The sequence below is a fragment of the Sphingomonas crusticola genome (genome assembly GCF_003391115.1).
Classification (GTDB): domain Bacteria; phylum Pseudomonadota; class Alphaproteobacteria; order Sphingomonadales; family Sphingomonadaceae; genus Sphingomonas_I; species Sphingomonas_I crusticola.
This window is the reverse complement of sequence record NZ_QTJP01000001.1, coordinates 2,701,179-2,814,065: the sequence shown is the minus strand read 5'-3', so window position 1 is coordinate 2,814,065 and position 112,887 is coordinate 2,701,179. Positions and strand designations below refer to the sequence as shown.

Here is a 112,887-nt window from a genome sequence, read left to right as displayed (position 1 = left end):
ACGCGCGGCTGGCGCCGCGAGCGCCGCCAGCGCGAGCGCGCCGGACAGCAGCGCCCACGCGCCGCTCGTGCGCCGCTCAGGCATCGCCCCCGCCGCGCGCGCGCGATGCCGACCACGCCTCGATGTCGTCGACATGATAGCGCCAGGTTCGCCCGTGCAGCCGGCACAAGGGGCCGCGTCCCTCGGCGCGCATCTTCTTGAGCGTGCCGACGCTGAGACCGAGATGAAACGCCGCCTGCTTGGCGGTCAGAAAGGGGCATATCTTGCGCGCCGTTTGGGCGCGCTCGGCGGTTTCGAACGACAGCATGGCTGCCTGCTCCGGCGATACGGCTTTGCGGGATTGCGCCGCGATCGAGCGGTTCGCCCAACCGGCGCGGCGTGGGGAGGGTCGGAATCGGCACCTTGCGAATTCGACCGTCCCAGAAAAGGGTATCCCGCGCCCGAGCGGGCGCGGGATGGTGGGGCGTTCAGTCGGCCGGGTTCCAGATGATGGCGAACATGTCGTCATCGTCCCGGCCGGCGGCGCGGCCGAGATTGGCGTAGAGCCGGCGCGGGCCGAACTCGGGCGCCGCGAAGCTCAGCGAGACATAATCCCGGCCCGAGGTTTCGCCGCGGCGGATCCAGCCGGCACCGACCTCGACACCGTTGGCGGCGACGCGGTAATCGGGCTGCGCGTCGCTGGACTTGCTGGCCGGCACGATCTCGATATCGGCACGGATCGAGAGCGTCTTGAGCTGTCCCTTGAAGCCGTCCTGATGGCGGCTGACATAACCGATGGCGGGCATTTCGAGTCTCCTTGAATGGTCGCCCGGACCTGTTTCCGGACGATGGCCGCGCGGCGAACCGGTCCCGCCAGGCGCGCGCGCACCCGCGAGGGCCGCAGCGCAGCGGAGGACCGGAGCGCGCGGCTTATTTGCAGCGTAGCGGCCGCGAGGAGCCCGTGGCACACGGGCGGGGAAATAAGCCGCGCGCGATGGTTTCGCGCGTGCCGGACCGGTTCAGCAGCGGTCGAAATCGCCGAAGACAGGCCGGCGCCCGTTGGACGGATGGCCGCCGCCGGTGAAGCGGCGGCATGTTCGGCGCAGGGCAATGCGCATGGTATGTCGCCGAGGCGGGGCGCGGCAAAAGGCCTGCCCGCATTTGCACCCGTATGGCGTGACAACGGGCCCTAGCGGTGACGGCCGGCGGCCTGAAATCCGCAGGCTCACCTCGGGGCGTGGCGCGTAGTGCCGGATGGCCTTTTCGCCTGTCCCTGCGCCGCTGTTCCCGCGCCCGCCGCCCGGCTTGATAAAGCCGGGCAAAAAGAAGCCCGCGCGAGCATTCCGCGCGGGCCAGGTGCGGACGCGATCACGCCGCGAGCGGAATGTCGCTCCCGGGCTGAGCCGCGACCGGCAATGCCACAGGACCGCCTGCATGCCCGATCTCTGCTCCGTCGCGCGCCAGCGCGCTGCCAGCGGCCTGCGCTGCTGCGGCCTGCGCTCCGCTCGCCCCCGGCATCTCCGGGGCAGGTGCGGCGTCGACGGCTGCGGCCTTGGCCGCCGCCAGCTGGGCATGGGCGCTGACCATCCCGACCCCGCCGCGCTTGGTGTAGGCGACGGGCGGGAAGCCCATCCATTTCGGCACCCAATGCGCAACCTTTGGACGGCCGTCGGTGCCGTCGAGATGGTTGCGGAGGATGGTCTTGAGCGTTCTGGCCTTCTCCTGGCTGTTGGCCTTGGCGACCTTGGAACCGGCAACCTCGGCGACCAGCGCATGGAGCAGTTCCTTATCGCGGTTGAGCGCAAAGAAGGCGTCGTCCGCATGCCAATAATGCGCCATGTCGACGCCCAAAGTCAGCCCGACCGCCTCGACCGCGACCGAGCCGACCGCCAGTGCCTCGCCCATGCAGACCGCGAGCAGCGCCAGCACGTCGGCGTCGGTCATGTCGAGCAGCCGCAGGAACAAGCCGACAAGGCCATGAGGCTCGCGACGGTGGCGCAGCAGGGTCGGGTCGTCGGGATCGAGCCCCAGCGTCTTGAGCGCTTGGCGGCGCCGCTCGGCGAACCGCGCCTCGGCGCGGCTGTCGTGCAGACTCTTGGTGGCCTCGTCGCGCGCGCACTGCGGATCGGGCCTGACCGACACCAGCGGCGAGCCCGCGACGATGTGCGCGACGATCAGCCTGAGCGCGATCTCGGGATGGTCGAGCAGCTCGGCGCGCGCGGCGGCGTGACGGTGGAGATCGACATAGCTGGCGAGCGGCCCGCTCAGTTCGCCGCGTGTCGGCTTGGCCGCGTCCTTGCTCGCCGCCGCCTTGGCTTCGCGTTCGGCCGCGCGGCGGCTGACATAGCCTTCGTGCGCGATTACCTCGCCATTGGCGCGCACGTCGAGATAGACCCGCCCGCCTTTGCGCTTGGCCCGCTTCTCATGGTCGTAGCTGGAGAAATGTTCGGTCGGCGGCACGATCACGACCTCGCCCCACCCTTGGGCGAGATAGGCCTCGCGCTTCGTGGCGATGGCGGCGTTCTGGTGCTCCCAGAAACCGGCGACATCGCTGAAATAGCGGTCTTCCCCGAACAGGTCGGCGACCGTGGCGAGCCCGCTCGCCGCGATATCGAACACGGCATGCGCCGCCGGGATCGACTGCCCGCCGAACAGCCATGCTTTGAGCCCGTGCCCGGTGGGGGCATATCGATCGGGGTCGTCCCACTGCGCGAGCCAGTCCTGCTGCTGGCGCTTGCTCGCCATCGTCAGGTGACGCACGCCGACCATGTCCAGTTCGCCTCGCGCGTAGAGCTGGCGGATGCGCGGCAGCAGATTACCGAGCGCCAGCACCTGCCTGACCGCGCGTTCCGGCAGCCCGAAAGTCAGCCCGATCTCGTCCGGCCTGCGCCCTTGCTTCACCAGCCGGGTGAAGGTCTCCCACCGGCTGACCTCGTCGGGATCGAGCCGCGCGATATTCTCGATCAGCGAGGCTTCGAGCGCGTCGGCATCGTCGCCACCATCGAGGATCGCGCACGGCACCTCCATCGCGGTTGCGGTTTCGGCCGCGACCGCCTGCGCCGCATGGAAGCGGCGGCGCCCGGCGACAATTTCGAACAGTTCGCGGTCGGCGACCGGTCGTACGATCAGGCATTGCAGGATGCCGCGCGTGCGCACGGTCGGCACCAAATCTGAGACGTCGGGCGGGCGCTTGCCGTCGCGCATGTTGAGACGGCTCACTTCGAGCTTGTCGAGGGGGATATATTCGAGTTTCATGATCAACACTCCATCGTGAGTGCCGGTCCCGCTTCCCTCTCCCAAGGCCTTGCGGGACCGGCTTTATTGCGGCGATACGCGCCGCGCGTCAGCCGCCGGGCGCTCCGGGCGGAAGCTTGGTGAACAGGTCGAGTTGTGCGCGCGCATTGAGGTCGAACAGGCCGATGTCGCAGGGACGCTGCGGCCGGACGGGCTCGAGCGGCGCGGCCGCGCGCAGGCGCAGGCGGTCGCCCAAGCTGATCGGGGCGATGCCGCCGATCAGCCATTGCAGTCCCGCTTCGGTCGGCTCGCACGCGGGCGCGGTGGGGGGCAGCGCCTCGCTCATGACGCCGCCTCCGCCGGGGCCTCGGCCAGCCGGGCGAGCAGCCAGTCGGCGGCCTTGCGCGCCGCGCTGGCGGCGCGGAAGATCGCGCGATTGTCGCCCTTGAGCAGGTCCAGCCAGCAGGCGAGATAATCGCAATGGCGCACGGTCGGGACGATGCCGAGCGAGGCGCACAGGAAGGCCGAACCCAGTTCGGCGACCAGTTCCTCGCGCGCATAGCCCGCGCTGCCGAACGCATGCGACAGGTCGCGCCCCAGCCGTGTCGCGTGCCCGGTGGCGTGAGTCAGTTCATGGAGCGCGGTCCGGTAATAGTTGATGCGGTCGAAGAACGCGCAGGGCGGCGGGACCTGCACGAAGTCGAGGATCGGCGCATAGAAAGCGCGATTGCCGCCGATCTGATATTCGACCCCGCTGGCGTGGATCAGCGCTTCGCCGACAGCGACCACCGCCGGTTCGGCGAGCGGCGCCGGATCGCCGTCGCAGCCGCCCAATCCCTCGCATTGCGCGACATTGAACAGGGTGAAGCGCTTGAGGAACGGGATGGTGCGGGGTTCGCAATGCTGCTCGGAAGCGCGCGCCTTCTCGTCTTGCGGCGTGAAGCGGTCGGCAAAGACCACCTGCGTGCCGCGCTCGCCCTTGCGGACCATGCCGCCGAGCTGCTGCGCCTGCTGGAAGGTCAGCCAATCCTGCGAGGGATAAGCGCGCTCGATGACCGCGCCCCACAGGATCAGCACATTGATGCCGGAATAAGGCCGCTTGCTGGCGGCATTGCGCGGCAGCGCGGCCGTGGCGCCGCCGCGCCTGCCCCACGGCTGAACCCATGGCACGCGCCCGCCCTCCAGCTCGGCGATGATGCGGTCGGTGACCTCGTCGTACAGGCTCGGGCGCGGCGCCGCGCCGGCCTCGGCTCGAGCGCCGGCGGATCGCGCGGGCGTGGCTCTGCCCGCCTGACGCTTGGCGGGCCGCTTATGGGTTGAAGACATCGCGCACCTCCTCGCCACCCCAGCACGGCCCCGGCAGCGGGGGTGGGCGGCAGAAGCGAACGGACAGGCGCGGGTCAGCCGGCGGCGGCATCCGCAGGACCGCAATGCAATGGAGGAGCCGCAGCGTGAGCGCAGGCTTGCCGGCGGCGGCGACGCGCCTAGACGGAAGCGCCGCCCGCACCCGCAGCCGGGGCCGCGCCGACACGCCGCCGCGCACCGGCGCGGCGTCCGCTGCAAAAGCGCCAGCCGATCGTCACCGAAGGCCGAGACGGCAGGAGGCCGGCTCGGGGGCGAAGACGGCTTCGTCGAGCCCTAGAGCGCGGTCGTGCACCGCAGGTGCACGAGGCGCCGAACGGGTACTGCAACCGGGACCGCGGGCTTACGCGCTACCGCGCGGACCGGCGCATCAGCCAGCGATAGCCGCCACCGGCGAGATGGTGGGCCTCGCCGACCAAACGCCTGATCCGCGATCGTAACGAGTCGGACGAGCCGGTCCACTCGGCCCGCACCCGGGCGCGGCCGTAAAGCATCTCGGCGAGCTCCCGCTGGCTCGCCCCCGCCCGCAGCGCATCGGCGACGCGAAACAATGCCAGCCAACGCTCGATGCGCGGCTCAGCGGGAAAGAGCGAAGCCGGAAATTGGCGTTCGAGGCAGATCGCCATCAGCCGCCGCAGCGTGAGCAGCTTGGGCTTGGTATCGCGCGTCCCCTCCAGCAGATAATGCAGCACCACCGGGCCGCGGGCGAGCGTGCCTTGCGCCACGTCGAGCCGGATGTGGTGCAGCCGGTCCGACAAGACCGCTCGCTCGATACCGTCGTCGCCCATCACCAGCGTCGTCCAGCGGCGCACGAGCGATACGGGAAGTGCGTTAGGGTCGCGCGCGCCGGTCGGCGAAGCGATCACCCCCAACACGCCCGGGTCGAGTTCCGCCCGCCAGAGAATAGCGGCCTCGGGTGCGGGACGTGCAGGATCCTCGGCGAAAGCGAGCCGCCAGCGGGACGGGGCCGGCATCGTACCGCGTGTCGCGGTCGAGGCGCGCAAATACCAGATCGTATAGGCGGGATCGCGGCGTAGCCATTCCCACATCAGCCCGGCGCGATCGAGCTCGCGCAGATATTCGTAATCGGCTAGCCGGGTGCCGTCGGGACAGGAAGCCATCGGCGACCACCACCACCTAATTGGCGGAAATTGCGACCAAAATGGAAACTTTCGTGCGTGACGACAGGGGCCATGTGACCATATTGTACGCGCTTGCACGCCGCCCGCCGGCTTGAGACACCGTCGGATGGCCCGAGCTGGGAAAGGACGATCGCGGGAGCACCGGCGCCTTGATCCGCCGCCCGTGGGCGGTTGGACCGATGGGCCTGGGTCAGGTTGAGGCGTTCATCCGTCTCGTCGCGGCCATTGCCAACGCCGACGACCTGGCGGACGCCATGGCCGCGATCGCGGCCGATCTCGGCTTTCAATATTTCGCGATAATCCACCATGTCGATCTGACGGCGGCAGGCGCGACGGCGATCCGGCTCCACAATTATCCGCCGCGGTGGGCGGAGCATTATGAGAAAAATGGCCTCGGCGTCAGCGATCCGGTTCATCGCGCCAGCCATCGCACGAGCATCGGCTTTCGCTGGTCGCGCATCCCCGCGCTGATCAAGTTGACGCCGCGCGACCGGCAGATGCTCGAGCGCGGGCGCGTGGAAGGGATCGGTGACGGCTTCACCGTGCCGGCCAATGTGCCGGGGGAGGCATTCGGCTCGTGCTCGTTCGCGAATGAAGAAGGGCAGCCGGTGGCCGATGCCATGCTGCCGCTGGCGCAGCTGGCGGGAGATTATGCCTTCGAGGCGGCGCGCCATGTGTGGCGGGTGCGCGAGGGCAGCGGCGCGGCGCGGCTCACCGACCGGCAGCGCGACTGCGTGCTGTGGGCGGCACGCGGCAAGACCGACTGGGAGATCAGCCGCATCCTCGACGTGAGCGAGGAGACGGTGATCCGCCATATCAAGCTCGCCCGCGAACGTTATGGCGTGGAGAAGCGTACATCACTCGCGATCCGCGCTTTATTCGATGGAACGTTGAGCTTTGCCGACATCCTGAAACACTGAAAATACCCCTTTCTGGGAATAGGCCGGAGACATGCCAGGGAAGATGTTCGCCTCGAACCCGAGGGGAACAGGCGCATGCTCCACATCCTGTCGATCGCTGCCCCGACGCAAGGCGCCGAGCTGCTGCGCCGCATGTTCGAGGCTCGCAAGCGGGTGTTTGTCGATCTGCTGGGATGGGATGTGCCGGTCATCGACGGCCGCTACGAGGTCGACCAGTTCGACGACGGTCATTGCGTCTACCTGGTCCTGACCGACGATGCCCACGATCACGTCGCCTCGTGTCGGCTATTGCCGACGAGCCGACCGCATCTGTTGGACACGCTTTATCCGCAATTGTGCGAGGCGGCTCCGCCAGCGGCCGAGGATATCTTCGAGATCACGCGTTTCTGTCTGGAACGCGACCTTCCGACGCGGGATCGCCGGCGTGCGCGCGATACGTTGGTGTGCGCGCTGGCAGATTATGCGCTCGACCGCGGCATCGCTGCCTATAGCGCGATCGCGGAACGCAGCTGGCTCACGCAGATCGAGGCTTTCGGCTGGCGTACGCGGCCGCTCGGGCCATTGTCCGGCGCCGGCCCACGTGCCCTGGCCGGGCTGCAGATCATGATCGACCGCGACACACCGAATGCCTTGCGCGCGGCCGGTCTCCACCCAAGCGAGACACTGCCCTACCCGCGCGACCGGGAAGCGGCGTGATGACCGGGACCGGGTCCGCCGCCGCCGACACCGGCGCCGCCGACGCGGTGCGCGCGCTGCAGGAGGAGGGTTATTGCATCATCCGGGGCGCACTGCCCGCAAGCGCGATCGAAGCGCTCGACGATGACTTGGCGCAGCCATTCGCGGACACGCCGTTCGGGGAGGGCAGCTTCTACGGCACGCAGACGAAGCGGTTCGGCCGCCTGCTTGCCCGGTCGCCACGGGCGCAGCGGCTGGTGCTGCATCCGCTGATCCGTGGGGTCGTCGACACCATCCTCCTGCCTCATTGCGATATCGTTCAGCTCAATGTCGCCCAGGCGATCGCCGTCCATCCCGCCGCGCTCCAGCAAATGCCGCACCGCGACCAGGACATGTGGCGGGTTGCACCGGGAGACGCCGAATATCTCGTCAACGTGATCTGGCCGTTCGTGCCATTCACCCGCCAGAACGGCGCAACCTTGGTATGGCCGGGCAGTCATGGCCGTCGGGCCGCGTCGAGCGAGCTTGCGGGCGAGCCGGTCGCTGCCGAGATGGCGCCCGGCGACGCGCTCCTGTTCCTGGGCTCGACCGCCCATGGCGCGGGCGCCAATCGCAGCGACGAGATCCGGCGCCCCTGCGTGATCGGCTATTCGCTCGGCTGGCTTAAATCCTACGAGAACCAGTTCCTCGCTTATCCGCCCGCCGTCGCAAAGGCCTTCGCGCCCGAGCTGGCGGCGCTGGTGGGATATCGTCAGCACCGGCCCAATCTCGGCAATTACGAGGGGCAATGCCCGTCGATCCTGCTGCGCGATGGGTGCGACCGGCCGCTGGCGGCGATCGATGCGCTGCGTCCGGACCAGGTGAAAATGGTCGATGCGTTCGCGGAAGGCCAGCGCGCCTCGCGATGAACGCGGGCCCCGTATCGGACCGGGTCTATGCCGCGCTGCGCGCGCGCATCCTCGGTCATCGTCACCCGCCGGGCGAGCGCCTGGATGCGGCCGAGCTCGCCGATCGCCTGACCAGCAGCGTGACGCCGGTGCGCGACGCGCTCAACCGGCTGGCGGGCGAAGGCCTGGTCGAAGCGCATAGCGGCGACGGCTTCTTTCTGCCCGCATTCGACGAGCCGGGATTGGCCGATCTGTATCGCTGGTCGAGCGACCTCATGAGCCTGGTGCTGCGGCAGAAAGTGATGCCGCGTGAGCGGCGCCGGGGCGGTGCCGGCGGCGCCAGCAATGCCGAACGCATCGCCGGCCTGTTTGCCGGGATTGCCGCGCTGTCCGATAATATCGAGCATGGCCGCGCGGTCGCGCGCTGCAGCGCGCGCCTGTCGGCGGCGCGTATGGTCGAAGCGGAAATCTTTCCCGACCTGGACGAAGAGTTCGCGCAGATCGATGCGCTCGATCGGGCGCAGGAGCGCGTAGCCCTGGGCAGGATATTGCGCCATTATCACGCACGACGCGTGAAGCGGGCCGGCGCGCTGGTTCGCCTGCTCTACCGCGCCGGCCAGGATTCCCCTCGCTGACGAGCCGGCCCGATCATGGATGTGGGTCGAGGCCAGCTCGCCACCCCAATCTTAAGGCCCTTGCCCCGTTTACGAAGGCTTGAGGCGAAGTGCTCGAATGTCACTGCCACCAGGGCAAGTGCAGCGTCGGCTGATGGGCATAGCGCTTGATGCCGATCGTGAAGGTCGCCCCTGCACCGGGGGCGAGCCGCACATCGAAATTGGGGGCGTCGATATCGGTCGATTGTCCCGCGACCGAGACAATCGTCGCCTGATGTTCTGCATAGGCGCCCATCTGCACCGTCACGAGGTGGGCCTCGACCGGATTCACGTTGACGATCGTTACCGTCACCGCACGGGGCTCGATGCGCGATACCAAAGCGGCGACGTCGGCCGGCAGTCCGGCGCGGCGAGCGACCGGGTCGAAATACCGCAAATTGGCCTGGAGCATTTCCGGCCCGTGCCCCGATCCGCCCGGATCATTGGCGCCCATCGTCAGGTTAATCAGAGCGGTCGTGGAAACCGCATTCGCCTCTTCCCAGCGGGTTGCATCGGGCGGGAAGCCGATCGTGCTGTCATCGTCGCGGATACGTTCGGCGCCGATCCGAACCTCCTCGATAGCCTGGGCCAGCGCCTGCATCGGATAGCCCGGATTTCGCCCCCGCAGGAACTGGATCCAGCCGTTGTTGCCGAGTCTGGCGAGATCGCCCTGGCTCATCGACCAGAGATAGATGTCGGTCTCGACCAGCCTGCGATTGCTGAGGCCCGGGCTGGAACCGTTGACGTCGTAATAGCCGTACCAGCCCTGGTCGCCAAAATAGACCGGAAGCTTGGTGACGCCGTTCTCGACCTTCTTCTGGGCGTAGAGATTGTCGAGCTGGCTGCGGAGTGTTTGGGTGTAGGCCTGATCGCCGGTCAGCAGCAGCGCGTTGCCGAAGGCCTCGGGTGGGCCACGCAGCACGTAATTGCGCTTGCCTGTATCGACGGAACTCCACCCGAACACGCCACCATACCATTTGCCGTCAGCGTCCGCGCCGATCACGCCGTTGGTGCCGATGTTGGACGGGATATTGCCGCCATTCTGCGCGATCCGGTCGCGCCAGGCATTTACATAGTCGAGCAACCAGTCGCGATATTTGGCCTTTCCGGTAAGCATATAGGCGGTCATCGCCAGATTGGTCGCACCGAGGTTGAGCGGGTGATCGCCGATTATGCTGGTGACCTTGGCGAAGCGGGTGCGCCGCAGCGGATTCTCCCCCGTAACACCGGGCCCATCCCATTCATCGGCGGTCGGCAAGCGCATGGTCGGCCCGCGCGAGCCGTTCCACAGGCTGCGGATGATGCGGTGCTGCTTGTCGTAATTCTGCGCGGCGGGATCGTCGCCGTCATAGAAATCGGCGAACCGCTCCATCCGCACGCGGTACAGCTCGTCGTCGGGCCGGCTGAGCCCATAGAACAGGTAACCGGAAAGGCCCTCACCGATATGCTCCCAGTCGAACGAGCCGAGAAATTCGCGCTGGTAGATGCCGTCCTTGGCCATCTCCACCTGCGGGATCCTCGCTTGCGAGAATTGGTCGAGATGGCCTTCATAGATACGGCGCCACTGCTCGATGATGCTGTCGGGCCCGCCCAGCATATGCGCGAGCGGCCAGTTGCGGATCGGCTCGACCGCGTCATCCGGCCCATCGGCGATGCCCCAATGGGTCGGTCCCTTCAGCCACCCGCGGCCATCGACGAACCTGTCGACGAACGCCTGAGCACCCTTTGCATTCATCGCCAGCAGGTTGCGTTCGGCGAGCGCCCAATCGGGCGCCGCCATCGGTGCATTGATCTCGACCACCGTGCGCGGAGCGCTGGCGCGAAAGAAGCGGGGCCGTGTATCGGTCTGGGAGGGGCGCCGCGCTTCGCCGGCGTCGAGCCCATCGGCTCGATGGCCGGGCGAGATTGTCGGAGCCTCCGCCATTGCCGGCATCGCCAGTGCGATCGATCCACCCAACGTCGCTGCCAGCATGCGCATCCGCATCGCCATCACGTATTGCTGGCTTGATCGAGGATATCATGGCTCTTGGCAAAGCCGAGAAACAGGTCCGGCCACGCCGAAGCGGTTTTTCCGACCGCGCCACCGATGCCGAAACCATGGCCGCCATGCTCAAACAAATGCAATTCCGAGGGGCCACCGGCGGCGCGCAGCGCGGCAAACATGGCGAGGCTGTTCTCCACGGGCACGCTCGCATCGTCTGCCGCATGAAAGATGATGACCGGCGGCGTGTCGGCGGTGACATTTCGTTCGACCGATTGAGCAGCGATCGCTTCCGCTGTGGGCTCGCTCCCCAGCAGAGCGTCGCGGGAGCGTGCATGAACGAGCGGCGCAGCCATACCGATCACCGGATAGAGAAGCCCGACCAGATCGGGGCGCGCCGAAACCCGGTCGACCGAATCGACCGCGGCATAGGTTGGCCGCGCGTGACCGACTGCCAGGGACGCCGCCAGATGTCCGCCAGCCGAAAAGCCAACCGCGGCGATACGGCTGGGGTTGAGACCGAATTGCGTCGCCCGTGCCCGGATCAGGCGCACCGCGCGCTGGGCGTCCTGCAGCGCGACCGAGGACCGGTCGTGCCACCCTTCAGCCGGCAAACGGTAACGCAGCAGGAATGCCGTTATGCCACGCGCATTGAGCAGGCGCACGGTCTCGAGCCCCTCGCGATCGATGACCTCCCGCAAATAGCTGCCGCCGGGCATGAGCAGCACCGCCCCGTCGCTTGTCTGCCGTTCCGGGACGAAGCACTGGATGGTTGGCCGCGCGATGCCGAGAATGTAGCGATTGGGGCCGGATGGCAGCCCGCCCTGATCGACAATCGTTTCCACCGGCAGGATCGCGGGCGCACCTGGCGGAAGCCCGGGCCATAGCGGAATTGTGGTCGGTTCCACCGCCGGAGGCGCCGCGCGGGCGATCTGGCTGGCGAGGCACAGTCCTGCGCCCAGAGCAAGTATCTCGCGGCGCGGGATCACGCGCCCGGATGCCAGCCGCCCAGCACACGATCTGGGGTGAAGAAACGTGCCTGCGCATCGGTCAGGGAACGGCGGCGGCGCGAGGGCACGCCTGCGCCCGGGCCGGAACTGCCATATTCGAAGAAGCGCGCCTCTTCGGGCTGCATATAGAGGCGGCCGCCGCCTTTGGGCGTGTAGTGCATATGATACCAGGCGTCGGCCAGGATATGGTCGTCCATCCAGCAGCGGATGAAGACCGACTGGCCGATCGCGCGGGGATTCGAATATTGGCCGTCCGGGAACTTCTGCTGATGCTTCCATGGACGCCCGAGCGCGACCGAATGCGGGCCCACGCCGGCCTCCTTGGTCAGGCGGCAGCGGTCGAACACCAGGCCGTAAGGCTGGTCGATATCGGTACTGGGGGCGGTGATGAAACCTTGGAACGGCTTGCCGGGCCGCAGCCGTGAGACGATCTCGCAACGCTCGAACAACACCCGTCCACCGCCATAAATGAAATCGGTGCAGCCGCTGATCCGGCAGTTGCGGAAGAGCGCCAGCCCTTCCTCGGTCCACAACGTGTCCTGATAGCCGTCGATGCGGACATTCTCGAAATAGGCCCGGTTCGATCCGGTATCCAGCATGATCGCGGTCGCCTGGGCGCCGGTAACGCCGGTCGGATCGTCCGGCGCTTCGGCGGGCATGTTCGCGACATAATCGAAATCGTTGCTAATGCTGAGGTTAAAAGCTTGGAAGCCCGGCGCCTGGACGATGATGGTGGAAGTCGCCTTCTCTCCCGGCTTGCGGTCGCGCCGCGAGGCATTGGTGATGAGAATGCTGTCGTCGCGCCCTTCGCCGAACAACAGGATGTTCGGTCGCGTGACGATGTTGCGCTCGCGGAAAAGACCGCGCGTGACCAGGATGCGATAAGGTTTGTCGCCCGCTGGCGCGGCCGCCAACGCGGCGGCGAGCGTGCTGAAACCGGGCACGCGCCCCCGCCTCTTGCCGTCGGCCGAGAGGATCGCGTCATAGACCACCGCGGCTCCGGCCACCGAGGGCAAGGCCATTGCGACGCCCGCGCCCATTGCCATACGCAACAGCCAGCGCCGATCGCCGGTGGTCAGCGCGAGCAGGTCGTCGCGTACGCTCATGCCAGCGCCCGATATGTAAGATTGCGGAAACGCGCTTCGCCATCACCGACGGCATACAGGCCGGGGCGCAGCATGAAGAAGCCGCCGCGCACATTATGGTTGTAGCCCGAAACTTCCATCTGCCGATCCATCTTGGTCCAGTTCTGCCCATCGACCGAAGTGAAGAAGGTCAGGATGTGGCGATGGTTGCGCATCCTGATCCATTGCCGCGTGCCATTGGGATTGATCGGCCGGCGCCGGCCCTCGCCATATTGATGCGTGATGAAGCTGCTCTTGTCGAAGCCGAGGCCGCAATACAGCACGCGGTCGTAGAACAGCACCACGCCGGCATCGACGCCCGGATCGACATCGACCTCAACATCGGCCTCATAAGCCTGATCGCCTACCAGGAAGGTCAGCGGCGTGGAATCGCGCGGTGCGGTGCCCGACCCGCGCAGGACGAGCGCGCCATTTTCGCGGCGGACACGCCCGGCATCCTCCTTCTTGGGATTGGCAAAGCTCCACTGGACGCCGCTGCGATCGTCCGAGAAATCGTCGGATAAGGCCAGGCCGTGCGGGCCGGGCCGTCCGCCGGCGGGGATCCGCAGCGGCTTGGACAGATCGCCGCCCGTGCAACGGAACCAGCCGTCGGCGGTCCACTCGACCTTGTCGAGCAGCATCTGCCGCCCGAGCGTCCAATAGCCATTCTCATAGCCGTGATAGACGGCATACCAGTCGCCCGGCGTCGGCCCTTCGACCAGCGTCGCATGGCCGCGCGACCACCATTTCTCCGACGCGCAGGCGGTGTGAACGATGGGATTGTTGGGGGCATGCTCCCACGGCCCGTCGATCGTCTTCGATCGCGCCGCGATCACCATGTGCCCGGTCGGCGGGCCGGCGGTGCCGCCGACCGCCATCACCAGATAATAATAGTCGCCGCGGCGGGTGATCTTCGGCCCCTCGGAGGCGAAGCCCTCGACGTCCCACGTCACGGGATAGCGCCACGGCTCGTAGACCGTCTCGACGGGTCCCGCCGTCTTCAGCCCATCGGCCGTGAGGCGAACTCTCCGCCCATGGTTGAGGAACAGATAGCGCGTGCCGTCCTGGCCGACGGCATGGCCCGGATCGATCGCGTCGTTGAGATGCAGGTCGATCGGCTCGCTCCACGGGCCGGCCATGCTGTCCGCGTGGATGACATAGACCGACTTGCGGTCCGCCGAATATTGCGCCGGGATGTAAATGAAATAGCGGTCGCCATGCTTGGCGATGTCGCACGCCCAGACCGAGCCGATATAGGTCTTGAGTGCCGGGCCCAGCGGCCGCCAGTTCACCAGATCGCGCGAATGCCAGACGACGACGCCTGGATAGGCGTCGAACGATGAGAAGGTCATGTAATAATCGGAGCCGTCCTTCAGGATCGTCGGGTCGGGATGGTCACCGGCAAAGACCGGATTGAGAAAGCTGCCATTGCCAAGATCGGCCTTGCGCTGACCCTCCAGGCCGCGCCGCCATTCCATACCGGTCCAGGCATTCTGCACCGGGGAAGAGCTGCAATGACCGGCGCTGGAAGGAGACGGCGCCGGAGCGCCGCTCGTCTTGGCCGACGCTGCCGCGAGTGCGGGCGCCGATAGGCCTGCCGTTCCCGCCAGGATCGTCCCCAGCGTGCCCCGCCTCGTCAGTTCAAGCATACGACCCTCCCCTACGCCTCAGAAGGTGAAGCGCAGACCCAGACTATATTGGCGGCCGACGTGGCGATAATCTTCGCTCAAGCCTTGGCCAATATCATTGGCGTCATATTCGTCGGTGAGGTTGATCGCCTCGAGGCTGACGGTGAACACCTTGCTGATCTTGTAGGACAACGATGCGTCGACATAGAGGGTCGGCTCGGTGCTCGACGTCGCGTAGCCGAACGGACCCGGCACGCCGCGCAGATAGCTACTACGATAGGCGGCCGACGCGCGGGCCGAGAGCTTGCGATCCTCATAATAGATCGTCGCATTGTACGCCTTGCGCGACAGGCCGACGAGATCGAGCTTGGTCGACGCACCCGTGGTGGAATTGAGAATGTAGGAGATCTTCGAGTCCACATAGGTGAAGTTGAGCAGCAGCCCGAGGTTCGCCAGCGGGCCGGGCAGGAATTTCAGCGGCTGCTGATAGTTGATCTCGAAGCCTTTGAGCGGGCCGCCGGGTGTGTTGACCGGCGCCTGGAAGGTGAAGTTGTCGGTCGGGCTGATGCCCGTTCCGGCGAGAATGCTGTCGGGCAGGCCCGATGTGTTGAACGGCCGGATTTCCGTCAGCGTCTGAATGTAGGTGTCGATCTTCTTGTAAAAGACGGCGGCTGAAATCAGCGACTGCGGCGCGAAATACCATTCCGCAGCGAAGTCGAGCGTCTTGGCGCGGATCGGGTCGAGGTTTGGGTTGCCCGACTGGACTGAGCGGCCACCGCCGACGCTGACCGAACCGCCAGGCGTCAGGCTGCCGAGCGGCGGGCGGCTGATTACCTTGGCCGCGCCGAAGCGCAGCACCAGATCGGAGCCCAGGTCGGCCGCCACGTTCAGGGCCGGCAATATGCCATGGTAGGACTGACCCACCGTCAACTGATTGTAGCCGCTGCCGACATTGGCATAGCCGGTCGAGGCCTGCTTGGTGTGAACATAGCGCACGCCGAGGTCGCCATGGATCTTCACGCCGCCGAGATCGCCCTTGAAATCGGCCTGGGCGTAAGCGGCCCGGTCTTGCTCGACCACCGAACGGATGTCGCCGCGCGCGGCGACATTGTCGGCGCCCAGCAGCTGGAAATAGCCGGTGTTGCTCTTGATGCCGTAGACATCGATGAACTTGTGCGCGTCGGGGACGAGCCACGTCCCCGGATTGCCTGGCGCGAGATAGGTATATTTGATTGCGTCTAGCGTCGATGTCAGGTCCGCGACGGTCTTGCCATTCGGAATGGCCGGGATGTTGAGCTCGGTTGCCAGGCGCTGCGAGTCGATGTCGAAGCTGAACCTCTTGGCTTGGGCGCCAGCGCGCAGCGTCAGCCAATCGGTCGCTTCGTAGGCGAGGTCGAGCTGCCCGGTGCGGAATTTGTTCGTGACCTGCTGCGGGCGATAGCGAATTTCAGGTCCTTGGTTACCGACGCCGGATAGTGGCGAGCCGGGATAGACACCGGTCGGGTTGACGTTCGGTCCGACATACCAATTGGCCGGGTTGGTAACGTCGAAATTATAGTTAATCGCCGGATATTTCAGGCTGTCGCGATAATCGTAGGAATAGCCCGGCTGATTGTAGCGATCGAGTTGCACGGTGAAATTGACGATATCGAGCGCGGATTTCGATATGCCGGCATAAGCGGTCGCCTTGAAGCGATCGCTGAACTCCTGCTCCCATTCGACATTGAACTGGCTGAATTTGGTCGTGTAATCGCTATTCAGATCCTCGGCGCGGATGTCGGCGCCGTCGAACTTGCCGTAGATGAGCAGATTGTCGCGGATCTCGCCGTCCAGCAGCGTGTAGCCGGGCTTGCCGCCACGCGACGCCGGGAAGGCGAAGCCGATCGATTCCAGATAATATTCGTCGCGCACCGTATGCAGCCGCGCGAACGCGCCGTCGAAGCTGATGGTCGTGCGATCGGTCGGCTTGAACTGAACCGAACCGGTGAGGCCGAGCCGCTCCTCGTCGATCATGTAGACCAGGTAACGCGGGAAGCGGGCGTTGTGGATCGTGGGGGTATTGAGCAGCGACAGCGGGATATCGGGATCGAGCGAGGCGCCGAAGCCGCCATTGTTATTGCCATTGTCCCACTGGCCCGAGTTTGTGCCTTCCATGCGCGTGCTGCGCTTCGAATATACGCCGGAGAGCAGGATGCCGATCTTGTCGTCCGCGAACGTGTCGCTGAACAGCAACGCGACACGAGGATCGGCCTTCTTGCGCTGCTCGCTATAACCAAGCTGGGCGGAGCCGGCGAGCTTCATGCCGTGATAGTCGAACGGCCGGCCGGTGCGCAGATCGACGGTCGCGCCGAGCGAGCCTTCGTCGGTGCTGGCCGACGCGGTCTTGCGCACCTGGATACCGCTAAACAGCTCGGACGCGAAGATGTTGAAGTCGAAGCCGCGGCTCGCATTGGTGCCGCCGGTGCTCGAAATGCCGCCGGTCGTCGCCAGCGCCTCCATCCCGTTGAGGCGGACGCGCGTGAAATCGGCGCCGAGGCCGCGCACCGAGATCTGGCGGCCCTCGCCGCTGTCGCGCGAGATTGAAACCCCCGGGATGCGTTGCACAGACTCGGCGAGGTTATTGTCGGGAAATTTGGCGATATCCTCAGCGACGATCGAGTCGATCGCGCCGGCGCTTTCCCGCTTCAAATTGAGGGCGCGGGCGAGGCTGCTGCGAAAACCGGTTACAACAACCTCGCCGACGGATCCGTCTTCGGCTGGTGTCGCCACCGGCGCGTCGGGTGCGCTCGCAGGGGCCGTAACCGTTTGCGCTTGCGCGGAAACGGCATATGCCAGCGATGCGGAGGCGAGCGTCAGCAGCGAAGCGCCCTGACGGATTCTGCGCGCGCGAATGGAAATCATTTTTCCCTCCTGTTGCGATCGCGGTGGTCCGCGATTCGTCGTGTCCCCGAGGAATCGGCCGGCAGAAGCGGGCAGATCGCCTTCTGCCTTGTGTGTCGCAAACCATCCGAAATGATCCCAATGCCGTTATCGGCAAAGGCGATGCGCATTCGGCATGCACGCTGATGTGCGTCGGGCATCGAACCATGCCGAATATGGCATGGCGACGGCGCGCCCTGCGGCGCTAGTCTCGATCGCCGGGAGAGATGATGATGCGCCGCAATCTGTGGAAGTTCGGGTTGGCTTCGCTGGCACTGGCGGCCCAAGGCGGCAACGCCACACCGCGCGATGGGGCAAGCGCGACGATTGCGACCCAGGGCGTGCTCTATACCGGCGGCCGGGCTGAGGGCGATCATACGATCGGGCAGACCTATGTCTTCTTCCAGACGCCGGCCGCGACGCGACGCACGGGCCCCCGCTGGCCGATTGTCTTCATCCATGGCAGCCGCCAGACGGGCGCCGGCTTTCTGGGGACGCCCGACGGCCGCCCCGGCTGGGCCACCTTCTTCCTTGCGCACGGCTGGCCCGTCTACGTGATCGACCAGCCCGGGCGCGGCAAAGCCGGCTATTTCCCGCAGGCCTATGGTCCGCAGGAGCCTTGGTCGAGCCGCGAGCATGTCATCCGTCAATTCTCGGCATCCGAGGCGTTAACACCCCTCCCTTGGCCGGCCGCCGGCAAGCACAGCCAGTGGCCGGGCGGGCCGGGCAGCGGCGTGCCCGGCCAACCCGCGTTCGAGCAGTTCATGGCGTCGCAGGTCGCCAACATGCCCGACATCGATATGCAATATGCGCTGACCCTGCGCGGCATTACCGAGCTTCTCCACCGTATAGGACCGGCCATCATCGTGACCCACTCGCAGTCCGGCCCGCTCAGCTGGATGATCGCCCAGGCCAATCCCGGGCTGGTGAAGGCGGTGATCGCGGTCGAGCCGACGGGCGACACCGGCTCCAGCGGTTCGCTCGGCGTGGCGTGCGGCCTGACCATCCAATGTCTGCGCTTCACCCCGGCAGTGGCCGGCCCGGCTGATCTGGGCCTCGTTCGCACAGCTATGAACAAGCCGGGCCGGGTCGATTGCTGGCTGCAAAAGGATGGCGCCCATCGCCTGCCCTGGCTGAACGGTATCCCGATCCTGATCGCTAGCGGTGAGGCGTCTTACCATGCCTCGTCGGATCATTGCACCGCGGCCTTCCTGACCCAGGCCGGGGTCGCCAATGATTATGTCTACCTTCCCGATGTCGGTATAACCGGCAACGGCCACATGCAGATGGTCGAGGCCAACAATCTGGAGATCGCCGCCTTCTACGAAAACTGGCTTCTGAAAAAGCTTCGCTAGAGTTCAGCGCGCGTCGTCGAGCGCCCGGATCAGCTCGGCCATCTTTACAATATAGGTTCCGGTGGAAATGCCGATAACCGGCTTAGGATCGGGATAAGGCGATGTATCGGTCGCGTCCCCGACGCGGGTGCTGCGATAGTCGCCCGGCACGACCTCCGGAGAGCCGTCGCCCGAATAAGGATGGCTCGTCGCGGTGAGTTCGGTCGGCCACCAGCCTTGCGAGTTCAGTCCCTTGACCAGCGCGTCCGCGGACGAGCGGCGGCGATCGAGATTGAGATCTGATGCCTTTTCGGAGCCGTTCACGAAATAACGCGGCAATGGCAGCGGCGCGCTCGAGAGCAGGGGCGATTCCTGCGCCAGCTCGGCCTGCGGCAGCACCTTCAAGCGGGCATATTCCGCGCGCAACGCCGGCACATCGATCGTGCGGAACGAGCTGTAATGACCGAGCGTCGCGGCCGGATCGTGATCGGCATAATATTCGCCGTTCACGACGTTGGACCCGCGCCGGTGGAGATAGAGCGGCTTGCCGGTGCCGATCTCGATGAACGTCGGATAGATATTGGGGCCCTTGGCGACCTCCACAGGCGTGCGCGTGCTCTCGAGCCAGTCGAGCGCCTCCGGCACGCGCGCGAGATAGCGCGGATCGCCGGTCAGCCGATAGAAACGGAACAATTGCTCCACCGCCTGCGCGGTGGCGTGGGTCGCGAGCGCCCGCGGCTCGTAGCTGCGCGCGGCGGCGGGCCTCATGTCGTCGGGCGTATATTGCAGCGCCCAGCCGGGCTGCGGCGCGGCTTGCTGGGCCTGCAGATAAACGTTCATCCCCCGCCGGACGGCATCGAGCAAGCGCTCGTCGCCGAGCGCGCGGTAGCAGAGCAAGAGGAACTCGACATTCTTGGCCGTCACGTCGTCGTTGAACGTGATGTAGCTCGTATAATCGGCGAGCCCGTGATGGACGAATTCGTGTTTGAGCGGCCAGCGCTGCGGCCAGCCGCCATTGGCATATTGGCTGGCGAGCACGAAACGGATCGCTTTGTCGACCGCCGGCCGATATTTCGGATCCCGCTTCTCGACATAAAGCCGCAGCAGGAATTGCATCGCCTCGGACGTGCCGTCATCGTCGAACGTGGCATTCCCCCAATAATGTTGGAATTCCTCCATCCGCCACGCGTTGCTGCCGATCGTGTCGTACCAGTGCCGCGTCGCGGCCGGCCCGGCGAAATCGATGAAATAATTCCATCCGCCGTCGGGCCGTTCGCCCCAGATGAGCGCCGCCGCAGCCTTTTCGGCAGCGGCATAATAATATTCGTCGCCGCTCGCATGATAGGCATCGAGGAACAGATTGCCCATCGTTGCGGTGCCTGGCGGTTGCACCCAGATCATCGATGGCGTGGCTTCCAGCTCGCCCCAGCGGCGCGACTTGTCGGGCAGGTAGGACCAGACATAGCCCCCATTGGTCGAGACGGTCTCGACCATGAAAGTGGTGGCGCGCTTCATCGCGCCCAGGATTTGCGTCCGGCTCGCGGCATGAACGGGCGCGGACGCAATCAACGCGATCGCCGCGATGGCAATCGGGACGCCACGCGCCATGCGGCGCAGGAAAGGCAGTTCGGCCATCAACATCCTCGGTCCTGTTTCATGCAGGAATAAACCGCCGCGATCGTCGCGCACCAATGCCGATGCTGAAGCGGGTAATGCCGAAGCGACATTGATCGGTTCAACCGGCGGCGTCCTCCCTGCGCTGTGCGATGCCCGACCAGAAGGCTTCCGCAGCCGCACTCTGCCGCGCCCGCGAGCGGAACAGGCGGATCTCGAGCGGCACGTCCCAGCTTTCATCGCCGGCGCGCACCAGCCGCCCGGCTGCAATCTCCGGTTCGACCAGCGACCGCGGAACCCAGGCGACGCCGCGTCCGTCGAGTGCCATCGTCATCAATGCGGTCGCAAGCTGCGCCGACAGCACGGTCTGCAGCCGCACCCCACGCGCCGCGAAATTCTGTGCGGCAAGAATGCGCCCGAGACCGGATTCACCGCTATATCCCAGGAACGGGGTGTCTTTCGCACCATCGAGCCGCCACAGCGGCGCGCCATCGCTATCCGGGGCGGTGACTGGCGACAATATGTCCTCGCCAACCTGCGCCGAGCGGAACTGGGCCAGCTCGAAATGCTCCGGCGCCGCGTTGTGGTGGTGGCAGATCAGGAATTGCGCCTGCCCGCGCAGCATCAATTCCTCGCAGGCCTGCATGGTATCCGAGACCAAGCGGATCGTGCCGAGCGGCGCCGTGTCGCGTTCCAACTCGCGCATCCATCGCGAAAAGAAAGTAAACGACAAAGCATGGGTCGCGGCAAAGTAGAGCGAGGCCGCTTCTTTGCCGCTCGCCTCGCGCGCCTCGGTGCGAAGCTGGTGGATGCGTCTTACGGTTTCCTCCACACCCGCCCGCAAGGCCGTTCCGGCGGCGGTCAGGGTCACGCCGTGCGAATGGCGCGCGAACAAGGGCACGCCGACCCAATCCTCCAACACGCGGATGCGCCGGCTGAAGGCCGGTTGGGTAACGTTGCGCTGTTCCGCCGCACGCGAGAAGTTCTCGGTCTGGACCAGCGCGAGGAAATCCTCAAACCATAACAATTCCATAAGCGATGCCCGTTGTGCATAGCGATTTCCGGCATCTGCATTGGATGCCTCGCCTGCCCCTTATTAAATGCCGACCGATAATACAGGGAGGATATTGGGTGCGGATTGTCGACGTAAGAGAAAAGACCGTCTCGATCGCGTCGCCGATCGCGAATGCCTATATCGATTTTTCCAAAATGACCTGTTCTGTGGTTGCCGTCATCACCGATGTGGTTCGCGATGGCAAGCCGGTCATCGGATACGGCTTCAATTCGAACGGCCGTTATGGTCAGGGCGCGCTGATGCGCGACCGTTTTCTCGAGCGGCTCGCAGCGGCGGATCCGGCATCGCTAGTCGACGAAGCCCGTGATAATCTCGATCCCTTCGCCATCTGGCAAACTCTGATGCGTAACGAGAAACCGGGCGGCCATGGCGAGCGCTCGGTTGCGGTCGGCACGATCGATATGGCGGTGTGGGATGCGGTGGCGAAGATCGCCGGCGTGCCGTTGTGGCGCCTGCTCGCCGACCGCTACCGCGGCGGTAAAGCCGACGATCGCGTGTGGGTCTATGCCGCCGGCGGCTATTATTATCCAGGCAAAGACGACTTCCAGCTCAAGGCCGAGATGCAGAGCTATCGCGACCGCGGATATAAGGTCGTCAAGATGAAGATTGGCGGCGCCCCGCTCGACATCGATCTGCGGCGGATAGAGTCGGTGCTGGAGGTGGTTGGCGAAGGCGCCAACCTCGCGGTGGACGCCAATGGGCGGTTCGATCTCGACACGGCGCTCCGTTACGCGGAGGCGCTGAAGCCTTATAATCTATTCTGGTACGAGGAAGCGGGCGACCCGCTCGACTTCGCGCTCCAGGCTGAGCTCGGGCGGCATTATGATCGGCCGATGGCGACCGGCGAAAACCTCTTCTCGCACCAGGATGCGCGCAATCTCCTGCGGTTCGGCGGCATGAACCGCGAACGCGACTGGCTGCAGTTCGATTGCGCCTTGTCCTACGGCCTGGTCGAATATCTGCGCACGCTGGACGTGATGGAGGCCGAAGGCTGGTCCACGCGCCGGGTCGTGCCCCATGGCGGGCACCAGATGTCGCTCAATATCGCCGCCGGCCTGCAGCTCGGCGGCAACGAATCCTACCCCGACGTCTTCCGTCCCTTTGGCGGCTTTGCCGATGCCATCGCGGTCGAGGGGGGCTATGTCTCACTGCCTGACGCGCCGGGTGTGGGCTTTGAGACCAAGGCCGAACTTTACGCATTGCTACGCACGCTGGCGGAGAATTGATGCCCGATCGCGAGACCCGGTAGGTGGCCACCCTCCGTCAATTGTGGGTCCAAGTACTGATCGGCGCCGCGATCGGCGCAGTGATCGGCCTTGTAGTACCCAGCTTCGGGACCGCGCTGCAGCCGATTGCTGACGGTTTCATCAAATTGGTGAAAATGCTGCTCGCGCCGATCATCTTCGGCACGATCGTCATCGGGCTCGCGCGCATGGGCGACCTCAAGGAGGTCGGCCGGGTCGGGGCCAAGGCGCTGCTCTATTTCGAGATATTATCGACGTTTGCGCTGCTGATCGGGCTGGCTGCGGTCAACATCTTCAGGCCCGGCAGCGCCATCTCTGCCCACATTGCACCGGGCAGCGAGGAGGCGGTCGCGCGTTATGCCGGCGCGGCGCACGAGCAGGGAATCGTGCCCTTCCTGCTCAATATCATCCCCGACACGCTGCTGGGCGCCTTCACCGGCGGCACTATGCTGCAGGTGATCCTGATCGCGGTCATGATCGGGGTCGCCGCGAGCCACCTTGGCGCCAAGGTCAACGGCGTAGTCGACCTGATCGACCAGATGCTGCAGATCCTGTTCCGCCTGATCGGCGCGATCATGGTACTCGCGCCGTTGGGCGCGGCGGCGGGCATGGCCTATACGGTCGGCAAGTTCGGGATCGGCTCTTTGCTATCGCTGGGGCAGCTGGTGCTGGTTCTCTACGGCAGCGCGGTCCTGTTCGTCGTGGTGATGCTCGGCATGGTGATGCGCATCGTCGGACTGCCGCTGATCGGGCTGCTGCGCTATTTCCGCGACGAGATATTGATCGTGTTTGGGACCTGCTCGACCGAGGCGGTCCTGCCACGCGTGATGCAGAAGCTGGAGGCGCTCGGGATCGAGAAGCCGGTGGTCGGGCTGGTCCTCCCCGCTGGCTATACGTTCAACGCCGACGGCACGAGCCTGTACCTCGCGATCGCCGCGATCTTCGTGGCACAGGCGACCGGCGTACATCTCAGCCTGGGAGATCAACTGGTCGTGCTGGGCGTCCTGTTGTTGACGTCCAAGGGGTCTGCGGGTGTAGCCGGCGCGGGCTTCATCACGCTGGCGGCAACCCTGAGCGCGATGCCATCGATACCCGTCACCGGGCTCGCCTTGCTGCTGGGGGTGGATCGCTTCCTCAACGTGGCGCGTGCGGTGACCAATCTTATCGGCAATTGCGTTGCCACTGTGGCTGTCGCGAGATGGGACGGCGCGATCGATCTGGCGCAAGCCCGTCGTCAACTCACCGCACGGGAACGAGTGGAATGATCACTCTCATCTTGGCGCTCATCACGCCGATCGCCTCCGAAGTCGCAGTGTCGGTCGGCGATGGCAAGCAGGTACTGGTAGATGGCATCCAAAGGGTACCGCCGCGCCCAAAACCCGACATGCTCTCGCTAATCGCGCTGGCGGGCGTTCCCAGGATCGTCTCGGAAATTCCACTTCCGGCCAGCGTCATCGGGCCGCCATCGAGCGTGGCGATCACGCCCGACGGTAGCCTTGCCCTGGTCACGTCCTCCCGTCGGATCGATCCCTCCGATCCCGCGAGCCTCGTTCCGGACGACCGCCTCACGGTGGTCGATCTGCGCGCCCGTCCAGCACGGGTCTTGGCGACGGTGCGGGCGGGCGCCGGCGCCTCCGGCATAGCGATCGATCCCAGCGGCACCCATGCGCTCGTCGCCAACCGCAGCGAGGGCTCCATCTCGCTGTTTACCATCGCCGGCACGATTGTCAGCCTGAGGCAAACACTCACGATCGGTGACGTGCATAGCGCCCCCGCCCAACCGATCTTTTACGATCAGGGTACACGCGCGCTGATATCGCGGGATGGCGACCATCTCCTTTCGACGCTTCACATTGAGGGCAATAGGATGCGCCTCGATGCTGGAGGCATACGCGCCGGGTTACGCCCGTACGGCCTGTCCCATGCGGCTGGAACCCGCTTTGCGGTTGTCGCCAACATTGGCGGCGGCGGCCACGACATCGATACGATAAGTCTGATCGATCTCGCCGGACCCACGCCGCGCGTCGTCGATACGGCCGGAGTCGGGCTCACGCCGGAGGGGATCGCCATGGCGCCCGATGGCCGCCATATCGCGGTCAACGTCAATGCCGGCTCGAACGGCTCACCCGCCTCAGCCGATTATCGCGCTTATGGTGAGGTCCAGGTCTGGCGGATCAATGGATCGCATCTGATGCGGGTCGCCAAGGCAACGGTCGGCAGGTGGGGCCAGGGCATTGCCTGGACTGCGAATTCACGTACTTTGCTCGTTCAGTCCAATGTCGAGCGGCGGATCGATCTGTTTCGCTTCGATGGTTCTCATCTTCGCCGGTCGGCCAGCCTGCGGACGGCGGCGCCTCCCGCCGCGCTCGCTGTCGGTGGCAGGTAGCGCGCACTTTCGGGCATTGATTCATTCGAAAATGGCATTGGCCATCGTGCAGACGCGCCGCCACACAGGAAGCCAGCCTCCCTTCAGGCCCACTGAGGTCGGAACTCCGGTTCCGGCCTTTTTTGTGCTAGGTTGCAGCAACATGAAAGCTGGCCGCCGGTCCTCGGTGTAAATCAGCCAGCAAATGGCCGTGCCGCGGGGCCAAGCTCTACAGCGGCTTAGGTCTTGGGACCCTCACCACAGCCGGAAAACCGCGATGCGGCGTGGGCACCATACCGCCGGACCAACCCGAGTCTTTGACGACGAGCAAATTTTGGGAGGGGCAGAGCTACGGATCACCTAGTTTACCGAAACGACAGTCCGTTCGCGGTAGCCGAACAAAATCTCAGATTGGTGAACTACACGTTGAAGTGAGTTTATAAGTCCTTTGATATGTTCGACATCAACGAAGAAAAAAGCTCCCCATTAAACAAAATGCTGACCAGCCTGCCGCCCGGCCTGGTGGTCGATTCCGCGTGGTCCAAGCACAGGGCATTTCCGCTCATCGATCCACGATTATGTCCGACGCGGCTGGCTCGAGCTGACGGCCCCACGTGTCTATCGGCGCTCATCGACCCGCTCGGATGGGGGCCAAGTCCGTTGGGATATCGCCATCGTATCCGCGCAACGGATCGCTATGCCGACTTTCTATGTGGGTGGGTTGACGGCGCTCGAGCTGTTGGGTCAGGGACATCATGCGCGCCTGGGCGCCGATCGCATTGTACATCTCTAAGATCCGCAAGCTACGGCACCTTCCTGGCTCCGCACGCTCTCGACCGACGCAACGCTGATCCTCCACAAGCGCAAGCTCTTCGCCGATCCGGAGCTAGGCGTCGAATGGCACCAGCTCGAATTCAGCACCGGCAGGTTGGGCGCCATCGTCGCCTCGCCGGTGCCACACGAGCCGTGGGACTATTTCATGCGCACCGCGAGCGCCGAGCGCGCCGCGATCGAGATGATGGAAGCGGTCGGCGCGACGCTCGGTTTCGAACATGCGGACAATGTGTTCGAGGGCCTGACGACCTTGCGGCCCAAGCTCCTCTCCAGCCTGCTCGAGCACTGCGCAAGCATCAGGGCCAAGCGGCTCTTCCTCCTTTTTACCGACCGGCACGACCGTGGCTGGGCCAAGCACCGCGCGCGCGGATCGACCTCGGGCGTGGCATACGCCAGATTGTGGCGGGGGGACGGCTCGATCAACATTATCAGATCACCGTGCCGCGCGACTTCGCGGGGAAGACGACGGCGCCTGAGCCATGAGCGCCGAGAGCTATGCCGACCAAGTGGGCCTACTGATCGGGGTGATGCCCGACAATGCGCGCGAGCGCCGCTTCCTTACCTCCTTCCACCAGGTGGGCCCCGATCGGACCGCGATCGGCTTCGAACCCGCGATTGCCGAGCTTCCGGCGGTGCGCTGGAAATTGCTCAACGTCGAACGGCTGCAGCGGGAGTATCCGGCCAAGTTCGCTGAGCAACTTCGATCGCTCGAGACGTGCCTCGACCGCGACTAGCCGCCAGACCGCAACCCACGAGCAACGTTCACGACAAGCACCGCACAGGATTCTGCCGCCGATCCCACCTGGGCGTCGACGCCGCAGGTTTGCCTCCTTATGCGTGCGCGATGAGCATCAAAGCCGCGATCATCGATGTCGCCACGGGCCAACAGATACAGACGCACATGTTCGGCAGAATGCCGTTCGTCGGAACGGCCTTTCACCTGGCTAATGGCGAGCGCGTCACCGTGCAGCGCGTCGAGGTCGGTAAGGCGCCGCCCGGAACGTTCGTCACGCCGGTTACCATCTGGGTGACGCTGCAGGCGTGAGCGGCAGGCCACCCGCCGATGGACGGGACTGCCGCCCACGCTGGCGCGATCGCGCCCTGGAAACTTTCCGCATATCAGCGGCGAATAAACTTCGGACACGCACCCGCCGGCGCGAGACTTTGCCCTGCCACATTGGCGTGGCACGGAAAGGAGTCCATCATGGAACGCATCAACGAGGAGCTGATCGACCTTGGCGCCGCGAGCGTCGAGACCAAGGGCCCGGGCGGCAAGCCGGGCGACGTGCAGCTCGGCCGCTTCGAACTCGGCCTCGTCGAGGATTGACCGGCAGCGGCGCGCGGCCGGTGCCGCGCGCCGCAACCGAACGTGTCGATGGGCTATATTCTCGCCCCAGGCCTGTCCTTCTGCAGCGTCGATGAGCGCTGCATTTTCCTCGACAGCGCGCGCGACCGCTATTTCTGCCTGTCTGCCGCCGCCGAGGGGAGCCTCCTGGGGCTGATTGCCGGGTCCGATCTCTCCGATCGGGACGTCGCCCACCTCGCCGGACTGGTCGATCGCGGCATCCTGCGGGCCGACGCCAGCGACGCCATCCCGCTGTCCTGTCGACCGCCCACCCCTGCCCGCCATAGCCTCTACGATGCCGCGGATCGGGCCGGTCTCACCTGCGCCGTTCAGGCGGCTGCGCAATTTGCCTGGGCACGCGGGCGCCTGCGGCACGGCGGGCTCGCCGCCAGCTTGCACGCGCTTCGCCGGCGTAAGCGGCATGTTCGCGGCCCCGGCGCGCAGCAGGCGGCCGCCGACGTCGCTGCCGCCTTCCGGCGCGCCGCCACGCTCGCCACAACGCATGACTTTTGCCTCGCCCATTCGCTCGCAGTTGCGCGCGCGCTGTTCGCGCGAGGCATTCCGGCAAGTCTCGTCGTCGGCGTTCACATGCGCCCTTTCTCGGCCCATTGCTGGGTTCAGTTCGGCGATGCCCTCGTCAATGACAGCATCGACAATGTGTGTCATTATACCCCGATCCTGGTCATCTGATGCCGGACCGGTTTATCGCCCTGTTCGGAGAGCGGGCCCGGCGCGCGGCCGCATGCGCTCGCTTGGGTGCGTACAGCACATTGGCCACCGTCCTCGACGGCGACGGCGCGACATTGCTCGTCGAAGAGGATCTGCGCCATTTCCCGCTCACAGACGGGGTGCTGCTGGGTCGGCTATTCCTGCGCGGGCAAACCGAACCCTGCGCCGAATTCGACGCGATCAAGCAGGCAAGCTGCGTCTCGAGTGGGGGACGCAATCTCCCTGCTACCTGCTGGGGCAGCTACCTCGCGATCATGCCCGACCCGGCGCGACCGGCGTGGCACATCCTGCGCGCGCCGTTTGGGATGCTGCCATGCCTGTGGGCGCAGCAAGACGGGTTGACATGGGTCGCCTCCGACCTGCCGCTGCTCGAGGAAGCCGGGTTGCGGCGGCCGGCGATCGACTGGGCCGGACTTCGGCTGCATCTCCTCCAGCCGGACCTGCGGCGGAGCCGAACCTGCCTGAACGGGGTACACGAACTCCAGGGCGGCCACCGCCTGACGATCAGGGGCGGACGGACGTCGCTGGAGGAAATATGGTGCCCCTGGACGTTCGCGCGCCTGCCCGAGGTGCCGCCCTGGGATGCGGCCACGCGGCTGCGCGGCGCGGTGGACCTCAGCGTCAAGGCGATGAGTTCGCGCTACGATCGCGGTGTGCTGATGCTGTCGGGCGGCATCGATTCCTCGATCGCCGCAGCCAGCCTGCGGCAGGCCGGTCGACATTTCGATTGCCTCACCTTTCGGCCCGCCGGCGCCGGCGGAGACGAAAGCGGTTATGCCGCCGCGGTCGCCGAGCGGCTCCACGTGCCGTGGCATGAAATCGTGCCCGATCCGGCCCGCGTCGACCTGCAGCGCTCGACCTCGCGCCATTTGCCGAGGCCGAGCGAGCGCCTCTTCTATCAGGAATTCGACCGCTGCGCGGTCGCGCTCGCGTCCAGCATGGACGCGACGGCAATCTATCACGGCGGCGGCGGCGACAATCTGTTTTACGGCTATTTGTCGGTCGCGCCGGTCGCGGATTGCCTGCTTCGGTCCAACGGCCGCTTCCGCGCCAGCGCGGGCGCGCTCGCCGATCTTGCCGGCGCCAGCCGGTGGCGGGTCATGGCGATGGCGGCACGCCGGGCGCTGCGCAAGCGCAGGCCGATCCAGTCCGGCAATCTGCGCTTCGACTTCCTGACCGGGGGACCGAGCGAGACCCCCTATCAGCGCCACCCATGGGAGGACCCGCCCGCCGACATCCTGCCGGGCAAGGCCTCGCACGTGGCTCTGCTCGCGCCGACGCTGTCGCTGGTCGAGACCGTGGATCCGCTCCGGCTCATTCCCAGCGTCCCGCTGTTAATGACGCAACCCCTGGTCGAAACCTGCCTCACCATGCCGACCGACCTGTGGTTCGCACCCGGACGGAACCGCGCGATTGCCCGCACCGCTTTTGCCGAACGGCTGCCGCAAGACGTGATCAACCGGCGCTCCAAAGGTTCTCCCGACGCCTTCATCGCCACGATCTTCGAGCAGCGCAAGGCCGAGATCCGCGCGCTCCTGCTGGACGGCCACTTGGCCGGATCCGGGCTGATCGACCGCGCCCGTCTGCGCGCCGCCGTCGATGACGCCGCGCTCGCGAAAGGGTATGATTTCACGCTCGTGCTCGATCTGGTCGACGCCGAAGCGTGGGTCCGGAGCCGGCTTTAATTGGGGTCGGGCGGCACGCGCTGTGCGCGCATCGCTTCCCAGCGCCGGTATTGCGCGGCCTTCGCGGGGTCGGCCACCTCATGATCGCGCAGCCAGAAGTCGAACCAGTCGAGGCTGCGTTCGAACACCGCCGCGCGATGGACCGGCTCAATCTTGTTGTGGAACTCGTTCGGGAAGACATACAGCTCGACCGGATGCTTGAGTTCGCGCAGCGCCTCGAACGTCTCGAGGGCGAGCAGATATTCGCTATCGGCGGACTGAAGCAGCAACGGGGTCGTCACCCGGCGGGCGTTCTGGGCGATCGACATCGGCGCCCAGAACGCCGGATCCGGCCGGGTGGCGGGCGGATATCCGATCTGCTGCATGAAATCCGACCAGCCGATGCCGCCATAGGTCGCGACGGTATTGGGGTCGATGCAGCAGGTGCTCGATGCGGCCGCCGCGAACCGGCGGCTGTTGACCAGCGCGAAGGAGATCGAGGTCGATCCATCGCTCAAGCCGGTAATGCCCAGCCGTGCCGGATCCCCCACGCCGCGGGCAATGACTTGGTCGATCCCGCGCAGTAGCGAGGACAGGAAGCTCCTGCGGTCCGCCCAATCCCTCTGATCGAAAGCGATCAGGTCGCTCCAGTCCGAAAGCTGCAGTGCCAGCGTGAAGGCATCCGGCGGCCGCTCGAAACTCAGCACGGCCATGCCGCGCTCGGCGAACAGGAAGATGGGATATTCGTTGCCGACCCCGCCGCGCAGGAAGCCGACACTGCGATATTGCGTCACCACGAGCGGGACCCGCTGGCCCGGACAATAGCCGGGCGGCAGGACCAGATCACCCCATGCCTCCAGCCCGCGATCATTCTTCCAGTGCAGCCGTTCGACCGCGGGCAGCCGAATGCCGGCAAATTCGGGATTGGGTGCGAACAGCAGCCTGGATCGGCCGCTGAGCGGATCCAGCAGCACGACCGAGCGCGGCGTGATGCTATTCTCGCGCGTGCACACCAGGCCCAAGGCGACATCGACGCAGCCGTGCAGGACGTCGGTCGTGCGCCACAGCCGCATCGCCCGGCTGCGCCCAGGGCGCCACCGGTACATCGCGATCGCCTCGCGATTCCAGCCTTCGCGGCGCATGAACATGACCGCGCCGCGCCGCCACCACAGGTTGAGGATGCGGCCCGCACAGGCGGCGTCCGGACAGACCTGATCAGGCCGCCCCGCCGCGGACACGCGTAGCCGGCGCGCGCTCACCGGCGAGGGGGCTTCCAGGACCGTGAAGGCGCGCCGTCCCGCTTGCTCCGCCACCGGCTCGGCCGGCGCGCCCGGCTCGGGCCGCAGCTGGAACGCGTCGATCTCGGTCGAGGTGGCGGGGCGTAGCGTGCCGGAGGGAAGCTCGATCACGGAATAAGCGACCTGCAGGTCCGCCGGCAGCAAGGGACGCGCGCCGATATTCGGCCAGAAGCGCGCATCATAGAGCCAGCCCGATCGGCCTTCCTGCTCGATCGCCGCACGCGTGGCGGCAAGCCCGGGCCGGCCATGGATGATCAGGCGGCCATCGGCGGTCCAGCCGAGCTGATCGATGTCGAGCCTGGGAGGACTGATGCTGCGCGCGTCCGCTTCGCCTGGCGCCGTCACCCAGGCGCGCGTCACCCCGCCATCGCTCCTGAGATAGGCGAGCCAGCGGCCGTCGGACGACCATGCCGGTGTGACGACCGCCGGCGAGCCCGGCTTGACCAGCGCACCATATTTCGGGTCCTCGAGCAGGATATTGTCGCCGCCCTGGTCGAGGATCTTCGGCGGGGTGCGGCCGGAGAGATCGAGCAGGAGCAACGCCCGGCATATCTTATTGTCCGCGAGGCTGGGCCGCGTGACGTAGAAAGCGACCTGCAGGCCATCGGGCGCGACCCCGAACGGGCTCGGGCTTGAGAAGGAGGCCGACTCCGGATCGCCGACGTCGCGCATCTCAATCAGGTCGGCGGCGGTGACCGCGCGCCGTGCCTTTGAGATCGTCGGGGCGACGGGCGGCAGGACGTCGCATGCCGCCCGCGCCTGCCCCGTCGCCGCAAGCGCAAGCGAGAGCGCGATCGCGCGCATGACCGGTCGCATTGGCTGTCTCACCACGTCTTGCGGACGGCGATGCTCAGGAAGCGGCCGATCGGCGAATAATTGGTGGAATCGTACGGCAGGTCCTGCGGTGACCGGGTCACGATGGTGCGTGGCTTGGCGTCCAGCAGATTCTGCGCCGAGATCGACATGTCGAAGCCGTCCAGCCAGCGCGACGCAGCGGCGATCCGCCAGCGCGCGGTCAGCCCGACGGTCGTCATTCCGCCAATCAGGAGGTTGGGCGTGCCGCGTGTGTCGCGCACCCCGCCGGTATAATTGACGTCTCCGGTCAGCGTGACCGGCCCCGCGCGCCACGATGCCGTGCCCCGCCCGCGCCCATGCGGCGGGCTGAAGATCGTGCCGGCCAAGGTTTCGACCGGCGCGTCGATCGTCACCCGCCGATCGCTGGCGATATAGCCGATGTCGCCACTCATCGCGATCGCGTGCCGGCCGATCGGCAGGACGTAGCTCACCAGCAGGTCGAGCCCGCGCACGTCGACCCGGCCGGCATTGATATTGCCGTCGTCGATGATCGCGTCGACCATCGCCGGGTCGAAGGCGGCGTCGGTATAGTTGAGGAAGGTCGCTCCGCTCGCGATCGTCGCGGCGATCTCGGCCGCCGTCGGGTTGCGGGTGACCTGCGCCGCGTAGCTCGGATCGATCAGCGCATTGGACAGGAAGCGGATCGGAGCGACGATCCGGTTGCGGTACGACACCCGGTAGAAGGTGGCGGCAAGGTCGAAGCGCGTGTCGCGCGGGTGCAGGTCGAAGGTGGCCGAAAAGGTCGTGGCCCGCTCGGGCTTGAGCGCGCGGTTGCCGCCCAGCAACACCAGGGTCGATTCATTCGCCGGCGCCTCGGGCCGGCCGACCCACGCCGGCTCGTAGAGATAGACCGAGCGCGGCTGATATTGCTCGTAGAGCGTGGGCGCCCGGAACGACTTGCCCCAGCTCAGCTTGAGATCGAAATCGGGCGTCGGGCCGGCGATCAGGCCGAGCTTGGGCGTGACGATCTGACCGATCCCGGGATAGCGTTCGTAGCGCAGCGCCGCGCTGACGGAGGCGCGCGTCAGGAAGGCCAGGGCATTGGCCTTGCCGATCAGCGGCAGGCTGACCTCGCCGTAAGCAAAGTAGCTGTCCTGCGTGTGCCGCGTGTTGAGATTGGCGGCGTCAGGCCCGTTGTAGCGCTCGAAGCCGATGCCGCGGTAACCGCCACCGAGCGCCAGCTTGGCCGTGCCGCCCGCCCAGCTAAACAGATCGCCATCGCCGCCGAGCTCGGCGGAATATTCGCGGTTGCGGTAATAGCCGCTGCCGGTCGGCCCGCACACGCCGAAATCGCATTCGCTTGCTGAATAATCGACCTTTTCCCAGCCGTAGGATGTGACGAGCCGCGCGCGCCACTGCGCGCCCGCATATTCCAGCGTCGGTGCCACCGCGGCCGATCGATCCTTGCTGCGCCAGGTGCCATGGCTGTCGGAGGGATCGCCGCGCGGCGCGTAGACATAGTCGTTGCTCGCCCTGCGATCATTGTAGAGCGCGTCAAAGGATAGTGTCAGCGCCGATCCGATCGCCTGATGGCCGGTGGCGACCGCGCTGTCGTGCCGCAGCGGCGGGAACAGCGTCTGCCCCGGATTGTCCTTGGCATAGGAGCGTTGCTCCGAGCGGATCTCGCTACTGCGGCCATGTTCCACGGCAACGATCAGTCCGCCGGTCGGCCATCTGGCGCCGCCCATTGCACCGTAGCGCTGTTCGAAATCTCCGCCTTCGGTCGCCTTGCCGAGGCTCGTGCTGAGCTGAAGACCATCGAAGTCGCGCTTGAGGATGATGTTGGCAACGCCGGCGACCGCGTCCGAGCCGTATAAGGCCGATGCCCCGTCGGGGACGATTTCGATCCGATCGAGAATGTCCACCGGGATTGCGGAGATATCGACGCTCTGGAAGACCGCCGTATAAGCAAGCCGATGGCCGTTCAGCAGGGTCAGCGTCGCATCGCTGCCCAACCCGCGCAGGTTGAGCGCGGAGCCGCCGCCAATATCGGCACCACTCGCCGACGGGACCGGCTGGCCGATGCCGGGATTCTGGCCGCCGCCGAAATTTTGCGGAATCTCCCGAATGACCTGTCCGAGGTCGGTCCGGCCGAGATTGCGGATCTCATCCTGGGTCGTCCGGATGACGGGCGACGCGATCGGTGCGCCCCGGATCAGGCTGCCCGTCACCACGACTTCATCCTGCGCGATCGAGGTCTGGCCGGCGGCGGCATGGGCCGCATCGCCGCGCACGATGATCGCGCTGCCGGTCTGCTCGGCATGGAGACCGCTGCCTTCCAGCAGGCGGTCGATCGCCTCGGCCGCGGTATAGTCCCCGGAGAGAGCGGGCGCCTGCCGGTTGGCGACCAGGTCGGACGGCGCGGCGACGTTGAGATGCGCCCGCGCGGCGACCGCACGCAGCGACGCGCCCAGATCCTGGCTCGGTAGATCGAAAGTGACAGCACCCGGCCGCCGCGCCTGCGCGCACGCGCTCGCCAGCAACAAAGCGGACCCGGCCAAGACTATCGGCCTGCAGTGAAATACCCCCATCGTTTCTCTCCCCTGCGCGCCCATCGAGGGCGTTCGCAGGAGGTCAGACGACACGCAGCGGCTTCACCCTCCGTTTTTCTTCAGGCGCCGAGAGAGGCTCGAAATCGTTTCGTATCTCCCCGAAGCTATTGTGCTTTTAAATATCCAGACGTTCCCCGTTCAGAGGCGGCCCCACCCCTATTCGACGCCCCTCTCAAACCCGCGCCGGCGCGAAAGGGATTCCCCCCGGGGCGGCGGTTCGATTATCCTGGATGGGTTGTCATCCATTCCAACGGCAACCAACGATCGCCGCCGCCAACCGTAGCGATGTTGTGTCCTTCGGCGCAGTTGCTCAAATAGGACTACATGAGCATCTCGGATTCGTACCGCAAAAGCGCTGCCAGGGAGCGGCTACTCGCAGCTAAGACTGATTTGCCAAACCGCAGAGCCATGTACGAGCGCTCTGCCGCGATCTGGGACGAGATGGCGCTCAACGCCGAAGCGACGGCGGACCGAGCCAGCGTAAACGCTGCAGCCAAGGTGACGGCGTAAATTCGTCCTGCAGGGCCGAACGCCAGGCCGAGCTCGCGAGCAGACGCCGCAGCCATCGGCTACGCTGCCGGCAGCGCAGCGGAGGTCAGGGTTGCTGCTGATCCACAAGCCCCGCATCTGGCAGCGGAAATTCGTTCATCTTGAACGCCGCACTGTTGTTCGATTGTCGAGGCAAGCAATGACAGGGCGGTTGTTATGGGCGTCCCGAGCGAGCGCTAGCGTCTCGTCTTGTTTAATGTTCAGCAATATAACGAGATGACCTGTGGCTTATTCCATGTACATTGGTTATGACCGGGCGACCCTGTTGGGAATGTGCGTATATTGAACGACCGTGGGCATGAACGCCGGCATGTACATACCGCATTGCAGCGCGATCGTATCAATGATAAAGATAGATTTATTTTATATGCTCCTGTGGGGCTAAGCTATATAAAGATTGAACGGAAGCGACTATTCCCGACCGCCATGCCATCGTTACATTCAAGGGCCACCAGGCGGGCACGCTTAGCGAGATAGGCGGTGGCGCTATCCCCGATACGCGATTTTTGTACCACGACGATTGGAAGGAGCCGATCGCTTGCGCCCTCCCAATTGAGACGCGGGATCACTATTGGCGCGGCGGGCTTATCCCGTTCTTCGAGCACCTTGCACCCGAAGGATGGCTCCGTGGTCGGCAAGCAAAGGCTGGCGGAACTGCGGAACAGGACGATTTCGGCCTTCTCCTGCAATATGGCGAGGACTGCGTTGGCGCGGTCGGCATCAGACCCGCCGAAAAGTTGGCCGACCATGCACAGCCATCGAGCGATATCGTCGAGGAGGCGGCGGTTGTGCCGGGGAAGACCCTGTCTGGGGTCCAGAAGAAGCTGCTTGCCTGGCGTGACGACCGAGGCTTTCGCCCCTGTCTCGGGCACGCCGACCCTGCGAGCCACATTGCGAAGTTCAACCGGCCCGATTTGGAGACGCTCGTCCAGAACGAGGACTTATCCCTCCGGTTGGCACGGGAGATACTCGGCGAGGATCGCGTCACGGTTGCAAGCCCAGCCACATTGCGAGGCATCGAGGGCATTGCACTGCTGGTCGAGCGGTTCGACCGACAGGAAGGCAATCTACTCAGACTGGAGGATTTCGCACAAATCCTAAAAAGGCCGCGCGGTCGCCAGTTCGACGGGAAATATGATTCCTCCTATGAGGAAGCCGCCACTGCCATTGAGAACTATTCCGCGCGTGCGCGCATCGACCTCGCGCGCTACTTCGATCTCGTCGTCTTTAATCTGGTGATCGGCAACGCAGACGCCCATCTGAAGAACTTCTCGCTGCTCGAGCGCCCAGAAGGATTGCGGCTGAGCCCAGCCTACGACCTTGTGAACACGCTTGTTTATTCGGGCTACGAGCGCGACGCCGCTCTCGAGATCGGTGGCCAAAAGCGCGAGTTCGAAGCGCTTGATCGCGTCCTTGTGGAGAAGCTTGGCACGGACATCGGGCTAACCGCCAAAACCGCGCAACAGACTCTGGACCGATTGGCAGCGTCCTTTGCCAACGCAAGGGTGCTCGCCTTTCCGTCACAGGTTCAACCGGACGATTTTCGCATCCGATATCGCGACATTGTGCACGCGAATGCAGCCAGGATTCTGGCATGAGCGACTGGCCGATCGACTGGCGCGCCGTCGTCGACGAGGCGGTAAAACGCCGCAAGCAGGAAGGCTTTACCCAGCGCACCCTCGCGGCGCTTGCCGGGGTGAGCGTGCCCACGGTCAACGCGTTCGAGCAGGGCGATATCAACCTGCGTTTCGAACGGATCGTGGCGATCCTCGATTCCCTGGGACTGTTCGTGCAATCAGGGCGGACCGACAGCCTTCAGTCGTTCATCTACGATGCGCGTATCCGCTGGACCGAGCTCATCCAAGATCTGCCCCCTGACAACCCGTCCCGCCAACCGGAGGGCCATAGCGAACAATCCTACGGAATCGATGGGGTAGAGCGGCTTCCGAGCTTGGCCAAGTTGCGGGAGATATTGAGCACGGCGCCGAAAACGTCCGGTTGGACACCGTTCTGGGTGCCGACGAAGGATTCGATCAAGCCGTCAATCCGGGAAGGCCTGATCGAATGCTGGATCGGGAAGCCGGACGCCGACAAGGTTTTCGACGATCCGGGCCACAGTGACTTCTGGCAGATCTCGCGAGGCGGCACTGCTTATCTGCAGCGGGGATATCAGGAAGACGGCTTCGACTTCGAGCCTGGATCGATCTTCGATCTGACGTTGCCGATCTCTCGGACCAGCGAGGTGCTTTTGCACGCGGCCTGGCTGGCGCGGGAGCTGGGCGGCGACACAGACACGAAAATCCGGTTCGTCGGCAGGTACACCGGTTTGGCCGGGCGCGAGCTTTTCACCTGGGCGAAGCCACTGCTGCGTTTCGCGCTAGGCGAACGCTACCGGGCCCGCAGCGACAGCGTCGATCTCGCTATCACGACGAGCATCGGCGAAATCGGCACGCAGCTGCCGCAGATCATCGAAGGCCTATTGCGCCCACTGTACGAGCGATTTGACGGCTTCGATCCCCCGTCGGATCTTTTCGCCGGGCAGATCGAGGACCTCCTCAAGAATATCCGAGCAAACCCGTGATGCTGCGTTCGCGCTGCCTCAGCTAACACAGCCATTCCATCGCGGTTTCCGCGATTTCCAGGTACGCCTTAATGCGTACTGACGCCCCGGGACGGGTCGACGGACAGGATGTAGTCGCCGGAGGCGTCATGCTCGAGCCTGAGGTCGAACATCGCGGCCGCCGCCCGCGCCAGCGCCTCGAGATCGCCCGCCCGGAAGGCGCCGGTGATCCGCAGCGCGCCGACGGTCCCGACGAAGCGGATGCGCTGCTTGGCGCCGGCTCCGATCTCGCTGGCTGCCTGCTCGAGCGGCATCCGGTCGACCTCGATCATGGGCGGCAGCCAGGCGGCGGTGCGCGGCGCCACCGCGGTCGTCTCCAAGGCGGAGCCGGTGCGGGTGACGACGATCTGCTGCCCGGCGCGCAGCCATCGTGGCGGTGACGCGGCGCTGCGCCCTGCAACCGTGATCGTGCCGCGCAGCAGGGTGACGGTCGCAACCTCTCCCCGCAGCGCGACATCGAATAGCGTGCCATGGGCGGTGACCTCACCCGCGCCCGCCGAGACGACGAACGGGCGGGCGGCATCATGCGCGACGTCGAACCGCGCCCTTCCCTGCTCCAGGCGCATCGCACGACGGCTATCGCTATAGCTGACCAGCAGCAGGCTTGCTCGGTCGAGCGTGACGTGGGAACCGTCTCCCAGCGCCACCTCACGCAACGTTCCTCCACTTGCGAACCGCTGCGAACTTGCCACCTCGGCGATCTCAGTCGGGGCGGAATGCGGCCGGAAGCGCGCCACGATCAGGCCGGTCGCGCCCGCGACCGCGATCAGCGCCGCTGCCATCGCCCAGGCCGGATGCCTTGCGGCGAGCGACGCACGCGGCAGATAGCGGGAACGGCCGGTCGGCGTCGCGCCGATAAACGCGCTTTGCTCCCACCGCCCCACGATCTGCTCGTAGGCGCGGGCGTTGCCCGGATCGTTATACCAGTCTTCGAACGCCTGGCGCGACGCTGCGGCTTCGGGCGAACGCATTCGTGCGAACCAGTCCGCCGCTTCCCGACGGGTCGGCTCGGGTATCTCCCCGAACTCCTCGGTCGGGCTCATCGCCGGCTGAGCGTCCGGTCGATATGGGCGATAGCGCGGCTCATATGCTTCTCGATGCTCTTCACGCTTAGTCCCGTCCAGTCGGCGATTTCAGCATAGGTATAGCCGTCCAGACGGTGTGCGAGAAAAATCTCACGCGTGATCGGCTTCAGTTTCTGGATCGCCGCCTCGATCCGGTTGAGCATGTCGCGCGCTTCCAGCGCGGCGACCTGGCATGGCGCCGTCAGGCACGCTTCTTCCTCCGGCACATGCCGATCAGCCGCTTGGCGGTGCGATTGCCTGCGCTGGTCGCGCACGGCATTACAGGCGGACCGTGTGAGATATGCCTCCGGCGACTTGATCGCCGCACGCTTCTCCGGCGCGAGACCGAGGAAGCGCGCAAAGACGTGATGGAGCAGATCGGGCGCGCGCTCGCTGCTCATCTGGCGACGCAGCAACTTGGTCAGGCTGGAACCGTGGGTGCGGTAGAGGCTGGCGACGGTATCGCCGCCGGGCGCCGGCAAATGGTCCTCGGGCGGAAGCGGATCGTCCGCGCGCAGGCGGGCCGGCGGCAGCCTAGACGCCATCGCCACGAGCCTCCCGCCCTTCTCCACCCGATCGTGTAAATAGATCGATCATCACACCGCTCCGCTGCGAGGCGAAGCCGGCGAAAGCCGGGTGTTGAGAACGTGCTTGATCAGCCACGCGCCGACGCCTTTAGCCGCGAACGGCCTGGACATGCGCGTCAGCCACCCGGCCGCATGTCGCGCAGGGCACTTACACCAATCAAGCGAGGTTCTCACGCCTCGACGCCACTTGAATTGCGGCGCGCCGGCGATTCTATGACAATCCGCCGAAGATACAACATTCATCGAAGCCGGATTGGCGCTGCCGCCAATTTGGCGCTGTCCCTGCTCGCTCCACGGCTTCCCGCAAGTCTAGACGCTTGCAAGGCGGCATGGGCAAGCCTCGCTGCCAGTAGTCGCCAGCGGCGCGACGCAGGTCAGGCTTAGAACTTGAAAATCTGCCGCGGGTTTGCTCGGGCGATCGGCAGCGGTGGATGCTATTCTCGAACGCGATCGACGGGGATCTCCAAATCCACCTCGAGCCCTTCGGGATTCCAGCGTCTCGAAAGCGTGGCGGCCAATCCCCTGAGGCAGACGCGCTCAAGATGGCTGCCGAAGCCTTCCGGTCCTCCGCGAAGTGCCGGCACCGGGCCGCCGCGCTCGATCCAGGCGAGGTGGACGAAGCTCGAACCCACTGACACGGCGACGCGCAGGCGCCCTTCGGGCTTCGACAGCCCACCATATTTCACGGCGTTGGTCGCAAGTTCATGGAGCAGGAGCGCCAGGGAGGTTAGTGCCCTCCCCCCGAGCTCTACGTCGTCCCCGTCCACATCGACCCGCGCATTGGGCGCCTCGCCATAGGGCGCCAATATCGCGCTCAACAACGACAACAGGCTGGTCGTCCGCTCCTCGGACGTCACGTCGCCCAGGTCCGGCAAAGTCAGATCGTGGGCACGCGCGAGAGCGGCAAGCCTCGCATTGAGAATAGTCTCCAGCTCGGCGGTCGTTGTTGCCTCGCGCGCGCTTTGCGAGACGAGGCTGGTGGCCAGCGCGAAAAGGTTCTTAATGCGATGGTTGAGCTCGCGGGCCAACAAGGCCTGGCGCTCGCCATCGCGCAGCGCGGTAATATCCCGCGCAATCTTGGTAGCGCCCACGATCTGACCGGTCTCAGCACGGACCGGTACAACGGTGAGCGAAAGGTCGATGAGCTCGCCGTCCTTCCCCCGGCGGACAGTGTCGAGTTTCTGGTATCGCCGACCGAGCCGTACGGTTTCGATGATCTCGCGCTCTTCAGATTGGCGATCCTCGGGGATGAGGATCGAGATGGATTTCCCGACCGCCTCCGTGGCGGAATGTCCGAAGAGCCTCTCGGCCGCATGGTTCCAGGTCAGGATGGTGCCATCGAGGCTTTTGCTCACGATGGCGTCATCCGAACCCTCGAGCACTGCCGCCAGGAGCGCCCTGGCTGTGGGCTCCATCCGGTCAATTGCGTTGGAGACCATCTTCTCTGCTATCCCAATAGCCTCGCGCGGCGAGATCCTAGCAATTGCACAGCGATGCGGCTAGCAAATGTACGTTCGTATGGCCCCGATCGCCGCCGCCAGTTCGTCTGTATCTAAAGGCAGGCGCAGAGCCGAGGAACGCGTCGATGTCATCAGTGCCGCAGCCGGTCCGCGCCGATTTGATCAGCCAGGCGGTCGATACGGCCGGCAATCGCCACCCACGCCGCGACGCCATCATGGCAAGGTGCGCGATGCGATCGGCAAGGAACTGGGCAGCTCCGTCGCCGTCCTGCCTAAGCACCTGATCCGCACAGGCCCAGAGTTCCCGTTCACCGATCAAGGCGCACTCCGTCGCTACAGGCTTGGTGACCTAACCGTTTAGGCTCAGGCCTGCACCCGCCCCGCACAGCCCGCACAGCCTGACCGAGCTTAGCCCGCAAGACTATCTCGCCAACCCATCCGCGGCCTCGATTGCGCGCTGCAGATCGATGGAGTCTTCCTCCAGAGCCCCCTTGACGGTCGCTGGCGATCAGATCGAAATGATGCGCCCCGGGGAGCTATTCCATACCAGCTAACCTGTTGATATTAGCTGAAGAGGCCTCTCTTAGGCCTATGGCGCTCCCACACTAGCTGCCAAATCCTGGTACGACGCGGACTTTCGAACGCCGAGAATTATCCATGCGCCACTCCTCAAAGCTCATATCGGATGCCGCCTGTATGAGCTGGCATCTTGTGGCGAACGGCAAGCTAGGCTGGGCTTAGTCGATATCGTCTCCATGCCCTCGCCCCAACGGTGAGGCCCAGCTGCCAATCCGTGGTAGATCAACGTCGATCGGCGGCACGTCAGCGTGATTGAGGAGATTTAATCGCACGCGCTCAGCGCGTTCGATTGTTCGCTTAACTTGCCGTTGGCGGCCCACGGTCAGGAACGCCAGGACGACCGTAACTAGAGCCCCGTACACGGCCATTGCAGTATTGCCTCCGGTGGCCCCGAGCATGGCCGCCGATATCGCGGCGAGGGCGCCGGCGAAGAATGCCAGCATGATCGCCCGCTGGTCTCGCGCCCTCGCATCGAGCAACAGGTATATTTGGACTAAGGTCATTGCGTCGTGATCATCCGACTTACTGGCAGTGGTCAACGCGTCCTCCTTTCGGTCGGTTATCTTGAGAGCTGTTTGCTAAGAGGTCAGCTGGAAGCGTCGGGCGCCGCTTTCAGCCTGCTTGCGAAGAGGCGCTCGATGAAGCGGTGCTCGTATGCACCGTGATCTTTTCCATGAATATATCCCGCATAGAAGAGCCTCCAGACTTACAACGCTGCCTTACTAGATCATCTCGTTTACACTGGGATGGTCAGTAGTATGCTGAGCGAAACGCTTCCGGGGGGGAAGGCATGGAGCGGCAACGAAGCACGATGCCGACGAGTTGGGCGCTGGCAGCTATCGGCATTGCATTCCTACTTGGCCGGTGGACCACCTCCGAAAACGCGTCGGTCCCGGCCGCCCCTGCACCTCTAATCTCGCCGTCAGCGCCGGCAGTTGCAGCAACGCCCACCACTGAAGAGAGCGGCACGGACCAACCCAAGGCGATCAAAGAGGAGCCGATCGCCGCACAGCCTACGCAGCAGGCGGTCTACTATCAGAACTGTTCGGCTGCGCGAGCGGCAGGGGCGGCACCTATCCGCATGGGGGAGCCAGGCTACGCCCCAAAGCTTGACCGCGATGGTGATGGCGTAGCCTGCGAGTAGGCCCGCTAGGCGAAGCAGCAGCGGCTAGCGTTTAGTCCTGCTTGAGAGTGGTTCAGGTTGGCACTCCTCGCCAGAAGGCAAGAACTTGATCCATTTTAGGCAACAATCGAATAGTTACCCATAAGGCGCCGTCTCTCTTGTGCTCGAACGGCTCAAGAGGCGAATGCGCCGGCGACGTTAAAATTCCGGCAACGGGCGGTAGATCATGAAGATGTCTAGATTCGCCACGATAGTGATAATCAGCGTTACTGTCGGCGCTCTTTTCCTAGGTTATAACTTGTATTACCGGAATTATTTGTGGCCTAAGGAAATACAGGTCGCTCTTCTTTGTGCTCCTGTCGCCGGGCACGACCGTTTGATAAAACGGGAAGGCTACTCCCACTTCGGGGGAGGGCATGTTTCGTTGGTACTACAAGGTCGACGCCGCCAGCGCAAAGCTGAGTGAACTTTGCCGGGCCCGTCCACTAAACACGTGTCGCTATGATGTTAGTCGCACTGTCCAGGAAGGCGTCGTGCAAACTATCAAGTATAACAAGGGAACGCTTTTTATAGAGGAGATATGGAGTTGAACGGGCTGCAAACATGCTGACTGCCCGGTTGAAAGGACAGTTTGGTCCGTTTAACCCGCGCGTCTCGCAGCATGACCCGGGGTTGCTCCAATACCCCACTTCAGCGTCTCAACGTGGCGATCTTCTAGTAGCCTTCAAAGGCTACGGGCGTATGCTTCTGAGCTAGACCGCCTGCCTCGTCCCCACCCCCACAGCACCCACCAGACGATCAAGGTGGCATAAGCGTCATAGGTGCCCATGACGTAGTTGTTAGCTGGCAGGTAAAATATCACCATGCTTAGCACGCAGAACAACACTGCGGCCCGCAGATCACCAGCCTGCGATGCATCTATCCATGTGCGGCCCCATAACCAACCCAGCCCCCACAGCAGGGCTAAGGCGCCCCACAGGCTGGCGTCGTTGGCGAGCCAGGTGATCAGGCTGGACCATTGAGTATCGTCGGGCCACCCTTCGGCTCTAGCGCGAGAGGTGTAGGTTCGATTGAGGAATTGCTCCTTCCCGCCGAACATCACGAATAGAGTCCCGGCGACAGGTGAGTGTCCCGCGCCCCAGGTGGGCAGCCAGGGCTTCTCGGCTGCGAGAGCTACCCCGTAATAACCCTGGCTGAAATAGCCGCTCACCGCGGCGGCTCCGAATGCGACCGATTCCGGCATCCGGCCATAAGCGCCGGTAGACAGATCGGCGCACACACCGCTGCGCTCGATGCAGCCGATGTTGCGACCTCCAAGCCTTGCTTCCGTTCGGCCGACAAGAACCAGGACGACCATCGACAAAAGCACGGCACCTGAAAGCGCCAGCTTCCAGTGTCGGAATACGGCCGTCAGCCCCGCGCCCCGCGAATGCAGTGTCAAGCGGATCAGAACTGCGCTCGCAATGACGATCAGCAGATCGGCAAGCTGCGCTGTAGTGCCCCGCAGCAGAGACAAATCGATCGCGATTATGCCCGTGGCGATCGCGAGCGCGCGCTCGAGCCATGTCATCCGCTGATTTGGGGTCTTCCAGAGCAGGACCGCCATGGGAATAACGCAGAATACGAATGGTCCCAGCAGGGCCCGGAGCAGCGCAATGGGGCCGCGTCCGCCGGCAGTGGCGGCCAGCTGGTCGGCGAGTGCTGCATACGCCTCACGCTGATCCAGCGCCCCGCCCAGCGCCCAAGGAAGCTTTCCCGTATAAGTGAGCGTTGTGGGAATTAGCAGCAGAAGGGCGCCGATCGAGCCCACGTAGAACAGCCATTTGGCTTTCGGCATGCCCTCCCCTCGGGGCTCGCCCTTCGAACCGTGGGTGAAGCCGAACGCGAGGCAGGCAAAGGCGACCGGGATATAGATCCAGATCGCCCACCATGCGCGGACCGGCCAGACGTAGGGTCCAACCAGAAAAAGCAACCAAGTGATAAGCAGATATGGCAGCGCCACCCATAGCGGCAGCAAGCGCAATCGCGCGGTCACTGCATATAAGGTCCGTATGGGTCCAGCTGCAGCAAAAGCAGGCAGAGGAGGCCCACCGCGATCGTCATGAGAATAAAGATCGCTGCGCCGAGGGTGCCACCTTGCCTGCTGTCAACGATGCGGGGGTCTCCCATCGGCAGGTGATCGCGCTTCATGGCCAGATTCCTTGACCTTTTGCCCGAAAAAACGCAAGTAATCCTGGGTCGATAAGGCCGTCACCGCGGCATCTTGCTCCTTCCCAAGGCGCCTAATTCATCTGTCGACCCCATCCGCTACATGCATCGGGGCCCGACGCCTCCGGTCTGCGCATCTGCTCCGAAAACACGGTGAGGGCGGTCGCCTGGCCGAATGGTGAGCGAGGGTGGCGGCGGCCCCGCGCTAGGGGTGGCGCGGCAGCTTAAGCCCGCGATAGCCCTTGCTGGTGACAAATTCGTAATGCTGAACGGCGTTGTGAACATGGTCGAGCGCGGCCGGCCTTATCTTCTCCGCTGGGGGATCTTGGGTCGCCCGTGCACGTGAACGAGAGACGATGTCCGCAATCTTGCGGCAGAAGTCGACGCTGTCCGCCGGAAAGTCGAGATCGCGTGCGATCCCTGCCCAGTAGTTTTGTGCATAGCTTCCGCGTTCATAATGCTGCGGAGGCTCTGAATAGGCGATCCATCGGCGCACGGACGGTCGCCCAAAACTTGCGGTACAAGGCCGGATCGCCCTTCCCGTGGAGCGCTAGGATCACCAGTAGCGCGCGAAGATGGATCGGCCGCCAGCGCCTCTCGCCCCTGCTCGGCCGCGCTCAGCCGCTCGTGGTGTTGCATTGTCATTGTCCTGATTGGCCGCCGACCGGGCCGGGCGCGGTCAAAGCATCATGTAAAAAACTGAAATTCGTCGGGATTTCGCAGAAGCGATCGGGATGCGTACCCGGCCCGGCAATTCCTCACCATGAGAGATCGTAGTCGGCACGTCGTCGAGCGGATTTCGTCACCGTCTTTGAACATGAGCCAACCGCCGTCGTCGCGCCGGGAGCCATAGCAATTCCCGAACGGCATGCCCCTTCGAAATGCAGCAGCACGTCGCCGCCGGCATATTCCTCGATCGGCCGAAATTCGGGCGCGGTATCCAGCCAAGCCTTGAGGCGAGGGTCCATGCCCAACGAAGGGCCTGCGAAAGGATTCGTCCGCGAATCGGACATACACCTCCAAGAGCCGGATTGTAGAACATAGGTGGAACATTGAAGGCAAGCAAAACGGAGCGGATTGCCGAAGAAGCTGTCTTGCGACCCTCCTAAATGGGCTCCGCAGAATCGACGGAGCAAGGCGAGTGGACCGCAAGCGCGTGTGGGTCGGGCTGGATACGGGCGCGGATGTTTCGCGGATCTGCGCGATCGATGACGACATGCAGACCTTGATCGAAGAGACTGTGCCTTCTGACGCGAGGGCCGTTAAGACTGCTCTGATGCCGCTCGCGCGTGGGCGCATTCGGCAGATCGCCGTCGAAGCCGGTTCGACAAGCACGCGGCTGACGCACGACCTTCGAGCTGCGGGGTTTCCGGTGGTGATCTACGAGGCGCGGCAGGTCAGCCGGTTTTTGCGCATTCGGAACAATAAGACCGATGGCAATGACGCGCGCGGGCTGGCCGAGATCGGAAAGCTGCTACCCAATATTTCGCAGGTTCACCTGAAAAGCCCCGAGGTGCAGCGAATACGCTCGCAGCTCCTCTTCCGGCACAAGCTGACGCTTCAGCGTGTCGCCTGCGAAGGAATGATGCGGTCTCTGCTTCGGTTGCACGGTGGGCGGCTAGCCAGCAGCAAATCCGTCGGGAAGTTCGAAGCAAACGTGACCGCCGAACTGGATCGCCTGATGGAAGACGCAGGGATCGATTTATCACAAAGCGTATTGCCCCTGTTGGAGCTTAGTGTCGGCATGCGCCGGTTCCTGCAGTCCATAGAGAAAGAACTCGCAGACTGGGCAGCGAACGAGCCGGTTTGTTCTCGATTTCAAACAATCCCCGGCGTCGGGCCAATCTGCGCCGTGTCCTTCTTCACCGCGATCGAGGATCCACACCGGTTCAAGCGAGCGAGCGATGTCGGGCCTTATCTTGGCCTGACGCCGGTGGTGCTGCAGTCCGGTCACAGCCTTCGCCATGGCCGGATCAGCAAACGAGGAAACAAGATCACCCGCGCCCATCTCAACCTGGCCGCGAGCGTCATGCTTGGCGCTCGAATGGCGGACCATTCCCTGAAGACGTGGGGCCTTGCGATCGCGGAGCGAGCGGGGCGCGGGAAAGCCAGGAGCGCCGTCGCTCGCCGTCTGGCAGTGACCATGCTGGCGATGTGGAAGAATGGCAGCAGCTTCGACAAGACGTTGGCGGCTGCACGACAATCGACTATTAAGGGACGGCCTTCCACTGGCGCTTCTGGCTTCTGACTCAGTGATTGGACCTGAGGCAACGACCTCGTACGTCTGAGGTGAGCACGCCAGTTGATCTGGGCGAAGGTGGCGGGTCCTGACTTCGAACCAAGAGTTGAGCTCTCAAGCTCGGCCACCCGTGGGAAGCTTGGCCCGCCTTACATAAATGCCGCACTTGGGCCCCTCCGGTTTGGTCGCGCAACCGATCGACCCTTTCGGCAATGGCACGCCACGTCGCGACCCGGCTATTCACCCGCCAACGCCAGTTCGGCGGTCCGCGATGCAATATGTTCGTCTGCTCCGTCATGCTGTCGTAGCACCTGATCAGCGCACGCCCATAATTCCCATTCACTGATCATTGCCTGGCCGGGAGCATCCATACCCCGTCGCTGACTAGCTTAGCCACCTTACCAATCGTGCGCATTTCCTCTCCCGCACCAATTATAAGCATCTCTTCCCCTTTGCGGAGGGAAGAGATGCTCAGCATCAGCGCCTTGGGACATTCAAGACTGTTAGGCCATTCAGCGGAACAACAATAGTCGTCGATGTTGCGCCAACGACTGTAACAGCCGTACGATTATCGGCAGCATCATAGGCGTAGGACGCCTTAAGACCGTTGTTGACCGAACCTGCATGGTCGGCAGCGATCAACCTCCCGAGAGCGTCGTAACTATAGCTGATGGTTTCTTTTGCCAACGCTGGCGCCGGCGCCAGCAGCAGCAAGATGCACGCCGCACGAAGGTGCCCCCCGATGAGCCGCGGGATCACGAGTACACCAGAACATATTGAATGTGGCAATAAGCACCATCTTGGAAGCTCGTGATGTAGACCGTCTTGTTCTGGATCCACGCGGTCAGAAGCAGACTCGCATAAAAGTCATAGTTGCTGTCCGTTGGCTCCAGATACGCCCAGTTGAGATTGGCCGAGCAAAAATTCGGTGCTCCGGTTAGATAGACGCGCAGGCCGAGGTTGCCGCCGCTAGTTGCATCGATCTGATTGATGGTGCCGGTAACGGCCGCATTGGCTTGGGCAGCGACTAGGCAAACTCCGGCGCAGAGCGCGAGCTTTGCCAGCTTGAAAGCTTTCTTCATAACTTATAATCCTTTTAATGTCGGTTGCGTGAAGTCAGGCGATTGAACCCGGGCTTTTTGTGGAATCGGCATCTTTCGTGACCGGCCTCACCATCTTGATGATGGGCGTCGCAGCTTCGACGATGGCAGGCAGCGCAAGCGCCACCTGAGCGAGAATGCTGAACACCTTGCCCAGTTTAATCTTCATGCTTTGGTTCCTTTCTGTTTTGCGATGTCCGCCAGATTGAGCGCGGGCGGGTGGGCGCCGGCGCGCAGTTGGGCGAGCGATAATCCGCCCGACCATTCGAAGTGCGGCCGATCCTTCAAAGTGGTGAAGTCGCCGCCCCAGGTCAGGCCGACATCGACCCCAATCGAGCCGAGCTGGTCCCAAATCGCTCGCGCCTCTTCGCGATAATCAGGGGTCTCGCCCCAATTCTTCATCGTAATGAGGCGCGTTGGCACAACGTCGAGCGCGAGGCCGAAATTATGGAAGCTGTAGCCAGGCCTGGCGTAGGTCACGATCGGCCCCGGTTTAGTTCTGCCTTGAGCGTGGAGCTCCGCCTGCTCTTCCATTGAGCGCAACGTGCAGATCACGGTCAGCGGGATTCCCACCGCGGCGGCACGCTTCAACAGCATTTCCGCCAATGATTTCACATATTGGTTAAGGTCGTCGAGGGAACGGCTGGCCATGTCATGCCTCCGGTGCGTTGCGATTGTCAGAAGGCGGAGACGCTGCCGGCACTTCAGGCGGGGTTCCGAACCCAACCCGTTTTATCCAGGCTAGCGCCACGGCAACGATGCCGACGCCCAGAGCACCGAACCCTGCGCCGCCCAGCAGAGCGTAAAAAGGCTGCGGGCGCTGCGTCATAACCCACCCGGCAGTGAACAGCAGGCTGATCACACTGACCGTGAGGTCGATCGCTATCACGAGGCCCGACCGTTCCCGCTCATTCAACGTGATCCAGAGCCGTACGCTGCCGCACGCGGCAAGCGCCCCTAGCATCGAGGCAGCCTCATATTGGTAGCCAAGAGCATTCCATAAGACGGGGCCAATGGCGTCGGCAGGTATGGCGCTCAGCATGAGCCCCGCTCCCGCTCGATCTGGCCGAGATAGGCTTCGACGCGCGCGATCGTCCTAGCGCGTGGCTCGCGCCCGTTACGCAGGTCGAAGACGAAGCGCGGGTCGTTGAGCGCTTGGCTTCCGAAGCGCGCTGGCGGGATGCCGAAGCGCCGCAGGTGGCGCTCCACACGGCAAAGAAGCATGGTAACCTCCGAATCGTTGTTCTACTTATGTTCCACTTCGATTTCCTATTTGTCTAGGAAAAATCTTATGCTACTTGATCCATTATGAGCGATAATGATTCCCGCAATGCGCTGCGCCGCTTGGTCAAAGAGCGCGGCGAAAGTTATGCCGCGCTCTCTCGCATGATCGGGCGCAACGCCGCCTACCTCCAGCAGTTCGTCACGCGAGGCTCGCCAGCACGCCTCGAGGAGCGTGATCGCAAGTTGCTGGCTTCTTATCTGCAGGTTGACGAGGTCGCTCTCGGTGGGATGCCGTCTGAGCACCCTATTATGCACGACCTGGTGTCTGTGCGCCGCCTCAATATCGAGGCGGCCGCCGGAGCTGGGCTAATGATTGACGGCGAATACGCGGTAGGCAGGTTCCGCTTCGAGCGGTCATGGCTCAACCAGATCTCGCACGCGGGCCCGGACGAACTTTCGATCATAACCTTCGTCGGCGACTCGATGGCGCCGACGATTAACGATGGCGATGACGGCCTGGTGGATCACTCCAACTTAGGGCGCCGGGTTCGCGACGGCATTTATGTGCTCCGCCGCGATGAGGCGCTCATGGTCAAGCGGTTGGCGGTGACGCCGCGTGCGGGCACGATCACGATCGTGAGTGACAATCCTGCTTATCCCACCTGGCAAGACGTTTCGCTGAGCGAGGTCGATGTCCTCGGTCGGGTCGTGTGGATCGGCCGCAAGTTGATCTGAATCTTCATCGGCGTAGGAATTTTCCGTTGCATTATAGGATTTCGAGGCAGATGTTCTTCGAATGTTCCTAAGAGAATCGGAATTTCCATGCGAAAATTGCTACTAGCTGCTAAGTCGGCGGCGGGCAGGCGGCATCCGCCACTGAAACTGCGATCTACCTATTCCTTGGTTGAGTTACCCAAGGCTGGGATACGGGCGCGGCAACAACAGTCTTCAGATCATTTGTGGCCTTGGCGCCGCGGATGATCGTACATCGGTGATCACTGCGGGCGCATCGCACTGACCTCTCCCGGCGACGCCGGGCTTTACATCTTCCTCAACCCACACTTCGGCGCGATCAATCGCCGAAAAGGAGAACCTATGCGTTATGCAAAAGCATGGCGGCTGGCGCTTTTTCTGCTCCCGCTGCACCAGACGGGGGCATTCTCGCAGACGCTCTCGCCGCCTAAGGTCTATTCGGTCAGTCCGACGGGCGTAAATCTCCGGGACCTCACTTACACCTATAGCCATACCGATCTTTCGATTGGATCGCTCAGTTTGGAGCGATCCTACTTGGGCGGCCGTGAGACAAACTCCCGATATTTTGGTAATGGGTGGACGCACAATTTCGATATTCGAGCGCGCTATTACAATAACGGCACCGGGAATCCTCGGATTGAGGTCGTTATTGCTCGCACGAAATACGTTTTCACCGGGACGCCCCAGACTCAGATAATTCCGGATTTCGACGCACAGGGAACAACGCTGCAATACACAAACAACAACTATACTTTTATTGACCGAATGGGAACGATCTACCAGTTTGAAGGTGGCATCGCGGGGATCGTCAGCACCATTACCTATGCAAGCGGGTATCGGATCACCGTGACGAACGTCTCGTCCAAGCCGAAGATGATATCAGACAACAAGGGTTATGCCCTCATTCTCGATTATGGATCGAACGGTGTAACCGCAGCCTGCGGCTTCAATCTGGCGAACACGTATGTGAGCACGAGCACGACGTGCGCAGGGGCGACGCTGAAGACGAGTTACGGCTATGGCCCCAACGGGTCGGGCGTCGCTCTAACCAGCTTCGTTGACACCCGCGGGTACACCACCTCCATGAGCTATGCAGGGTGGCTGTCATGTATGAAGATGCCGGATTCCGCCACCTGCCAAGTTACCAATACCTACAATAGCGGCAATAACGGGCACATCATCCAGCAGACGTTGGGCGACGGCGCTATCTGGCAATTTGGCTGCAGCTGCAGTTTCGACGGCAAGGACAGCGGTGAAGACCCCGCCTTCGCCGACGACGATACCTATGCAATTGATCCGCGCGGCGGCGAGCTCGATTATAGCTTCCATGGGCTTGGCATGGTCGGATCGACCGATCAGAACGGCCATCAGACAACGATGGGTTATACGAGCGCGCAGCTCGGCTGGGTAAAGCCGCCGGAAGGTAACCAGGTCGATTTTCTGTCGAACAACCGCCTGGCTGACGCGGGACACAGCTTCCATCCAAAGACGGGTTCGTTAGCGGCGCCGATCACGCCCGACGGGAAGACTTTCCCCACCGACAGTGACTGCGCGAGCGACCGGATCCGCTGCAATCTTCCCAAGACAATTTCCGACGGCAACGGCAACGTCACCAGCTACACCTACGACCCTGTGCACGGCGGCGTGCTGACGGAAACTAAGCCGGCAGGATCCGGGGGGATCTCGCAGGTAGTCCGCCACCATTATGCACAGCGCTACGCCTGGATCAAAAACAGTGCGGGCAGCTTCGTCCCGGCTTCGACCGCCGTGTGGCTTCCTACCGATGATCACACCTGCACGAGCGGCGCTACAAGCGGCGAGAACTGTGTCGCGGGCTCGGTCAAGGAGGTCGTAACGACCTACGAATACGGTCCGGACAGTGGTCCGAACAACCTCCAGCTGCGCGGCAAGGTCGTGACCGCAGACGGTCAGTCGCTGCGCTCCTGCTACCTCTACGACACGCAGGGAAACAAGATTGCAGAGACGAGCCCGCGCGCCGGACTCGCCACTTGTTCGTGAACGCCGGCGCAGGAGACCAAGACAATGCGTAACACCCACATCACACTCGCGCTGGTGCTTGCCGCACACAGTATTGCCGCTCGCGCCCAAAGCTCGGGTTCGGATTTCACGACCGGCTATAGGTACGATACAGACCATCGCGTGGTCGGGACAATCTCGCCCGATCCTGACGGCGGTGGTCCACTGCATTACCCGGCGGTCCGCAACCTCTATAGCGGCAACGGGAATTTGCTTTCCGTTGAAAAAGGTGAGCTCGCGACTTGGCAACCCGAAAGCGTTGCGCCCTCGGCTTGGACGGACTTCACCGTGTTTGAGCGGACAGACGTGGCCTATGATGTCATGGACCGGAAGATACGCGAAATTCAATCTAGTGACAGCACCGCTTACGACATGAAGCAATACAGCTATGACGGGACGGGACAGCTGCAGTGCACCGTCACGCGCATGAACCCGAGCGTCTTCTATTCCCTGCCGCTTACCTATGACTGCACACTAGGTCCGCAGGGCCAGGGCGCTGGCGACTATGGGCCGGATCGCATTACCACGAATGTACGCGACCCGGCCTGGCAGATCGTTCAGGTGCGGGACGGCGTGGGCACCCCCTTGGAGCGCGCCCACGTGACGTATAGCTACACGCCCAACGGCAAGCAGAGCTATATCATCGACGCCAATGGCAATCGCGCCCAGCATGCCTACGACGATTTCGATCGTCTGAACTTGTGGTATTTCCCCTCGGCGATCCGGCCTACCGCGTTCGACGCCAGCACCCAAGCTACCGCCCTTGCCACTGCCGGAGCCGTTAATTCCGCCGATTACGAGCAATATGGCTACGACAGCGCAGGCAATCGCACGTCCCTACACAAGCGTGACGGCCAGACGATCCTCTATACCTACAATGCGCGCAATTTCCCGGTCACCAAGGATCTGCCTGGCACGACCACTGGAGACGTCTATTATACCTATGACCTGCGTGGGCTACAGACTTCGGCCAAATTCGGTTCCGCTTCAGGGCAGGGCGTAACCGAGACCTGGGATGGTTTCGGGCGCAAACTGTCGAGCACGATCAACTTGGGCGGGATTAGCCGAACGCTTAACTACCAATATGATGCGGATGGAAATCGCACGCGGCTAACATACCCTGACGGTACCGACTTCGTGCAATACGATTACGATGGCGACGCCCGGATGGTAGCGTTGCGGCCTAATGCTGGGGCGCCCGCCGTGTCGATCGTCTATGATGCTGCCGGTCGGCGGTCAGACATCAAGCGCGCCAACGGGGTTCCTACCTCTTATCGCTATGATGGTGGAACGCAGCGGTTGACGTCACTCACGCACGATCTTCCCACGACCCGGTGGGACTACGAGGCGACCTTGGGGTACAACCCGGCTGGCCAGGTACTTACGCGCGCAATCGAGAGCGATGCTTACGCATGGAATGCCGCTGCGAACTCCAACAGAAGTTACGCGGCGAATGGCCTTAACCAATATGCTGCGGTCGGCGACTATAGTTACGGCTACGACCTCAACGGCAACCTGACGTCGGACGGCACGAGCAGTTATACTTACGATGTCGAAAACCGTCTTACCGCCGTTTCGGGCGCAAAGACTGCAATCTTAAGTTATGACCCGCTGGGTCGCCTATTCCAGACGAGCGGCGGCGCCGCAGGAACGACTTCGTTTCTGTATGATGGCGATGCGTTGATAGCGCGCTACGACGCAACCGGAGCAATGCTCCGTCGCTATGTGCATGGCCCAACCGTGGATGAGCCGCTGCTATGGTATGAAGGCTCCGATTTTACCACTCCGCGCTACTTTCACTCCGACGCGCAAGGTTCAATCGTGGCCGTAAGCTCTTCCTCAGGAAGCAAGTTCGCGGTCAATACATATGACGAATATGGTGTCCCAGGCAGCTCAAATGTAGGCCAATTCCAGTACACCGGCCAGATCTGGGTACCAGAAGCTGGAATATATTATTACAAGGCTCGGGCTTACTTACCCGTATTAGGCCGGTTTCTGCAAGTAGATCCTATAGGCTACAATGACCAAGCAAACCTGTACGCTTATGTAGGAAATGATCCGGCCAATGGTGCGGACCCGTTCGGTCTTTATTCGTGCCCCCAGTCCGACTGTGGCACTATAAGTAAATACTTGGCTGCTGCCAAGAGCGCAGCTAAAGAGCCAGCCACAGGGTCATTACTGCCCAGCAGCGCCAACCAAAAGCTGGGCATGGTCTTAAACGCCCTTGGTAAAGAAGGTGACAACACTGGAGTACAGATTTCTTTGGGGAAAACAGAAAGTGGTGCGGTGGGCGAGACCTCGCCGGATGGAAATTCAATCAGAATTGATCCATCTCAACTTGGAAAATCCCAAATCGTCAACGGGGCCATTACGCTTGCCCATGAGGCCACCCACTCATTTCTAGATCGGACGATGGGCCCCGCGCCGACAATGCATGAATATCTTCTGAGAGATCGGACGGCGTATAGCGTTGAGACCGTGGTCGCCGCCCACTATAATTATCGTACGGACGTATGGCAGCCGGGGATAACGCCTTCACAATATGACAAAAAACGCGTGGATGCGGCTCGCGCATCGTGTATCCAAGCAACGCAGTCCTATAATCCCTACGCACCTGCAGGTTGCTATGAAAAATAAGCTTTGGCCGAGCATTTTGTTTTTGGGGGTGAGCGCATGCTCTCCCCATCAACAGGCGCCACTCGCTAGTGCTGCGTCGTGTTGGAATTTGCACGCAGCGAACACGCCGGGACACTCCTCAGTGCGTATCTTCGTCGTGCAAGCGGGCAAGGCTCGCCCGCTTTTACGGTCGGAGAATTGCCCTGTCGACGCGTTCAGCCCGAGACTGAAAGATGAGGTTATTCAGGGGAAGCTGACAGCTGCCCTGGAAAATAGAAACCCGGGAGCAGAGTTGCGGGTATTTTCGGGCACCGCAGTCATCGATCAGCAAGATGCCAGTCGGATAAGCGGACGCGATATCAATGTGATCGATATCCGAGATTTTCGGGCTCTTTCTCCACTGGAAGCGCGCGAATTTTATGGCCGCCTGCTCCAGGATCAGTTCTACCGAAATCAGCTGCATGACGGTAAATTGAACGAGATCTAATTGTCCTGCTCCATATCGCGGAAGGTTGGGCTGCCCGACGTAGGTTCTGCCGCGGTATTGTTGCGTTGAATCATCGGAACGGCGCGGTGGCATCGCAGTTAAGCGATCGAGCGCGCTTCCCATGAAAAGCTCGGCTCGCTCGCTGTTTCCGTGAGCGGCCGAAATCGCTACGGCTTGCCGTGATCGAGACGGGGCGTGTACGGGCATCAGCGCGTCCCGTTGCAATTGGTGAAGCTGCTGAACCGATTGCAAGTCATTTGGAACGGCCTCGGCGCTTGAGCTGCTTGTGCCTGCGACTGCGCTGCAGGCCGACAGCTCATCGGTGTGTCGTGGCGCTCTCTTGGGTTGCTAGGGAACGACGCCCCTTCTGCGTAGGTAGGGGGCGGCAGACTCGTTAGCCACTGCCGAACGCCAATTTTCCGGGTAAGGCGGCGCACATGATCCTGCCGCTCTCGCTCTTATCGCCGTCAGTCAATCTTTCACCTGTGACGCAATCGCGCTGCACGACGTGGATGGGCCAAGAGGAGGGCATCCAGAGAATAAATGTCAGAAATAGCGCCAAATCAGCCGGCGGTTTTCCGTACATTTTCCGTACGCGGTCATACGGCCACATCTAAGTCATTGAAAACGTGGCGCACCCGAAGGGATTCGAACCCCTGGCCTCTGCCTTCGGAGGGCAGCGCTCTATCCAGCTGAGCTACGGGTGCCGGTGCGTTGGAGCGCGCTTAGCAAAGCCTCCGCGCCCCGGCAAATCATGCCTGATCTTTCGGTACCAGGTTTTTCGGAGGCGGCGTCTTGGGCCGGTAGGCGCACAGGTCGATCTCGATGCAGCGCCAGCATTCCGGCTTGCGCGCCTTGCAGACATAGCGGCCATGCAGGATTAGCCAGTGATGCGCGTGGCTGCGGAACGCCTGCGGCGTCACCTTTTCCAGCTTGAGCTCGACCGCGAGCACATCCTTGCCCGGCGCGAGGCCGGTGCGGTTGGACACGCGGAAGATATGCGTATCGACCGCGATCGTGTCATGCCCGAAGGCGACGTTGAGCACGACATTGGCGGTCTTGCGCCCAACCCCGGGCAGGCTTTCCAGCGCCGCGCGATCTTCCGGCACCTGGCCACCATGTTCGGCGATCAGCTTGTGCGACAATGCGATCACGTTCTTGGCCTTCATGTTGAACAGGCCGATCGTCTTGATATGCGCCTTGAGCCCCTCCTCGCCGAGCGCGACCATCGCCTCGGGCGTGCGCACCGTTTCGAACAATGATGCGGTGGCCTTGTTGACGCTGACGTCGGTCGCCTGCGCCGACAGCGCGACTGCGACCAGCAACGTATAGGGATTTACGTAGCGTAGCTCGGTCTCAGGCGAGGGGTTGAGCTCGGCCAGCCGGCGGTAGAATTCGAAGACCTGGTCGCGCTTCATTGCCGGCTGCCCAAACTCTTCTGGCCTAAACTCCGCTCATCCTGAGGCGGCATTGAGCCTGGCGAAATGCCGTCTCGAAGGATCCTTCGAGCCGAGTCTTCGGCAAGCTCAGCCTCTCCTCAGGATGAGCGAATGAGGTCAAATGCTAAAACCCCAATACGTCCGCCATTGTGTAACGGCCCGCCGGCTTACCCGCGAGCCATAGCGCCGCTTTGACCGCACCCGTCGCGAAAATCCCGCGATTCTCGGCACGATGGCCGAGCTCGATCCGTTCGCCTTCCGCCGCGAACACTACCAGATGATCGCCCGCGACCGATCCGCCGCGCAGGCTGGCATAATAGATGCCGCCCTCCTCGCGTTCGTGCGGGCCTTCCTGCATGCGATCGAAGCGGTTGTGCTCGATTGTGGTCGCGGCACCACGTCCGAGATTGGCCGATGCGCCGAGCAGCAAGGCCGAGCCCGACGGGCTGTCGAGCTTGTGGCGGTGGTGCATCTCGACAATCTCGATGTCCCAGTCCGTGCCGAGCACGCGCGCCGCCTGCTCGACCAGTTTGCGCAGCACGTTCAGCCCGAGCGACGTATTGGCGGTCTGCAACACCGCCAGGTCGCGCGCCGCGTCATCGATCAGCGCATGATGCTCCGGCTGCAGCCCGGTCGTGCCGATCACGATCGGCGTTCCGGCCGCGCGCGCCGCATTCAGGGTCAGGGCCAACGCGTCCGGTGTCGAGAAATCGACCAGCACGTCCGACGCGATCGCCAGTGCGGCAGCATCGCCATGGTCACCGTGCACCGCCCCCTGCGCGTCGATTCCGCCCGACACACCCGCGCCCTGCGTCGCCGCCGCATTGGCGATCGCGCGGCCCATGCGGCCGGACGCCCCGATGATCCCGATCCTCACGCTCATGGACGCCGTCTGACACAAGGGCCTGGGCTTGGCGAGAGGCATCGATTGCCAGCGGCCCGCGTGACCGATAGCTTTCGCGCGGGGAGGGATAATACATGACCAAACGGTTGATCGCGCTCGATGCGCTGCGTGGCTTGGCGGTGGCCGGCATGATCCTCGCCAACAGTCCGGGTTCGTGGAGCCTGCGCTACGCCCAGCTCGATCATGCGCCGTGGAACGGCTTCACCGCCACCGACATGGTCTTTCCCACCTTCCTGTTCTCGGTCGGCATCGCCGTCGGCCTGTCCTTCCCGCGACCGCTGGCGGATACCGACAAGGCGCGCAGCTGGTCGCGCCTCGCCCGGCGGACGCTGGCGCTGATCGCGCTCGGTCTCGCCCTCAACCTGCTCGCCGGCCTCAGCCTCGCCCATTTGCGCATTCCCGGCATCCTCCAGCGGATCGGCCTCTGTTACGCCATCGGCGCCGGCCTGGTGCTGCTCACCGCACGGCGCCGGCCCGACGGGCTCGCCGCCGTCAATTTGCCGGTCGTGCTCGGAGTTATCGGCGCATTGCTGATCGGCTATTGGGCTTTACTGACCTTCGTGCCGGTCCCCGGCTTCGGCGCCGGCCATCTCGATCCCGAGGGCAATCTCGCCGCCTTCATCGATCGCGGCCTGTTCACCATCCCCCACCTGTGGCCATATGGCACCGACGCCGCCGGAAAGGTCGTGTACGATCCCGAAGGTTTGCTCTCGACTTTGCCCGCGACCGTCAATCTGCTGATCGGCATCCTCGCCGGCTGCGCGTGGAAGCGGGCGTCGCACTCGCGGACGGCATTTGGGCTGGCAGGAGCGGGGCTGCTATTGATCGTCGCCGGACTGCTGATCGATCCCGCTTTCCCGATCAACAAGCGCATCTGGACGAGCAGCTTCGCCCTGCTGAGCAGCGGCGTGAGCATGGTCCTGTTCGCGCTGCTCTCGCTCGCATTCCAGAGCAAGGCGGCGCGCGCCGCGGCTTATCCGTTGCGCGTGCTCGGCGGCAATGCGACGCTCGCCTTCGTCCTGTCGGTCCTGCTCGGCATCTTCAGCACCTATCGCATCTTCAAGGGCGGTACGCAGACGGCGCAGGCCTGGGGCATGGAGATCGCGCAGAAGATCATCCCCGATCCGATGCTCGCCTCGCTGGCCTGCTCGATCGCCATCCTGGCGCTGATCACGGCGCTGATCTGGCCGTTGCATCGGCGCGCGATCCACTGGCGCCTGTAAGGGGGCTGGCGGTCGCTCATCCCCCCGGCAGGGAAGCCGTCTGGCGCAAGGCTTCGCCCAGCGCGAGCGCCGCGGAGGTCGCCAGGTTCATCGAGCGTACCTGCGGCCGCATCGGGATGCGCACCCGCGCGTCGCAGGCGTCGGCGACCGCGGGCGGCACGCCCCCGCTCTCCTTGCCGAACAGCAGGATATCGTCGGCCGTGAAGGCGAATTCATAGGCCGACTGGCGGCTCTTGGTGGTGAAGAGCACCAGCCTTGCCGCACCGATCGTCGCCCTGAACGCGTCGAAGCCGGCGTGGCGCGTGATCGCGACATGGTCGATATAATCCATCGCCGTGCGGCGCACGCGTCGGTCGTCCCACGCAAATCCCATCGGCTCGATCAGATCGACCGCCGCGCCGAGGCAGGCGCCGAGCCGCAGGACGGCGCCGACATTTCCGGCGATTTCGGGTTCGAACAGGGCAATGCGCATCCCGGCTGATTGGCCCCGGCGCAAGGGCCACGCAAGCCTCGGCCCAAATCGCCTCAGCGCCTGCCGGACATCATCGCTTCCAGCTGATCCTTCCGCATATTGATCAGCAGGCCGAGCCTGTTCTTGGCGAAGGAATTGAAATCGACCTCGACCCTGCCCGCCGCGCCGGAGAGCACCGCGAAATCCTTGCCGATCCTTTCGACCGTGCCGACCACGACACCTCTTTTGTCCCGGACTTCGCTGCCTTCCACAATATCCTCCGGACTTGCGGGTATCGGGCTTGATGAGCTGGTCGGCCCTGGCTTGCGTTTGAAGACATCGTCGCGCAGCTTCCTGTAATCGCGTTCGATGTCGAGGTTTCGGTTCTCGGCGGCACCGGCCGGTATGTCCAGCGTTGATGGATTTATTGGGCCGGGCACCTGCGCAACCGCCATCCCCGCGAACATCATTGCGGCAGCACCCATTGCTGCATGAACTATACGCATCAGACCCCCCCTCTGCTGTTTTCTGGCGATCATATTGGCAGCCGCGCGCCCGGGCAACCGACGCCGGCTCCCTGCCCGGCCAATGGCGGACCTTCGCGCAACGCCTTATGATCGATCCATGACCGCCATCCGCAACATCGTCATCCTCACCGGTGCGGGCATTTCCGCCGAGAGCGGCCTCGCCACCTTCCGCGGGCCCGACGGGCTGTGGGAGGGCCATCGTGTCGAGGACGTCTGCACGCCCGAGGCCCTGGCCCGCGATCCGGAGCTGGTGCTGCGCTTCTACGACGCGCGCCGCGCCGCGCTCGCCACCGTCCAGCCCAACCCCGCGCATCGGGCACTGGCGCGGCTCGATCGCGCATGGCCCGGCGAATTGCTCATCGTCACCCAGAATGTCGACGATCTCCACGAACGCGCCGGCGCCAAAAGGCTGATCCATATCCATGGCGAGCTGCTGTCGGCCTTGTGCCGCGCGTGCGGCGCACGCGAGCGCTTCGCCGGCTCCATGCTCGATGGCCCGCCCTGCGCGGCGTGCGGGCAAGCCGGCGCGCTCCGCCCCGACATCGTCTTCTTCGGCGAGATCCCCTACCGGATGGACGAGATCGAGGATGCGCTGCTGCAGGCCGACCTGTTCGTGTCGATCGGCACCTCCGGCGCCGTCTATCCCGCCGCGGGCTTCGTCCAGATCGCGCGCACGGTGGGCGCGCGCACGCTCGAACTCAACCTCGAGCCGTCCGCCGGCTCGAGCCTGTTCGAGCAGGCGAATTACGGCCCGGCCAGCCGCATCGTCCCCGAATGGGTGGAACGGCTGCTGGCCCGTCCCGATCTCGTATAGGAACCGGTGCTAGCACCACCGCCGTTCGAACCGGTCGTTGAGCCCGGTCAGCACCTCATATTGCGACAGGCCGGATCGCGCCGCCAAGGCCGGCAGGTCGAGCCCAAGCCTCACCCAATCCCCCTCGCCGGCATCGCTGCCGCTCGCATCGACCGCGATCAGGTCCATCGAGACCCGCCCGACCAGCGGCAAGGCTCGTCCCTCGGCGGTGGCGAATGCCCCCTCGGCAAAGCGCCGCAAATAGCCGTCGGCATAGCCCAGGTTGAGCACCGCGATGCGCGCCTCGCCCGGTGCCCGCCACGTGGCGCCATAGCCGACGCTCTCGCCCGCCGCGACCGTGCGGACCTGCAATATCTGCGCCTCGATCGCCGCCACCGGGCTCGGCCCCGTCGCCCCCGCCACCGGCAACCCGCCGTAAAGCGCGAGCCCCGGCCGGGTCAGATCGAAGGCATAGTCCGTCCCCAGCAAAATCCCCGCGCTGTTGGCCAGGCTATAACGCCGCGCCGGCACCGCCGCCCGCAGCGCCGCGAAGGCGGCGAGCTGCCGCGCGTTGAGCGGATAGCCCGGTTCGTCCGCGCAGGCGAGATGGCTCATCAGCGTATCGATCGCGAGCCCGTCGAGCAGGCCCGACCGCGCCTCGGCGAGGCTTAGCCCCAGCCGGTTCATGCCGGTGTCGACCATCACGTCGCATGCGCCGCCCCCGGCCGCGTTCCACCGCGCGACCTGGCTGGCGCTGTTGAGCACCGGCCGCGCGGCCGACGCCATCGCATCCGCCATGTCCTCCGCGCGCACCCCGTGCAGCACCGCCAGCCTTGCCCCCGCCGGCAGCGGCCCGAGCGCCGCCGCCTCCGCCCAGGTCGCGACGAAGAAGTCGCGGCAGCCGGCTTGTGCCAGCCGCGCCACCACCGCGCGCGCGCCCAGGCCATAGCCATTGGCCTTCACCGCCGCCCCGCAGGCCGCGCCGCCGCTCAGCCCCGCCAGCCAGCGCCAGTTGGCAACCAGGGCTGAGCCGTCTAGGAGCAAGCGAAGAGGCGCGGAATTTGCCATGCCAGCGCGCTTAGCGATACCGCAGCGCGGCGTCACCCTTCACGATTTGCTGCGCTTGCGAGCACGATTGTTGCTCATTTGCCATGGTCGGCCTTATTTTCATATAGGTCAGTAGCGCTGTCTTGCTGCATTCTGCCGAGGGACCTACCACGCGACACCGATCCGGTGCGGCACCGGAAAACGGTCGGCAGGGCCCATAAAAATATAACCTGCACGGTGGAGAGGATGCCGTCACGTACAGGGTGGCGGGAAGCGGTTCGGCCACAGGCCGGGCCGCTTCCTTGTTTGTGCATTATCCCGAGCCTGGGAACGCGCCGTGGCGATCCCGCCCCGCTATAATCCCGTTCGTCCTGAGCGAAGTCGAACCGAAGGTCGCCGCAGGCAAGGACGTTGCGCGAACATTACTGGTGAGAGACTTGCTTCGCCTTCGCTCGGCACGGACGGCAAGCGTGGTGGTGCCCCGCGCATACCCCCCACCAAATCCTCCCCCGCCAGGGGGAGGTGGCGCCGAAGGCGACGGAGGGGGAGGACAGCGACGCCCCCCAGCCCCTATTCAAATGGGTACCCTCCCGCCCCGGCCGCAATCCTTCCCAGCAAGGGCTGCAGCCGCAGCAGGATCGCGCGCTGCAGGAGCACCGGATAAGCGTGCAGGACCACGCCCGGCACCAGCATCCACAAGGCGCCCGCCAATCCGTGCCGCCCCAGCAGCGCCAGCGCGGCTAAAGCCAGGTGGATCGCGAAGCAGGCCGCATGCGCCCCCATATTGGCGCGAAGGCCCCAGGCCAGCGCGTCCAGGCCGCCCCGCCTCCCCGAAAAGCCGCGCATCGGCCGCGCCACGCGGCGATTCCATCCAGAGGCTTCGAGCAGCCGTTCGAACAGCCCGATCCCGAGCAGGCGATGGAGCGGGCGCTCGCCCGCGGCCACGCGGAACCATCGCCGCGGCGCATGGCGCGCGATCGGGGCGGCGATGGCCGGGCCAAGGCTGAACGTGCCCATCGCCACGCCCGCCGCATACCATGGGCTGGCCGGTCCCAGCACGAACCAGAATGCCGACAGATACAGCGCGAAGACCAGCAATAGCAGCCGATACCAGGCGCTTTGGAACATGTCGGCCTGGCCTGGTTTCCGCGGCGTCTCGGCGCTCACCTGTTGCTCCCCGGCGGCCGCGCCCCGGGGGGGCGCCTGACGCGCTTGCCATATCGCGCACGCCGCGCTTTGCCTATGCCGCCTCGCCCCCGCCTCCGCCGCCCCCTCCGTCAGGCTACGCATGCCACCTCCCCCTGGCGGGGGGAGGATCACCCCCCACCAATCCTCCCCCGCCAGGGGGAGGTGGCGCCGAAGGCGACGGAGGGGGAGGACAGGGACGTCCCACACCCCCTCGCAACATCTACCCACACTCCCCGCGCGCACCATCTACCCACCCGCCCCCGCCTCCGCTATGGCGCGGGCTATGGCCCGCCCCGCCCCCAAATCCTTCCACGTCAAATCCTTCGGCTGCCAGATGAACGTCTATGACGGCGCGCGCATGGCGGAGCTGATGCAGGCGCAGGGCATGGTCGAGGCCGGCGCCGACACCGCCGATCTGGTGCTGCTCAACACCTGCCACATCCGCGAGAAGGCGGCGGAAAAGGTCTATTCGGATATCGGCCGCCTCGCCAAGCGCGCGAGCGGCAAGCCGATGATCGCGGTCGCCGGCTGCGTCGCCCAGGCGGAGGGCGCCGAGATCCCGAAGCGTGCCCGCGCCGTCGATCTCGTCGTCGGCCCGCAAGCCTATCACCGCCTGCCCGGCCTGATCGCCGATGCCGCCGCCGGCCGCCCCGCGGTCGATACCGACATGCCGGTCCTGTCCAAATTCGACGCGCTCCCCGGCCGCAGCGGCGGATCGCCCTCCGCTTTCCTCACCGTGCAGGAAGGCTGCGACAAATTCTGCACCTATTGCGTCGTCCCCTACACCCGCGGCGCCGAGGTCTCGCGCCCCTGGGCCGCGGTGATGGACGAGGCCCGCGCGCTCGTCGACGGCGGCGCGCGCGAGCTCACCCTGTTGGGCCAGAACGTCAACGCCTGGACCGGCGAGGACGAGGCCGGCCGCCCCCAGGGGCTCGACGGCCTGATCCGCGCGCTCGATCGCCTGCCCGGCCTCGCCCGCATCCGCTACATGACCAGCCACCCCAACGACATGGCCGACGGGCTGATCGCCGCCCATGGGGATGTCGAAAGCCTGATGCCCTTCCTCCATCTGCCCGTGCAGTCGGGCAGCGACCGCATCCTTCGGGCGATGAACCGCGCGCACGACGTCGCCTCCTATCTCCGCCTGATCGATCGCGTCCGCGCCGTCCGCCCCGACATCGCCGTCTCCGGCGATTATATCGTCGGCTTCCCCGGCGAGACCGACGCGGATTTCGAGGGCACGATGGACGCCGTCCGCGCGGTCGGCCACGCCATGGCCTACAGCTTCAAATATTCGCCCCGCACCGGTACGCCTGCCGCGACCATGGCCGATCAGATCGCACCGGAAGTGATGGACGAGCGCCTGCAGCGCCTCCAGGCCCTGCTCGGCGCGCAACAGCTCGCCTTCAACCGCGCCACGATCGGCCGCACCTGCGACGTGCTGATCGAGCGCGCCGGCAAGCTCCCCGGCCAGAAGCTCGGCAAATCCCCCTGGCTGCAATCGGTGCTGATCGACGGCGGCGAGATCGGCGATCTGGTCGAGGTGGAGGTCGTGGCGGCGGGGCCGCAGAGTATGCATGGCCAAAGGGCACAGCGCGCGGCGGCTTGAGGAAGGCGGCCTCGTTAGGAAGCGCTTAAGCTAAGGACCCGGGGCATTATGAAGCCTCGTCAAAGTTGGACGTGTCGAATGGGATGTATGAGATGTTCGGCGCTGGCAGTGGCGCGCCAATAATGTCAGCGAACTGTTGATCGGGGATCGAGTAGAGAAAGGTCGGAATATCTGCCGGCCTCAATGAAAAACGCGGGCGGGGATTGGGCACGCAAAAACTGGGCGAGGCTACATTGTCGTCATGCTCAACCAAGCCGTCAAAGCTACTAAAGCACGTCGCGTTCACGTGCTCAGCGCCATACTGCAGGAAGAGCGCATAAGAGAGAAGGCCGGCGCGCCGACGAACATGCGGAAGCATCAAATCGGCAGGATTAATCTCGTCAAATTGCACGGCGATGAAGGCCGGACGATCGCCCGAAAACTGGGTTGCGGCCTTACGCATTGCCGCCAACAGCGGTTTGGACGTATCGTCCTCCTTCTTACTGCGCATAACGATGAGGCAACCGGCCTCGTCAGTGATGGCGCCTGCGGCATGACAGTTTGGCCCCCATCTACTCTGGCAAGCAGCATTCAAACTTCGTTGGTCGATGATCGTAATGCCCCGCATCTCCTCATCGAAATTAAGCATCGTGATTTCGAACGACGACGGGGCGGCATTCCCGGCTTTGCCGTTTGAAAGCATGTCCCTGACGGTGTGACGCAATTGCTTCTGTTCGCCGAGGTTGGCCGATAGCCGGTCAGCAAGTTCAATGAGCATAATTTCGCGGCGGGACCGTTCCATCTGAGTGGCGAAGGCCGGGGTCATCTCCTCGATGAAGCGATAAAAATCCTTCCGGTGAATTTTCCTTCCGGCATCAGCAGAGAGGCTCTTGCATTCTACTTCGCCTGAAATGCTCCCCAGCGAGAAGGCGAGATCGAATTGAGCTGTCCCTTCGAGATCCGGAAATTCGAGATGGAAACCGTCAATGGCGAGGCGCTGCGCAACGTCCATTTCGAGATACAATGCTGCGAAACCGGTTTCGGCTTTCAGCGCGTCCCTCAAGCGGCCGACGAGGACATTTTTGCCTTTCTCGTTCAGTGCATCATGCACCTCGACAACGGTAGCGACGAAATGAAGGCCAGCCCGTACCTGCATGTCCGCATATTCGGGAAGTAAACGGCCTTCCTTTGCGAGCACATCGCACTGGAACCCGATGGCCAGCTCCAGCCAATGATAGTCAGCGACGATTTTCCAGCGAAACGGTGACCGGCGTTGTTCAACATCGAGTTGGTCAAGGCGTTTGAACCAACGCTTTCGTCCGACCATCGACAAAAATCGCGGAAGGTAAGTCGCGAGGTCATCGAGTGTCGTCGCCCGAACCAACTGCATTATTCCGTACCACCACCGGTATCAGTTGGGTCTGTAAGCGGATCCACAGCATTCGGGGGGATTGCACCATTCGAATTGAGGTCCGGCGCGAAAATCGTTTTATTCGCTTGATCTTGCCCAATTGTTGGAGCCGCGAGCAGTTGCCGCAAGCCACCCTCGCGCACCCAGTTTGTCACCATCGCACCGACGAATAACATCAAAATGAGCGCGATGATCCGATAGTAGGTTTGTTCGCGTTCGACCGCGTGGATACGGTTCGTCAGGTCCTTGTCGACCTCTTTGATTTTCTTGTTGATGCCGGCGATCGATTGCAACTCTCCAGAGATTCCAGGAATCAAGTCTGCCGGAAATGAGAGTTGGACCGGATTCTTTCGGATCAATGTCGTTGGGCGATCAAGGCTCGCCAGCCAGAGGAGGAACATTGGCTGTCCCTGCCGGAGGTGAACCGGCACCGGGCCCGCGTTATAAACAGCGAAGATCAAACGACCTTTGAAGCCAGCGTCGACATGGAATCCCGATACATTGATCAGACCACGCCACTTAATTTTCGCCTTGATCGATATGAAGCCCAACGCATCGTCGGGCAACTCTACGATTTCCTCGGTCAGTAGAAACGCAAACTGACCTGGCGGGATGGTGAATGCGTCGCCATCCTCCAGTTTGCGGATGGTGACGCTTTCTGGGTCTTCAGCTTGATCGCTGGGAGAAACATAAATCTCCCGACCCATGCTCAAGGTGTACGCTGAGCAATCTATGCGATCTTTGTCGAATGGCGTGATGAGCGTCGGCAAGCGCGCGGCAAGCGTTTCCCCACTCCAGAACCCCGTCGTATTCATTACGCCTCTCCTGTTTGTCAGAATTTGCTACATCAATCTGACAAACCACCTTCGAGATTTGTCGAAATATGAACGAGCGGGCAGTATGATCATCGCGCATGGCATCGACCTGGTCGATATCGCGCACACCACGCGCCTGCTCACTGATCCGACTGATCAATTGCTGACCAGATGCTTCACGGCGCGGGAGCAGGAAGATGTTGGAGCTGGAACTGATCGCGCCGCGCGCTTGTCGGGACGGCTCGCCGTCAAGGAAGCCGTGATGAAAGCACTTGGCACGGGCTTCTCGGCTGGAGTCGGCTTCCTCAGCATTGAGGTCGTGACGCTGCCGTCAGGCGCACCAACCGTCGTCCTCCACGGCGCGGCAGAACAGCGTGCCGAAATGCTCGGCATCTCCTCATGGCTTGTCAGTACCAGCCATGAGGGTGACATGGCGATGGCCAGCGTTATCGGCTTTACTGATCAGGCCGCACCTAGGTAGGTAATGGACCGCGCGTTGAGATCGACCGAAATATCGCCGCCGTTGTTGAGGAGTACCTGCCGCCAAACCGCGAACCCTTCAAGGATCGCGCGCTCCCAATCGGCGGCGGTGGCTCCGCTGACTTCTAAATGGGAAGTCATGCTTTGGATCGTACGCAACAACCCGTAGTCGATCTCGGTGACGCCTTCCAGAAAACTGTGCACTCGCGCATAGTCGAACGCCAACGCAGACACGCCCTCTTCGATAATACGAGCGCGGCCGCCATCTTCCACCTCGTCCAGCAATGGCCGGCTTTTGCGCTTGCGCTTCAGGAATGCCCGCAGATTCGGAGACCAGCCGAGAACCGCCGCGTAAGCCAGATGAAACACGTCGTGGAAGCGATAGCCATCAGGATCATAGGCGTTATCGCCTAGTAGAGATCCAATGCCCTCGCCGTTGATGGTCATCCGGACTTTCGGCCGCGACCCAGAAGAGCCAGGCTCTTCGGCCAACCGCACGAGCAGATGGCGCGGCAGCCGCTCGAGATCGGGAAACTCGGAATCACGCTCTGGCGCCTGTGCACTCATTGGCGCAAAGCGCGCCCGTACCTTATCAAGGTTCTTCTCGGCGATCTGATCGAGGTCGAGCCCGAACTTGCTCGCGACATTCGCGATATACCATAGAAGGTCGCCCAACTCCTCGCCGACACGGTCCTTGAACAAGCGGTGCGCAGCGCCGTCGCGGAGGTGTTTCTTATACTCGCCGAGCAGCTGTCCGGTCTCGCCAGCTAACCCAAGCATTGGCACAATCAGGGCAGCGGCTGACTCGTCGTCGCTTGTTCCCGGCACCTGATCAGTCTGCAGCGCCTGTGCCTGATACGTCTTGAGGTCCATTGATATGCTCCCGACCTAAGCGCTTTCTGGAGCGTTAGTGCCAGGTCGAGATACCTCAAAGGCTTCGTTCGGCACCGCACCGGCGGCAATGCGATCATTGATACCCCATTTTGGCGGATACCAGAATTGTATGGGACGCGCCTGCGCGACAAACTTCTGCTTGATGCGCGTGCGGCCTGTCAGACCCGCAGCTTCGGGATGAGCTACCCGGGCATATTTATCGACTTCGCAGAACAGGTTCTGACAGTCGATGAGCTGCAATGGCCGCCCCCAGAGCGAAGGGAATTCCAAACCCAGCCGCGCACATTCTTGCTCCTGCCGGTCAACCATCAACCGGATCAGCTCAGCATCGCTCAGGCCGCCCGTATCGGCGAAACATTTACGCAGACCATCGCGCGCGCCCGGCCCCGGGATTACGAAATCCATTTCGGAGAAGTTCGTCACCTCGCTGTAGTTGACGTCGGTGACGAACTGATAGGCGAGAAAATCCCCGATTGTCGGGTAGGCGCGCAACAGCTCGAAACCCTTTTGCATGGTGCGCGCCGACGCTAGTTTCTCCGGCAGCGCCTGGGCCATCATCATTTCAAGGAGCTTGAGGTGATTTTGATGCTTGGCTTTGTACCCGAATGCGGAGCCACCCGGCGGCATGATATACGCGGCCGAATAAACCCGGTGCCCCAGGGCCATAGCCCGGGTCAGGACCGCATCATATTGGTCGAACCGATAGTCTGCGAAGCTGATTGGACCGAGCGTTTTTTCGAGCCTCTCCCAAGTATCGATCTTGTTGAAAAGTTTAAAGAGCAGGATGCGGAAAACAACCTCATCGATCGCATCCGGCAGATCGTCACGGTAGATCACATTGCGGATTAGATACTGGCTGACCCGGTCGGACGCCCGATAGGCATTGGTGAATTTATAGACGGCCATCACCGGGTTTTCAGTCCATGGCCAGGGGCTGCCTAGAGCACGACGGTAGAATACCCGCTGCCGTTCGGCCGCGAAGCGCCAGTAACTGTCATAGACGGCAGTCGTCTTGGCTGGCGCAAGATGGTTGGAAACGATTACCGGCGCTACGGGTGCAGTCGCGGCGGGATAGTCGAACTGAAGGGTTCGCGACGTCGCAGTGGGAATCTTAGCAGGGCGGCCGCGCTTGCGACCGCTCGCGGTACCGATCTTTGTCACAGCGCGTCAGGCCGGCTGTGGGGCGAGTTGGAGTGGCGGCGACTGCCGCTGCGCTGCCCCAACGGGCGGCGCCACACATGCGCGGGCCGCCTCGATCAAGGGTTTCATCGCGCTGTCCGTCTTGCTGATCCGCTCCAGCTTCGCGACACCGATCGTCACGTTGAGACGCGCGAGCGGAATACCCATTTCATGGGCCATGAAGGCAGCAAGCTGGGCGAGCCCGAGGTAGTTGCCATAGGCTTTATCGAACAACTGCTGCGTAGCGTAGAAGGCATTTGTGACCAGGCCTGCCTTGGTCGGCACGAAGCTCACATGCTGAAGGCAGGGGAAACCGAGCTGGGCAGTCGCGCTATGATCGCGGGCGGGATCGAAGGTGGTCGCCTGCCACATAGACCGGCGTACGCCCGAACGGCTTTCATACCGACTCAAAATCCACTCCAACTGATTCCCCTCGCACGGGCCGCGACCGTACATCATCAGCCGTTCGAAATAGAGACCCTTGCCATTAGCTTTGGGATTCTGAGCGCGATAGAAGGGAAAGGCCATTTTGTAGAATTCGAACAGCTTGGCGCGATCGCCCTGCGCCATCGTCCAGAGCCTGTGGGGGAAGATGGTATACGCAACGTCCTCGACGTCGCGCTTCTTCTTCTTGGCTAAAAGGGCATCGAGCGTGGCGCGGACCTTGGGGTCTTCCGGGATGTTGTACCCCTCCTCGAAACCGTCGATCGTGAGGACAAGCGGAGCGATCTCATTCCCCGGGTGCTCAAGTATGTGAAGCAGCGTCTTGGAATAGGCTTCGGACACGCTCTTAGCCGCGATCATCAGCGGCTCGGGGTTGTCCGATCGGACTGCTTTAGTCATCGTCTTCATCCTCCAAATGGCGGAACTCAGCGCGCCCGACGTAGGCGGTGCGCGCAACCCGCGCGAAAGCGGCCCAGTCCGTGCCCGGGCGGTCAATGCGGACCAGCCCCGGATGCTTCGCTTCGAACAAGCGCCCACCAACCAGATCGGCGACCGGAGCGACGGCATCGCCGTGCGCAACCGTGCCGGGAGGAAGCAGCACCAGATGCCCAACCTCCGCGTCAATCGCGTGGCCACCCCAAGCCTCGTCCGCGACGATGAGCGGGTTCAGCGTCAACGATCCCAGAATATGAGCGCGAACCGCCCGCGGCGTAAATTTGCGCAGCGCATCCGCGCGCGCATGGCTGATCATCGCCTCGCCCCAGAGAAGGTGAGTGACCAGCGTCGAGTAGCCGATCCCGAACTGGCAGGCGATGCGATAGATTTCGATCGGGGTCGCGGTTTCCGGCTTGAGCCCGCGGATAGCGAAGGCGTTGCGCAGGCCCAGGGTCGGCATCAGCGCATAGGCGGCGAACGTGTCGGCGCTATATTCTTCGGGAACATCCCACGGGCGCTGCAGCTGGTTTTCGCGCAACTCGTCGATCGACGATCCATGACCGAGCAAATGGTGGCCAAGCTCATGCGCGCAATTGTAGGCGCGGCGGGGCAGTGGGCGCTTGCTGGAGAGATGGATGCGCGAGGGCGAGCCGCGCTGATACATCCCCTCCATATTGATGTCGTTGAAGGTCACGCGAACCCCATGCGCCTCTGCAATCGAATAGATGCAGACCGGGCTGACCAGGTCCTTGCCGGCCTTCAGCCGCGCGGTAATCGCTGCCTTCATGGCCTTGTCTGCCAAGGCACGGCGGTTGTACATCATCGTCTTAGCAAGCGCTTTCATGGGTTAGGCTCCCTTTCGTCATCGTCAGACTTCATTGCTGCGATGAGCTTCAGGAGACGGTCGAGGTCATCGGGCTTGAGTTTGCTTAGTTCGCGGGCAGCCAGCTGAAGCTTGGGATCGTCAGTCGCGGCACGTTCGGGCGCGTCGCCGAGCAGCCAAGACAACTTGGTGTCATAAAGATTAGAGAGCTTTGCGAGTTCGTCGGCGGTGATCCGGCGATTTCCGGCCTCCATTTCCGAAATGGTTGGGCGGTGCATGTTCATCAGTTTCGCGACCTGCCCCTGAGAGAGGCCGGCCGCTTCACGCGCAGCGCGAAGGCGTGTTGGAATCGTTGCTGTCTTATCTGAGGGGGCGTCGCTCATTCCGCATCGGCCTCTTCGGCTTCCTGAGCTTCCTGAGCTTCGAGGATCTTGAGAACGAGCGCGACGGTCTGGTTAATCGCGAGCGGCACCTTCGTATCGTCATCGACAAAGATATTGGCTTCGCACGGAATGGACTTGCCAAGCGCGATACCGAGCATGCCAGCGGCGACGGGCCACACCTTGCTTGTGAATTTCGGCAGAGCCTCGGCAGGCTTCGTACCTCCATCTATAGCAGGACAGTCTTCGCCACTCAGTGACTGCACGGCCTGCAGCACCTCGATCAGCTTAGCTTTGATCAAATTAGCGTCCATCGCGACTCTCCATCTCTTACGGGTAGTAAGATATTCTTACCAACCGCTATGTCAAGACCTGTACCGCCCAGCGAGACGCGCTATGAACGCGTATGGAAGAGCTTACGTCCATCCTTGAGCAAGCAACCGCGGGTATCGCTCCCGACTATTTCTATCTGAACCTCGATGGCGGCGATCCGATTTACCGCGAGCGCGTCTATTGCTATGAACTCTATCACCAGATGCGTATGCGTTGGCCGGCGCAAACACCGTTTTACCTTAACGGAGAGGTCGACAAGGCTCGGCACCCGAAAATGATCGAGTTGCGCGATCGGTTTCCCAAGCCCGATCTCCTCGTGCATCGACCTGGCTATATGGCCGGCAACTTCGCTGTGATTGAGGTCAAGTGCGAACGCGCCGGCAAAGCAGGCATCATCAAAGATCTCGAAACGCTGTCATTCTTCGTCAACGAATTCGGCTATCAACGCGCGATCTACTTGATCTATGGCGACGCCGCGTTGTCTACCCTGGCGCAAATCCAGGAGGTCGCCCAGGACATGGAAGGTCTCGGTCCGATTGAATATTGGGCGCACGAAGCTCCCCAGTCGGCCGCTGTTTTCCTCTAGACTTAATCCCTCGCTTACGGCCCAGTACCCGAAGTCATCCGCTCGAGCTGCAGGTCGGAGCTGGCGACAACGTCAGCTTCCGCGATGTTGCAATGGTGTTGCGGAAAGGCGGGGATGGCGCTCAGCATAGTCGACCAATCCGCCCTATCTCTTGACAACTCACACGTGTTCCTGCTATGTTCCACATGGAACTAGCTCCGCTACATACCCTCCCACCCCCAATCATTAAGTTCGTTTCTGTGTTTTTTTCGTTTTTACCCCCCAAAAGGCTCTTCGATCCAAACATTGACCCGACCCCCTCGCCTTTCTAGCAACTTTTTTTCACACCCCGCCGCACGGAGAGGGTATCGCGCCGCATGACCGATCGCTTCTTCTCGATCCACGCGCAGGGCCTGGTCCGCGTCGCGGCGGCCACACCGGCGGCGAGCGCGGGCGATGTCGCCGCCAATGCCGCTTCGATCCTCGATCTCGCGCGCCAGGGCGATGCCGCGGGTGCCGATCTCATCGTCTATCCCGAACTGTGCCTGTCCTCCTACGCGATCGACGATCTCCATCTGCAGGAGGCTTTGCTCGACCGGGTCGAGGCGGAGCTGGCCGCGCTGATCGCGGCGAGCGCGCAGCTCAAGTCCGTTCTGCTGGTCGGCGCGGCGCTCCGCCGCAACGGCCGGCTCTACAATACGGCGGTGGTGATCGCGCGCGGCGCGGTGCTGGGCGTGGTGCCCAAAAGCTACCTCCCCAATTACCGCGAATATTATGAGAAGCGCTGGTTCGCGCCGGGCGTCGGCCTCGCCGGCCTCGATATCGTCGTCGCCGGACAGAATGTGCCGTTCGGGCCGGACCTGATCTTCGCCGCCAGCGATCTTGCCGACTTCATCTTCCACGTCGAGATTTGCGAGGATTATTGGGCGCCGATCCCGCCCTCCTCGCTCGGCGCGCTCGCCGGCGCGCTGATCCTGACCAACCTGTCCGCCTCCAACATCGTCGTCGGCAAGGAGCGCGAGCGCGATCTCTACGGCGCGTCGCAATCGGCGCGCGCGACCGCGGCCTATGTCTATTCCGCCTCCGGGCCGGGCGAGAGCACGACCGATCTCGCCTGGGATGGCCAGGCGATGATCCACGAGCTCGGCTATCAGCTCGCCCGCTCCGGCCGGTTCGATCATGAGGCCGAGCTGATCTACGCCGACATCGACGTCGCCCGCATCCGCCAGCAGCGCATGCGCTTCGGCACGTTCAACGACAGCGCACGCGCCTTCGGCGATCCCGAACAGCGCTTCCGCCGCATCGCCTTCGAACATCAGGGCGCCTTCGCCGACATCGGCCTGAAGCGCGTCGTGCCCCGCTTCCCGTTCGTGCCCGCCGATCCCGACCGGCTGGACGAGGATTGCTACGAAGCCTTCAACATTCAGGTCGAGGGCCTCGCCCGCCGCATGGAGGCGACCGGCGGCAGCAATCTCGTGATCGGCATTTCCGGCGGGCTCGATTCCACCCATGCCCTGATCGTCGCCGCCAAGGCGTGTGACCGCATCGGTCGGCCGCGCTCCTCCATCCTCGGCTTCACCATGCCCGGCTTCGCCACCGGCGAGACGACCAAAGGCAATGCCTGGGCACTGATGAACGCGCTCGGCATCACCGGCGCGGAGATCGATATCCGCCCCGCCGCGACGCAGATGCTCAAGGACATGGATCATCCGTTCGGGCGCGGCGAACCGGTCTATGACGTGACGTTCGAAAATGTGCAGGCGGGCCTGCGCACCGATTATCTGTTCCGCCTCGCCAATCAGCGCGACGGCTTCGTCGTCGGCACCGGCGACCTGTCCGAACTGGCGCTGGGCTGGTGCACCTATGGCGTCGGCGATCAGATGAGCCATTATGCCGTCAATGCTGGCGTGCCCAAGACGCTGATCCAGTTCCTCATCCGCTGGGCGGTCAAATCGAGCCAGTTCGACGCCGAGACCGACCGCATCCTCACCGATATCCTCGGCACGGAGATCTCGCCGGAGCTGGTGCCGGCCGATGCGTCCGGCGCGATCCAGAGCACGCAGTCGAAGATCGGCCCCTACGAGCTGCACGATTTCTTCCTTCATTACACCGTCCGCCACGGCCTCGCGCCGACCAAGATCGCCTTCCTCGCCTGGCATGCCTGGAAGGATGCGGATGCGGGCGAATGGCCGCTCGATTTCCCCGCGGAGGGCCGCAACAGCTACGATCTCGACGCGATCCGCAAGTGGCTCGAAATCTTCCTGTTCCGCTTCTTTCAGATCAGCCAGTTCAAGCGCTCGGCCATCCCCAACGGGCCCAAGGTCTCGGCCGCCGCCAGCCTGTCGCCGCGCGGCGATTGGCGGGCGCCGTCGGACGGGGTCGCCAACCTCTGGCTCGACGAATTGCGAGGGAAGTGAGAACTTTCCGCGCTTTACGCGTTGAACGCTCCGATCGGCGCAGCCCCCACGCGCCTTTGCAATGGAGCAATGTCATGGCCACGACCCCGACCGCAAGCCGAGCCCGCACCACTTCCGCCAAGCGTTCCGCCAATGCCCGGGCCGAAGCCCGCGACGAGGACGGCCGTTTCGAGAAGGAAGCCTCGGCCAAGACCGGCTCCGCCAAGCGCCCCGCGCGCAAGTCGCCGGCGCGCAATGACTCCGGCGCCAGCACCGGCCAGATGCTCGCCGCCGGCGCGGCCGGCCTCGCGGTCGGGCTTGCCGCCAATGTCGCCCGCAAGCTCGCCGTCCAGTCGCCGACCTACTTCGCCGGCGAATGGGACCAGGCGCTCAAGGCCGAGCATGAGCTGACGCTCAAGGTGTTCGACGCGATCGAGGCGACGACCGAGAAGAACACCACCAAGCGCAGCACCCTGCTGATGAACCTCAAGCATATGCTGGCCAAGCATGCGCTGGAGGAGGAGAACACCATCTATCCGGCGATGCGCGATGCCGGCGAGGCCGAGGCCGCCGATCATCTCAACAACGATCACGGCTATGTGAAGCAGTATCTCTACGATCTGACGGTCATGCCCAAGGATTCGCTCGGCTGGATCGCCAAGGTCCGCCAGTTCCGCGCCGATATCGAGAAGCATATGCGCGAGGAGGAGACGAGCCTCTTCCCGATGCTGAAGGCCAAGCTCAGCCCCGAGAAGAACAAGGAGCTGACCGCGGCGATGAACAAGGAAGGCCTCAAGATCGCCTGACTCGGCCCGGCCCCGGTATCCGCCGGGGCCGCCGACCCTGAGCGACGGGTTACGGTGGGAGCTCCGTTAAAGCGGCATTGTTCGCAAGCGGAGCTCCCATGACCCGATCCCTCCTCGCCCTCTCCCTGGCGGGCCTCGCCACCGCCGCCGTCGCCCAGGCACCCCCGGCCTCCGGCACCTTCGACGACTTCGCAGCCAGGGCGCGCGGCCGCATGATGATGCTCGACGCCGATCATGACGGCCGCATCAGCCAGGCGGAGTTCGCCGCCCGCGCCGAGCAGATGGCCGGCGCCCGCCACGGCGGAGGCGCCGACGTCGATGCCGACGCCGCTCCCGCCAGGCGGCGCGACCCATCGCGCATGTTCACGCGGCTCGACGCCAACAAGGATGGCTATCTCGACCCGTCCGAGATCGACGCGATGATCGCCAAGCGCTTCGCCCGCCGCGACGCCAATCACGACGGGACGCTGACGGCGGACGAGCGACACGCTATGCGGGGCACGACCGCGCCGCAGCAATGACCGCGCCGGTGCGATGACGGGCGGAGGCATAGCGATTGAGCCTGGACGATCCCGACGGAGAATTGGTCCGCCGGGTTGGCGAGGGCGACGCGCATGCGATCGAAACATTGGTCGCGCGCAAACTACCCCGCATGACCGCCCTCGCGATGCGGTTGCTGAACGATCGCGGCGAGGCCGAGGACGTCGTCCAGGAGGTGTTCGTACGCGTCTGGCGCAGCGCAGGCGCCTGGCGCCCGGGCGCGGCCAAATTCGACACCTGGATGCATCGCGTCGCGCTCAACCTCTGTACCGATCGCCTGCGCAAGCGGCGCGAGATACCATTGCCCCCGCATTGGGACACGGCGGATCCCAGCCCCAATGCCGATGCCGCGCTCGACGCACAGGCGCAAAGCGATGCCCTGGGACAGGCACTCGCCGCGCTCGCTCCGCGCCAGCGCGAGGCGATCGTGCTGACCTATTATCAGGAGCTCCCCAATCGCGACGCCGCCGCCTTGATGGGCATCGGCATCGACGCTCTGGAGAGCCTGCTGGCGCGCGGGCGGCGCGCGCTCAAGGCGAGGCTGGAGCAAGCCGATGACTGACCGGATGGAGTTTGCCCGCTTCGAAGCGCTGGTAGCCGCATATGGCGCAACGCCGAGCCGCTGGCCTGAGGGGGAGCGCGACGCCGCCGAGGCGCTCGCGAGAAGCGATCCGCGCGCCGCCGCCCTGCTCGCCGAAGCCGACGGCCTCGACACACTCCTGTTCGCTCACCGGGTCGCCGAACCGTCGCGCACGCTGCGGGCAATGGTCTTGGAGGGTGCGCCTACCCGCGGTCCGTTTATCAGGCGCATACGCCTGTGGTGGAGCGGCCCCGCCTTCGCGCTGGCGGCTGCGGCCGGCATCGTTGCGGGATCCGCAGCCGCCGCCGTGCTCGAACCCGTGGTACATGGCGAGGCCTTCGAGCATCCCCATGACGATCTACCCGGCTACGACGATCCTTCGGAGGAGATTGCGCAATGAAGCGCTGGCCCACCATCTTGCTGATCGTCAGCCTGTTCGTGAACATCTTCCTGTTCGGCGCCATCGCCGGCAGCGTCTGGCATTGGACGCATGGCCCGGGGTTCACCCCACGCGGCGGCTGGCGCGCGCGCGCGGCGCAAGCCCTGCCCGAACGCGACGGCGATGCATTGCGCGCTGCAATCCGTGACACCGTGCGAAACGCATCGTCGGCGGTGCAGGCGGGCCGCGCGGCGCGGGCCGAAGCCGCACACCTGTTCGTGCAGCCCGCCTATGATGCCAACGCCATCGCCGCGCAGCTCGATCGCGCCCGGACAGCCGACATGGCGCTGCGGGCAAGTCTCGAGAATCGTGTCGTTCAATTCGCCGGCACCTTGCCGCAAAGCGAACGGCAGAAACTGGCGGAAGCGCTCAAGACCGGGCCGTTGCGGCAGCCGCGGCACCGATAGCGACAGCTTTCCTGCTGCCGCGCGTTGAAGAGTGGCACGACGGAGTTTTGGTATGTCGCTCAGCAATCTCCAGGCGCAGGCGATCGCCCTCAATCGCTTCGGGCTGGGCGTTCGCCCGGACGACGCGCCGCCGGCCAACCCCAAGAAATGGCTGCTCGATCAGTTCGACCGCTTCGAAGTCAAACCCGCCGCCTTCGCCGCTCTGCCTCCGCCCGGTAGTCTCGCCCGCGCGTACTTTCAGGAGGTGGGCGAGCTTATCAAGAAAATGGGCGCGGCGGCTGCGCCTGCAATGCCCGCACCGACGCCCCCGCCCGCAATGCCGCCGGCTCCACCTCCCGTTGCGATGGCTGACGACATGCGGGCCAAGCTGCAGCGGCAGGAACGCCGGCAAGCGCTCAACGTCGAGGTGCGCGATACCTACCGCCTTGCGGTCAATGCCCGCATGCGAAATGCGCTCACGACGGACGCACCATTCGCCGAGCGGCTGGCGAGCTTCTGGTCCAATCATTTCGCGCTGTCGGTCGAAAAGCCGCAAGTCGGCATCTACGCTGCCGATTTCGAACTGACCGCGATCCGCCCCCACATCCTGGGCCGGTTCGAGGATATGTTGATCGCCGTCGAGCAGCATCCGGCGATGCTCTATTATCTCGATCAGTTTCGCTCGGTCGGGCCGAACAGCCCGTTCGGCGCCCGCGCGGCGCTGCGGCAACCCAACCGGAAAACGGGCCTCAACGAAAATCTCGCGCGTGAGATCATGGAGCTACATACGCTGGGAGTCCGTACCGGCTACAGCCAGGCCGACGTGACGGAGTTCGCCCGCGCGATGACCGGCTGGAGCGTCGGCGGACTTGGCCCGATGGCGGCGCAGGATAATGTCGAACTCGGCGCCTTCATGTTTCGTTCCGGCATTCACGAGCCGGGCAGCCGCGCCATCATCGGCAAGACTTACGCGCAAAGCGGCGAGGCGCAGGCGCGCGCGGTATTGCACGATCTTGCCACCTCGCCAGCCACCGCGCGGCACATCTCGACCAAACTGGCGCGCCACTTCGTCGCCGATGACCCGCCGCCGGCCCTGATCGATCGAATGAGCCGCGCTTTTGTGTCCAGCCGCGGCGGTCTGCCCGCGGTCTATCGCGTCCTGATCGATGCGCCCGAGGCATGGACGCCCGGTGCGCGGAAATTCAAGACGCCGTGGGATTGGACGGTGTCTTCGCTACGCGCGCTGGGCCGGCGGGATCTGGGCAAGATGGACGCGTCATCGATGCTCAATCAGCTCGGTCAGCCGATATGGAAGCCAGGCTCGCCTGCCGGCTATGACGATCTGTCGGCCAGCTGGGCCGCGCCGGACGCACTCATGCGTCGCGTCGAGCTGGCGCAGCGCTTCGCCGCGGCCGCAGGCGGGCAGGTCGATGCGCGCGATCTTGCCCCCAGGCTGCTGCCGGGACAGGTCACGCCTGCGACTGCCGCCGCCTTGGCCCAGGCGGAAAGCGGCCCGACCGCGCTCGCCTTGCTGCTCGTCAGCCCTGAATTCCAGCGGAGATGACCATGATCCTCCCCCGTCGCCAATTCCTGCGCTTCGCCGCCGCGGGCGCCGGCGCGATCCTCGTCAGCCCGCACATCGCTTTCGCGAACGTGCCGGGTGACCGGCGCTTCATCTTCATTATCCAGCGTGGTGCCGCCGACGGTCTCAACACCGTCATTCCCTATGGCGACGCGGCTTATGCGGGGCTGCGGCGCGAACTCGCGATCGACCCGGCAAGCGCCATCAAGCTCGACGGCCACTTCGCGCTCAACCCGGCGATGGTCGAGACGGGCAAGATGTTTGCCCGCGGTCAGGCCTTGTTCGTGCACGCCACCGCCTCGCCCTACCGCGACCGCTCGCATTTCGACGGCCAGAATGTGCTCGAGACCGGCGGCACCACCCCCTATGCCCAGCGCGACGGCTGGATGAACCGACTCGTTAGCCTGTTGCCGCAAACCAAGGACGAGGCGATCGCCTTCGCGTCGACCGTACCACCGGCGCTCCGCGGTCCTGCGGAGGTCACCTCGTTCGCACCGTCCGCCTTACCCCAGCCGACCGACGACCTGCTTGCCCGCGTCGGGCGCATGTATCAGGCCGACGCGCAGCTCCACGGCATGTGGGACGCAGCCTTATCCGCGCGTGGCATGGCCGGAACCGAGAATCGCGGGCAGAAGCCCGAAGATCTGGGCAAACTGGCTGCGACCTTTCTTTCGAAGCCCGACGGCCCCCGCATTGCCATGCTCGAAACGGGGGGGTGGGATACCCATACCGGCCAGCAATATCGTCTGACCGCGCAGTTGACGGCGCTCGACACGATGCTTGCCGCCATGCGCGACAGCCTTGGCCCGATCTGGGACCAGACCGTGGTGCTGGTGGCGACCGAGTTCGGCCGCACGGCCGCCGTCAACGGCACCGGTGGTACCGATCATGGTACGGCCTCGGTCGCAATGCTGTTCGGCGGCGCCGTCAAAGGCGGACGGATATTGGCCGATTGGCCGGGTCTCGCGCAAAACGCCCTCTACGAGGAGCGTGACCTCAAGCCGACCATCGGACTCGACTCCGTAATAGCGGCCGCCGCGGCGGAAAGTTTCGGGCTCGATCCCGCGCGCGCTGCCCGAACCTTGTTTCCGGCCGGCTCGGGCGAGAGCCGTATCGAGGGTTTGGTCCACAGCTAAGCCGCTTGACGATTACGGATGTAGTCATATAGGACTACGCCTGTAATCGGAGAATCACGTGGCAGAACGAATCAGCGAAGGCGAGCAAGCGGTGATGGAGGTGCTGTGGGCCGAGGCCCCGCTCACCGCCACCGAAGTTGCCGAACGCATTCCGGACGCGCGCGGATGGAGCGAACGCACCGTCAAGACGATGTTGGGACGTCTGCTCACCAAAGGGGCACTGGTCCACGAGGAGGACGGCCGCCGCTACCTGTATCGGCCGGCCGTCGAGCGCGCGGATTATGCAGTGCGTGAAACCCGTCGACTGGCCGACCGGCTGTTTGGCGGACGTGCCGCGCCGCTGGTCGCGCATCTCGCCGCGGGAGACGGCCTGACCGCTCAGGACATTGCCGAACTCGAGGCTCTACTGAAGGATCTGAAGGCATGATCGGCTGGACGATTGAGGCGCTCGCGGCCTCGACCCTATTAATGCTGGTGGTTCTCGCGTTACGCGGTCCCGTTGCCGCGCGCTTCGGCGCGCATGCCGCTTACCTGCTTTGGCTGCTGCCCGCGTTGCGCATGATCCTGCCGCGCATGCCCCAGGCCGCCGAACCAGTGCGGGCGGTGCCGATCCATTTCGATATATCCAAGCTGGTGGCGGCGGCCACCGCCCCGCCGCCCGCCGCCGCAACCCTCGCCGGGGCGGCCGCGCAGCCGGGCGTCAATTGGCTGACGGTCGCGCTGGTCGTCTGGTTCGGCGGGGCGGCCGTCTACCTCGCCTGGCAGCTTGGCCGACATCATCGCTTCATGAGCATCGCGCTGGAAAATGCCGCGCCGGGCTTTCGTCGCGGCAGCATCAAGGTCCGGCTGAGCCCGGTCGTCTCCGGTCCGCTCGCCGCCGGCATCTTCCACCGCCACATCCTGCTGCCCCAGGATTTCGAACATCGATATAACGGCGCGGAGCAGCAGCTGGCGCTGGAACATGAGCTCGCCCACCATCGCCGTGGCGATCTTATCGCCAACAGCGCGGCCCTGGTGATGCTCGCGCTGCACTGGTTCAATCCGATCGCGCATCTCGCCTATCGCGCGTTCCGCGCCGATCAGGAGCTTGCCTGCGACGCGACGGTCCTCGGGGCGGCGCCTGACGCGCGGTCTGATTATGGCCGAGCCCTGATCAAGTCGGCGCGCGCCGGAATGCCTGCAGGCGCCTGCGCGCTGGGGCCGGCAACCCAGCTCAAGAGGAGAATGAAAATGATCGCCCATTCCACGCGTAGCCGGGCGCTCCGCATCGCTGGTGCCAGCCTGGCTGTCATTCTGGTCGGCGTAGGCTTGGGTCTTACCGCATCCGGCAGCATCGCTGCACCAAGTAAAGTCGCACCGGTCTCGGTCCGCCCGCTGTTCCAGGCCCAAGCGAGCTCGCCAGCACAGGGAATCGTTGTCGCCGACCGTACTGCGCGCGTCGTCGCCAATCCGGCCTATCGCGATGCGGACGACGATCTGGCGGCGCCCGTTGCCCCCGTCGCTCCTGTTGCGCCCGTAGCTCCGGTTGCGCCGCAGGCCCCGCTGGCGCCGCTCGCACCTTTGGCGCCGGTGCCGCCCGTCCCGCCTTCGCCAATGTCAGCGGCGCAGATCAGGCAGATTACAGAGACGGCGCGTCAGGCGTCCGAAGAGGCACGCCGAGCGGTCGCCAATATCGATGTTGCCGCGATCACGCGCGAAGCCATGGCCCAGGCGCGGGCCGAACTGGCCCGTGAATGCACGCATGCGCGGCCCGGTCCGGCGAACGAGACCGACAATGAGGCGATCAGCCGTCTCGCCGCAGGCTGTGTCGATATGGCCGAGATTAACCGCGAGGTGCAGGACGCACTACGCGAAGCGGCCGATGAGATCCGTGACGCCCAGGATCTCTCGAACGCAGATCGGGCTCGCGCACTGGCTGCGATCCAGCGGGCCCGGTCCGAATCTGCCCGCCGCACCAACCGCTAGGAATAATCGCGGGCAATTCGACCGGCCGTGCCGGATAGGGTTGCCCGCCCCCGCCTCGCGCCGCTATCAGCGGGTCACCGATGGCCGCCACCAAACCCGCCGTAACCTTGCTCGCGCCGTTCACGGCCGTCGGCCGCGCCGTCATTGCCATGTTTGCGGCGATCGGGCGGGTAGCCATGTTTGCCGGCCGCACGATCGCGCGTGCGGCATTGCCGCCTTATTATCCCGCGCGCTTTCTTGAGCAGCTGGCCCATATCGGCTGGTTCTCACTGCCGGTAGTCGGATTGACCGCGATCTTCACCGGAGCCGCTCTCGCGCAGCAAATATATACTGCCGGATCGCGTTTCTCCGCCCAGTCTACGGTACCTGCCGTTGTCGTGATCGGGATGGTGCGCGAACTCGGGCCGGTGCTGGTCGGCCTGATGGTCGCCGGTCGCGTTTCCTCGGCGATGGCTGCCGAGATCGGAACGATGCGCGTCACCGAGCAGTTGGATGCGCTGACGACGTTACGCACTGATAGCTATCGTTATCTGATCGCGCCGCGCCTGATCGCGGCCGTAGTCGCCTTGCCGCTGATGGTGCTTGCCGCCAATGCGATCGGCATCTTCGGCGGCTGGCTGCTCGCCGTGCAAAAGCTTCATTTCAATTCGTCCGGTTACCTCGCGGTGACCCGCAAATATATGAGCTTCGACGATTTCCAGATGGCCATGGTCAAGGCTGGCGTCTTCGGCTTCTTCATCGCGCTGATGGGCTGCTATCACGGCTATCGCACGATCGGTGGCGCAGCCGGGGTTGGCAATGCGACGCGCAATGCTGTCGTCAGCGCCTTCATGCTGATCCTCGGGTCCAATTTCCTGATTACCGCGATGGTATTCGGCTGATGCCCGACGCCAAGATATTGCTGGACAATGTCACTAAGCAATTCGGCGGGAACGTCGTGCTGGATGGCGTGAACCTCGCGATCGAGCCCGGAGAGAGCCTCGCCATCATCGGCCAGTCGGGCAGCGGCAAGTCGGTTACGCTGAAATGTATCCTCGGCCTGCTCGCGCCGGACAGCGGCTCGATCAAGGTGGACGGTAACGAGGTCGTCGGATTACGCGGCGCCGCGCTCGATAAGATGCGCGCCAAGTTCGGCATGCTGTTTCAGGGCTCGGCCTTGTTCGATTCGCTGCCGATCTGGCGCAACGTCACCTTCGGCCTGACCCAGGGCCGCGCGGTCAATGGCGCGAGGATGCGGGCCATTGCGCAGGAGAATCTAGAGCGGGTCGGATTGGACGCCAGGGTTCTCAACCTGCGCCCGAGCGAATTGTCGGGCGGCATGCAGAAGCGTGTCGCGCTGGCGCGTGCAATCGCGCCGCGGCCGGAAATCATCTTCTTCGACGAGCCAACCACCGGCCTCGATCCGATCCGCGCCGACGTCATCAACGATCTGATCGTAAGCCTGGTCGACGATCTCGGCGTGACCGCGTTGACGATCACCCACGACATGGCCTCCGCCCGCAAGATCGCGCACCGGGTTGCCATGCTGTACCAGGGCAAGATCGTGTGGGTGGGGCCACGAGACCGTCTGTATGACAGCGGCAACCCCTATGTGGATCAGTTCGTGCAGGGACGCGCGGAAGGCCCGATCCAGTAAGCATCGATCACAGAGACTGAGAAGCTCGGTTTCTTCGATGACGAACCGGCCGCTAGGCGGCCTTTGACAGTTCCGGAGTAATCTATGATCGGCCGTGCAATCCCCGACGTCACTTTGAAGACGCGCGTCCGCGATGAAAGCGTGGATGGCCCCAATCCATTTCGCTGGCAGGACGCCAGACGGGTGAGATGTTCGGTCGCGGCCGGGTAGTGGTGTTCGCACTGCCGGGCGCCTTCACCCCGACCTGCTCGACCGAGCAATGCCCCGCTTTCGAGCGCGAATATGACAATCTGCGCGCTGCGGGTGCCGACGAGGTTTATTGTCTGTCGGTCAACGATGCGTTCGTGATGTTCCAGTGGGGCAAGAATCTGGGCCTCGAGAAGGTAAAGCTCGTGCCCGACGGCTCGGGCGCCTTCACGCGCCGGATGGGCATGCTGGTCAAGAAGGATCATCTCGGTTTCGGTCAACGATCGTGGCGCTACGCCATGGTCGTGGACGACGGCCTAATCTCCGCCTGGTTCGAAGAGCCCGGCATCAATGATGAGGGCACCGACGAAAACCCTTATGGCGAGAGCGCGCCCGACAAGGTGCTGGCCTGGCTGGAAGCAAAGCCGCGCTGAGCGGCGGCTTTCCGATCCCAAGGTGAGAATGTAAGAGCGGGCCATGCTCCGCTCGATCCGCTTCGCCGCCGCCCTCAGCCTGATCGTTGCCGCCCCCGCGGCCGCCCAGGAACGCCCGCTGCCTTATTGGGCGTCGATTTCGGCCGGCCAGGCGCTGATGCGGACCGGGCCCGACCGCTCCTACCCTGCCCTATGGCTCTACAAGCGCCGCGATCTGCCGATCCGGGTGGTGCAGGTGATGGGGCCGTGGCGGCGTGTGCAGGAACAAGACGGCAGTGCCGGCTGGATGCTGGCCAGCCTGCTCGCCGCGCGGCGCACGGCCGTGGTCATCGGCAGCTTGCGCCCGATCCGTGCCGAGCCAAGCGCCGGCGCGCCCTTGCTGTGGCAAGCGGAGCCGGGCGTGGTCGGCCGCATCTCCAAATGCGATGGCCAATATTGCCGCATTCAAATCGGCGAGAAGACCGGCTTCATCGAGCAGGCGGCGCTTTGGGGCCTCGACCCCAACGAACGCCTTCCCTGACATGAAAAGCCCCGCCGCTCCGGGGAGCGGCGGGGCCATCATTCACGCTCAGGCGTCGATTAGAAGCTGAAGCGCAAACCAACACGGATCGCATAGAGCGACTGTCGGGTATAGACCGTGTCGGTCGGCACCACGAACTGGCCGTTCGAAGTTTGCGCCGGCGAGTAACGATACTGAGCACAAGTCTGCGCAGTCGACGTAACCTGCTGCGCAGCGCTTGGTGCCGTGCCGGTGGCTACCGGCGTGGTGAGGCACTGAACGTTAACGAGCGCGATATTATACGGGAACGTATATTCGCGGATCTGACCCCACTTCTTGTTGATGAGGTTGGTGACGTTCTCGATGTCCGCGAAAGCTTCCAAGCGCGAGTGCATGAAGCCGGTCGGAATCTGCTGCGCGAGATGCAGATCGAACTTCGTGAACCACTTCGAGTTGAAGGCATTGCGCGGTGCGACCGTGCCCTGATACTTCTTCAGCTTGGAGCCGGAGATCAAGGCTTCGACCGCCTGCTGGGTTGCCGCGGAGTCGTAGGACACCTTCGTGTCACCACCAACCGTCGGCACGTAGAGCAGGAAGCGTGAACCCGTGCCGGTCGTGCCAAAAACCGCCCCGCGGCCGGTAGCGCGATCGAACATCGTATAGCTGTAGGGGTGGCCGATACGGGTTTCACCGAACAGCGCGAACGTCGTCTTGTAGTCACCGAAGAAGGCATGATCGTAGGTCAGGTTGTATTTGATGTTGTACTTAACCTGATCGTTAGAAATGCCGTACGAGACGTTGTTGCCGTCGTAGAAGGCACCGTTGGTGTAGTTCGAGCCTGCCGTAGACGAGGTGGCAGGCGCCTGATCCTTCACGTCCGCATAAGCGAAGCTGAAATAGGCACCCAGGCCGAAGTCCCAATCCTTCTGCACATGTGCGACCGCGATGTAACTGCGACCCTTCTTCGTGTTGGTCAGCAGGATGTCGGTGCCGGTGTCCGCGTTGTTGCCAGTGATGTTGCGGTAGCGTTGGCGCCCATCCGGCGTGAGCGAACCTGCGATCGGCACCGAGCGCAGATCGGTGAAATACACCTGATTACGAACATCCGAATAGAACAGATCGCCGCCAATTTCCCAATTGTCGCCAAGCCCGCCCAGATCCAGCTGATAGGCGGCCGACAAAGTCGCGCGCAATTGCGACGGGATCTTGAAATTGTGCGCCAAAGCGTTGGTCGTCGAAGTCGCCGACACCGTGCCGCTCGCCAGATAATTGTTGACCGCGGTCGGGATTGAGGTGCCGGTAACGTTCGTCAGAGCAGCAGCACCGGTGCCGGCCGGAAGCGCACCGGCGGTGCCACCGTAAGTGCCGTTGTTATTCTGCGTAATCGTGACCTGGTTGGTCAGTACGCCGGTATTGGAGAAGCTGTTCGACACATAGACGTCGGGCGTGCCGCCGGCGAAGATACCGGCACCACCGCGGACGCTGAAGCGATGCGACGGCTTGAAGTCGAAGCCGAAGCGCGGCTGGAACACGCCGCGGCCGTTGATGAATTCGTTGTTGTTGAAGCCATATTTGGCAACGAAGCTGCGGTTCAAGGCGGCTTCGCTGTGGCCGCCGTAGAGATCGTAGCGCCAGCCATAACTCACGTTGAGGATGTCGCTGATCCGCCACGTGTCCATCATACCAAACGTATATTGCTGGTAGCCGAACTTGGCGGCGGCATCGTCCGGATTGAGCGACGGCACGGCGTTGCCATATTGCAGCCGCTGCGAATTGCCGGCCTGGAAGTCGGCGATCGAGTCGAAATAATAATAGCCAGCAGAATATTGCAGGAATGAGTTAAATATCTTGGTGGTGGTATAATCGACGAAAGCACGGATGTCGTGATTGCCCGTCGTCAGGCGCGCCTGAACCGTACCGCCCCAGGTCTTGCTCGTCAGTGCATTGGTCTGGCGGGAGATATCCGGACCGAAGGAGACGATGGCATTGCCGGTGGCGCAGTTGGTCGCTTCCGTGCTGGCGGTCTGGTTGGTGGCGGTGAAGCGATCCGAGGTAGGGGCATCGCAAACGCGGAACTGCGCGAACCCGCGGCCCAGAATGGGATCCTGCAGGCGCTTATAATCCTTGTAGAAGCCACGAACTTCGGTCGAGAATTCGTCGGTCCACTGCGAGTTCAGCTGCGCCACGCCGGTGTGCAGCCGGTTGCCCTGGATATAACCGTTGGACTCCAGCCCCAAGCCCGGGGGGGCCGTGGTGAAGGTGTTCTGACCGAGGTTGATCTGATCCTTCGTGTAATTGTACGTCAGCGACAGGCGCTGCGTTTCGGACAGATTGGCGTCGATCTTCGCGACCAAACGATCGTCGCGATCGTTCGAGTTGTTGAGGATGCCGCCCGTGTCATAGTTATATTTGCTCTTCGCGATCGCGGAGATCTGATCGACCTGCGCCTGGGTCAGACCAGGAATGGCGGTACCGGCATTGTTGTCGGTAGGACCTTCGGCGATCGGCGTGCCGGCGCGGACGCGCTCGGCCGCAACCATGAAGAACAACTTGTCCTTGATGATCGGGCCAGAAACTTCGGCGCCATAATTCTTGAAGGTGAAGTTCGGCAGTGTGACCTTCAGGTCCTTGGTCTTCTTGCCGGTCAGCTCGTCGCTCGAAAAGCTGTAGAAGCCCGTGCCCTGGAAATCGTTGGTGCCGGAACGCAGCACGATGTTGATCGCACCGCCCTGGAAATTGCCTTCGCGCACGTCGAACGGCGCAACCTTCGCCTGGAACTGGCCGATCGCGTCGAGCGGGATCGGGGAACGGCGGCTGGGAAGGCCATCGGTGTTGAGACCGAAATTGTCGGTGATCGGCACGCCGTCCACCGAGAATTTGTTATAGCGTGCATTCTGACCCGCAAAGGAAATCGCGCGGCCACCGGACGGCGTATCATCGAGACGCGCGAAGGGATCGCGGCGAGCAAGATCGCGAATGTCGCGGTTGATCGTGGCGATGTTCTGGATGTCGCGTGTGTTGAGCACGGTAGCGGGACCCTGCGAAACCGAGCGGGCACTCGGCAGCCGGGTCGCGGTGATCACGACTTCCTGCTCTGAACCGGCGAGCTCGACCGAAAGTTCGAATGCCTGGGCCGCAATCGTTTCAACGTCGGTGACCTGATAGCTCGGATAACCCGACGCAGTGACGGTCACCGAGTAAGGGCCTCCCGCGCGAAGACCAGAAGCCTGAAACTGGCCGGCTGCGTCCGTGGTGGTGACCGCACGGGTGCCGGACGGCACGTGCAGGATCGTCACCGTCGCATTTGCGACAGGCGCGCCCTGCGCCGTGACGTTGCCGCGAATGCTGGACGTCGTTTCCTGCGCATGGACCGCGCTGGTGGCGAGCGCCGCGAGAGCGCAGCCTGCAAGCAGTTTCTTCATGATATTGCCCCTATTAAAGCGTGTTGCAGGCGCCTTGTGCGCCCTACATGACAGCTCGATGACTCTTTCCGCGAGCAACCCCTGTCGCGGCCTGCGGTAACGATTACACAGCCCTTTTTCGCACCGCAACATGAGTCCCGCGGCGCAGCGAAAAGCGGCGCGCTGTTGCAGCATTGCCGCACTCGTTTAATCGTTTCGGGAACAGGAAGCGAAGCGCACGGTTCGTTGCGCCATGGTACTGATCGCGAGCTACAACATCCGAAAGGCGATCGCCGCCGACCGCCGCCGCCGCCCCGAACGCATCATCGAAATCTTGGGTGAGATCGGCGCGGACATCGTGCTGCTGCAGGAGGCGGACCGTCGCTTCGGCGACCGCCAGAGCGCGCTGCCGCCGCACATGCTGGCGGAGCATAGCATCTACCGCCCCGTGCCTTACGAAATGCGCCCGGGCAGCATCGGCTGGCACGGCAATGCGGTACTGATCGGACCGGGGGTGGAAATCTTGCGCCACCAGCCCCTGCACCTGCCCACGTTGGAGCCGCGCGGCGCGGTTCTGGCGGACGTAAAGGTCGACGGCCAGGCCCTACGCCTTGTCGGCATGCATCTCGACCTGTCCGGCCTGTGGCGGCGCAAGCAGGCGCGCGCCATCCTATCCGAGCTCGACCATCAGCATGATCAGCTGCCGCTCGTCATGGCCGGCGATCTGAATGAATGGCGCAACAGCGGCTGTATCCGGGACTTCTGCCAGCATCATAGGATCGTACCGCTCGGCCCCAGCTTTCACGCGCGGCAGCCGGTCGGCAAGCTCGACCGGATGTTCGTGAGCAACGGCATCAAGGTTGTCGAATCGGGGGTGCACAATTCGCTGCTGGCTCGCAACGCCTCCGATCATCTCCCGGTCTGGGCACGGATTCGGATCGGATGATGGGGTTCGTCCGATTCCGCTTCCTTTCCCGTTCCCGCCGCACCATCTTGGCATCGTGAGATTCGAAAGGACCGCATGAGCCGCAAGCCTGTTCCCGCCCAGGCCGGCGATCGCGCCCGCCTCGAAATCCTGTTCGATCGACCGCAGCTGCTCGGCCGCCTGTTCGGCGAATATGATCAGAATCTGGTGGCGATCGAGAACCGCCTCGGAGTCTATGTCAGCGCGCGTGGCAACAAGGTGCAGATCGAGGGCGAGGCGGAAGCCGCCGCCCGCGCTCGCGAGGTGCTGACCGGGCTCTACAATCGCATCGTCAAAGGCGACGATATCGATTCGGGCATGGTCGAGGCGGTGATCAGCATGTCGGCCGAGCCGGTGCTCGACGGGATCATCCGTCAGGATGTGACCGAACCGCCGACGATCATGATCCGCACGCGCAAGAAGACGATCGTGCCGCGCTCGGCCACCCAGACGCGCTATATGCATGCGCTGGCGTCATCGGACGTGATCTTCGCGCTGGGGCCGGCGGGCACCGGCAAGACCTATGTCGCGGTCGCTCAGGCGGTGCAGATGCTGATCCAGGGCCAGGTCACGCGCCTGATTCTGTCCCGGCCCGCGGTGGAGGCCGGCGAGCGGCTGGGCTTCCTGCCGGGGGATATGAAGGAGAAGGTCGATCCCTATCTCCGCCCGCTTTACGATGCGCTTTATGACATGCTGCCGGCCGAACAGGTCGAACGCCGCATCGCCAGCGGAGAGATTGAGATCGCACCGATCGCATTCATGCGTGGCCGTACGCTCGCCGACGCCTTCATCATTCTCGACGAGGCGCAGAACACCACGCCCGCGCAGATGAAGATGTTTCTCACCCGCTTCGGCCAGAACAGCCGCATGGTGGTGTGCGGCGATCCGCGCCAGATCGACCTTCCCGACATCGGCAAGTCCGGGCTGGCCGACGCGGTCGGCCGGCTTGAAGGTGTCGATGGCATTGCAACGATCCGCTTCAGTTCGGCCGACGTGGTACGCCACCCGATCGTCGGACGGATTGTCGAAGCGTATGAAGGCGAAGGCGCCTAAGGGCGAGCCATGATTCAGGTGGAAACCGCGATTGAGGCGCCGTGGCCGGCGGGCAGCTGGGATGCGCTTGCCGAGCGCGCGGTGCGCGCGGCGGTTAGTGCCAGCGCGCATGGCGACATCGCGACGATGACAACCATCGTGGAAGTGTCGGTGCGCTATACGTCCGACGACGAGGTGCAGCTTCTTAATCGCACCTATCGGCAGAAGGACAAGTCGACCAACGTCCTGTCTTTCCCGATGGTGCAGGCCGATCTGCTGGATGCGCTCAATCCCGGCGATGACGATGGCGAGACGCTGCTTGGCGATATCGTGCTGGCGCATGGTGTCACCGTGCGCGAGGCGGCGGAAAAAGATGTGGCGCTCGAAGCGCACGCCACGCATCTCATTGTCCACGGCACGCTGCATTTGCTAGGCTATGACCATGAACAGGGTGAGGCCGAGGCAGAGGCCATGGAAGAGATTGAGCGCGCTGCCCTTGCGACGCTCGGCATCGACGATCCTTATGCCATCCGCGAGGATTGAGGCCGGCAATGCCTGAAGACAATGACGGCGGACGATTGTGGACCGGGCTGCGTAGCCTGATTTTTGGACGGGACAGCGAAACGACGCTGCGCGACCAGATAGAGGAAGCGATCGAGGAGCATGAGGACGACGCGCCAACCAAGGGCGACCTGTCCAGCGCCGAGCGGCAGATGCTGCGCAACCTGCTCGATTTCGGCGACCGCACCGCAGGTGACGCGGGCGTCCCGCGCGCCGACATAATCGCCGTTCCGGAAACGATCAGCTTCGGCGATCTCGTCGCCGCCTTTGCCGACGCCGGGCACAGCCGGCTGCCGGTCTACCGCGACAGTTTGGACGAAGTGATCGGCATGATCCACATCAAGGACGTGTTCGCGATCCTGGCGCGTAACGAGACGCCACCGGACGACATTGCCGCCCTGATCCGTCAGCCGCGTTACGTGCCCGAGTCGATGGGGGTGCTCGACCTGCTGGCGGAAATGCGCGCAACGCGGACCCATCTCGCGATCGTGCTCGACGAATATTCCGGCACCGAAGGCCTCGTCACGATCGAGGACATCGTCGAGGAGATCGTCGGCGAGATCGAAGACGAGCATGACGAGGCCGCCGAAGCATCCCTGGTGCCGATGGACGACGGCATCTGGCTCGCCGATGCCCGCGCGGAGCTGGAGGAGCTAGCCGAACTGGTCGACCCTCGCCTTGGCGAGGTCGAGGAAGATATCGACACGCTCGGCGGCCTTGCCACCGTCCTGGCTGGACACGTGCCCCAGGCGGGCGAAACCGTGCTTCACCCGAGCGGTTGGCGGCTGGAAGTGACCGAGGCCGATCCGCGCCGCGTGACGCGCCTGCGCCTTCACCCGCCGCTGGAGCCAGCCCCGGTCGAGTGATCCCGCTTTTCTCCCGACCGGGAGTTGATTAGGGTTCGTCCATGATCAAACGCGTGTTCATCGGCGTGATCGCCGTGCTGGTCCTGATGGTCCTGATCGGCGGCGCGGTCATCGTCATGTCGGGCTACCGACAGCGCGCGCAACTCGATATCGCGGCAGTCCAGGGCACCCGTCCCCAGATCGGCAAGCCGCACACGGGCATCTTCCCGCTGGTAAAGGTCGCCAAGTCGGTGGGCTGGAAGCAGGGCGAGAGCCCAACGCCCGCTGCTGGCCTGAAGGTTCAGCCATTTGCGACCGGCCTCGACCACCCACGGTGGCTGCTGGTCGTGCCCAATGGGGACGTGCTGGTCGCCGAAACCAATGCTCCGCCCAAACCGGATGATACCGCCGGGGTGAAGGGTTGGATCCAGACGATCGTTATGAGCCGGGCAGGAGCCGGCGGGAAAAGTCCCAACCGTATCACCCTGTTGCGCGATACCGACGGCGATGGCGTAGCGGACCAGCGATCCGTCCTGCTGTCGGGCCTGAACTCCCCGTTCGGCATGGCGCTGGTGGGCGACACGCTTTACGTGGCCGATACGGACGCGCTGCTGCGCTTCCCGTTCAAAGTCGGCGAAACGCGCATCACCGCCAAGGCGCAGAAGGTGGTGGATCTGCCCGGTGGCACGATCAACCATCACTGGACGAAGAATGTCATCGCCAGTCCGGATGGCACGAAGCTCTACGTCACGGTCGGCTCCAACTCCAATGTCGGCGAGCGCGGCATGGCCGTCGAGGAAGGCCGCGCGGCGATCTGGGAAGTCGACGCGAAGAGCGGAAGCCATCGCATCTACGCCTACGGCATCCGCAATCCGAATGGCCTTGGCTGGGAGCCCGCCACCCACACTTTATGGACGGTCGTGAATGAGCGCGACGAGCTCGGCTCGGACCTCGTGCCCGACTATCTCACCAGCGTGCAGTTTGGCGGTTTCTACGGCTGGCCCTGGTTCTATTGGGGCACTTATCCCGATAATCGGCCAAAGGACCCGGCGCCTGACCTGATCGAGGACACCTCGATCCAGCCCGATTACGCGCTGGGCCCGCACACGGCATCGCTCGGCCTCGCTTTCGCGGCGGGTGAGACGCTCGGCCCGGCTTACGCCGCGGGCGCCTTCATCGGCCAGCACGGCTCGTGGAATCGCAACCCGCCGTCCGGTTATAAGGTCGTGTTCGTGAGGTTCGCGAACGGCAAACCGGTCGGCAAGCCGGTTGATGTCCTGACCGGTTTTCTGGATAGCCAGGGCCGCGCACGCGGCCGTCCGGTCGGTGTGGCGATCGACAAAAGCGGCGGCCTGCTGGTTGCCGATGACGTCGGCGGGGCCGTCTGGCGCGTAGGAGCACGCTAATGTCCGTACCGGTTACGATCGATGTTCCTCACAAGCTCGGCCGCGATGGCGCTCGCGCCCGGTTGAAGTCGCGCATAGGGGAACTTGGCGGCCACATGCCGGGCGGCATGGGCGAGGTGAACCATTCTTGGCCGAGCGAGAATGAGATGGCGCTCGAGATCAAGGTGATGGGGCAAACCATCCCTGCCCGGCTCGAGGTTCTCGACAGCGTGGTTCGGGTTCACGTCTCCCTGCCGGCGATGCTCGCTTATTTCTCCGGCATGATCAGCGCAGCCGTGCGCGATCAGGGCGCGAAGCTGCTCGAGGACAAGAGCAACTGACACCGCGTCCTATTCAGGCCGCCTGAGGATCGCGCAGAATTCGTTGCGGCCGAACGCGGGATGGTAGAGCCCCGCAATCTCCAGCCCGATCAGGCCTAGCTCGCTTAACGTGTTCACGATCGATCTGAAGCCAGGCGGTGTGAAATACCAGGCATGGACGTCGACATATCCTCCGGCGGCTCGATCATATTCGTCAAGTGCCGCCTGGACCCGCGCCGCGCGCCTGCGCTCGGGATCGCCATGGTCACCCTGCCAATGCCGCAGGGACTCATTGTGCGTGGTCAGCGCACGATGCTCGATCACGCTTTTCAGCGTATGGGCCGATCGCTCCTCCCGATAGGCGGCTAGCACATCGGCGATCGTGCTGTCGGCGATGAAATGATCGAAACAATAGCGTTTGTCCGGAATGATCAGGAAATAACTGCCGCCTGGGTGTAGAATATGCTCCACCTGCTGCAGGTGGCGTACCAGATCGGGCTGATGCTCGATCGCATGGCTGCTCAGCACCGCGTCGTAACGGCGATCGACCCGCTCCAGCCCGCCGACATGGTGGATGATGTCCGGGACACCGGCGGGATTGCCGCGTGTAGTGGACGCGCGCTTACGTAATTGCTCTGCGTCCAGGACATCGAGATATTCGACATTGGGCCCGCGCTTGAGCGGGGAGTGGAACGGCCCGATTTCCAGGATCGAGCAATCATCGTCGATGAAAGCGAGCAGGTTTTCGCGCAGCGCCAGCGGCGACGCGACGATGCCCTTTTCGCGCCCATGTTCGCGATAATGATCGAGCGCTGCGGCATCATCCAGATCGGCGAGAGCCGGATCGCTGGCGCGATAGACCGCGGGATCGAAAGTCGGTGGCGGTGTACGCATCAGGCGCTGGCGAAGAGCTGGCCGAGGTCGCGAAAGGCCTTGAACTCGAGCGCATTGCCCGAGGGATCACGAAAGAACATCGTCGCCTGCTCGCCTACCTGGCCTTGGAATCGAATATGCGGCGCGATGCCGAAGTCGACACCCGCCGCCGCCAACCGGGCGGCGAGCGCATGCCAATCGTCCCAGTCGAGCACGACCCCGAAATGCGGCACCGGCACATCATGCCCGTCCACGGGATTGGTAATCCCCACGGGCTTGGCCGCCGGGTCGAGATGGGCAACGATCTGATGACCGCGCAGATCGAAGTCGATCCACTGATCGGAACTGCGCCCTTCGGGACAGCCGAGCAGCCCGCCATAAAAGGCGCGCGCGGCCGCGAGGTCGTGGACGGGAAAGGCGAGATGGAAGGGCTGAAGAGGCATGGCGCCTTACTAGCGGCTATCGCGTTGCGCGTCATTCCACCTTCGCATTCATCGCGCTAAGGGACGACCATGCCTGTGCTCGGCGCGACCCGCGCTTATCCGCTCGCCTTCGTGCTGGGAGTGATCGCCGCTTGCGGCTTTGCGCCGCTGGAATTGTGGCCGCTGACGTTGCTGTGCTTCGCCGGCCTCATTGCCCTGCTTGAACAGGCGGCGACCTGGCGGCGCGCTGCGGCGCTGGGCTGGTGGCTCGGCCTCGGCCATTTCTGTCTCGGCCTGAACTGGATCGCGACCGCGTTCACCTATCAGGCGGCGATGCCCGCGTGGCTCGGGTGGGTCGCGGTAATTCTGGTGTCGATATACCTCGCCGCCTTTCCGGCGCTGGCTACGGCTGTCGCCTGGTGGCTGGCAAGACGCTGGAGGTCACCACTGATGCTAGGTCTGGCCGCAACCTGGATCATCAGCGAGCTCGTGCGCGCCACCCTGTTCACAGGGTTCGCCTGGAACCCGTTGGCCGCAATATGGGCGCCGGTCTGGCCGGTGAGAGGCTTTGTCGCGGTGATCGGCACCTATGGCTTGTCAGGGGTTACGGTCCTGACGGCTGGACTGATCTGGAAGTCGGTTCACGACCGCAAGTCGGCTGTGTCCCTGCTGGCAATCTTCATTGTGGGGAGCGGATCGGCGTTGTTGCGGTCGCCCACCCCGGAAGTCACTCTTTCGGGGCCCCTTCTCCATGTCGTCCAGCCCAATATCGGCCAAGAAAATAAGTGGGATCAGGCGCACAGCGCAGACAATTATCGCCGGCTCGCCACCCTCAGCGGCAAGCCGGGGCCCCGCCCGCGTGTCGTCCTGTGGCCCGAGGTTGCGATCCCCGCCATTCTGGAACAGGACGAGCTGGCGCGCCGTTCGCTCGCTGCCCTGCTTGGCCCGCGCGACGTCATGCTCACGGGCGCGGAAACGATCCGATTCGCACCGGATGGCCGCCTCGCTTACGCGGCCAACAGCCTGTTTGCGCTTGACGCCGAAGCCCACATCCTCGGGCGCTACGACAAGGCTCACCTCGTTCCATATGGCGAATATCTGCCGATGCGGCCAATCCTGTCGCGGGTCGGCCTGTCGCGGCTTGCACCGGGCGATGCCGACTTCAACTCGGGGCCGGGTCCGCGCAACGTGGAGCTGCCGGGGATCGGCAAGATCGGAGTCCAGATCTGTTACGAAATCATCTTCTCCGGTCACGTTATCGATCGTGCCCATCGCCCGATGTTCCTGTTCAACCCGTCCAACGACGCCTGGTTCGGACGATGGGGCCCGCCGCAACATCTCGCCCAGGCGCGGTTGCGGGCAGCGGAGGAAGGCCTGCCGGTGGTCCGCTCGACGCCGACCGGCATCTCGGCGGTGATCGACGCTGGCGGACGGCTGCTGGGCGCGCTGCCCTGGCGTACCGCCGGCGCGATCGAATTGCCGCTGCCGCCCGCGCACGCGCCGACCCTGTTCGCGCGCTTCGGAAATATTTTGCCATTGGCCCTCGCGCTTTTCTTGTTCGCTATCGGGTTTGCAAGCCGCCGCCGTGCAAGCTAAGCGGCACATATAACGATAGCTTTATATCTGGCCTTCGGGCGCTCATCCGAGGAATTCTTACCCCATGCGCAGCGACTATCTCTTCACGTCCGAAAGCGTTTCGGAAGGTCATCCCGACAAGGTGGCAGACCAGATCTCGGACGCAGTGGTGGATCTGTTCCTCGGCAAGGATCCGGAGGCGCGCATCGCCTGCGAGACGCTGACGACCACCCAGCTGGTCGTGCTGGCGGGTGAAATCCGCGGCAAGGGCATCATGGATGAGGCCGGCAATTGGGCGCCAGGCGTGCAGCAGGAAGTCGAAGACACGGTCCGCGCGACGGTGAAGCGAATCGGCTATGAGCAGGACGGCTTCCACTGGAAGACCTTCCGTTTCGAGAACAACCTTCACCCGCAGTCCGCCCATATCGCGCAGGGCGTCGATGCTTCTGGCAACAAGGATGAAGGTGCTGGCGATCAGGGCATCATGTTCGGCTATGCAGCCGACGATACGCCCGATCTGATGCCGGCGACGCTCTATTACAGCCATAAGATTCTCGAGCGCATGGCCGCCGATCGTCACTCAGGCGCGGCGCCCTTCCTCGAGCCCGACGCCAAGAGCCAGGTGACGCTGCGCTACGAGGGCAGCAAGCCCGTCGCCGCGACCGCAATCGTGGTCTCGACCCAGCACGGCAAGGGGTATGACGAGGGCGAGAAGGAAGCCGAGCTCAAGGCCTATGTGAAGCAGGTCGTCGCCGACATCCTGCCGGCTAATCTGCTGTCCGACGCTACCGAATATCACATCAACCCGACCGGCAGCTTCGAGATTGGCGGGCCGGACGGCGACGCCGGCCTCACCGGCCGCAAGATCATCGTCGACACTTACGGCGGCGCATCGCCCCATGGCGGCGGCGCGTTCAGCGGCAAGGATCCGACCAAGGTCGATCGCTCGGCGGCTTACATTACCCGCTATCTGGCGAAGAACATCGTTGCCGCCGGGCTCGCGCAGCGCTGCACGATCCAGCTGGCCTATGCGATCGGCGTGTCCAAGCCGCTGTCGCTCTATGTCGATACGCACGGCACCGGCACGGTCGGCGACGATCAGATCGAAGCCGCTATCATGAGCATCCCGAAGCTTGGCGGGCTCACCCCGCGCAGCATCCGCACGCACCTGAAGCTGAACAAGCCGATCTACCAGAAGACCGCCGCCTACGGCCATTTCGGTCGTCAGCCGGAGGGCGACTTCTTCCCGTGGGAACGCACCGACCTGGTCGACGATCTCAAGGCGGCGCTTTAATTCTATCGAGCCCCGCCTGCGCGGCGGGGCTCAACCTTTCCTATTTCTTTTCGCCTCGGCCTTTGCGGAACAGCGGCTGCTGGTTGGTCCGGTAAAATTCCTGGACGCATTCCCACCCCTCTTCCGCCGTCTCGCAGAAGTGAAACAGGTCGAGGTCCTGGGGGGCAACCACGCCTTCCTCAACCAATGCGTCGAAATTGACCACGCGGTTCCAGAATTCCTTGCCGTAAAGCAGGATCGGGAGGACCGCAGTCTTGCCCGTCTGTACCAACGTCAGCAGTTCAAAGAATTCGTCGAACGTGCCGAAGCCGCCCGGGAACACCGCCACCGCACGCGCCCGGATCAGGAAGTGCATCTTGCGAAGCGCAAAATAATGGAAATTGAAGCTCAGGTGCGGCGTGACATAATCGTTCGGCGCCTGCTCGAACGGCAGCACGATGTTCAGGCCTACCGAATCCTTGCCTACATCGGCCGCACCGCGATTGGCGGCTTCCATGATGGCAGGGCCGCCGCCTGAGCAAACGACAAACTGCCGCTTGCCTTCGACCGAGTTCGGCGCATCGCTCGCCAGTCGTGCCAATTGGCGCGCGACATCGTAATAATGCGACTTGGCCTTGAGGCTTTGAGCGATACGTAGCTGGGTATCGGTCTTCGCTGCTTCGATCAGCATGTCGGCCCGCTCGGGCGAGGGGATACGCGCCGACCCATACATCACGAAGGTTGACCCGATCCCGGCTTCTTCCAGGTAAAGCTCTGGCTTCATCAATTCGAGCTGGAAGCGCACGGGACGCAGATCGTCGCGAAGTAGGAAGTCCGTATCCATATAGGCCAGGCGATAAGCCGGGTCCGACGTTTGCGGCAGAACGTGGCCGGCCTGCTGCGCAGCCGAGGCTGCGTCGTCCTTGGCCTTGGGGAAGATGCGATTGGGAATGGATGTATCAGTCATTGCCGCGCAGTTAGCGGCAGTAGGGCCCCCTGCCCATATCGAAATGGAGATGGTCGCGATGAAAGGCGTTCGCGTCGGGGCCCAGCACGACGTTGAACCGACGGCAGGCGGCGCTGTGGAGATCGCGCAGAAAAGCGCGCGCTTTGTCGTCCGGGCCGTTCCAGCCGTCTTTCACCGTGATGCGGCGTCCATCCGCCAGATTGAAGGCGGAAATATCGATCGCATCGGCACGGCCATGTTCGGACAATTTGTTGCCCTCGACATTGTTGACCGGACGGCAGGCGAACGAGCCGAAACTCTCGATCTTGGCGACATTGCTGCCCAGCCGGGCGCGAGCAGCCTGTTGCACAGATTGCTGGATCCAAATCACAAATGGCCGCGCCAAGCCACATTTGATCGCGCCGAGATTGGTGACGGGAATGCCGATCGCCACCAGCTTGACGGTTTGTGTCGCCGAACAGCCATTGGCCCAGCTGCGATCCGGCAACGGCTGAACCTTGGCGCCTAGCCCGGCAAGATCGACGAGACAGGCCTTGAACGCACGCGGATCGTCGACCGGTGGGGGAAGGTTGCGTCCGGGTTGGGGTTTATCCTTGAGACAACCCGCAAGCGCGAGGAACAGGCAGAGCAGAATTACGGCACGCATGTCGTGCCGTTAGCGGGCCGGCGCCGCGCTCACCACCAATGTTGCACCCGGGGAGGAGACGAAGCCCTCCTGCTTGGCTTGACACGATCGTCGCGCAGGCATGATGGTATCGCAAACATAATAAGGGGATCGCCTGTGAAACGCGTCTTATGGTTCGCTACCGCCTGCTTGTCGCTCTCCGCTGGCGCAGCTTCGGCGCAAGAGCGCTTCCCGTTGTGGAACGGCGGCGTACCCGGCTTCGAGGCGCGGGCGTCGATTCCCGAAATGTCACAGGATTATTGGACCAAACACGTCAACAACCCCAGCGTAACGGCCTATTTGCCGGATCCTGCCAGGGCGAACGGTACGGCAGTGCTGGTGGTGCCGGGTGGCGGCCATGCTTTGCTGGTGACGACCACGGAAGGGGATGCAGTCGGCAAATGGCTTAACGATCGCGGCGTGGCCGCATTCGTGCTGCGCTACCGCCTGTTCCGCGAGGAAGGCTCGCCTTACACGCTCGACGATGCGCGCGCGGATACCGAGCGGGGTATGCGCTTCATCCGCGCCCATGCCAGCCAATTTCACGTCGACCCCAATCGCGTTGGCGTGATCGGTTTTTCGGCCGGAGGCGAACTGGCACGGATGGCGAGCCTGAGCGCGCCCGTTCGCGCCCGGGGCAAGGGAGATGCAGTGGACCTGCTGCCCGCAAGGCCAGATTTCTCGATCCTGATCTTTCCAGGACCGCTCCATGGCGACGAGCGCGTCACGAAGGACGCACCGCCGGTCTTCCTGGCCGCCGCCAACGACGATCAATGCTGCTCGCAGCCGCCGATCGACATCCTCAAACTCTATCGCGATGCGGGCGCATCGGCGGAGCTTCATATCTACCGCGCGGGCGGCCACGCTTACAATCTGGGTGAGCGCACCGATCTGATCGCGCTCAAACATTCGCCGCAGCAGATCGAGGATTGGCTGAGTGATAGCGGCCTGCTGGGGCATCCCGCGCCGGCGACCGGAGCCAAGCTGGACCCACAGCCCAAGGCGAGATAGCCCGTTGCCCGCAAAGCTGGGATTCAGGAGAGATTGCACCCAGCCTGATGAAATCCCGGCTTGCGCTGGGATTACCGGCACGCCGATTGACTCCCCGCTCGCCGTCTTTAGAAGCGCCGGCGGGCCACGCCGTCCCAACGCGGCGCGCGCTCTCTGTGAGGAGAGACTATTTTGACGGACCTACCGAAACCGGGCGTTAAGCCCGTTCGCCCCTATTTTTCTTCCGGCCCCTGCGCCAAGCCCCCGGGCTGGCATGCCGACGGATTGGCCAGCGCCTCGCTTGGCCGCTCGCACCGCTCCAAACTCGGTAAGAGCCGCATCGTCCATGCGATGGACATGACGCGCCACATCCTCAAGCTGCCCGACACGCACCGCCTCGGCATCGTCCCCGCTTCCGATACCGGCGCGGTCGAGATGTGCCTGTGGTCCATGCTGGGCGCCCGCCCCGCCACCATGATGGCATGGGAAAGCTTCGGTGAGGGCTGGGTGACGGATGTCGTCAAGCAGCTCAAGATCGACGCCAGGGTGATGAAGGGCGATTACGGCCAGCTTCCCGACCTCCAGGCGGTCGATTGGTCGACCGACGTGGTTTTCACCTGGAACGGCACTACCTCCGGCGTGCGTGTGCCGAACGGCGACTGGATTCCGCACGACCGCCAGGGCCTCGCGATCTGCGACGCCACGTCGGGCATCTTCGCGGCCGATCTGCCGTGGGACAAATTGGATGTCGTCACGTTCTCCTGGCAGAAGGTGCTGGGCGGCGAAGGCGCGCACGGCGTGCTTATCCTGGGCCCGCGCGCGGTCGAGCGCCTCGAAAGCTATGTGCCCGCCTGGCCGTTGCCCAAGATCTTCCGCATGACCAAGGGCGGCAAGCTCAACGACACGATCTTCAAGGGCGACACGATCAACACGCCGTCGATGCTGGCGGTCGAGGACTGCATCTGGAGCCTCGAATGGGCGCTCGGCATCGGCGGTCTTTCGGGCCTGATGGATCGCGCCGACGCCAATGCCGCCGCGCTAAATGCGTGGGTCGAGAAGACCGATTGGATCGACCATCTCGCGATCGATCCTGCTACCCGGTCGAACACCAGCGTCTGCCTGAAATTTGCCGATCATGCGGTCGAAGGTCTTGATGACGAGGCCAAGTTGGCACTGGTCAAGAAGATCGCAGCGTTGCTCGAGGCGGAAGATGCGGCCTACGACGTCGCCGGATATCGCGACGCCCCTCCGGGCCTGCGCATCTGGTGCGGCGCGACCGTCGACACGGCTGATATCGAAGCGCTCGGCCCGTGGCTCGACTGGGCCTTCCACACCGCCCGCGCCGCGGTCTGATCCATTCAGCTCCTCGGCGAAAGCCGGGGGCCAGCTCTTCCCCTTCAACTGGACCCCGGCTTTCGCCGGGGAACGGAGACATGAAAATGCCCAAGGTTCTGATTTCCGACAAGATGGATCCCCGTGCCGCCGAGATCTTCCGCGAGCGCGGCGTCGAGGTGGACGAGATCACCGGCAAGACGCCGGAAGAGCTCGCCGCCATCATCGCCGACTATGACGGGCTCGCGATCCGCTCCTCGACCAAGGTGACCAAGGCGATCCTGGAGCATGCGACCAACCTCAAGGTGGTCGGCCGGGCCGGCATCGGCGTCGACAATGTCGATATCCCTGCCGCCAGCGCCAAGGGCGTGGTGGTTATGAATACCCCGTTCGGCAATTCGATCACGACCGCCGAACATGCCATCGCATTGATGTTCGCGCTCGCCCGCGATCTGCCCGAGGCCGACAAGTCGACCCAGGCCGGCAAGTGGGAGAAGAACCGCTTCATGGGCGTCGAGATGACCAACAAGACGTTGGGTCTGATCGGCGCAGGAAATATCGGCTCGATCGTCGCCGATCGCGCGCTCGGATTGAAGATGAAGGTCGTCGCCTACGACCCCTTCCTCACGCCTGACCGTGCGCTCGAACTCGGCATCGAGAAGGTCGAGTTGGACGAACTGCTCAAGCGGGCGGACTTCATCACACTCCACACGCCGCTGACGGACAGCACGCGCAATATCCTGTCCAAGGAAAATCTCGCCAAGACCAAGAAGGGCGTGCGCATCGTCAATTGCGCGCGCGGCGGCTTGATCGACGAAGCCGCGCTCAAGGAGGGGCTGGATTCGGGCCATATCGCCGGCGCCGCACTCGACGTGTTCGTAACTGAACCAGCCAAGGAATCGCCGCTGTTCGGGACGCCCAACTTCATCTCGACGCCGCATCTCGGCGCCTCGACGACCGAAGCGCAGGTCAATGTCGCGATCCAGGTCGCCGAGCAGATGGCCGATTTCCTCGTCAATGGCGGCGTTACCAACGCGCTTAACATGCCAAGCCTTTCGGCCGAGGATGCGCCCAAGGTGAGACCGTATCTGGCGCTGGCCGAGAAGCTCGGCAGCCTGATCGGGCAGCTCGCGCACGATAACCTCACCAAGATTTCGATCGAGGTGGAGGGTGCCGCCGCCGAGCTCAACATCAAGCCGATCACCGGCGCCGTGCTGGCCGGGCTGATGCGGGTCTATTCCGATACGGTGAACATGGTGAACGCGCCGCATCTCGCGAAGGAGCGCGGGCTCGACGTCCGCGAAGTGCGGCACGATCGCGAGGGCGACTATCACACCCTGATCCGCGTCTCGGTCCAGACCAGCCAGGGCGAGCGCTCGGTTTCCGGCACTTTGTTCGCAAACTCGCAGCCGCGCCTCGTCGAGATTTTCGGCGTGAAGGTCGAAGCCGACTTGACGGAGCGGATGCTCTACATCGTAAACGAGGATGCCCCCGGCTTCATCGGCCGGCTCGGAACCACGCTGGGCGAGGCGGGCGTCAATATCGGCACCTTCCATCTTGGACGTCGCGCGGCAGGCGGCGAAGCCGTACTGCTGCTTTCCGTCGACCAACCGGTCGATGGCGAGACGCTGGAGAAGGTCAAGGCGCTGCCGGGCGTCAGGACGGTCAAGGCGCTGGAATTCTGAGCGCTCTGGCCGCCGCGCGCCGTTCGCGCCGAGCGAAGTCGAGGGGTGCCGAGCGCAACCGAGAGATCCACGCTCCGCTCGAACATGGGTCTCGACCTCGCTCGACACGAACGGATGATGGGGAACAATGATGGGGGAAGCGTCTAACGCCGTCGCTAAACCCTCCCGGTTGGGCATCGTGGACGGGCTGCGCGGTTACGCGCTGTTCGGGCTCTTCCTCGTCCACATGACCGGCTATTTTGAGCTCTACAATGCGCGGCCCGTACCCAGCCTGGTGCAGGACAGCGTGCTGCTGCTGTTCCTCGGCAAGTCGTTCACGCTGCTCGCCATCTGCTTCGGCTTCAGTTTCTTTGTCATGATGGACGGCGCTCGGCGGCGGGGGCAGCCGTTCGCCGGGCGCTTCGCCTGGCGACTGGCGCTGCTGTTCGGCATCGGATGGCTGCATTCGCTCATTTATCGCGGCGACATCATCGTGGTGCTGGCGACGGCTGGTTTCCTGCTCATCCCGTTCGACGCCATCCGCTCGACAAGGCTGTTGCTGGTGCTGGCCGCGATATTGCTGCTCCAGCCATTCCTGATCCTGCGCATCGTGGCGGGCCATTACGGGGCTGCCTGGGCGCTGGCAGACCCGTTCTTTTACAATGACGGCGGCGCGATGGGGCCCTCCTTGTTCGGCTCGTTCGGGGACTTGGTGCAAGCCAATTTCGTCGCCGGCAAGGTCAGCAAATGGTCCTTCTATGTCGAGACCGGGCGGATCGTTCAGATCCTCGGCCTCTATCTCGTGGGCCTTGTGTTGGGCCGCCAGCGTTTCTTCGCCGAGCCCGAGCGCTTTGCGCGACTGCGGCTGTGGGCCCTGATCGTCGCGGTAATTGCGATCCCGCCGCTGGCTTATGCGCGCGATCTCGCCTGCTGCCATCGTAACGGACCGCTTTACTGGGCCGACGTCATGCTGGCGGGCTGGTTGGATATTGCCGGCATGGTCATCTCCCTGCTGGTCTTCGTTCAACTCTGGATCTGGGGATCTGGCCGCATCCTTAACCGCTTCATCCCCGCCGGGCGTATGACGCTCACCCTCTATATCGGGCAGAGCCTGGTGTTCGTGCCCGTATATTATGGGTTTGGGCTGCACTTGTGGGATCGCATCACCCAAACGGAATCTCTGCTGCTCGGGCTCGCGGCATTCGCTCTGCAACTGGTCTTCGCGACCTACTGGTTTCGGTATTTTCTGTACGGACCTCTCGAATGGCTGTGGCGGGCCGCGACCAAGCTTTCGCTCGACGTCCCCTTCCGTCGCCGCGCGGAACCGTTAAAGCGCTCCGCGACATGACGATCGCTCCTGGCCTCCTGCCCGAAGGGCTGCGCGACCGCCTCCCGCCTGAAGCGGAGGCAGCGTCGCGCCTGATGCACCGCGTGATCGTCGCCATCGGGCGGCATGGTTATGCGCGCGTTTCGCCGCCGCTGGCGGAGTTCGAGGAAAGTCTGGTCGGGCGGCTCAAATCGTCGCGCGCGCAGGATCTGCTGCGCATGGTCGATCCCGTATCGCAGCGTATGCTCGCCCTGCGTCCCGACATCACGGCCCAGATCGGTCGTATTGCCGCGACCCGTATGGGCCACGCGCCCCGCCCTCTGCGGCTCGCCTATGGCGGCCAGGTCATCAAGTTGCGCGCCACGCAATTGCGGCCCGAACGCGAACTGGCACAGGCCGGCGCGGAGTTGATCGGCAGCGACAGCGTGGCGGCGGTGAGTGAAATATTGCGGGTCGCGATCGATGCGCTCCGGGCGGCGGGGGTGACGGACATCACCATCGACCTCACCTTGCCCGACCTGGTGGATACGCTCGCGGCCGGTGCATTGCCGATCGATCCCGCTCAGGTAATGTACGTGCGCACATTGCTGGATGCCAAGGATGCGGGCGGCCTCGCGGCGGCGGGCGCAGATGCCTATCTGCCTTTGCTGTCGGCAGCCGGCCCGCTCGACGGCGCGCTGTCGAAGCTACGCGCGCTGGATCGCACACAGGCGCTCGACAGCCGCCTCGCCGCGATCGAGCAGGTCGCGGCCGCGATCGGCGATGGCGTCACGCTCACGCTCGATCCGACCGAGCGGCATGGCTTCGAATATCAAAGCTGGATCGGCTTCTCGCTGTTCGGCGCCGGTCTTACCGGCGAGATAGGACGCGGCGGCAGCTACACGATCGTCCACGCAAATGGGCGGGAGGAAACCGCCGTCGGTTTCTCGCTCTTCATCGATCCGCTGGTCGACATGGGGCTTGGGGTGGAACTAGCCCGTCGCGTCTTCCTGCCGCTCGGTCATGACTTAGCCGTTGCGGCGCGGCTGCGTGGTGAGGGTTGGACGACAGTCGCGGCGCTTTCGGAACAGGATCAGCCACAGAATTGCACCCACCGGCTCGAAGGATCGCAGCCGGTATCGCTCTGATTTTCCCGTTCGTCCCGAGCGAAGTCGAGGGGCGTATCCGAGCGAAGTCGAGGACTTCTCGCTATGCTCGAAGGGAGTTCTCGACTTCGCTCGAACCGAACGGATAGGGTTTCACAATGGCCAACGTCACCGTCATCGGCGCCCAGTGGGGCGATGAGGGCAAAGGTAAGATCGTCGACTGGCTAGCGAGCCGCGCGGATGTCGTCGTGCGCTTCCAGGGCGGGCACAATGCCGGCCATACGCTGGTGGTCGGCGACGAGGTTTACAAGCTCAGCCTGCTGCCGTCCGGCATCGTGCGGGGCACCTTGTCGGTCATCGGCAACGGCGTCGTGCTCGATCCGTGGCACTTCCGCGACGAGGTCGCCAAACTCTCGGCCCGCGGGCTCAACATTTCGCCTGACACGTTGCAGGTCGCCGAGACCTGCCCGCTAATATTGCCGTTCCATCGCGACCTCGACGGCCTGCGCGAGGACGCCTCGGGCGCGGGCAAGATCGGCACGACCCGGCGCGGCATCGGCCCGGCTTATGAAGACAAGGTCGGACGGCGCGCGATCCGCGTATGTGATCTGGCGCATCTCGACGATCTCGGGCCCGAGCTGGATCGGCTGCTGGCGCATCACGACGCGTTGCGCGCGGGCTTCAATCAGCCGCCGATCGACCGGGATAGCCTGATGGCCCAGTTGCGCGAAGTCGCCGAGATATTGCTGCCTTATGCCAAGCCGGTGTGGCGCACGCTCAACGAGGCGCGTGCGCGCGGGCGGCGCATGCTGTTCGAGGGCGCGCAGGGCGTGCTCCTCGACGTCGACCATGGCACCTATCCGTTCGTCACATCGTCCAACACCATCGCGGGGACGGCGGCGGGCGGTTCGGGCCTTGGCCCGGATGCGGCAGGGTTCGTGCTGGGGATCACCAAGGCCTATACCACCCGCGTCGGCCAGGGCCCCTTCCCGTCCGAGCAGGATAATGAGACGGGCGAGCGGCTCGGAATGCGTGGGCACGAATTCGGAACGGTCACCGGACGCAAGCGCCGCTGCGGCTGGTTCGATGCCGTACTGGTGCGGCAGGCGGTCGCAGTGTCGGGCATTACCGGCATCGCGCTGACGAAGCTCGACGTGCTCGACGGCTTCGAAGAATTGAAGATCTGCGTCGGCTACAAGCTCAATGGCCGCGACTATGATTATCTGCCGCCGCATCCGAGCGACCAGGCGTCGGTCGAGCCGGTCTACGAGACGATCGAAGGCTGGAGCGGCTCGACGGCTGGCGCGCGCAGCTGGGCCGACCTGCCGGCGCAGGCGATCAAATATATCAGGCGGATCGAGGAATTGATCGGCTGCCCGGCCGCGATCGTCTCGACCAGCCCGCAACGCGACGACACGATCCTGGTGCGCGACCCCTTCCGCGATTGACCGCCACGCCTCTCAATACCGACGAACGGTGAAGCCGGCGGCCTGACGCGCACCGGCTCGCGCAACCCTAGTTGCAGTTCGGCTCGTAGCGGCCGCTCGTCTTGTTGTAGAATAAGGGGCAATGCTGGTCGTCCGACTGTCCCTGGCTGTCCGACTGGAACTGACTGTCCGGGCCGGCTGGACCGCCGACGAAGTCGGACGGCGCCGGGCGATCGTAGACGCCATAGGCCGGCGGGGGCGGCGGGACGTCGTAATAATAAGCATTGTAGCCCCACGGATAGGCACCGAGCGCATAGCCGCCGAACAGGCCGAGCGCGAAGGCGTCGCCATAGCCGTAGCCGCCCCAACCATAGCCATAGCCGCCGCGCCAACCGCCGCGATAGCCGTGACCGTAACCTCCATGGTAGCCGCCGCCATGGTAGCCGCCGCCATGACCATAGCCCCCGCCGCCGTGGTAACCGCCACCGCCGAAGCCGCCGCCATGGGAACCGCTGCCACCATGCGAACCGCCACCATGGCCGCCACGCTGCGCAGTGGCCGGGACGGCTGCCAGCAGTGCGAGCGAGGCCGCCGCGATCAAGGTGTTTGCTATCTTCATGGACCGTCTCCCATCGAGCGGCCGACCCGTTCGAATATCCTTTTCAGTATATAGGCTATGGTTTTCCGCTGTTTAGAGGGCTTGCCCCAATTTGCGGCGAAACGAGTGCTCGATCACCGGCTCGACAGGATGAAGCTGTTACCGTCGGGGTCGCGAAAGCGCGTGAAATTGCCCCAGGGCTGCTTCTCCGGCGGCGATATGTCGACCCCCCGGTCGCGTAGCTGGGTGAAGCTATAGTCGACATCGTCGCACTGGAACGAGCCGTTGAAGAACGTGCCGATGCGGTCTTCATGGCCTTCGGGCGTGAACAGGACCACACCGGTCTGCGCACCCGGGATGGTAAGCTCGATCCAGCGCTGATGGCCCATCGGCTGATCGGTCGCCACCTTGAACCCCATCTTATCGGTCCAGAAGGCCAAGGCGCGGTCCTGATCACGCGTCGGAATGCTGACAAACTTAAGCTGCCTGATCATGGAAACCTCCTGCGCCGATGGTAAGACGCGCCCTTTCGGCGCGGAAGCGTGGCAGCTATTGCTATAGCAATGAGCGCCCATATCCAGATTGACCGCTACGTCCTGGCGACTTTGATGCGCGATCTCGTTGGGCACGACCACCGCCCGTCGGCATTCCTCGTCTATCTCGCCTTACTCGACGTGGCTGCTTCGGGACGCGCGTTGAGCCACGCGCAGATGGCCGAGCAGACCGGCCTGTCCAAACGCGCGGTCCAGGATGCGATCGGACACCTGGCCAAGCGTGAGCTGGTGACGATCCAGCGTGGCGGGCGCGCCGAGCCGGCTGTTGTCCGGCCGCTGTCGCCGTGGCGCTCACGCGCCAACGCTGACTAGCTGCGCGGCAGCCCCGCACCACCGAGCGGGACGGTCTCGCTGCGGCTGTCGAAGCCCGCAATCAGCGGACGCCCCTTTGCGATCGCCGCCTGGACGGCCGGCAGCTTGAGTGAATCGCCGTGGCTCTGCTGGCTGTCCCACACTTCGGTGATCCACAAGGCATCGGCATCGGCCGTGTCTTCCGCGACGATATAGCTGAGGCACCCCGGCATGGCTCCGGTGCCTTCGAGCAGGATCGCGGCCAGTTCGGCCCGCTTGCCTGGCGTGGCCTTCATCCGTCCGATCAGTCCGTACATCGGCTTTGCTCCTTCGGCGTTCGCGGATCCCGCTACCGCGAAGGCGGCGCTGGTGGCGATCAGGGTGCGGCGGTCGATCATCCGTAATCCTACCGTCACCCCAGCGAAGGCTGGGGTCCATGGCTCCCATAGCAATCGTATCGGCGCGATTGGAGAGAGACATGGATCCCAGCCTCCGCTGGGATGACGGACGATAATGCTAGCTCAACGCAAATCCGGCGGGGTCGCTTCAGCCTTGAGCATGGCGATCGCCTCGTCGAGCGGCAGGATTTGCTGGCCTTCGCTGCCGAGGCGGCGGATGGCGACGGTGCCTTCCTCGGCCTCGCGCTTGCCTACCACCAGCAATGCAGGGACCTTGGCGAGGCTGTGCTCGCGCACCTTATAGTTGATCTTCTCATTGCGCGTGTCGGCCTCGGCACGGAGGCCGGCGGCCTGGAGCTTGGCCACGACCTGCTCGGCATAGCCGTTGGCGTCCGAGACGATCGTCGCCGCGACCGCCTGCACTGGCGCCAGCCACAGCGGGAAACGGCCCGCATGATGCTCGATCAATATACCAATGAAACGCTCGAACGTGCCGAGGATCGCGCGGTGGAGCATGACCGGACGGTGCTTCTCGCCATCCTCGCCGATATAGAACGCATCGAGCCGCTCGGGCAGGACCGTGTCGGTCTGCATCGTGCCGCACTGCCACGTCCGCCCAATGGCGTCGGTGAGGTGGAACTCCAGCTTGGGCGCGTAGAAGGCCCCCTCACCTTCCAGTTCTTCCCAACCATATTCCTCGGTATCGCGGCCCGTCGCCTTGACCGCGTCGCGGAGGGATTGCTCGGCCCAATCCCACATCTCGTCGGAGCCGAAACGCCTTTCGGGACGCAAGGCGAGCTTGATCGAATATTTTTCGAAACCGAGGTCGCGATAGACGATGTCGAGCAGGTCGCAGAATTGGCGGACCTCCTCGATCAACTGATCTTCGCGCACGAACAGATGCGCGTCGTCCTGCGTGAATTGGCGCACGCGCATGATGCCATGCAAGGCACCATGTGCCTCATTGCGATGGCAGCAACCGAATTCGGCGAGGCGCAGCGGCAGATCGCGATAGGATTTGATGCCCTGGCGGAAGATCAGGACGTGCGCCGGGCAGTTCATCGGCTTGAGCGCCATGAGCTCCGCCTCACCCGTCAGGACCGGACCTTCTTCCTCGGCATTCGGGATCTCGTCGGGGACGACGAACATATTTTCGCGATATTTGCCCCAATGGCCGGACTGCTCCCACTGGCGCGCGTCCATCAGCTGCGGCGTCTTGACCTCGCTATAACCGGCGGCGTCCAGCCGGCGGCGCATATAGGCCTCCAGCTGGCGCCACAGGATATAGCCCTTGGGATGCCAGAAGACGCTGCCATGCGCCTCGGCCTGGAGGTGGAACAGGTCCATCTCCTGGGCTATCTTGCGATGGTCGCGCTTGGCGGCTTCCTCCAGCCGAACGAGATGCGCGTCCAGCTGTTTCTTGTTGAGCCAGCCGGTGCCGTAGATGCGGCTCAGCATCGCGTTCTTCTGGTCGCCGCGCCAGTAAGCGCCCGAGACGCGCGTGAGCTTGAATGCCTGTGGATCGAGCTTGCCGGTCGAGGCGAGATGCGGGCCGCGGCACATGTCGAGCCACGTGCCGGAGCGATAGACGGTCAGTTCCTCGCCATCGGGGAGTTCGGCCGCCCATTCGGCCTTAAAGGTCTCACCCTGGTCGCGCCACTTGGCGATCAGATCCTCGCGCTTCCACACTTCGCGCACCAGCTTCTCGTCGCGGGCAATGATAGCGCGCATTTCGGCCTCGATCGCGGGCAGATCCTCCTCGGTGAACTGCCGCTCCCGGGGCGCGAAGTCATAATAAAAGCCGTCCTCGGTCGCGGGGCCGAAGGTGATTTGCGTGCCGGGGAAGAGGTTCTGCACCGCTTCCGCCAAAACATGCGCGAAATCGTGACGGGCGAGCTCGAGCGCGTCCTTCTCGTCGCGGGCGGTAACGAGCGCGAGGTTCGCATCGCCTTCGAAGGGCCGCGTGATGTCGCGCAGCTCGCCGTCGACCCGCGCCGCGATCGCCGCCTTGGCCAGGCCGGGCCCGATCGCCGCGGCAATGTCAGCCGGCGTAGTGCCCGGCGCGACTTCGCGCACGGAACCGTCGGGCAGGCTGATCTTGAACATGGCGGACATGGGTAAGCGGATCCTGGTCGGGAGGAGTGATGAAGATGGTGCGCCCTATGCCCGTGAAAAGGGGCCGAAGTCCACGGCTGGTGTGCTGTGCAAATTCCATCATCGCGAGGCGCGGAGCGCGCCGTGGCGATCCAGGCCGAACATGGGACTGGATTGCTCCTCTTCGGCGACTTCGGTTCGCTACCCTCGCAATCACGATGGTGGAAAAACAAACGCCCGGACCGTTTCCGATCCGGGCGCCTGCGTGACGATCGCTCGTCAGCCCCCTTTTTACCGCGGGGCCCACACGCTCCGTCTTGCGACGTGCGGGGCCTTCCGCGTCTCCCCGAACCATGGCCAAGGCCAACGTTTCGTGAGTTTGTGCTAGGACAAACAGCGCAGGCCGTCATCGCTGTTCTTGCTGGTCAATCCAGAATGGTTGCACCCTGTGCCCGATCCGCAACAGCGCCGGAGGGCTGTGATCAGACGACAACGAGGCGGTCCTGCCCGAGATCGGCCAGTAGCCCGACCATTCCGCCATAATCGAACCGCGCGTCCAGCGCCGTCGCGTCCAGCCCGGCCGCGGCGAGCCCCCCCTGGCATAAGGTGACAGTCGCGCCGAGATCGAAGCAGCTGTCGAGCAATTCCGCGCCGGACGTTGCAGCCAGCCGCACCGCTTCCCCATCGAGCAGCAGCCGCGTGCGCCCGCCAAGCGCCGCATGAGCGGCGGCGAGCGTCAGAGCAGTCCGGAAGCGGACCGGGTCAGGCGTGGCCACGATGATCGCCAGCCCGGTCATGCTGCGCACCTGCAGCCGGGATCTTTGGGCAAGGCGAGCGTGCGAAAGCGGAAGTCGAGCGCATCGACCAGCAGCAGGCCTCCGGCCGGATCCTTCCCGAACGGCACGAGCGCGCGGATAGTCTCAATCGCGGCGAGGCTGCCAAGCATACCAGTAAGCGCACCGAGCACGCCCTGATCGGCGCAAGACACGTCCGGGCGATCCGGATCGCTACCGACCAGGCAGCGGTAGCAGGGTTTGTCTGCCTCCCAGCCGCGGAACACGCCGAGCTGGCCATCGAACTGGCCCACCGCCGCGGAGACCAATGGGATGCGCAGGTCGCGCGCCGCGTCCGCGGCGATAAGGCGCGTGGCGAAATTGTCGGAGCCGTCGACCAACACATCGATGCCGGTCAGCAGATCGGACGCGTTGCCGAGGCCGAAGCGCTCGGTGCGGGCATCGACGCGGACATCGGGATTGAGCCGTGCCACCGCCACCGCTGCCGCGTCCGCCTTGCGCGTGCCGACGTCGGCCGTCGCGAACAGCACCTGGCGCTGGAGGTTGGAAAGGCTGACGATATCGTCGTCGATGATGGTGAGGTGGCCGATGCCGGCGGCCGCGAGATATTGAATCGCGGGCGCGCCGATACCGCCCGCGCCGATCAGCGCGACGTGCGCGTCGAGCAGCCGTTGCTGGCCCGCCCCGCCAATCTCCTTGAGGATGATGTGGCGGGCATAGCGATCGAGCTGCGTGTCGTTCACCGCCCGGTCGAGCCGAAGCCCCCCTGCCCGCGCGCGGTTTCGTCGAGCTCCGCGACCTCGGTGAAGCGGGCCCGCTGGACGGCGGCGGGGACGAGCTGAGCGATGCGCTCGCCGCGCGCGATCGCAAACGGCTCCGAGCCGAGGTTGGCGAGGATCACCTTTACCTCGCCGCGATAATCGGCGTCGATCGTGCCGGGTGTGTTGAGGCAGGTGATGCCATGCTTAAGCGCAAGGCCCGAGCGTGGGCGGACCTGGACTTCGTACCCCACCGGAATGGCGATGGCGAAGCCGGTCGCGACAGCGAAACGGGCGCCGGGCTCCAGGATCAGGCTTTCGCCCGCGACCACGTCCATGCCGGCGGCATGTTCGGTGGCGTAGGACGGCAACGGCAGGCCCTCGCCATGCGGCAGGCGCTTGAGGCGAATCTCGATTCCGACGGGCAGGTTGGTCATGGTGCCGCCATAGCCGAGCGCGTTGCCCGGGTGCTAGGCCGGTGCGCGAGACGGCAGTTGTCGTTGCAAGAAGCGGGACCGGCTCAAGGCCGGGGTGGCGGAAGACGAAGGCCGCTTATTTGATCGGCACCAGCCGGATGATCATGCCTGGAGTGGATTCCGAGAGGCCGACGCCGGTGCCGAGTCCGGTCGGATTTTGCAGCAATATATAGAGCAGGCCGTCGGGGCCGGTGACGACGGCGCGGGTGCGGCCGAACTTGTCGAACAGAATTTCCTGGGCGGT

111 protein-coding genes, 1 tRNA gene and 2 pseudogenes (2 of these 114 running past the window's edge) are annotated in these 112,887 nt (G+C 64.0%); 57 read left to right on the top strand and 57 right to left on the bottom strand.

Going from position 1 to position 112,887, the window contains the following annotated elements; genetic code table 11:
* The 7 genes from DX905_RS13410 to DX905_RS13385 all read right to left on the bottom strand — a co-directional run.
* Positions 1 to 84: the 5' end (the start) of a S26 family signal peptidase gene (locus DX905_RS13410; protein WP_240320848.1), read on the bottom strand. 426 nt of this gene lie to the left of the window's left edge; 84 of the gene's 510 nt are visible here — the first part of the coding sequence; its start codon is at positions 82 to 84; the stop codon falls past the left edge of the window.
* Complete coding sequence (locus tag DX905_RS13405) at positions 77 to 307, bottom strand: helix-turn-helix transcriptional regulator (RefSeq protein ID WP_116091795.1); 231 nt, start codon at positions 305 to 307, stop codon at positions 77 to 79. Before DX905_RS13405 ends, DX905_RS13410 begins: the two co-directional genes overlap by 8 nt.
* Before the next feature lie 160 nt (positions 308 to 467).
* The gene (locus DX905_RS13400) at positions 468 to 785 is read right to left on the bottom strand and encodes a DUF736 domain-containing protein (RefSeq protein WP_116091794.1); all 318 of its coding nucleotides are present in this window, start codon (positions 783 to 785) and stop codon (positions 468 to 470) included.
* Positions 786 to 1,347: 562 nt separating this feature from the next.
* Positions 1,348 to 3,234 carry a ParB/RepB/Spo0J family partition protein gene (locus tag DX905_RS13395; RefSeq protein ID WP_116092553.1) on the bottom strand — a complete coding sequence of 629 codons (1,887 nt, stop codon included), beginning with the start codon at positions 3,232 to 3,234 and terminating at the stop codon, positions 1,348 to 1,350.
* Between the two features lie 88 nt (positions 3,235 to 3,322).
* On the bottom strand, positions 3,323 to 3,559 hold the full coding sequence (locus DX905_RS16115; protein ID WP_162875628.1) for a hypothetical protein: 237 nt from the start codon (positions 3,557 to 3,559) through the stop codon (positions 3,323 to 3,325).
* On the bottom strand, positions 3,556 to 4,539 hold the full coding sequence (locus DX905_RS13390; protein ID WP_162875627.1) for an ArdC family protein: 984 nt from the start codon (positions 4,537 to 4,539) through the stop codon (positions 3,556 to 3,558). The genes DX905_RS16115 and DX905_RS13390 overlap by 4 nt, the downstream gene beginning before the upstream one ends.
* A 386-nt stretch (positions 4,540 to 4,925) precedes the next feature.
* Positions 4,926 to 5,696 (bottom strand): DNA -binding domain-containing protein, encoded by a 771-nt coding sequence (locus DX905_RS13385; protein WP_116091793.1) that lies wholly within the window; start codon positions 5,694 to 5,696, stop codon positions 4,926 to 4,928.
* A gap of 170 nt (positions 5,697 to 5,866) precedes the next feature.
* Between DX905_RS13385 and DX905_RS13380 the strand changes: the two genes are divergently transcribed.
* From DX905_RS13380 to DX905_RS13365, 4 genes are all read left to right on the top strand, one after another.
* A complete protein-coding gene (locus DX905_RS13380; protein ID WP_240320847.1) occupies positions 5,867 to 6,637 on the top strand; it encodes a LuxR family transcriptional regulator in 771 nt (256 codons plus the stop codon).
* A 75-nt stretch (positions 6,638 to 6,712) separates the two neighbouring features.
* Positions 6,713 to 7,333 carry an acyl-homoserine-lactone synthase gene (locus DX905_RS13375; RefSeq protein WP_116091791.1) on the top strand — a complete coding sequence of 207 codons (621 nt, stop codon included), beginning with the start codon at positions 6,713 to 6,715 and terminating at the stop codon, positions 7,331 to 7,333.
* On the top strand, positions 7,333 to 8,220 hold the full coding sequence (locus tag DX905_RS13370) for a phytanoyl-CoA dioxygenase family protein (protein WP_116091790.1): 888 nt from the start codon (positions 7,333 to 7,335) through the stop codon (positions 8,218 to 8,220). The genes DX905_RS13375 and DX905_RS13370 overlap by 1 nt, the downstream gene beginning before the upstream one ends.
* Positions 8,217 to 8,834: a GntR family transcriptional regulator gene (locus DX905_RS13365; RefSeq protein ID WP_162875626.1), complete on the top strand. Its 618-nt coding sequence runs from the start codon at positions 8,217 to 8,219 to the stop codon at positions 8,832 to 8,834. The genes DX905_RS13370 and DX905_RS13365 overlap by 4 nt, the downstream gene beginning before the upstream one ends.
* A 100-nt stretch (positions 8,835 to 8,934) precedes the next feature.
* On the opposite strand, the gene DX905_RS13360 is transcribed toward DX905_RS13365, so the two are convergent.
* Genes DX905_RS13360 through DX905_RS13340 form a run of 5 tightly spaced genes read right to left on the bottom strand, consistent with a single transcriptional unit; the run spans position 8,935 to position 17,496 of the window.
* Positions 8,935 to 10,830, bottom strand: coding sequence for a DUF8034 domain-containing protein (locus DX905_RS13360; protein WP_162875625.1), 1,896 nt, complete (start codon positions 10,828 to 10,830; stop codon positions 8,935 to 8,937).
* Between the two features lie 11 nt (positions 10,831 to 10,841).
* Positions 10,842 to 11,822 carry an alpha/beta hydrolase gene (locus tag DX905_RS13355; protein WP_116091787.1) on the bottom strand — a complete coding sequence of 327 codons (981 nt, stop codon included), beginning with the start codon at positions 11,820 to 11,822 and terminating at the stop codon, positions 10,842 to 10,844.
* A complete protein-coding gene (locus DX905_RS13350) occupies positions 11,819 to 12,949 on the bottom strand; it encodes a pectinesterase family protein (RefSeq protein WP_116091786.1) in 1,131 nt (376 codons plus the stop codon). The genes DX905_RS13355 and DX905_RS13350 overlap by 4 nt, the downstream gene beginning before the upstream one ends.
* Positions 12,946 to 14,616 carry a family 43 glycosylhydrolase gene (locus tag DX905_RS13345; protein ID WP_116091785.1) on the bottom strand — a complete coding sequence of 557 codons (1,671 nt, stop codon included), beginning with the start codon at positions 14,614 to 14,616 and terminating at the stop codon, positions 12,946 to 12,948. Before DX905_RS13345 ends, DX905_RS13350 begins: the two co-directional genes overlap by 4 nt.
* Before the next feature lie 18 nt (positions 14,617 to 14,634).
* Positions 14,635 to 17,496: a TonB-dependent receptor gene (locus tag DX905_RS13340; protein ID WP_116091784.1), complete on the bottom strand. Its 2,862-nt coding sequence runs from the start codon at positions 17,494 to 17,496 to the stop codon at positions 14,635 to 14,637.
* A 248-nt stretch (positions 17,497 to 17,744) separates the two neighbouring features.
* Between DX905_RS13340 and DX905_RS13335 the strand changes: the two genes are divergently transcribed.
* Positions 17,745 to 18,869 carry an alpha/beta hydrolase family protein gene (locus DX905_RS13335; protein ID WP_162875624.1) on the top strand — a complete coding sequence of 375 codons (1,125 nt, stop codon included), beginning with the start codon at positions 17,745 to 17,747 and terminating at the stop codon, positions 18,867 to 18,869.
* Between the two features lie 3 nt (positions 18,870 to 18,872).
* Here DX905_RS13335 and DX905_RS13330 read toward each other — a convergent pair whose 3' ends face one another.
* Positions 18,873 to 20,483, bottom strand: coding sequence for a pectate lyase (locus DX905_RS13330; protein ID WP_205412257.1), 1,611 nt, complete (start codon positions 20,481 to 20,483; stop codon positions 18,873 to 18,875).
* A gap of 100 nt (positions 20,484 to 20,583) precedes the next feature.
* Positions 20,584 to 21,495 carry a LysR substrate-binding domain-containing protein gene (locus DX905_RS13325; protein ID WP_116091781.1) on the bottom strand — a complete coding sequence of 304 codons (912 nt, stop codon included), beginning with the start codon at positions 21,493 to 21,495 and terminating at the stop codon, positions 20,584 to 20,586.
* A 98-nt stretch (positions 21,496 to 21,593) separates the two neighbouring features.
* Here DX905_RS13325 and DX905_RS13320 point away from each other — a divergent pair, with 98 nt between their 5' ends.
* The 10 genes and pseudogenes from DX905_RS13320 to DX905_RS13280 all read left to right on the top strand — a co-directional run bounded on the left by DX905_RS13320 (position 21,594) and on the right by DX905_RS13280 (position 29,739).
* On the top strand, positions 21,594 to 22,763 hold the full coding sequence (locus DX905_RS13320; RefSeq protein ID WP_116091780.1) for a mandelate racemase/muconate lactonizing enzyme family protein: 1,170 nt from the start codon (positions 21,594 to 21,596) through the stop codon (positions 22,761 to 22,763).
* A 23-nt stretch (positions 22,764 to 22,786) separates the two neighbouring features.
* A complete protein-coding gene (gene dctA / locus DX905_RS13315) occupies positions 22,787 to 24,046 on the top strand; it encodes a C4-dicarboxylate transporter DctA (protein WP_116091779.1) in 1,260 nt (419 codons plus the stop codon).
* Positions 24,043 to 25,167, top strand: coding sequence for a YncE family protein (locus DX905_RS13310; protein WP_116091778.1), 1,125 nt, complete (start codon positions 24,043 to 24,045; stop codon positions 25,165 to 25,167). Before dctA ends, DX905_RS13310 begins: the two co-directional genes overlap by 4 nt.
* 508 nt (positions 25,168 to 25,675) lie before the next feature.
* On the top strand, positions 25,676 to 25,939 hold the full coding sequence (locus tag DX905_RS16315; RefSeq protein ID WP_338053779.1) for an AbiEi antitoxin N-terminal domain-containing protein: 264 nt from the start codon (positions 25,676 to 25,678) through the stop codon (positions 25,937 to 25,939).
* 54 nt (positions 25,940 to 25,993) lie between these two features.
* Positions 25,994 to 26,278 (top strand): annotated as a pseudogene (locus tag DX905_RS16310) (type IV toxin-antitoxin system AbiEi family antitoxin domain-containing protein); the annotation flags it as partial.
* A gap of 181 nt (positions 26,279 to 26,459) precedes the next feature.
* Complete coding sequence (locus tag DX905_RS13300) at positions 26,460 to 26,714, top strand: hypothetical protein (RefSeq protein WP_116091777.1); 255 nt, start codon at positions 26,460 to 26,462, stop codon at positions 26,712 to 26,714.
* A gap of 110 nt (positions 26,715 to 26,824) precedes the next feature.
* On the top strand, positions 26,825 to 27,025 hold the full coding sequence (locus tag DX905_RS13295) for a hypothetical protein (RefSeq protein WP_116091776.1): 201 nt from the start codon (positions 26,825 to 26,827) through the stop codon (positions 27,023 to 27,025).
* A gap of 159 nt (positions 27,026 to 27,184) precedes the next feature.
* Positions 27,185 to 27,307 (top strand): benenodin family lasso peptide, encoded by a 123-nt coding sequence (locus tag DX905_RS13290; RefSeq protein WP_116091775.1) that lies wholly within the window; start codon positions 27,185 to 27,187, stop codon positions 27,305 to 27,307.
* A 48-nt stretch (positions 27,308 to 27,355) separates the two neighbouring features.
* On the top strand, positions 27,356 to 28,015 hold the full coding sequence (locus DX905_RS13285) for a lasso peptide biosynthesis B2 protein (protein ID WP_116091774.1): 660 nt from the start codon (positions 27,356 to 27,358) through the stop codon (positions 28,013 to 28,015).
* 62 nt (positions 28,016 to 28,077) lie between these two features.
* The gene (locus DX905_RS13280) at positions 28,078 to 29,739 is read left to right on the top strand and encodes an asparagine synthase-related protein (RefSeq protein ID WP_162875623.1); all 1,662 of its coding nucleotides are present in this window, start codon (positions 28,078 to 28,080) and stop codon (positions 29,737 to 29,739) included.
* Here the strand turns inward: DX905_RS13280 and DX905_RS13275 are convergent.
* Entirely contained in the window at positions 29,736 to 31,820 is a 2,085-nt protein-coding gene (locus tag DX905_RS13275; RefSeq protein WP_162875622.1) for an Atxe2 family lasso peptide isopeptidase, read from the bottom strand. The genes DX905_RS13280 and DX905_RS13275 overlap by 4 nt on opposite strands.
* A gap of 20 nt (positions 31,821 to 31,840) precedes the next feature.
* Complete coding sequence (locus DX905_RS13270) at positions 31,841 to 34,372, bottom strand: TonB-dependent receptor (protein WP_162875621.1); 2,532 nt, start codon at positions 34,370 to 34,372, stop codon at positions 31,841 to 31,843.
* 1,013 nt (positions 34,373 to 35,385) lie between these two features.
* Between DX905_RS13270 and DX905_RS13260 the strand changes: the two genes are divergently transcribed.
* Together DX905_RS13260 and DX905_RS13255 are read left to right on the top strand one after the other, a co-directional pair.
* Entirely contained in the window at positions 35,386 to 36,570 is a 1,185-nt protein-coding gene (locus tag DX905_RS13260) for a type II toxin-antitoxin system HipA family toxin (RefSeq protein WP_338053777.1), read from the top strand.
* Positions 36,567 to 37,553 carry a helix-turn-helix domain-containing protein gene (locus DX905_RS13255; protein ID WP_116091768.1) on the top strand — a complete coding sequence of 329 codons (987 nt, stop codon included), beginning with the start codon at positions 36,567 to 36,569 and terminating at the stop codon, positions 37,551 to 37,553. Before DX905_RS13260 ends, DX905_RS13255 begins: the two co-directional genes overlap by 4 nt.
* A gap of 68 nt (positions 37,554 to 37,621) precedes the next feature.
* On the opposite strand, the gene DX905_RS13250 is transcribed toward DX905_RS13255, so the two are convergent.
* The 4 genes from DX905_RS13250 to DX905_RS13235 all read right to left on the bottom strand — a co-directional run bounded on the left by DX905_RS13250 (position 37,622) and on the right by DX905_RS13235 (position 41,821).
* A complete protein-coding gene (locus tag DX905_RS13250) occupies positions 37,622 to 38,635 on the bottom strand; it encodes a FecR family protein (protein ID WP_116091767.1) in 1,014 nt (337 codons plus the stop codon).
* Complete coding sequence (locus DX905_RS13245) at positions 38,632 to 39,201, bottom strand: RNA polymerase sigma factor (protein ID WP_116091766.1); 570 nt, start codon at positions 39,199 to 39,201, stop codon at positions 38,632 to 38,634. Before DX905_RS13245 ends, DX905_RS13250 begins: the two co-directional genes overlap by 4 nt.
* A 476-nt stretch (positions 39,202 to 39,677) precedes the next feature.
* Complete coding sequence (locus tag DX905_RS13240) at positions 39,678 to 40,682, bottom strand: PAS domain S-box protein (protein ID WP_116091765.1); 1,005 nt, start codon at positions 40,680 to 40,682, stop codon at positions 39,678 to 39,680.
* 758 nt (positions 40,683 to 41,440) lie between these two features.
* Positions 41,441 to 41,821 carry a hypothetical protein gene (locus DX905_RS13235; RefSeq protein ID WP_162875620.1) on the bottom strand — a complete coding sequence of 127 codons (381 nt, stop codon included), beginning with the start codon at positions 41,819 to 41,821 and terminating at the stop codon, positions 41,441 to 41,443.
* 251 nt (positions 41,822 to 42,072) lie between these two features.
* Here DX905_RS13235 and DX905_RS16405 point away from each other — a divergent pair, with 251 nt between their 5' ends.
* A complete protein-coding gene (locus tag DX905_RS16405) occupies positions 42,073 to 42,426 on the top strand; it encodes an excalibur calcium-binding domain-containing protein (RefSeq protein ID WP_338053758.1) in 354 nt (117 codons plus the stop codon).
* Between the two features lie 703 nt (positions 42,427 to 43,129).
* On the opposite strand, the gene DX905_RS13225 is transcribed toward DX905_RS16405, so the two are convergent.
* The 3 genes from DX905_RS13225 to DX905_RS13220 form a co-directional block, all read right to left on the bottom strand.
* Positions 43,130 to 44,440: a hypothetical protein gene (locus DX905_RS13225; RefSeq protein WP_116091763.1), complete on the bottom strand. Its 1,311-nt coding sequence runs from the start codon at positions 44,438 to 44,440 to the stop codon at positions 43,130 to 43,132.
* Positions 44,437 to 44,595 carry a hypothetical protein gene (locus tag DX905_RS16110; protein WP_162875619.1) on the bottom strand — a complete coding sequence of 53 codons (159 nt, stop codon included), beginning with the start codon at positions 44,593 to 44,595 and terminating at the stop codon, positions 44,437 to 44,439. The genes DX905_RS13225 and DX905_RS16110 overlap by 4 nt, the downstream gene beginning before the upstream one ends.
* A 223-nt stretch (positions 44,596 to 44,818) precedes the next feature.
* Positions 44,819 to 45,109: a hypothetical protein gene (locus DX905_RS13220; protein ID WP_116091762.1), complete on the bottom strand. Its 291-nt coding sequence runs from the start codon at positions 45,107 to 45,109 to the stop codon at positions 44,819 to 44,821.
* 645 nt (positions 45,110 to 45,754) lie between these two features.
* On the opposite strand from DX905_RS13220, the gene DX905_RS13210 reads away from it, so the two are divergent.
* Positions 45,755 to 46,861, top strand: a complete 1,107-nt coding sequence (locus tag DX905_RS13210; RefSeq protein WP_162875618.1) for an IS110 family RNA-guided transposase — start codon at positions 45,755 to 45,757, stop codon at positions 46,859 to 46,861.
* 468 nt (positions 46,862 to 47,329) lie between these two features.
* Here the strand turns inward: DX905_RS13210 and DX905_RS13205 are convergent, their stop codons facing one another.
* The 6 genes from DX905_RS13205 to DX905_RS13185 are packed head-to-tail and all read right to left on the bottom strand — an operon-like array spanning position 47,330 to position 49,176.
* Entirely contained in the window at positions 47,330 to 47,566 is a 237-nt protein-coding gene (locus DX905_RS13205; protein ID WP_240320846.1) for an RHS repeat domain-containing protein, read from the bottom strand.
* 41 nt (positions 47,567 to 47,607) lie between these two features.
* Complete coding sequence (locus DX905_RS13200; RefSeq protein ID WP_116091759.1) at positions 47,608 to 47,934, bottom strand: hypothetical protein; 327 nt, start codon at positions 47,932 to 47,934, stop codon at positions 47,608 to 47,610.
* A gap of 34 nt (positions 47,935 to 47,968) precedes the next feature.
* On the bottom strand, positions 47,969 to 48,121 hold the full coding sequence (locus DX905_RS16105; protein ID WP_162875617.1) for a hypothetical protein: 153 nt from the start codon (positions 48,119 to 48,121) through the stop codon (positions 47,969 to 47,971).
* Complete coding sequence (locus DX905_RS13195) at positions 48,118 to 48,603, bottom strand: M15 family metallopeptidase (RefSeq protein ID WP_116091758.1); 486 nt, start codon at positions 48,601 to 48,603, stop codon at positions 48,118 to 48,120. Before DX905_RS13195 ends, DX905_RS16105 begins: the two co-directional genes overlap by 4 nt.
* Before the next feature lies 1 nt (position 48,604).
* Positions 48,605 to 48,994 carry a hypothetical protein gene (locus DX905_RS13190; RefSeq protein ID WP_116091757.1) on the bottom strand — a complete coding sequence of 130 codons (390 nt, stop codon included), beginning with the start codon at positions 48,992 to 48,994 and terminating at the stop codon, positions 48,605 to 48,607.
* Complete coding sequence (locus DX905_RS13185) at positions 48,988 to 49,176, bottom strand: hypothetical protein (RefSeq protein ID WP_116091756.1); 189 nt, start codon at positions 49,174 to 49,176, stop codon at positions 48,988 to 48,990. Before DX905_RS13185 ends, DX905_RS13190 begins: the two co-directional genes overlap by 7 nt.
* Positions 49,177 to 49,260: 84 nt before the next feature.
* Here DX905_RS13185 and DX905_RS13180 point away from each other — a divergent pair, with 84 nt between their 5' ends.
* From DX905_RS13180 to DX905_RS16100, 4 genes are all read left to right on the top strand, one after another.
* Positions 49,261 to 49,911: a S24 family peptidase gene (locus tag DX905_RS13180; RefSeq protein ID WP_162875616.1), complete on the top strand. Its 651-nt coding sequence runs from the start codon at positions 49,261 to 49,263 to the stop codon at positions 49,909 to 49,911.
* Positions 49,912 to 50,271: 360 nt separating this feature from the next.
* Positions 50,272 to 51,948: a hypothetical protein gene (locus DX905_RS13175; RefSeq protein ID WP_116091755.1), complete on the top strand. Its 1,677-nt coding sequence runs from the start codon at positions 50,272 to 50,274 to the stop codon at positions 51,946 to 51,948.
* Between the two features lie 24 nt (positions 51,949 to 51,972).
* A complete protein-coding gene (locus DX905_RS13170) occupies positions 51,973 to 54,603 on the top strand; it encodes an RHS repeat domain-containing protein (protein ID WP_116091754.1) in 2,631 nt (876 codons plus the stop codon).
* A gap of 121 nt (positions 54,604 to 54,724) precedes the next feature.
* Positions 54,725 to 55,069 (top strand): hypothetical protein, encoded by a 345-nt coding sequence (locus tag DX905_RS16100; RefSeq protein ID WP_162875615.1) that lies wholly within the window; start codon positions 54,725 to 54,727, stop codon positions 55,067 to 55,069.
* A gap of 630 nt (positions 55,070 to 55,699) precedes the next feature.
* Here DX905_RS16100 and DX905_RS13155 read toward each other — a convergent pair.
* The 3 genes from DX905_RS13155 to dapB all read right to left on the bottom strand — a co-directional run bounded on the left by DX905_RS13155 (position 55,700) and on the right by dapB (position 57,391).
* Positions 55,700 to 55,776: transfer RNA gene (locus DX905_RS13155), tRNA-Arg, on the bottom strand.
* 45 nt (positions 55,777 to 55,821) lie between these two features.
* Complete coding sequence (nth, locus tag DX905_RS13150) at positions 55,822 to 56,487, bottom strand: endonuclease III (RefSeq protein ID WP_116091751.1); 666 nt, start codon at positions 56,485 to 56,487, stop codon at positions 55,822 to 55,824.
* Between the two features lie 145 nt (positions 56,488 to 56,632).
* Positions 56,633 to 57,391 (bottom strand): 4-hydroxy-tetrahydrodipicolinate reductase, encoded by a 759-nt coding sequence (gene dapB, locus DX905_RS13145; RefSeq protein WP_116091750.1) that lies wholly within the window; start codon positions 57,389 to 57,391, stop codon positions 56,633 to 56,635.
* Between the two features lie 95 nt (positions 57,392 to 57,486).
* On the opposite strand from dapB, the gene DX905_RS13140 reads away from it, so the two are divergent.
* Positions 57,487 to 58,635, top strand: a complete 1,149-nt coding sequence (locus DX905_RS13140; RefSeq protein WP_116091749.1) for an acyltransferase family protein — start codon at positions 57,487 to 57,489, stop codon at positions 58,633 to 58,635.
* 16 nt (positions 58,636 to 58,651) lie between these two features.
* Here the strand turns inward: DX905_RS13140 and DX905_RS13135 are convergent, their stop codons facing one another.
* Positions 58,652 to 59,107, bottom strand: coding sequence for a tRNA (cytidine(34)-2'-O)-methyltransferase (locus tag DX905_RS13135; RefSeq protein WP_116091748.1), 456 nt, complete (start codon positions 59,105 to 59,107; stop codon positions 58,652 to 58,654).
* A gap of 53 nt (positions 59,108 to 59,160) precedes the next feature.
* Positions 59,161 to 59,625, bottom strand: coding sequence for a hypothetical protein (locus DX905_RS13130; protein ID WP_162875614.1), 465 nt, complete (start codon positions 59,623 to 59,625; stop codon positions 59,161 to 59,163).
* Between the two features lie 85 nt (positions 59,626 to 59,710).
* On the opposite strand from DX905_RS13130, the gene DX905_RS13125 reads away from it, so the two are divergent.
* Positions 59,711 to 60,427, top strand: coding sequence for an NAD-dependent deacylase (locus DX905_RS13125; protein ID WP_116092549.1), 717 nt, complete (start codon positions 59,711 to 59,713; stop codon positions 60,425 to 60,427).
* A gap of 9 nt (positions 60,428 to 60,436) precedes the next feature.
* On the opposite strand, the gene alr is transcribed toward DX905_RS13125, so the two are convergent.
* Together alr and DX905_RS13115 are read right to left on the bottom strand one after the other, a co-directional pair.
* A complete protein-coding gene (alr, locus tag DX905_RS13120; protein WP_116091746.1) occupies positions 60,437 to 61,474 on the bottom strand; it encodes an alanine racemase in 1,038 nt (345 codons plus the stop codon).
* 549 nt (positions 61,475 to 62,023) lie between these two features.
* Positions 62,024 to 62,620 (bottom strand): glycosyl-4,4'-diaponeurosporenoate acyltransferase CrtO family protein, encoded by a 597-nt coding sequence (locus tag DX905_RS13115; RefSeq protein WP_162875613.1) that lies wholly within the window; start codon positions 62,618 to 62,620, stop codon positions 62,024 to 62,026.
* A 292-nt stretch (positions 62,621 to 62,912) separates the two neighbouring features.
* On the opposite strand from DX905_RS13115, the gene miaB reads away from it, so the two are divergent.
* Positions 62,913 to 64,250, top strand: a complete 1,338-nt coding sequence (gene miaB / locus DX905_RS13110) for a tRNA (N6-isopentenyl adenosine(37)-C2)-methylthiotransferase MiaB (RefSeq protein ID WP_116091744.1) — start codon at positions 62,913 to 62,915, stop codon at positions 64,248 to 64,250.
* 46 nt (positions 64,251 to 64,296) lie between these two features.
* On the opposite strand, the gene DX905_RS13105 is transcribed toward miaB, so the two are convergent.
* Both DX905_RS13105 and DX905_RS13100 read right to left on the bottom strand, forming a co-directional pair.
* Positions 64,297 to 65,613, bottom strand: coding sequence for a hypothetical protein (locus DX905_RS13105; RefSeq protein WP_162875612.1), 1,317 nt, complete (start codon positions 65,611 to 65,613; stop codon positions 64,297 to 64,299).
* A 5-nt stretch (positions 65,614 to 65,618) separates the two neighbouring features.
* Positions 65,619 to 66,455, bottom strand: coding sequence for a dCTP deaminase domain-containing protein (locus DX905_RS13100; RefSeq protein ID WP_240320845.1), 837 nt, complete (start codon positions 66,453 to 66,455; stop codon positions 65,619 to 65,621).
* Between the two features lie 85 nt (positions 66,456 to 66,540).
* Between DX905_RS13100 and acpS the strand changes: the two genes are divergently transcribed.
* The gene (gene acpS, locus DX905_RS13095; protein WP_116091742.1) at positions 66,541 to 66,936 is read left to right on the top strand and encodes a holo-ACP synthase; all 396 of its coding nucleotides are present in this window, start codon (positions 66,541 to 66,543) and stop codon (positions 66,934 to 66,936) included.
* On the opposite strand, the gene DX905_RS13090 is transcribed toward acpS, so the two are convergent.
* The 6 genes from DX905_RS13090 to DX905_RS13065 are packed head-to-tail and all read right to left on the bottom strand — an operon-like array spanning position 66,918 to position 71,404.
* Positions 66,918 to 67,808, bottom strand: coding sequence for a nucleoside triphosphate pyrophosphohydrolase family protein (locus DX905_RS13090; RefSeq protein WP_116091741.1), 891 nt, complete (start codon positions 67,806 to 67,808; stop codon positions 66,918 to 66,920). The genes acpS and DX905_RS13090 overlap by 19 nt on opposite strands.
* A gap of 15 nt (positions 67,809 to 67,823) precedes the next feature.
* Complete coding sequence (locus tag DX905_RS13085; protein WP_116091740.1) at positions 67,824 to 68,990, bottom strand: nucleotide kinase domain-containing protein; 1,167 nt, start codon at positions 68,988 to 68,990, stop codon at positions 67,824 to 67,826.
* 6 nt (positions 68,991 to 68,996) lie between these two features.
* On the bottom strand, positions 68,997 to 69,794 hold the full coding sequence (locus tag DX905_RS13080) for a thymidylate synthase family protein (RefSeq protein WP_240320844.1): 798 nt from the start codon (positions 69,792 to 69,794) through the stop codon (positions 68,997 to 68,999).
* A 49-nt stretch (positions 69,795 to 69,843) separates the two neighbouring features.
* Complete coding sequence (locus DX905_RS13075) at positions 69,844 to 70,731, bottom strand: ImmA/IrrE family metallo-endopeptidase (protein ID WP_116091739.1); 888 nt, start codon at positions 70,729 to 70,731, stop codon at positions 69,844 to 69,846.
* The gene (locus DX905_RS13070; protein ID WP_116091738.1) at positions 70,728 to 71,093 is read right to left on the bottom strand and encodes a helix-turn-helix domain-containing protein; all 366 of its coding nucleotides are present in this window, start codon (positions 71,091 to 71,093) and stop codon (positions 70,728 to 70,730) included. The genes DX905_RS13075 and DX905_RS13070 overlap by 4 nt, the downstream gene beginning before the upstream one ends.
* Entirely contained in the window at positions 71,090 to 71,404 is a 315-nt protein-coding gene (locus DX905_RS13065) for a hypothetical protein (protein ID WP_116091737.1), read from the bottom strand. Before DX905_RS13065 ends, DX905_RS13070 begins: the two co-directional genes overlap by 4 nt.
* Positions 71,405 to 71,496: 92 nt before the next feature.
* Between DX905_RS13065 and DX905_RS13060 the strand changes: the two genes are divergently transcribed.
* From DX905_RS13060 to DX905_RS12990, 15 genes and pseudogenes are all read left to right on the top strand, one after another.
* The gene (locus tag DX905_RS13060) at positions 71,497 to 72,009 is read left to right on the top strand and encodes a methionyl-tRNA formyltransferase-like protein (RefSeq protein WP_116091736.1); all 513 of its coding nucleotides are present in this window, start codon (positions 71,497 to 71,499) and stop codon (positions 72,007 to 72,009) included.
* 356 nt (positions 72,010 to 72,365) lie between these two features.
* Positions 72,366 to 74,405, top strand: a complete 2,040-nt coding sequence (locus tag DX905_RS13055) for an NAD(+) synthase (protein ID WP_116091735.1) — start codon at positions 72,366 to 72,368, stop codon at positions 74,403 to 74,405.
* A gap of 74 nt (positions 74,406 to 74,479) precedes the next feature.
* Positions 74,480 to 75,190 (top strand): hemerythrin domain-containing protein, encoded by a 711-nt coding sequence (locus tag DX905_RS13050; protein ID WP_116091734.1) that lies wholly within the window; start codon positions 74,480 to 74,482, stop codon positions 75,188 to 75,190.
* Between the two features lie 98 nt (positions 75,191 to 75,288).
* Positions 75,289 to 75,711, top strand: a complete 423-nt coding sequence (locus DX905_RS13045) for an EF-hand domain-containing protein (protein ID WP_116091733.1) — start codon at positions 75,289 to 75,291, stop codon at positions 75,709 to 75,711.
* Between the two features lie 35 nt (positions 75,712 to 75,746).
* The gene (locus tag DX905_RS13040) at positions 75,747 to 76,292 is read left to right on the top strand and encodes an RNA polymerase sigma factor (RefSeq protein WP_116091732.1); all 546 of its coding nucleotides are present in this window, start codon (positions 75,747 to 75,749) and stop codon (positions 76,290 to 76,292) included.
* Positions 76,285 to 76,710 (top strand): hypothetical protein, encoded by a 426-nt coding sequence (locus DX905_RS13035; RefSeq protein ID WP_162875611.1) that lies wholly within the window; start codon positions 76,285 to 76,287, stop codon positions 76,708 to 76,710. Before DX905_RS13040 ends, DX905_RS13035 begins: the two co-directional genes overlap by 8 nt.
* Positions 76,707 to 77,156, top strand: coding sequence for a periplasmic heavy metal sensor (locus tag DX905_RS13030; RefSeq protein WP_116091730.1), 450 nt, complete (start codon positions 76,707 to 76,709; stop codon positions 77,154 to 77,156). Before DX905_RS13035 ends, DX905_RS13030 begins: the two co-directional genes overlap by 4 nt.
* A 52-nt stretch (positions 77,157 to 77,208) precedes the next feature.
* Entirely contained in the window at positions 77,209 to 78,699 is a 1,491-nt protein-coding gene (locus DX905_RS13025; protein ID WP_116091729.1) for a DUF1800 domain-containing protein, read from the top strand.
* Between the two features lie 2 nt (positions 78,700 to 78,701).
* Positions 78,702 to 79,853 (top strand): DUF1501 domain-containing protein, encoded by a 1,152-nt coding sequence (locus tag DX905_RS13020; protein WP_116091728.1) that lies wholly within the window; start codon positions 78,702 to 78,704, stop codon positions 79,851 to 79,853.
* 58 nt (positions 79,854 to 79,911) lie between these two features.
* The gene (locus DX905_RS13015) at positions 79,912 to 80,280 is read left to right on the top strand and encodes a BlaI/MecI/CopY family transcriptional regulator (RefSeq protein WP_116091727.1); all 369 of its coding nucleotides are present in this window, start codon (positions 79,912 to 79,914) and stop codon (positions 80,278 to 80,280) included.
* Positions 80,277 to 81,818 carry a M56 family metallopeptidase gene (locus DX905_RS13010; RefSeq protein WP_116091726.1) on the top strand — a complete coding sequence of 514 codons (1,542 nt, stop codon included), beginning with the start codon at positions 80,277 to 80,279 and terminating at the stop codon, positions 81,816 to 81,818. The genes DX905_RS13015 and DX905_RS13010 overlap by 4 nt, the downstream gene beginning before the upstream one ends.
* 80 nt (positions 81,819 to 81,898) lie before the next feature.
* Positions 81,899 to 82,699: an MlaE family ABC transporter permease gene (locus tag DX905_RS13005; RefSeq protein WP_116091725.1), complete on the top strand. Its 801-nt coding sequence runs from the start codon at positions 81,899 to 81,901 to the stop codon at positions 82,697 to 82,699.
* A complete protein-coding gene (locus DX905_RS13000) occupies positions 82,699 to 83,454 on the top strand; it encodes an ABC transporter ATP-binding protein (RefSeq protein ID WP_162875610.1) in 756 nt (251 codons plus the stop codon). Before DX905_RS13005 ends, DX905_RS13000 begins: the two co-directional genes overlap by 1 nt.
* An 84-nt stretch (positions 83,455 to 83,538) precedes the next feature.
* Positions 83,539 to 84,074: pseudogene (locus DX905_RS12995) on the top strand (redoxin family protein).
* A gap of 43 nt (positions 84,075 to 84,117) precedes the next feature.
* A complete protein-coding gene (locus DX905_RS12990; RefSeq protein ID WP_116091723.1) occupies positions 84,118 to 84,594 on the top strand; it encodes an SH3 domain-containing protein in 477 nt (158 codons plus the stop codon).
* 59 nt (positions 84,595 to 84,653) lie between these two features.
* Here DX905_RS12990 and DX905_RS12985 read toward each other — a convergent pair whose 3' ends face one another.
* Complete coding sequence (locus DX905_RS12985; protein WP_116091722.1) at positions 84,654 to 87,995, bottom strand: TonB-dependent receptor; 3,342 nt, start codon at positions 87,993 to 87,995, stop codon at positions 84,654 to 84,656.
* Positions 87,996 to 88,227: 232 nt separating this feature from the next.
* Between DX905_RS12985 and DX905_RS12980 the strand changes: the two genes are divergently transcribed.
* From DX905_RS12980 to DX905_RS12955, 6 genes are all read left to right on the top strand, one after another.
* Positions 88,228 to 88,920: an endonuclease/exonuclease/phosphatase family protein gene (locus tag DX905_RS12980; protein WP_116091721.1), complete on the top strand. Its 693-nt coding sequence runs from the start codon at positions 88,228 to 88,230 to the stop codon at positions 88,918 to 88,920.
* Positions 88,921 to 88,995: 75 nt separating this feature from the next.
* A complete protein-coding gene (locus DX905_RS12975) occupies positions 88,996 to 89,991 on the top strand; it encodes a PhoH family protein (RefSeq protein ID WP_116091720.1) in 996 nt (331 codons plus the stop codon).
* Between the two features lie 9 nt (positions 89,992 to 90,000).
* A complete protein-coding gene (gene ybeY / locus DX905_RS12970) occupies positions 90,001 to 90,513 on the top strand; it encodes an rRNA maturation RNase YbeY (protein ID WP_116091719.1) in 513 nt (170 codons plus the stop codon).
* An 8-nt stretch (positions 90,514 to 90,521) separates the two neighbouring features.
* A complete protein-coding gene (locus DX905_RS12965) occupies positions 90,522 to 91,397 on the top strand; it encodes a hemolysin family protein (protein ID WP_116091718.1) in 876 nt (291 codons plus the stop codon).
* A 41-nt stretch (positions 91,398 to 91,438) separates the two neighbouring features.
* On the top strand, positions 91,439 to 92,782 hold the full coding sequence (locus DX905_RS12960) for a PQQ-dependent sugar dehydrogenase (RefSeq protein WP_205412255.1): 1,344 nt from the start codon (positions 91,439 to 91,441) through the stop codon (positions 92,780 to 92,782).
* Positions 92,782 to 93,102 carry a polyhydroxyalkanoic acid system family protein gene (locus DX905_RS12955; protein WP_116091717.1) on the top strand — a complete coding sequence of 107 codons (321 nt, stop codon included), beginning with the start codon at positions 92,782 to 92,784 and terminating at the stop codon, positions 93,100 to 93,102. Before DX905_RS12960 ends, DX905_RS12955 begins: the two co-directional genes overlap by 1 nt.
* 9 nt (positions 93,103 to 93,111) lie before the next feature.
* On the opposite strand, the gene DX905_RS12950 is transcribed toward DX905_RS12955, so the two are convergent.
* Both DX905_RS12950 and DX905_RS12945 read right to left on the bottom strand, forming a co-directional pair.
* A complete protein-coding gene (locus DX905_RS12950) occupies positions 93,112 to 93,975 on the bottom strand; it encodes a class I SAM-dependent methyltransferase (protein WP_205412254.1) in 864 nt (287 codons plus the stop codon).
* Positions 93,975 to 94,397, bottom strand: a complete 423-nt coding sequence (locus DX905_RS12945) for a VOC family protein (RefSeq protein WP_116091716.1) — start codon at positions 94,395 to 94,397, stop codon at positions 93,975 to 93,977. The genes DX905_RS12950 and DX905_RS12945 overlap by 1 nt, the downstream gene beginning before the upstream one ends.
* Positions 94,398 to 94,466: 69 nt before the next feature.
* Here DX905_RS12945 and lnt point away from each other — a divergent pair, with 69 nt between their 5' ends.
* Positions 94,467 to 95,972, top strand: coding sequence for an apolipoprotein N-acyltransferase (gene lnt / locus DX905_RS12940; protein ID WP_116091715.1), 1,506 nt, complete (start codon positions 94,467 to 94,469; stop codon positions 95,970 to 95,972).
* 64 nt (positions 95,973 to 96,036) lie between these two features.
* The gene (gene metK, locus DX905_RS12935; protein WP_116091714.1) at positions 96,037 to 97,245 is read left to right on the top strand and encodes a methionine adenosyltransferase; all 1,209 of its coding nucleotides are present in this window, start codon (positions 96,037 to 96,039) and stop codon (positions 97,243 to 97,245) included.
* A 40-nt stretch (positions 97,246 to 97,285) separates the two neighbouring features.
* On the opposite strand, the gene DX905_RS12930 is transcribed toward metK, so the two are convergent.
* Positions 97,286 to 98,191, bottom strand: coding sequence for an LOG family protein (locus tag DX905_RS12930; protein WP_116091713.1), 906 nt, complete (start codon positions 98,189 to 98,191; stop codon positions 97,286 to 97,288).
* A gap of 10 nt (positions 98,192 to 98,201) precedes the next feature.
* On the bottom strand, positions 98,202 to 98,837 hold the full coding sequence (locus DX905_RS12925) for an extensin-like domain-containing protein (RefSeq protein ID WP_116091712.1): 636 nt from the start codon (positions 98,835 to 98,837) through the stop codon (positions 98,202 to 98,204).
* A gap of 135 nt (positions 98,838 to 98,972) precedes the next feature.
* Here DX905_RS12925 and DX905_RS12920 point away from each other — a divergent pair, with 135 nt between their 5' ends.
* The 6 genes from DX905_RS12920 (at position 98,973) to DX905_RS12895 (ending at position 106,701) form a co-directional block, all read left to right on the top strand.
* Positions 98,973 to 99,866 (top strand): alpha/beta hydrolase, encoded by an 894-nt coding sequence (locus tag DX905_RS12920; protein ID WP_116091711.1) that lies wholly within the window; start codon positions 98,973 to 98,975, stop codon positions 99,864 to 99,866.
* Positions 99,867 to 100,037: 171 nt separating this feature from the next.
* Complete coding sequence (locus DX905_RS12915; RefSeq protein ID WP_116091710.1) at positions 100,038 to 101,198, top strand: phosphoserine transaminase; 1,161 nt, start codon at positions 100,038 to 100,040, stop codon at positions 101,196 to 101,198.
* An 86-nt stretch (positions 101,199 to 101,284) separates the two neighbouring features.
* Entirely contained in the window at positions 101,285 to 102,862 is a 1,578-nt protein-coding gene (serA, locus tag DX905_RS12910; protein WP_116092544.1) for a phosphoglycerate dehydrogenase, read from the top strand.
* 127 nt (positions 102,863 to 102,989) lie between these two features.
* A complete protein-coding gene (locus tag DX905_RS12905; protein ID WP_116091709.1) occupies positions 102,990 to 104,189 on the top strand; it encodes a DUF418 domain-containing protein in 1,200 nt (399 codons plus the stop codon).
* A complete protein-coding gene (locus DX905_RS12900) occupies positions 104,186 to 105,295 on the top strand; it encodes an ATP phosphoribosyltransferase regulatory subunit (protein ID WP_116091708.1) in 1,110 nt (369 codons plus the stop codon). Before DX905_RS12905 ends, DX905_RS12900 begins: the two co-directional genes overlap by 4 nt.
* Positions 105,296 to 105,411: 116 nt before the next feature.
* Positions 105,412 to 106,701 (top strand): adenylosuccinate synthase, encoded by a 1,290-nt coding sequence (locus DX905_RS12895; protein ID WP_116091707.1) that lies wholly within the window; start codon positions 105,412 to 105,414, stop codon positions 106,699 to 106,701.
* 67 nt (positions 106,702 to 106,768) lie between these two features.
* On the opposite strand, the gene DX905_RS12890 is transcribed toward DX905_RS12895, so the two are convergent.
* Both DX905_RS12890 and DX905_RS12885 read right to left on the bottom strand, forming a co-directional pair.
* Positions 106,769 to 107,299, bottom strand: a complete 531-nt coding sequence (locus tag DX905_RS12890; RefSeq protein WP_116091706.1) for a hypothetical protein — start codon at positions 107,297 to 107,299, stop codon at positions 106,769 to 106,771.
* Positions 107,300 to 107,412: 113 nt separating this feature from the next.
* Positions 107,413 to 107,772 carry a VOC family protein gene (locus DX905_RS12885; RefSeq protein ID WP_116091705.1) on the bottom strand — a complete coding sequence of 120 codons (360 nt, stop codon included), beginning with the start codon at positions 107,770 to 107,772 and terminating at the stop codon, positions 107,413 to 107,415.
* A 69-nt stretch (positions 107,773 to 107,841) separates the two neighbouring features.
* Here DX905_RS12885 and DX905_RS12880 point away from each other — a divergent pair, with 69 nt between their 5' ends.
* A complete protein-coding gene (locus DX905_RS12880) occupies positions 107,842 to 108,144 on the top strand; it encodes an Rrf2 family transcriptional regulator (RefSeq protein ID WP_116091704.1) in 303 nt (100 codons plus the stop codon).
* On the opposite strand, the gene DX905_RS12875 is transcribed toward DX905_RS12880, so the two are convergent.
* The 6 genes from DX905_RS12875 to DX905_RS12850 form a co-directional block, all read right to left on the bottom strand.
* Positions 108,141 to 108,521, bottom strand: coding sequence for a putative quinol monooxygenase (locus DX905_RS12875; protein ID WP_205412253.1), 381 nt, complete (start codon positions 108,519 to 108,521; stop codon positions 108,141 to 108,143). The two genes, DX905_RS12880 and DX905_RS12875, sit on opposite strands and share 4 nt — an antisense overlap.
* Positions 108,522 to 108,644: 123 nt before the next feature.
* Positions 108,645 to 110,636 (bottom strand): threonine--tRNA ligase, encoded by a 1,992-nt coding sequence (gene thrS, locus DX905_RS12870; RefSeq protein WP_116091703.1) that lies wholly within the window; start codon positions 110,634 to 110,636, stop codon positions 108,645 to 108,647.
* A gap of 461 nt (positions 110,637 to 111,097) precedes the next feature.
* Positions 111,098 to 111,412, bottom strand: a complete 315-nt coding sequence (locus DX905_RS12865; RefSeq protein ID WP_116091702.1) for a peroxiredoxin — start codon at positions 111,410 to 111,412, stop codon at positions 111,098 to 111,100.
* Positions 111,409 to 112,152: a HesA/MoeB/ThiF family protein gene (locus DX905_RS12860; RefSeq protein WP_116091701.1), complete on the bottom strand. Its 744-nt coding sequence runs from the start codon at positions 112,150 to 112,152 to the stop codon at positions 111,409 to 111,411. The genes DX905_RS12865 and DX905_RS12860 overlap by 4 nt, the downstream gene beginning before the upstream one ends.
* A complete protein-coding gene (dut, locus tag DX905_RS12855) occupies positions 112,149 to 112,604 on the bottom strand; it encodes a dUTP diphosphatase (protein ID WP_116091700.1) in 456 nt (151 codons plus the stop codon). The genes DX905_RS12860 and dut overlap by 4 nt, the downstream gene beginning before the upstream one ends.
* A gap of 115 nt (positions 112,605 to 112,719) precedes the next feature.
* On the bottom strand, positions 112,720 to 112,887 hold the end of the coding sequence (locus DX905_RS12850) for a PQQ-dependent sugar dehydrogenase (RefSeq protein ID WP_116091699.1). The gene runs 1,305 nt beyond the window's last position; 168 of the gene's 1,473 nt are visible here — the last part of the coding sequence; its start codon lies beyond the right edge, outside the window; it ends in the stop codon at positions 112,720 to 112,722.

Bases quoted from the DNA above. Each gene is read 5' to 3' on its own strand.
- DX905_RS13405 (WP_116091795.1), bottom strand. From the start codon at position 307: ATGCTGTCGTTCGAAACCGCCGAGCGCGCCCAAACGGCGCGCAAGATA.
- DX905_RS13400 (WP_116091794.1), bottom strand. From the start codon at position 785: ATGCCCGCCATCGGTTATGTCAGCCGCCATCAGGACGGCTTCAAGGGA.
- DX905_RS13395 (WP_116092553.1), bottom strand. From the start codon at position 3,234: ATGAAACTCGAATATATCCCCCTCGACAAGCTCGAAGTGAGCCGTCTC.
- DX905_RS16115 (WP_162875628.1), bottom strand. From the start codon at position 3,559: ATGAGCGAGGCGCTGCCCCCCACCGCGCCCGCGTGCGAGCCGACCGAA.
- DX905_RS13390 (WP_162875627.1), bottom strand. From the start codon at position 4,539: ATGTCTTCAACCCATAAGCGGCCCGCCAAGCGTCAGGCGGGCAGAGCC.
- DX905_RS13385 (WP_116091793.1), bottom strand. From the start codon at position 5,696: ATGGCTTCCTGTCCCGACGGCACCCGGCTAGCCGATTACGAATATCTG.
- DX905_RS13375 (WP_116091791.1), top strand. From the start codon at position 6,713: ATGCTCCACATCCTGTCGATCGCTGCCCCGACGCAAGGCGCCGAGCTG.
- DX905_RS13370 (WP_116091790.1), top strand. From the start codon at position 7,333: ATGACCGGGACCGGGTCCGCCGCCGCCGACACCGGCGCCGCCGACGCG.
- DX905_RS13365 (WP_162875626.1), top strand. From the start codon at position 8,217: ATGAACGCGGGCCCCGTATCGGACCGGGTCTATGCCGCGCTGCGCGCG.
- DX905_RS13360 (WP_162875625.1), bottom strand. From the start codon at position 10,830: ATGCGCATGCTGGCAGCGACGTTGGGTGGATCGATCGCACTGGCGATG.
- DX905_RS13350 (WP_116091786.1), bottom strand. From the start codon at position 12,949: ATGAGCGTACGCGACGACCTGCTCGCGCTGACCACCGGCGATCGGCGC.
- DX905_RS13345 (WP_116091785.1), bottom strand. From the start codon at position 14,616: ATGCTTGAACTGACGAGGCGGGGCACGCTGGGGACGATCCTGGCGGGA.
- DX905_RS13340 (WP_116091784.1), bottom strand. From the start codon at position 17,496: ATGATTTCCATTCGCGCGCGCAGAATCCGTCAGGGCGCTTCGCTGCTG.
- DX905_RS13335 (WP_162875624.1), top strand. From the start codon at position 17,745: ATGATGCGCCGCAATCTGTGGAAGTTCGGGTTGGCTTCGCTGGCACTG.
- DX905_RS13330 (WP_205412257.1), bottom strand. From the start codon at position 20,483: ATGGCCGAACTGCCTTTCCTGCGCCGCATGGCGCGTGGCGTCCCGATT.
- DX905_RS13325 (WP_116091781.1), bottom strand. From the start codon at position 21,495: ATGGAATTGTTATGGTTTGAGGATTTCCTCGCGCTGGTCCAGACCGAG.
- DX905_RS13310 (WP_116091778.1), top strand. From the start codon at position 24,043: ATGATCACTCTCATCTTGGCGCTCATCACGCCGATCGCCTCCGAAGTC.
- DX905_RS13300 (WP_116091777.1), top strand. From the start codon at position 26,460: ATGAGCGCCGAGAGCTATGCCGACCAAGTGGGCCTACTGATCGGGGTG.
- DX905_RS13295 (WP_116091776.1), top strand. From the start codon at position 26,825: ATGAGCATCAAAGCCGCGATCATCGATGTCGCCACGGGCCAACAGATA.
- DX905_RS13290 (WP_116091775.1), top strand. From the start codon at position 27,185: ATGGAACGCATCAACGAGGAGCTGATCGACCTTGGCGCCGCGAGCGTC.
- DX905_RS13285 (WP_116091774.1), top strand. From the start codon at position 27,356: ATGGGCTATATTCTCGCCCCAGGCCTGTCCTTCTGCAGCGTCGATGAG.
- DX905_RS13275 (WP_162875622.1), bottom strand. From the start codon at position 31,820: ATGCGCGCGATCGCGCTCTCGCTTGCGCTTGCGGCGACGGGGCAGGCG.
- DX905_RS13255 (WP_116091768.1), top strand. From the start codon at position 36,567: ATGAGCGACTGGCCGATCGACTGGCGCGCCGTCGTCGACGAGGCGGTA.
- DX905_RS13250 (WP_116091767.1), bottom strand. From the start codon at position 38,635: ATGAGCCCGACCGAGGAGTTCGGGGAGATACCCGAGCCGACCCGTCGG.
- DX905_RS13245 (WP_116091766.1), bottom strand. From the start codon at position 39,201: ATGGCGTCTAGGCTGCCGCCGGCCCGCCTGCGCGCGGACGATCCGCTT.
- DX905_RS13240 (WP_116091765.1), bottom strand. From the start codon at position 40,682: ATGGTCTCCAACGCAATTGACCGGATGGAGCCCACAGCCAGGGCGCTC.
- DX905_RS16405 (WP_338053758.1), top strand. From the start codon at position 42,073: ATGGAGCGGCAACGAAGCACGATGCCGACGAGTTGGGCGCTGGCAGCT.
- DX905_RS16110 (WP_162875619.1), bottom strand. From the start codon at position 44,595: ATGAAGCGCGATCACCTGCCGATGGGAGACCCCCGCATCGTTGACAGC.
- DX905_RS13200 (WP_116091759.1), bottom strand. From the start codon at position 47,934: ATGAAGAAAGCTTTCAAGCTGGCAAAGCTCGCGCTCTGCGCCGGAGTT.
- DX905_RS16105 (WP_162875617.1), bottom strand. From the start codon at position 48,121: ATGAAGATTAAACTGGGCAAGGTGTTCAGCATTCTCGCTCAGGTGGCG.
- DX905_RS13195 (WP_116091758.1), bottom strand. From the start codon at position 48,603: ATGGCCAGCCGTTCCCTCGACGACCTTAACCAATATGTGAAATCATTG.
- DX905_RS13190 (WP_116091757.1), bottom strand. From the start codon at position 48,994: ATGCTGAGCGCCATACCTGCCGACGCCATTGGCCCCGTCTTATGGAAT.
- DX905_RS13185 (WP_116091756.1), bottom strand. From the start codon at position 49,176: ATGCTTCTTTGCCGTGTGGAGCGCCACCTGCGGCGCTTCGGCATCCCG.
- DX905_RS13180 (WP_162875616.1), top strand. From the start codon at position 49,261: ATGAGCGATAATGATTCCCGCAATGCGCTGCGCCGCTTGGTCAAAGAG.
- DX905_RS13175 (WP_116091755.1), top strand. From the start codon at position 50,272: ATGCGTTATGCAAAAGCATGGCGGCTGGCGCTTTTTCTGCTCCCGCTG.
- DX905_RS13170 (WP_116091754.1), top strand. From the start codon at position 51,973: ATGCGTAACACCCACATCACACTCGCGCTGGTGCTTGCCGCACACAGT.
- nth (WP_116091751.1), bottom strand. From the start codon at position 56,487: ATGAAGCGCGACCAGGTCTTCGAATTCTACCGCCGGCTGGCCGAGCTC.
- dapB (WP_116091750.1), bottom strand. From the start codon at position 57,391: ATGAGCGTGAGGATCGGGATCATCGGGGCGTCCGGCCGCATGGGCCGC.
- DX905_RS13140 (WP_116091749.1), top strand. From the start codon at position 57,487: ATGACCAAACGGTTGATCGCGCTCGATGCGCTGCGTGGCTTGGCGGTG.
- DX905_RS13135 (WP_116091748.1), bottom strand. From the start codon at position 59,107: ATGCGCATTGCCCTGTTCGAACCCGAAATCGCCGGAAATGTCGGCGCC.
- DX905_RS13130 (WP_162875614.1), bottom strand. From the start codon at position 59,625: ATGATCGCCAGAAAACAGCAGAGGGGGGGTCTGATGCGTATAGTTCAT.
- DX905_RS13125 (WP_116092549.1), top strand. From the start codon at position 59,711: ATGACCGCCATCCGCAACATCGTCATCCTCACCGGTGCGGGCATTTCC.
- alr (WP_116091746.1), bottom strand. From the start codon at position 61,474: ATGGCAAATTCCGCGCCTCTTCGCTTGCTCCTAGACGGCTCAGCCCTG.
- miaB (WP_116091744.1), top strand. From the start codon at position 62,913: ATGGCGCGGGCTATGGCCCGCCCCGCCCCCAAATCCTTCCACGTCAAA.
- DX905_RS13100 (WP_240320845.1), bottom strand. From the start codon at position 66,455: ATGAATACGACGGGGTTCTGGAGTGGGGAAACGCTTGCCGCGCGCTTG.
- acpS (WP_116091742.1), top strand. From the start codon at position 66,541: ATGATCATCGCGCATGGCATCGACCTGGTCGATATCGCGCACACCACG.
- DX905_RS13090 (WP_116091741.1), bottom strand. From the start codon at position 67,808: ATGGACCTCAAGACGTATCAGGCACAGGCGCTGCAGACTGATCAGGTG.
- DX905_RS13075 (WP_116091739.1), bottom strand. From the start codon at position 70,731: ATGAAAGCGCTTGCTAAGACGATGATGTACAACCGCCGTGCCTTGGCA.
- DX905_RS13070 (WP_116091738.1), bottom strand. From the start codon at position 71,093: ATGAGCGACGCCCCCTCAGATAAGACAGCAACGATTCCAACACGCCTT.
- DX905_RS13065 (WP_116091737.1), bottom strand. From the start codon at position 71,404: ATGGACGCTAATTTGATCAAAGCTAAGCTGATCGAGGTGCTGCAGGCC.
- DX905_RS13060 (WP_116091736.1), top strand. From the start codon at position 71,497: ATGGAAGAGCTTACGTCCATCCTTGAGCAAGCAACCGCGGGTATCGCT.
- DX905_RS13055 (WP_116091735.1), top strand. From the start codon at position 72,366: ATGACCGATCGCTTCTTCTCGATCCACGCGCAGGGCCTGGTCCGCGTC.
- DX905_RS13050 (WP_116091734.1), top strand. From the start codon at position 74,480: ATGGCCACGACCCCGACCGCAAGCCGAGCCCGCACCACTTCCGCCAAG.
- DX905_RS13045 (WP_116091733.1), top strand. From the start codon at position 75,289: ATGACCCGATCCCTCCTCGCCCTCTCCCTGGCGGGCCTCGCCACCGCC.
- DX905_RS13035 (WP_162875611.1), top strand. From the start codon at position 76,285: ATGACTGACCGGATGGAGTTTGCCCGCTTCGAAGCGCTGGTAGCCGCA.
- DX905_RS13030 (WP_116091730.1), top strand. From the start codon at position 76,707: ATGAAGCGCTGGCCCACCATCTTGCTGATCGTCAGCCTGTTCGTGAAC.
- DX905_RS13025 (WP_116091729.1), top strand. From the start codon at position 77,209: ATGTCGCTCAGCAATCTCCAGGCGCAGGCGATCGCCCTCAATCGCTTC.
- DX905_RS13020 (WP_116091728.1), top strand. From the start codon at position 78,702: ATGATCCTCCCCCGTCGCCAATTCCTGCGCTTCGCCGCCGCGGGCGCC.
- DX905_RS13010 (WP_116091726.1), top strand. From the start codon at position 80,277: ATGATCGGCTGGACGATTGAGGCGCTCGCGGCCTCGACCCTATTAATG.
- DX905_RS13005 (WP_116091725.1), top strand. From the start codon at position 81,899: ATGGCCGCCACCAAACCCGCCGTAACCTTGCTCGCGCCGTTCACGGCC.
- DX905_RS13000 (WP_162875610.1), top strand. From the start codon at position 82,699: ATGCCCGACGCCAAGATATTGCTGGACAATGTCACTAAGCAATTCGGC.
- DX905_RS12990 (WP_116091723.1), top strand. From the start codon at position 84,118: ATGCTCCGCTCGATCCGCTTCGCCGCCGCCCTCAGCCTGATCGTTGCC.
- DX905_RS12985 (WP_116091722.1), bottom strand. From the start codon at position 87,995: ATGAAGAAACTGCTTGCAGGCTGCGCTCTCGCGGCGCTCGCCACCAGC.
- DX905_RS12980 (WP_116091721.1), top strand. From the start codon at position 88,228: ATGGTACTGATCGCGAGCTACAACATCCGAAAGGCGATCGCCGCCGAC.
- DX905_RS12975 (WP_116091720.1), top strand. From the start codon at position 88,996: ATGAGCCGCAAGCCTGTTCCCGCCCAGGCCGGCGATCGCGCCCGCCTC.
- ybeY (WP_116091719.1), top strand. From the start codon at position 90,001: ATGATTCAGGTGGAAACCGCGATTGAGGCGCCGTGGCCGGCGGGCAGC.
- DX905_RS12965 (WP_116091718.1), top strand. From the start codon at position 90,522: ATGCCTGAAGACAATGACGGCGGACGATTGTGGACCGGGCTGCGTAGC.
- DX905_RS12960 (WP_205412255.1), top strand. From the start codon at position 91,439: ATGATCAAACGCGTGTTCATCGGCGTGATCGCCGTGCTGGTCCTGATG.
- DX905_RS12955 (WP_116091717.1), top strand. From the start codon at position 92,782: ATGTCCGTACCGGTTACGATCGATGTTCCTCACAAGCTCGGCCGCGAT.
- DX905_RS12950 (WP_205412254.1), bottom strand. From the start codon at position 93,975: ATGCGTACACCGCCACCGACTTTCGATCCCGCGGTCTATCGCGCCAGC.
- DX905_RS12945 (WP_116091716.1), bottom strand. From the start codon at position 94,397: ATGCCTCTTCAGCCCTTCCATCTCGCCTTTCCCGTCCACGACCTCGCG.
- lnt (WP_116091715.1), top strand. From the start codon at position 94,467: ATGCCTGTGCTCGGCGCGACCCGCGCTTATCCGCTCGCCTTCGTGCTG.
- metK (WP_116091714.1), top strand. From the start codon at position 96,037: ATGCGCAGCGACTATCTCTTCACGTCCGAAAGCGTTTCGGAAGGTCAT.
- DX905_RS12930 (WP_116091713.1), bottom strand. From the start codon at position 98,191: ATGACTGATACATCCATTCCCAATCGCATCTTCCCCAAGGCCAAGGAC.
- DX905_RS12925 (WP_116091712.1), bottom strand. From the start codon at position 98,837: ATGCGTGCCGTAATTCTGCTCTGCCTGTTCCTCGCGCTTGCGGGTTGT.
- serA (WP_116092544.1), top strand. From the start codon at position 101,285: ATGCCCAAGGTTCTGATTTCCGACAAGATGGATCCCCGTGCCGCCGAG.
- DX905_RS12905 (WP_116091709.1), top strand. From the start codon at position 102,990: ATGATGGGGGAAGCGTCTAACGCCGTCGCTAAACCCTCCCGGTTGGGC.
- DX905_RS12900 (WP_116091708.1), top strand. From the start codon at position 104,186: ATGACGATCGCTCCTGGCCTCCTGCCCGAAGGGCTGCGCGACCGCCTC.
- DX905_RS12895 (WP_116091707.1), top strand. From the start codon at position 105,412: ATGGCCAACGTCACCGTCATCGGCGCCCAGTGGGGCGATGAGGGCAAA.
- DX905_RS12890 (WP_116091706.1), bottom strand. From the start codon at position 107,299: ATGAAGATAGCAAACACCTTGATCGCGGCGGCCTCGCTCGCACTGCTG.
- DX905_RS12885 (WP_116091705.1), bottom strand. From the start codon at position 107,772: ATGATCAGGCAGCTTAAGTTTGTCAGCATTCCGACGCGTGATCAGGAC.
- DX905_RS12880 (WP_116091704.1), top strand. From the start codon at position 107,842: ATGAGCGCCCATATCCAGATTGACCGCTACGTCCTGGCGACTTTGATG.
- DX905_RS12875 (WP_205412253.1), bottom strand. From the start codon at position 108,521: ATGATCGACCGCCGCACCCTGATCGCCACCAGCGCCGCCTTCGCGGTA.
- thrS (WP_116091703.1), bottom strand. From the start codon at position 110,636: ATGTCCGCCATGTTCAAGATCAGCCTGCCCGACGGTTCCGTGCGCGAA.
- DX905_RS12865 (WP_116091702.1), bottom strand. From the start codon at position 111,412: ATGACCGGGCTGGCGATCATCGTGGCCACGCCTGACCCGGTCCGCTTC.
- dut (WP_116091700.1), bottom strand. From the start codon at position 112,604: ATGACCAACCTGCCCGTCGGAATCGAGATTCGCCTCAAGCGCCTGCCG.